Below are 109753 nucleotides of genomic sequence, written 5' to 3' on the forward strand. Positions count from 1 at the left end.
GGCATCGATGCGCAGCTTGACCGCGGTGCTGGTGGCCGACTGGAACCCGTTGGAACGGGCCACGTCGCCGTTGGCGTCGAAGCCGGTCACGGCGGCATCGTTGGCACCCAGCAGCACGGACGGCGCGCCCACGCGCGAGGCCTCGATGAGCTGCTTGAAGCGTGCGCCATCGGCAGCGGCGGTCTGCGTGTACAGCGCCACCACGTGGCGGCCGTCATTCAAGCGCAGGTAGTTCATGCCCGGCGCTTCGATGCCCGACTCGGCTTCCACCGGCAGGCGCGAGATCACGATGCTGCCACGGCGCTCGGCCGACGCCGGGTCGGCACTGACGAAGCGGTAGGTGTAACCCAGCTGGTCGGCCAGCGCTTCCAGCGGATCCGGCGCGTGGCTGGTGCCGCTGGTGTCCGCTTCACGGTGCACGTTGCCGATGGTCAGCGCGTCCACGTTCATGGCCTGCAACTGGGCCGCAACGTCGGCCGCATTGAGCCATTTCGGCGCCTGTTCCAGGCTGAGCACGGTGAAGGCGTCGGCTCCGCCGGTGGTGGCGGTGGGCGCGGCCCAGGCCGAGGCGGCCAGCGAGAGCGTGATGGCGGCCGTCAGGGCCAGTGGCTTTGTAATCGTTTTCATAAGCGGGCGAAACACCTTTGCTTGCGCAAAAAATCCAGGGAGTCGTGCCGCAGAAGGGTGCAGCGCCAAGATGGCGGATGCCGGCACCTTGCAGGCCGGTATCGGGTACTACCAGGCAATGCAGCTACGACCAGGCCCCTCCGCCCGTCGATACAGCCGCCCTGCCCGGTGGGCGCCGCAGGCGGCACCCATCCGGTGAAGAGTCGTTCACCCTGTTCATCCCTGTCAACAGCGTGTTCAGTTTCGGCGGCGTAGGGCCGCCCCGTCGATCACGGCGTGGCGGGCTTGACCACGTGCGTTGCCGCGGACGCCAGCACGCGCCCTTCCCTGTCCTGCGGAAGCAGCGGCGCCAGCGGCTGGCCATCGGCCAGGGTGAGCAGCTGCGAGCGTGGTTCATGTTCGGCGAACAGGAACGCTTCGCCCCACTGCCGCAGCGCCACCACCAGCGTGAACAGCGCCTGCCCTTTTGGTGTCAGGACGTAGTCGTGGTACCGGCTGCCATCGGCCGCCGGCTGCTGGGCGAGCACCCCGGAATCCTGCAGCGCCTGCAGGCGCTGGCTGAGCATGCTGCGCGACATGCCCAGGCTGCGTTGGAAATCACTGAACCGATGTACCCCATCGAAGGCGTCGCGCACGATCAGCAGCGACCAGCGGTCGCCGATCAGGTCCAGCGCGCGGGCCACCGGGCAGGTGGCGTTGGGATCGTCGTGCATGGGGCACCTCCATAAGTGGTTTTATTTTAGAACCAGATCATCCAGAATCAACTGGTTCTATTTTGAGACCATAAAATGTCCATCGCCGCACCGCTGCCCCGTACCGCCACGCCCCTGCTGTTGTTGTTCGCCTGCGCCGCCGGGCTCAGCGTGGCCAACGTCTACTACGCCCAACCGCTGCTGGATGCGCTGGCCGCCGACCTGCACATCGGCACCGCCCGGATCGGCGCGGTCATTGCCGCTACTCAGCTGGGCTCGGTGATCGCGCTGCTGTGGCTGGTGCCGCTGGGCGACCGGTTGGAACGCAGGCGCCTGATGGCGGCGCAGAGCGTGGCGCTGGTCGTGGCCCTGTTGGGCGTTGCCCTGGCCGGCAACGCCACCGCGCTGCTGCTGGGCATGTTGGCGGTGGGCCTGCTCGGCACCGCGATGACCCAGGGGCTGATTGCCTATGCCGCCGCTGCGGCGGGCCCGCATGAGCGTGGCCGCGTGGTCGGTGCCGCCCAGGCCGGCGTGGTGATCGGCCTGCTGCTGGCCCGGGTGGTGGCTGGTGGCGTGGCCGACCTGGGGGGCTGGCGTGCGGTGTATGTGCTGTCGGCGGTGCTGATGGTGGTCAGCGGCGCGGTGCTGTGGCTGCGCCTGCCACGGCTGCCGGTGGCCGATGCCGCGCCCCGGATCGGGTTGATCACTCTGCTGCGTCAGCAACCTGTGCTGCGCCAACGCGGCGTGCTCGGACTGCTGCTGTTCACCGCGTTCGGGCTGTTCTGGAGCAGCATGGCGCTGCCATTGAGCACACCGCCGCATGCGCTCAGCCATACCGCCATCGGTGCGTTCGCACTGGTCGGCCTGCTCGGCGCGTTGGCCGCCGCGCGCAGCGGGCACTGGAGCGATCGCGGCCATGCCGACCGTGTTTCCTTTGCTGCGCTGCTGTTGTTGCTGTTGAGCTGGGCCCCGCTGGCTGCGCTGCCGCTGCACCTGGGCTGGCTGGTACTGGGCGTGCTGTTGCTGGATCTGGCGGTACAGGCACTGCACGTGACCAACCAGAGCCTGATCCTGGCCGCCGCGCCCAACGCGCAGGCGCAGGTGATCGCCGCCTACATGCTGTTCTATGCGGCCGGCAGCGGGATCGGCGCGCTGCTGGGCAGCAGCCTGTATGCCGCGTATGGCTGGAACGGCGTCTGCATTGCCGGCGCCCTGGTTTCATTGCTTGCGCTGGGCGCGTGGTGGACGGTTTCCGCTACCCTGCGCAGCAGGTGCAAGGGGTGAACGATGCGGAGCGTGCGGTGAATGCGTCCACGGCAGTGAACGGGCAGTGGTCTGGCGCACTGCTGCTGGGCCCGCATTTCGCCGTGCTGCAGGGCCATGCCGGTGCCACCGGTGCGCATGCCCACTACGCCCACCAGGTGCTGCTGGCCGATGCCGGCCACTGGACCGTGGAGAACGACGACGGGCTGCAGTGCGGCACGCGCCTGTTGCTCCCCTCGTTCCAGTCGCATGCGGTGCGCGGCGTGCCGCTGCGCGGCTGCACGGTATGGATTGAACCCAGCCATGTCGACCTGCAGACGCTGCAGGCACAGCTGCCCTTGCTTCCGTGCGATCCGCAGGCGGTGTTGCCCTGCCTGTCGGCCCTGGTCGCGCAGGCGCCGCTGGACCGCCGGCTGCAGGCCGCACTGTCCGCACTGGACGCGCGGTTGCCCGAGCGCATTGCGGCCCCGGCCATCGCAGCGGCCGCGCACCTGTCCGAAAGCCAGTTGCACCGCCGCTTCCAGCAGGACCTGGCCGTGTCACTGCGTGGCCTGGTGCTGTGGCGCCGGTTGCGCCAGGCACTGGTCCAGGTGATCGAGGGACACAGCCTGACCACCAGCGCACATGCCGCCGGCTTCGCCGACCTGGCGCACTTCTCGCGCAACCTGCGGCGCATGTTCGGCGTGCAGGCCGGGCACCTGGCCGGCCTGCACCTGCAGCATTATCGCGGCGACTGATCCAGCCCCGGGGGCGGCGGCGGTTCCGGCACGTGCGGCAGCGCGCGGAACGGCGCCAGCAGTTGCCCCAGGTAGTCCCGTGGATAGGCCGGCTGGCTGCCAATCCCCAGGTCGTCCACGCGCATCCGGTAGTCGGCATCGAAGGCCGTCCCCAGCAGATGGTCCCAGACGGTCAGGAACAATCCGAAGTTGACGTCGCCGGCCTTGCCATAGCGCATGTGGTGGAACCGATGCAGCGGGGCCCATGCCATCACCTTGCCCAGCCAGCCCGGCCGCATGTCCACGTTGGAGTGCTGCAGCAGCAACTGGATGGCAATGGCGAAAGCCAGCACCGCCGCCACCGGGTACGGCATGCCCAGCAACAGCAGCGGCAGCACCCCGCCCAAGGCTTCGGCCGTCTGGTGCAGCGGGTGCTTCATCAATCCGTTGAACCCATACATGCGGGTCACGCTGTGGTGGACTGCGTGCAACCGCCACAGCCAGGCCCAGCGATGGCTGGCGTAATGCACCAGGGTGATGCCCAGGTCCGCGGCGACGATTGCCAGCACCACCTGCGCCACCACACTCCAGTGCGTCGGCCACAGCTGCCACGGCACCCACGCGGCCACCAGCGGAATCGCACCGATCGCCAGCAGGTTCAATCCTTCATTCACCAGCGCATGGACCGCATCGCGGCCCGCATCGCCCTGGGGGGCGTTGAAGGCCGGGTCATAGGGCCAGCAGCGCTCGGCCAGCCACGACAGCGCGATGGCCAGCACCAACCCCGGCAGCAGCCACAGGGCCGACCCCGCTGCATACCCCACCCACCACGTGGCCATCCCCACGCATCCAAGCAGCATTCCCGGCGCATACAACGCCAACCACCATCGCTTCATCGACCTGCTCCATACAAAGGAGCGGCCATGCTCGCGACAACGGCGCGGCCGGGCTTGAACAAACCGCGCATCCCGCCGCGACCGCCGATGCAGCCCTTCATGCCATCCATATCGACCCGCCCCCCACGGCCGCTGCAGCGGTGGGCAGGCCACTGGCTGAAGCATTCATCACCCCGGCTGCGTTCAAACTGCCGGTGCGCGAACCGTTAGCATTTTTACTAATTGCCGGTAGGATTGTCGGTCTCAGCCTCTGACACCGCCCCTGCCGATACTGCCCGCCATGCCCCGCCTTGCCGCCCCTGCCTGCCTGCGCCAGCCCCTTCGGGAGGTGCGCTGATGGGCGCGGTTCTGGCCCTGGACCAGTTGCTGGAAAGCCGGCAGGTCTGGCGCGGCAGGCCGCAGGTCACGCCGCCGGCCACGGCCCCGCACCCTACCGGCCACCCGGCGCTGGACGCCCGCCTGCCCGGCGGCGGCTGGCCGCCGGCGGCGCTGTCGGAGGTGCTGCTGGCCGCACCGGGGCACGGCGAGCTGGCGCTGGTCTGGCCCACCCTGGCGCGGCTGAGCCAGCAGCAGCAGACCATCGTGCTGATTGCCCCGCCCTACCTGCCGCATGCGCCCGGCTGGGCCGGTGCCGGGCTGGCCTTGAACCAGGTGCAGGTGGTGCGGGCAGCCCCGCGCGATGCCCTGTGGGCCGCCGAACAGTGCCTGCGTTCTGCGGCCTGTGCCGCCGTGCTGTGCTGGCCGCAGCAGGCCGACGACCGGGCCCTGCGCCGGCTGCAGGTGGCCGCCGAAACCGGCCAGTGCCTGGGGTTTGCCTTCCGCGACCTGCGCCAGGCGCGCAATGCTTCGCCGGCACCGCTGCGGTTGCAGCTTAAGCACGGCCAGGTGCGCGTCCTCAAGTGCCGCGGCGGCATGGCCCCGGCGCAGCCGTTGCCGCTGGCCCTGGCGCATTGAGCGGCCGCCGTGCACTGGGCCTGCCTGTTGCTGCCACAGCTGGCGCTGGATGCCGCCCTGCGCCAGCAACCCGATCCGTCGGTGCCGCTGGTGCTGCTCAGCGGCCCCGCGCAGCGCCGCGTGCTGCATGCGGTGAGCCCGGCGGCGCGCCAACGGGGGCTGCGCCGCGGCATGCTGCTGTCGGCCGCCCAGGTGCTTACCCGCGACATGCTCACCGTCGAACATGACCCGCGCGCCGAACAGGCCACCCGGCAGCTGCTGGCCAGTTGGCTGTATGGCATCAGCTCGCAGGTCAGCCTGGCCTTCCCGCATGCGCTGGCGCTGGAAATCGGCGCCAGCCGCGCGCTGTTCGGTGACTGGCCCACGATTGAAAAACGCCTGTGCGACGGCCTCAAGGAGCTCGGCTTCCGCCATCGCCTGGTGGCTGCACCCAATCCGCATGCGGCCTGGGTGCTGACCCGCGTGCATGCGCGGTTGGGGGTGGAGGCCCAGCAGCTGGACGCCACCCTGGCCCAGGTACCGATCGAACACAGCGGGCTGCCGGCCGAGGCGGCCACGGTGCTGGCGCGCTCGGGTCTGCGCACGCTGGGCGCGGCCTTCCAGCTACCGCGCGACAGCCTGGCGCGACGCTTCGCGCCGGCCGTGCTGGCCCACCTGGATGCGCTGCGCGGGATCAGCACGCCGCCGCTGCGCTACTACCAGCCGCCGGACCGCTTCGACGCACGCATCGAGTTCGAGTACGAAATCGAATCCACCCAGGCCCTGCTGTTCCCGCTGCGCCGGCTCACCGGTGACCTGGCGGCCTTCCTGTGTTCGCGCGATGGCGGCGTGCAGCGCTTCACGTTGTGGTTCGAACACGACCAGCACCCGGATACCGGCCTGGACATCGGCCTGCTCGCGCCCGAACGCGATGCGGCCATGTTGTTCGAACTGGCGCGCAACCGCGTCGACCACCTGCACCTGCCTGCCGGCAGCCGTGGCCTGCGCCTGCAGGCCGAGCACCTGCCGCCGTTCGTACCGGCCGCACGCGACCTGTTCGATCCCCGCCCGCAACAGGCGATGCCCTGGGAACAGGTGCGCGAGCGGCTGCGTGCCCGGCTCGGCGATGACGCCGTGCAGGGCCTGGGGCTGCGTGCCGAACACCGCCCCGAACGTGCCAGCGGCGATGCCCACGGTGCGCCCAAAGGCCCGCCGCCCGTCCTGCCCGTGCGACCGGGCTGGTTGCTGCCACGCCCGCAGCCGCTGCTCGACCCGCACCTGCGCATCGTGTCCGGGCCCGAGCGGATCGAATCGGGCTGGTGGGATGAAGGCGATATCCGCCGCGACTACTACGTCATCGAAACCGGCCAGGGCCAGCGCGGCTGGGCCTATACCAGCGCCGATGGGCGCGGCGGGCCGTGGATGCTGCACGGCTGGTTTTCATGAGCGCCGCCCTGCCCGACTACGCCGAACTGCATTGCCTGTCGGCCTTCAGCTTCCAGCGCGGCGCGTCGATCGCCGAGGAACTGTTCGCACGCGCCAAGGGCCAGGGCTACCGCGCGCTGGCGATCACCGACGAATGCTCGCTGGCCGGCATCGTGCGGGCCTGGCAGGCAGCGAAAAAGCATGACCTGGCGCTGATCACCGGCGCGGAGTTCCAGTTGGAAGACGGCCCCAGGCTGGTGCTGCTGTGCACCGACCTGGCCGCCTATGCCGGCCTGTGCCAGCTGATCACCACCTGCCGCCGGCGCGCGCCCAAGGGCGAGTACCGCTGCCTCCGCGAGGACCTGGATACGCTGCCCGACAGCCTGCTGTGCCTGTGGCTGGACCGCGTACCCAACGCCGATGACGCCGCCTGGCTGCAGGCCCGCTTCGCGCAGCGGCTGTGGCTGGCGGTGGAACTGCATCGGGAGGCCGATGACAGGCAGCGCCTGGCCGCGCTGCACCACTTCGGCCGCGAACACGCCATCCCGCTGGTGGCCAGCGGCGATGTGCACATGCACGTGCGCCGCCGCCGCGCCCTGCAGGACACCCTCACCGCGATCCGCCACCACTGCACCATCGCCGATGCCGGCTGGCGGCTGTTTGCCAACGGCGAACGGCATGTGCGCACCCGCCAGGCGCTGGCTGCGCTGTACCCGCCGGCCTTGCTGGCCGAAACCGTGCGTATCGCCAACCGCTGCCACTTCGACCTCAAGCAGCTGCAGTACACCTACCCGCGCGAACTGATCCCGGCCGGGTACGATCCGGCCAGCTGGCTGCGCACGCTGGTGGAGGACGGCATGCGATGGCGCTGGAAGACAGGCGCCACGGCAAAACAACGCACGCAGATCGAACACGAACTCGACCTGATCCACACGAAACAGTACGAGTCCTACTTCCTGACCGTGCACGACATCGTGCGCTTCGCGCGCAGCCAGAAGATCCTCTGCCAGGGCCGCGGCTCAGCCGCCAATTCGTCGGTGTGCTACGTCCTGGGTGTGACGGAGATCGACCCCAGCGAGATGGAGCTGCTGTTCGAGCGCTTCATCTCCGCCGAACGCGACGAGCCGCCGGACATCGACATCGATTTCGAACACGAGCGCCGCGAGGAAGTGCTGCAGTACGTGTTCAACCGCTACGGTCGCGAACGCGCTGCATTGACCGCGGTGGCGATCAGCTACCGTGGCCGCAGTGCGGTGCGCGATGTGGCGCGGGTGCTGGGCCTGCCGCCGGACCAGGTCAACGAGCTGGCCGCCTGCCTGGACCGCTGGAGCAGCCACGAGCCGCTGCCCGAGGCATTGCGCGAGCGCGGCTTCGACCCGGACACGCCGCTGATGCGGCGGGTGGTGGCATTGACCAGCGAACTGGTCGACTTCCCGCGCCACCTGTCCCAGCACCCGGGCGGTTTCGTGATCTCCGAACATCCGCTGTCCACGATGGTGCCGGTGGAGAACGCGGCCATGGCCGACCGCACCGTGATCCAGTGGGACAAGGACGACCTGGACGCCACCGGGCTGATGAAGGTGGACTGCCTGGCGCTGGGCATGCTCACCGCCGTGCGCAAATGCCTGGCCATGCTGCACGCGCACGGCGCGCCCTTGATGGGCATGGCCGATATTCCCCCCGGCGACACGAAAACCTACGACATGATCTGCCGCGCCGACACCCTGGGCGTGTTCCAGATCGAATCGCGTGCGCAGATGGCCATGCTGCCGCGCATGCAGCCGCGCTGTTTCTACGACCTGGTGATCGAAGTGGCGATCGTGCGCCCCGGCCCGATCCAGGGCGACATGGTGCATCCGTATCTGAACCGGCGCAAGAAGCTCAAGGAAGAAGGCATCGAGGAAATCGACTACCCGCCGGCGCTGGAGAAGGTCTTCAAGCGTACCCTGGGCGTGCCGCTGTTCCAGGAACAGGTGATGCAGCTGGCGGTGGCAGCGGCCGGCTTTACCGCAGGCGAGGCCGACGCGCTGCGCCGTTCGATGGCGGCCTGGAAACGCCATGGGGGGTTGGAGCCGCATCGCGACCGCCTGCTCACCGGCATGGCCGCCCGTGGCCACAGCCGCGAATACGGCGAACGCCTGTTCGAGCAGATCAAGGGCTTCGGCAGTTATGGCTTCCCGGAAAGCCACGCGGCCAGCTTCGCGCTGATCACCTATGTCAGTTGCTGGCTCAAGTGCCACCACCCGTCGGCGTTCGCTGCCAGCCTGATCAACAGCCAGCCGCTGGGGTTCTACACCCCCGACCAGATCCTGCAGGACGCGCGCCGCCATGGCGTGCCCGTACTGCCGGTGGATGTGCGCCACAGCGACTGGGACTGCACGCTGCTGCCGCCCACCGCGCCCGACCGCCCGTTCGGCATCCGCCTGGGCCTGCGCCTGATCGACGGCTTCAGCGAAGATGTCGCCACCGCGCTGGTACAGGCACGCGCCCGGCAGCCGTTCGACAGCGTGGCCGACCTCAGCCAGCGCGCGCGGCTGGATCGCCGCCACCAGGGCCTGCTCGCCGATGCGGGGGCGTTGAAGGGATTGAGCGGCCATCGCCATCGTGCGCGCTGGGAAGTGTCGGGCGTGGAAAAGCCGTTGCCGCTGTTCGACACCGCGCGGGCCACCGTGGAAGCCAGCGTGCCGTTGCCGCCGCCCAGTGCGTTGGAGGACATGCAGGCCGACTACAACAGCACCGGCACCACCCTGGGCCGGCACATGGTGGCCTTCATCCGCGCGCAGCTGCGCCAGCGCCGCTGCCAGCGCTCGGACGAACTGGCCGCCCTGCCGCATGGGCGCACCGTGCGGTTTGCCGGGCTGGTGCGGATGCGCCAACGCCCGCAGACCGCCAGCGGGGTCACCTTCCTGACCCTGGAAGACGAATGCGGCATGGTCAACGCCGTGGTCTGGCGCAAGACCGCCGACCGCCAGCACCGGGTGCTGGTGGAAGCACGGATGATGCAGATCGACGGCCGCCTGGAGCGCGTGGACGGCGTGCAGCACCTGATCGTGCGGCAGATGTACAACATCGATTGCCTGATCGAAGGCGTGCGCACGCACAGTCGGGATTTCCATTGATGCCGCGCAGCAACACGTGACCAACTTCACGATCACTGCAAATACAGACTTTCCCGACTGGTGTCGCAATCAACCATTGCGGTATGGTCGCGAGCTTCCAAGGATCTGGAGCCGCCATTGTCCCGCGCACTCACCGTCACCACGCTGGTTGTCTCCAGCCTCGCCCTTGTGGTCTCCGCCTGGACCGGCCTGCGCCTGCACCAGAGCCAATCGCACGACCGGGTGATCACCGCACGCGGGCTGGTCATCCAGGACAGCAACGGCCAGGCCCGGGTGATCCTGGGCGCACCGGTGCCGGACCCGCTCAGCAAGGGCATCTCGCAGGGGCCGCGCGCATCGCCGCTGTCCGGGCTGATCCTGCTCGGCGCCGACGGTTCCGAACGCGGCGGCTACGGCACGGCCGATGTCGGTGATGAAGCCATGCTCACCCTGGACGATGCCAGTGGCACCACCGAAGTGTTCAAGGTCACCGCCAACCCGGATCGCGGCGCCACCCTGGTGATCAAGCACCAGAACAGCACCGGTGCCATGCTCACGTCCTGGCAGGGCAAGCCGGAATTGATCTTCGTCGGCGACAACGGCCAGTCGCACTACGTGCGCCCGAGTACCCCCAGCGCGCCCTGATCCTCCAGCGCCTGGCGCAGGTCAAGCGCAACGCGCCGCGCATCGCCGGCCGTCAGCATGGCCGTGGTGATGCGCAGGCCGTGCACGCCGGGTTGCACGGCAAACACTTCGCCGCCGCGCAGTTGCCACCCGCGCTGCGCCATGGCCAGCACCAGCGGCTGGCTGTCGGCGGCCAGCGGCACCCACAGGTTCAACCCATCCATCACCGCCGGGGTGTGGATGCCCTGCTCGCCCAGCGCCTGCTGCAACACCTGGCACCGCTGCGCATAATCGCGCCCGGCCTTGGCAACACGCGCCATCACCCGCGCCGACCCCAGCGCCGCGGCCGCCGCATCCTGCAGCAGGTGGCTGACCCAGCCGGTGCCGGGGGCCATGCGCAGGCGCAGGCGTGCGGCGGTGTCGGCATCGCAGCCCAGCACCGCCAGGCGCAGGTCCGGCCCGAGTGCCTTGGACAGCGAACGCACCAGCACCCAGCGCCGCGTACGCGGGGCGATCACCGAGTGGTACGGCTGCTGCGACAACACTGCGAAATGATCGTCCACCAGCACCAACACCTGCGGATGCCGCTCCAGCACCTGGCGCAGTTCGCGCGCGCGGCGCTGGCTGAGGCTGGCACCGGTCGGGTTGTGCGCACGCGGGGTCAGCAGCACCGCGCGTGCGCCGGCCTCCAGCGCCGCCGCCAAGGCAGCCGGCACCATCCCGTGTTCATCGATGGCCACGGCCAACGTGGCATGCCCGCCCGCGCGCAGGGTATTGAGGCTGCCCAGAAAGCACGGGTTCTCCACGGCCACGCGGTCGCCAGGCACCAGCCAGCTGCCCAGCACCCGTTCGATCGCATCGACCGCGCCGTGGCTGAGCTCCAGTGCGTACCCAGGCGGGCAATCCGGGTCCAGCTGCGCCCGTGCCAACCGCTCCAGCGGCGGGTCGATGGTGGGGGTGCCGTACAGGCGCGGCGCCCGTGCCGGCAGCAGCCCGCGCAGGTCTGGCAGCCACTGCGGGTCGGGGTTGCCGCTGGACAGGTCGTGCAGCGCCGAGCCCGCCGCACTGCCCTCCTGGGCGCCCGCGGTCGGGGGCGCGGTCACCACCGTGCCGCGCCGGCCCTGGGTCTGCGCCAGCCCGGCCGCGTCCAGCCGCTTGTAGGCGGCCGCCACGGTATTGCGGTTGATCTGCAGCTGCAGGGCCAGGTCGCGGACCGGTGGCAGCAGCTGCCCCGGTTCCAAAGCGCCACTGAGGATCTGCTGGCGGATGCTGTCGAACACGGCGCTGGCGGTCTGGCCGGTGATTTTCATTTTGTCCTATGCCAATATGTGAATCGTCCCGGGACAGTGTTGCACGTGCCGGACCGCCCGTGCAGCCGCCCTCGCTTCAGGAGCTCCCCCATGCCCATCGCACGCCCCGACTGGCCACAGGCCACCACCGTCGACGCCATCGCCCACAACCTGGAGGCCGTGCGCCACCGCATCGCGCGCGCCTGCGAACGTGCCGGCCGCGATCCGGCCAGCGTGCGCCTGCTGCCGGTCAGCAAGACCGTCGACCAGGCGCGGCTGCGCCTGGCCTGGGCGGCGGGCTGCCACGAACTGGGGGAAAACAAGGTGCAGGAGGCGCAGGCCAAGGCCGACGGCATGGCCGACCTGCCCATCCGCTGGTCGGTGATCGGGCACCTGCAGACCAACAAGGCCCGCGACGTGGCGCGCTTCGCCAGTGAGTTCCAGGCACTGGACAGCCTCCGCGTGGCCGAGGCACTGGACCGCCGGCTGGCGCTGGAGCAGCGCACGCTGGACGTGTTCGTGCAGGTCAACACCTCCGGGGAGGCCAGCAAATACGGCCTGGACCCGATCGCGGTGGCGGACTTCGTGCAGCAGTTGCCGGCCTTTCCCCGGCTGCGCGTGCGCGGACTGATGACGCTGGCGGTGTTCTCGCCCGACCCGGCGCAGGTGCGCCCGTGCTTCGTCCGCCTGCGTGACCTGCGCGACCGCCTGCGCCCCACCCTGCCGGACGGGATCCTGCTGGACGAGTTGTCGATGGGCATGTCCGGCGACTTCGACCTGGCCATCGAAGAAGGCGCCACCGTGGTGCGCGTGGGCCAGGCCATCTTCGGCGCGCGCGCCACCCCGGACAGTTTCTACTGGCCTACCGCCGCCGAGGGCACGCCATGAAGGCGGTGGCGATCCAGCACGTCGCGTTCGAAGACGCGGGGATACTGGCCCCGTTGTTGGCCGCACGCGGTTGGCAGCTGCAGACACTGCAGGCCGGCATCGACCGCCTGGACGGCGCCGAGACCGCCGACCTGCTGATCGTGCTGGGCGGGCCGATCAGCGCCAATGACGTGCATGCCTACCCACATCTGCGCGACCTGCATGCCCTGCTGCGCTCCCGCCTGGCCGCGCACCGCCCGACGCTGGGCATCTGCCTGGGCGCGCAGCTGGTGGCACGCGCACTCGGCGGCAGCGTGACGCCGATGGGCGCGAAGGAAATCGGCTTCGCGCCGTTGTCGCTGACCGATGCCGGCCTGGCCTCGCCGCTGCGGGCACTGGTGGGCATCCCGGTCCTGCACTGGCATGGCGAGAGCTTCACCCTGCCCGACGGAGCACTGCGCCTGGCCGCCACGCCCGCCTGCGCGCAGCAGGCGTTCGCCATCGGCCACCACCTGCTGGCCCTGCAGTGCCATCCCGAGGTCGACGCCACCCGCATCGACACCTGGCTGATCGGCCATGCCGACGAACTGCAGCGCGCGGGTATTGATCCCCGCACCCTGCGCGAACAGGCCGCCCGTTACGCCGCGCCCCTGGCGGCCGCCGCACGCGACCTGTTCGCCGCGTGGCTGGATGCACTGCCGACGCCAGCGCCTGTTGCCGATGCGCCCCTTGCCGGGACGGTGTCCGCATGAGCGGCCATCGCCTGATCGTGCACCAGCACGGCGTGCTGCTTGGCCACTTCGACAGCCAAGCTCCACAGGCCCGGCGTCACCTGCATACCTTGGCCGCGCAGCTGCCGGCCGCCGCCGGGTTCCAGCTGCAATGGCAGCAGGCCATCGGCGAACAGCGGCTGTTGAGCAGCGGCCCGGCGGGCCTGAAGGTGCTGGGCAGCGAAGTGGTCTACCAGGACATCGCCACGCCCGCAGCATAAGGACACGCTGCCGGCTTGTTCCGCCCACGCCACCGCGCCTACCATCCCGCCAGAGGCCTGCCGCGGTGGTGGGCCCACCGCCGGGCGGAGCACCCCATGGACAGCTATGACGCAATGGAACGCTACATGACCATCGCGCGCTATCTCAGCCTCTTCGCACTGCTGGCCCAACTGGTCCTGCTTGGCCTGCAAGTGGCGGCCTACCGTCGGCACCGTCATGCAAGCTTTCTGGTGCTCAGCCTGGCCAGCATCATCGGACTGGCCTATGGGGCGGTGATCGGCCTGCCGTATTTCACCGCCAGTGCCATGCCGCATGTCCTGTCCCTGATCACGGTGGGGGGCGTGATCGGCATAGCGGCCACGCTGCTGGGGATCACCGGCACGGTGCTGCTGTTCCGCGCCTATCGCGGACTGGTCGAGGACAACGCGCGCGTCACGGCCCGGCTGGCCGTGCTCGAAGCACAGCAGGCCGGCCCGCCACTGCCGGCCACGGTACCCGGTTCGTCACTGCACCCGTAATAACAGCGGCGTCAGAGGTCCACGGGGCGTGCCAGTGTCTGCATGTGCCGGGCATGCTCGCCCGCCTGTGCATGCAACCACGACCGGAAGGACAGGAACCCCTGGTGCGTTGATGAGCGCGGCGGATACACCAGCCAATGCGACCAGCGCGTCTTCAAACGGTGCGGCGACAAGGCAATCAACTGGCCCGAGTCGAGCAGCAGCCGCGCCCGCGTCACCCGCCCCAGCGCGACACCGAAGCCGTCCAGCGCCGCGCGATGGTGTGACTCCGAATCGTTGAGCATGGCCACGTAGCGGCGCGGCGGGTCTTGGCCGATTTGTGTAAACCAGCGCTGCCATTCGCCATCGGGATCCCCCAGCAGCGGCCATTCCGAGAGCGGGCGCGCATCCACGCCGCCCATGCGCTCCACCAGCGCCGGGCTGGCCATCGGCATCAACCACTCATCGAACAACGGCTCGGCGTGTACACCCACCCACTGCCCGGCCCCTACGCGCAGCGCGGCATCGCACTGCACGTTGCGTTCGAAGTCTGTCAGGCGTTCGCTGGATTCCAGGTTGAACTCGATCTCCGGGTGCGCGGCCACGAACGAGCCCAGCCGCGGCACCAGCCAGTTGGAGGCCATCGAAGGCAGCGCGCTGACCGTGAGCACGCGGTCGTGGCGTGCACCGAACGGCTGGAAGACCTGCTGGATCGCATCCAGGTGCGGCCCGACCTGCTCAAGCAGGCGCTGGCCTTCCGGCGTCACCCCCACCCCACGCGGTTGCCGCAGCAGCAGCGGGTAGCCCAGCCGCTGCTCCAGCTGGCGCATCTGGTGACTGAGCGCGCTGACCGTCAGGTTCAGCGATTCCGCGGCCCGGGTGAGGTTGCCCAGGCGCGCGGCGGTGACGAAATTCTGCAGGGCCTGCAGGGGCATGCGGGACATGTCGACTTGAATCCTGTTCAAGACCAGCTTGCGGAAATGTCGCTTTTGCGCCCCGCATCCTGCACCTATCGTCAACGCTCCTCAAGTGGAGCGTCGACCATGAACATCTACAGCGGCCTGTTGTTCCTGCAGGGGCACATCACCCACGTCGATCTGGCGCGCCAGCTGGCGGGCGTGGAAGCGGCGCCCGCGGCGCCCTCCCCAACGGGTAAGCGGGAGGCGGCATGCGGTGCAGCAGGGAACGGCGATGAGGCGCGTCCGGGTGCGCCACGGCAACGGGACGCGTGCGCCGATGCCTGAGGGTGCGGACGCACGTCTGCAGCCACGCATGGCGTGGCTCTACCGGGGGGCTGGCAGCACACGTGGCTGCTGGTCGTACCACTCGCGTGCGCCGGCCAGGTGCCACTTGCGTTCCTGGCCGTCCAGTTCGATGCCCGCGCCCAGAACGCCCCAGCGCAGGTACAGGTTGCCGCGGCGCCGCGCCTCGGCCAGGTCCAGCCGCGCGCGCAGCGACAGCCGCTCGTTTTCGGCCTGCAGGTCATCCACCCACATTTCGCCACTGCGCCAGCGCAGCTGCCCGCTGGCCTGCACCTCACCGGAATCGAGCATGCCCAGCACCCAGCGCGGGTACGCGCTGCGCTCGGCGAACACCCCCAGCAGCGGCCCCGCATCGCGCAGGCGCAGATCGGCCTGGGCGGTAACTTCAAACGGTGCGGCTGCATCGATATGGCCCTGGCGCAGCGACACCGTGCCCCACCAGTTGTTCTGTCCGGCGCCGTCGCCCACCTGGATGTTGCGCAGCGCTACCGTGGTGCCGCCCAGGTCGAACTGCTTGGCATCGAAGTCGGCCCGCTTGACGCGCGCCTGCAGCTGCGCGTCGCCGCGCAGCGCGATACCGGCCACCTGCAGTTGTGCGCCGCGCCCGCGCAGGTCGGCCCGGCCGGTGCCCACGCGACCGGCCGAATCCATTTCGACATCGCCACTGAGCAGGCCGGTACCGCCCAGCAGGCGCACATTGCCAGTGCCGCCGCCCAGGTAGCGGTTGTACGCGGTGAGGTCGGGCACGCGCGCGTCGTTGAAGCGCAGGTGCGCACGCATGCCGTCACGCAACTGCTGCAGGCGGGCGTCGCCGCGCAGGGTCAGCGCCATGGCGTGGCCGTCGAACAGCAGCGCCTTGGGCGCGCCGGTCGGTGCCGCGCGGAACGCGGGGATCTTGACGTCCAGCTGCGCCTGCGCCGGCTCGCCGGCGACGATGCTGCCGTGCGCATTGGCCTGCCCAAGCAGCCGCACCCCGGCCACCTCGGCCACGGCCGCCACCTGCGGAATGTCCAGCGTACTGCCCGCGGCCAGCTGGCCGTCGGCAATCTTCAGGTCGCCTTCCAGCAGGCCGCCGCCATCGAGGTGGAACCACGGCTTGCGCACGAACAGATCGGCGATCCAGTTCAGCGACTCGAACTTCCATGCGCCCTGCACCTGCCCGGTCAGCCGCGGCAGCAGTTCGGCCGGGGCGCGGAACGGGATTTTACGGCCGGTGATGCGCAGGTCGGCATGCAGTTCGCTGCCGGTTTCCGGGTCACGGGGCAACCGTGCCTGCACGCGCATGTCCTGTGCCACATCCAGCTGCAGCGCCAGCAGCCCGCGATCATCGGCGTTCACCCCGGCATGCACCGGCACCCGCCACACCACCCGGCTGCCGGGTTGCAGCGCCCCCCGGTCCAGCACCACATCGCCGGTAAGACGGGCGTTCGACGGCGCGCTGCCGACGCTGACGTGCGGTCCGCCGGTGTCGATTTCCACGGCGCGGCTGCGCGCATCCACCTGCAGTTGTGCCCAGGTGATGTCCAGCTTGCGCAGGCCCGGCGCTTCGTCGCGGTAGTGGCGCGGGAAATGGAACCGCGCCGCAAGGTGGGCGTCATCGAGCACCCGTACCCCGCCCACGGTCACCTCGGCCTTCTCGAACCCGGCCGTGGAGTCGAACAATTCAGACGGCCCGCCCTTCAACTGCTTGAGGAAGCCGACCGTGCCGTGCCCCTGCCCTGCGATGAAGAGCGTGCCGAAACGGCCACTGCGGATGCTGTCGCTGTGGATCGCATCGAAACGCAGCGTCCAGCCGCGGTCGCCGCGCGGCGGCGGCGGAATGCCCTTGTCCACGCGCTCGACCTCGGCCTCCACGCCCGTGGCCTCGATCCGCGGTATGCGCACCTCACGGCGGAACAGCGCCGGCAGGTCGATCCAGGCGCCCGCGCGGTCGGCGCGGAAAATGTAGACCGTGTGCCCGGCCTGCCCGCGCATGCGCACGTTCCAGACCACGGCATGGCCGGGAAGCAGGGTCAGCGCCGGCCCGGTCTGCATGCTGAACTTTTCAGGTTTGCGGTTGGTGACCGCGTCGAACAACGGCGTATTGAGGAACACGTTGCCGGCGATCAGGTACAGCGCATACAGCGCCAGCAGCGAGAGCAACGCCACGCGCCACGGCCGGGGCCAGCGCCGGACGCGCTCGGGAATCAGGGGCATGTAGATACGCGCGCGGAAGCAGAATGACCCTCACACTATCGGCAGACCGCTGGCGCAGCCGCGTGAAGACGACGCACGACAGCGTGCGGCAGGTCACTCCGCGCGGGGTGCGGGCACCGTTGCGCCAACGCGCTGCATGCCTTTACTGTGCCATCGCGCCGGCAGTGATCGCGGCCGGACCGAAGACAGCAAAGGAGCGTGACGGCATGATGCAGGTCGTGGAGACCTTCGGCCTTGAACTGGTCGCCTGGATGGGAGGCGTGGCAGCGGGGTATCTGGCGTGGGCGTCCGCGCCGTTCTGGTGGCCCGCGATGCGGGCGTTCGGCGGCCGTCGCCGGCTTCCGCGCCCGCTGCTGTTCAGTACCTGCGCCGGGTGCATGGCCTATGCGGCGTACCTGGCGTTCCTGGTCGCACTGCGCCTTCTGATCCTCGCGGCACCGCCCGTGTCCGCCGCGCTGGATCAGCTGGCATCACACCCCGGCATGGCCGCGACGCTGTTTGCCGCACTCGTGTACGGCCTGCCCCTGCTGGTGTTTACCGGATGGGCTGCGCGCTTTCTCGGCGCACGCTGGGCGCGGCTCCTGCCGCCGCCCCTTGATGCGCGGCCCGCAACATGATCCGTGAAGACGCGATCCTCCATGGTCTGGTGCTGCTCTGGGTGTCAGTACCGTTGTGGGCGCCGGCCCTGCGCGCCTGCCTGCCCTGGCGTCGCCTTCCCTGCGCCGGCAGGTTCACCCTGACGGTTGCGGCGCTGGTCTACGGCGCCTTCGCCGCCTGCGTGGCGCTGGTGATGCTGCCGGCAGAGGTGCTGGCCATATTCATCGGCCCGCAACTGCTCGAGATGGGCTCACCCGCCGGCCGCTGGGTGAGCGCGCTGCATGCCGATGTCGTGTTGCCGGTGTTTTCGGCCTTCATCCCGGCGCTGCCCGGCGTGACCTGGGTGGTCATGCTGTTGCTGGCCAGGCGCTGGCCGGTCATCTGCGCCCGACTGGGCCTGCACATCCTGCCTGTCCCCCAGCCATCCCCAGACAGCACAGGCGCCTAGCGGGCGAATGCCGTTCAGTGCGCCGCCGCGTCCGGCAGCGTGGCGATCACCTTGATTTCCACGTCGAACCCATACAACCAAGTCACCCCGATGCCGGTCAGGGTTGGATACGGCGCCTGGCCCCAATACTCGGGCACGATCGCCCAGACGCGTTCGAAGATCGCTTCGGGATCGACCAGGAACACGGTCACGTCGACCACGTCGTCGAACGTGCAGCCAGCCGCGCCCAGCACGGCGTTGAGGTTCTCGAACGCGCGTCGCACCTGGTCCTCGAGCACCGGTTCGGGCGAGCCGTCTTCGCGGCTGCCGACCTGTCCGGATACGAACAGGAAGCCATTAGCGCGTACCGCCGGCGAATAGCGGTTACGTTCGTACAGGGCCTGCCGGCCCGGCGGGAAGACCACGTCACGGGTTGCCATCGTTTTCTCCAAGGGCCATCAGGCCGATCCAGTGCACTGCCGCCACGGTAGGCCGACGCGGCCCCGTGATAAACGCCCCACACCGACCATCACTGTTTGTAGAATCCAAACAATTCCTCCCGGATGCCCCGCATGGACCGGTTCGACGCAATGCAGGCCTTCGCCCGGGTGGTGGAAACCGGCAGCTTCACCAAGGCCGCGCAGAGCCTGCACCTGAGCAGGACCACGGTTACCCAGCTGGTGCAACAGCTGGAGGCGCGGTTGCGCGTGCGCCTGCTCAATCGCACGACGCGGCAGGTCAACCTCAGCGCCGACGGCGCGGCCTACTACGAGCGCGTGTTGCGCCTGCTGGCCGACATTGACGATGCCGAAACCAGCCTGTCCGGCGCAGCCGCCGCGCCGCGCGGGCGCCTGCGCGTGGATGCGCCCGCGCCCCTGGCGCGCCTGATCCTGGCGCCGGCACTGCCCGGCTTCCATGCGCGTTACCCGGAGATCCAGCTGCACCTGGGTGTCAGCGACCGCAATGTCGACCTGATCGACGAGCGCGTGGACGCGGTAATCCGCGGCGGCGAGATCACCACGCCGTCACTGGTGGCCCGTCGCATCGGCGACCTGCAGGCAGGCCTGTACGCCGCGCCCGCCTACCTGGCGCAGGCCGGCACACCGGTGGATCCACACGACCTGGAAAGCAGCCCCCACCACATCGTCGGCTACCTGCGCGCGCGCACCGACACGGTATTGCCCTTTGCCCTGCGCCGCGACGACCAGCAGCGCGACGTGCACGGGCGGTATCTGCTGGCGGTGGATGATGGCAACGCCTATCTGGCCGCGGGCGTGGCCGGGCTCGGCGTGCTGTGGCTGCCCGACTACATGGCCGCCGCGCACGTCACCAGCGGCGCGCTGGTGCGCGTGCTGTCGGACTGGCAGGTGGCGCCCATGCCGCTGTATGTTGCGTTTCCGCCGAACCGCCACGTCAGTGCCAAGCTGCGCGTGTTCATCGACTGGGTCGCGGCGCTGCTGGAAACGGTCGCCCCGGTCCAGACGCTGCGCCCGCGCTGACCCTGCTGTCACTGACCCGCTTGACCGAGACCGCCATGCCCCGTCGCTTCCGTGCCGCCCTGCTTGTCGCCCTGGCCTTCGGTGGACCGGTGGTGGCGCAGACCCCTGCGCCCCCGACCACACAGGACCCGGCGCTGACCGCCTTGTTCGACTGCCACTTCGGCTACGCCCAGCAGCACTTCCGCAGCACTGCCAGCGCCACCGAAATCGCCACGGCGGCCGCCTCGTACTGCGAACCGGCCTTGCAGGCGGCCGGGCTTGGCACCTATCTGCGCGTGCTGGATGCCGGGTTGCCGGCAGACAGCGCGGAGGCGTCACGCATCGGCATGCTCGACGAACTGCGCGCCATGCTGCCCGGCTTCACCATCGACAAGGTCCTCCAGTTCCGCGCGGCCAGCGACGCGCCCTGAACCGGCGCGCGCCTTCACCCACAACCCGAAGTCCTTCATCACCTCCACCACCGGCTGCAGCCGTCGGCCGTCGTCGGTGAGGGCGTACTCCACCTTCACCGGCACGGTGGGATACACGGTGCGGCTGATCAGCCCGGCCTCTTCCAACGCGCGCAGGTCCAGGGTGAGCATGCGCTGCGAAATCGCCGGCATATCGCGGCGCAGGTCGTTGAAGCGCTTGGTACCGTCGAGCAGATAGGACGCGATCAACAACCGCCAGCGACCGCCCAGCAGGCGCATCGCCTCTTCCACCGAGCAGCCCGATACGTTGTCTTTCATGGTGGGGTCTCGCGTGTGCCAACAGGTATACATTATGTACCTACACCACGAAATAGTGCCTTCTTCCGTTTTTATACCGCGCCCCTAGAATGCGCCGGGACGCCTCCCATCGAGGCCCCCGCCCTGCACCTGGATCCCGCGATGAAGCTCTACTACCTGCCTGCCGCCTGCTCGCTCGCCCCGCACATCGTGCTCAACGAACTCGGCCTGGATGCCACCCTGGTCAAGGTCGACCACCGCAACCATCGCACCGAACACGGCCAGGACTACCTGCAGGTCAACCCGCTGGGCTATGTGCCGGCGCTGGCCCTGGATGACGGCAGCGTGCTGCGCGAAGGCGCTGCGATCCTGCAGTACCTGGCCGACCAGAAACCCGAACGCGGCCTGGCCCCGGCCATCGGCAGCGTTGAACGCTACCGCCTGCAGGAATGGCTGGGCTTCCTTGGCACCGAGATCCACAAGGGCTTCATTCCGCTGCTGTACGCGGTGGCCGCCGGCAAGTACGTGGACACGGCACGCCCGAAACTCGAACAGCGCTTCGCCTGGATCGACCAGCAGCTGGCCGACCGCGACTACCTCATGGGGGATCATTTCAGCGTGGCCGATGCCTACCTGTTCGCCTTGATCGGCTGGGGACAGGCGGCGTGGCTCACCTCGTACTACAAGGCAGATATCCACTTCGATGGCCTGCAGCATCTGCAGGCGTGGTATGCCCGCGTGCGTGCGCGGCCATCGGTGCAGCAGGCACTGGCCGCCGAAGGACTGCAGTAACGGCCTGTATGGCCGCATGCCGGGTCGACCCGTGGCGCTACGGGCGCCACATCAGAATCAACACCACCATCAGCAGCATGGCGCCCGCGCCGATGGCCAACAGGCCAAGCTGGATATCGGCCATCCGCGAAATGCGTGCATCGCCCAGCTGCCGGTGGCGGCGCAGGAACAGGAAACGTGCATAGTCTGCATTGCCGTGATGGTGCCGGCCCAGCCCGAAGGTGTGCGGCTGCCCGAGCGCGGTGAACGCGTCGGGGTGATCCCGGCGCAGCCACAGCAGCATCACTACATTGAATGGCAGGCTGGCGATGATCAACAGAAACGCGATCAGCAGCAGCCGCCCCAGGATTTCTTCCATACCTGCTCCCCCGAGCGTATTACGCGCGGCCATCCCCGATGGCGCTGGCGCGATGATAGCCCAGGGGTGCGCTTGCCGGAGGGATGTCAGCGCCCGGCCACTGCGGTCTGCGCGCGCGACCGCGGCAACGGGTGGATGGCCAGCGTATCGCCACGGCAGACATCCACCGCGTGATACACCGCGCGGCGGCCGTTGCCGAAAGTCATGCGCAGGTCGAAGCGGCAACCCTGCTCGCCCAGCCGCACCACGCTGCTGCCACCGCCACCGGGCAGCACCTCGATCGGGCGCGCGACGAATGCATCGCTGCCCGCCGGTGCCACCTCCAGCGCCACCACGCTGTCATGCGCGCGGTTGAGCAGACCCAGGTAACGGGCCTCGCCGGCGTGGGCGTGGGTGGCGGCGCCGAGTGAAACGGCCAGCAGCGTGCAGATCAGGACGGGGCGGATCAGGTTCATGGCGGCATCTCCGTGGCGGTGAAGGACACCCGCATCAGGCGCTTCCCACCCGCCGCCGCCAACCGATCCGGGACCAATCGTCGCCACGCGTGGGCCAATCGTAATGGGCCGCCATGGCGCTTCCCGCCCCCCTGCCCCCACGCCTAAGATGAGCCTGCCGCACACGCGCGGCGCAGGACCGACGATGCTCATCCGCCTTGGCAGTACCCAGATCCGCCTGTCCCGCTACATCGCCCTGTGGACGATGGTGGCCCTGGTGTTCGCCGTGCAGAACGCCATCAACGTGGGCATGCCCCGCACCGACTGGCCCTTCTGGGACCTGGCCCGCTGGTCGCTGATCCAGTGGTACACGTGGGCGGCGCTGGCACCAACGGTGTTCCGTCTCGCCGAACGTTTCCCGATGCGCGGCACCGGGCGCCTCCACGGGCTGGGCGCGCAGGTGCTGGCCAGTCTGTGCGTCACGTTCGCCGCGATGATTCTGGGCGCGCTGGTCTCCACCCTGTTCGAACCCAGCGGGTTTGCCGAGCAGCTGGGGTACTTCCTGGAGCAGCACTTCGCCATTGGCCTGCTGACCTACTGGACGCTGTTTGCGATCCAACAGGCCCTGCATTTCCACGCTGAAAAGGCCCGGCGCGAACTGGAAGCCAGCCAGCTGGCCACCGAGCTGGCGCAGTCGCGCCTGCTGTCGCTGAAGGCGCAACTGCAGCCGCACTTCCTGTTCAACACGCTGCACGCGATCATCACCCTGCTGGACGAAGACACGCTGTCGGCCGAAGACATGCTGCTGCGCCTGAGCGAGCTGCTGCGGGCCTTCCTGGAAGACTATGACGGCCAGGAGATCAGCCTGCGCCAGGAACTGGACCTGATCGAGCTGTACCTGGGCATCCAGCGCATCCGCTTCAAGGACCGGCTGACCACCCGCACCTATATCGCCCCGGATACGCTGGACTGCGCCGTGCCCAGCCTGATCCTGCAGCCGCTGGTGGAGAACGCATTGCGCCACGGCATCGGCCAGCGCGTGGGCAGTGACACCATCGAAATCGAGGCGCGGCGCGACGGCGACGCGCTGTGCATCGAGGTGCGCAACCGCAACAGCACGTTGTCGACCGAGCCGCCGGTGTCGGCCGGGCATGGCATCGGCATGTCCAACACCCGGCTGCGCCTGAAGGAGCTGTATGGCGATGCCGGCGAGGTGCGGCTGGACATGCTCTGGCCCGAAGGCGTGGCGTGCCGCATCCGGGTGCCGTTCCGGGTGCTGGAGAGCGCTGACGACGCGCCCGAGTTCACCCCCGGGGTGGCGCCGGCATGACCCTGACCGTACTGGTGGTCGACGACGAACCGATCGCCCGCCATGCCATCGTGCGCCTGCTGCGCGACGATGCCGACATCGAGATCGTCGGCGAGTGCGGCGACGGCGTGTCTGCGGTGGCTGCCATCCGCAACCAGTCGCCGGACCTGGTGTTCCTGGACATCCAGATGCCCGCCATCAACGGCATGGACGTGGTGGCCACCATCGGGGCCGAACGCATGCCGGCCACGGTCTTCGTGACCGCCTACGAGCAGTACGCAGTGAAGGCGTTCGAAGCCAACGCGGTGGACTACCTGGTCAAACCGTTCAGCCGCGAGCGCTTCGCCGCCACGCTGCAGCGGGCCAAGGCCCGGCTGTCGGCCGCGGCCGGGGTGGGCGCGCAGGCGTCGGCGCAGATCCTGCAGGCGCTGGATTCGCTGCGCCAGCGCGACGACTACCTGCAGCGGCTCCCGGTGCGCGTGGATGAGCACGTGGTGCTGGTGGCGGTGGATGACATTGTCTGGATCAAGGCGGCCGGCAACAACGTGGAAATCCACCTGGCCGACCGTATGCACGCGCTACGCGACACCATGGCCAGCCTCGCCGCGCGCCTGGATCCACGCCACTTCGCCCGCGTGCACCGCTCGGCCATCGTCAACGTGCGCCGGGTCAAGGCGATCCATCCGTGGTTCAACGGCCACCATGTGGTGACCCTGGATACCGGCCAGCAACTGCGCATGAGCCGCTACCAGAACGAGGCGTTCCTCAAGCTCGTCTCCACGCGAACCCCGTAGCGCCGGGCTCTGCCCGGCTGCGCAACAACCGCACTCCCGGGTCACCGGCAGCATCCATCAACTGACCAACCCGCGCTCCTCGGCGCGCAGGGTCAGCACCTCCACCCCGTCGGCGGTCACCAGCACCGTGTGCTCGGCCTGCGCCGACAGCTTCCCGTCGCGCGTGGTCACGGTCCAGCCATCGTCGCTCATGTCGATGGCCGCGCGGCCCTGGTTGATCATCGGCTCGATGGTGAAGGTCATGCCCTGCTCCAGCACCAGCCCGTCACCGCGCCGGCCGTAATGCAGCACCTGCGGCTCTTCGTGCATTTCCTGGCCGATGCCGTGGCCGCAGAATTCCTTGACCACGCTGTAGCCGTGCGCCTTGGCATGCTGCTGGATCGCAAAGCCGATGTCGCCCAGCGTGGCGCCCGGCCGCACCACGCCAATGCCTTTCCACATCGCCTCGCGGGTCACCCGTACCAGCCGCTTGGCCGCGTAGTCGACTTCGCCGATCAGGTAGGTCTTGCTCGAATCGGCGATGTAGCCGCCCTTTTCCAGGGTGATGTCCAGGTTGACGATGCTGCCGCTGCGCAGCACCGCATCGGCCGAGGGCACGCCGTGGCAGACCACGGTGTCGATCGAGCTGTTGAGCACGTAGGCAAAGCCGTACTGGCCCTTGCTGGCCGGCCGCGCCTGCAGGTGATCGACGATGAAGCGCTCCACCCAGTCGTTGACCTGCAGCGTGCTCATGCCCTCCAGCGGCAGCTGGTCCAGCGCCTCGAACACCTGCGCCAGCAGACGGCCGGAGGCGCGCATCAAGGCCTGTTCTTCCAGCGTCTTGATCATGCCTCGGCCACCCGCAACGCGCCGGGCGCAACCCCGGCCGCACGCAGTTCGCGGCTGACGATCTCCTGGTAGCTCATGCCGGGGTTCATCTCGCACAGCATGCCGATCTTGATCCAGAAGCCGGCCTGGGCGTTGATCGAGCGGCCGGAGACGCCGCTGGCGCGGCGCAGGTTGTCGTGTAGTTCGTCGTCGATGTTGACGATGCCCATGGGCTGGCGTCCGAATGATTGATATACACATCATATATGTTTCGTATATCCACGCCAACCGCGCCTGCGCCATCGACCGCGGCAGGCGTGAGAAGATCCGCCTGCTTGACCCACCATGCCAACAAGGAAGCAGCAGATGGGAAAGATCGCCATAGGCACCACCGGTGCGATTGCCGTGATCACCGGCGTGGCATTGCTGGGCTTCTCTCCCGCGGGCTGCAGCTGTATCAGCCCGGTCAACCTGCTGTCCTTCGCGGCCGGCTACAGTGCGCCCGGCACCCTGCTGAGTCCGGCGGCGCTGGAAGCCGGTCTGAACAAGACGCTGCACGGCATGCCGCTCGCGCCACAGCGCAGCGCCCTTGGAGACGACTACTGCCAACAGACCACCCCCGAGCGGATGGTCTGCCGCATCCCGGTGCACACCTCGCTTTTGTTGGCGCATGGGCTGGATGTCACCTTCCGGGCCAGCGAGGGGCGCATCACCCGCGTATCGGTCGAGCGCGCCGTCTGGCTGGGCGACTGATCAGCAATACGCGGTCGCCTCGATCTCGAACAGCATGCCGTCCAACGCCAGTCGCGGCACGGGAATCAAGGTGCAGGTCGGTGCCCGACCCAGCGGCCAGCGTTGGCCGATCTGCGCGGACAGCATGCCCAGCCGGTCCTGGTCGTGGTCCACCACCAGCACCGTCAGTTTGGCGACGTCGGCCAGGCCGGCACCGGCGGAGGCCAACGCCAGCGCCAGGTTGTCCAGGGCCTGCGCCACCTGCACCTCGAAGCGCGGCGAGAGCACGCCGTCGGCGGTTTCCCCACCCTGCCCGGCCACGTGGATCACCCGCGCCGGCAAGCGCACCACCGCCACGTGCGAGTAGCCGTTGGCACTGGGGTCATACAGACCGGCGGGATTGATGAAGCCGAACAGGCCGGCGGGCGCAGCGGGGGTGTCACTGAACATGGGGCAGGCATCCAGGGAGGGAGCACGCAGTGTCCGACCTCAACTGAAGTTGAGGTCAACGACAATCGTTGGAATGCTGCGGTCCACGCCGAGCGGGTAGTTCGATGCCGCCTAGGTCCAGGCAGGATCGGCGGTGAAATCGATGGTCAGCCAGAACTCGCTGCCGCGCGCGTCCAATCGCTCGGCGATCTCGTCACGCAATGCATCCACGTTGCCGATGGTGCCGATCACGGTGTCCGGGTGGGTCAGGATGTGGATCTCGACGAACCGCATGCGCCCCATCTTGGCCACATGGCTGGTGAAGTCCAGATAGCCGTGCTCGGCCACGAAGGCACTCATCACCGCCTGCACGCGTGCGTCCAGCGTATCCGGTGCCACCTGCAGCACCTCGCGCATGGCCTTCCAGGCACTGCGCAACGGGACCGGCAGCACTGCAACGCTGATGGCCGCCAGCACCAACGGGTCCAGATAGGGGATCCAGTGCGCATGCGCGCCGTCGCGCAGCACCAATGCGATGCCGAAGGCCAGCACCACCGCCAGGCTCATCAGGCCGCTCAACAGCCAGGCCCGCACGTCCAGCCACAGCAAGGAGGATTGCAGCCGCAGCGCACGGGTCCGCACGAACGCGGCCATCGCCAGGTTGCTCACGCACAGCACGGTTGCCCACACCAGCGCGGGGCCGGCCTTGACCTCATGGCCGCCGGTGGTCAGCCCGATGATCGAATTGGCCAGCGCGTAGATGCAGGCCAGCGACAGGATCGCCCCGCCCAGTGCCTCCACCATCGGCTCCAGGTGCCAGTAGCCGTACTGGAAGCGCGGGCTTTCTTCCCGCGCCACCAGCCGCAGCACCGACAGCGCCACCAGGGTCAGGGCCACGTCGACCAGGCTGTACACGCCATCGAACAGGATGGCCTGCGATCCCACCAGCAGGCCACCGGCAAAGCCGGTGGCACTGACGGCCAGGGTCACCGCGATCGAGAATGTCAGGACCCGCTGCTCGCGTGCTGTATCCATCGCTTGCCGAGGGCCTGACCGGACTCAGACCTTCAGCACCTCCACCTTGTAGGTTGGCGTCGCGCCGTCGCGGTCGATGATAAGCCCATGCACGTCCGACTCGAAGCCCGGGAAGCGGGCGTTCTGCTCGCGGGCGATGCGCAGCGACTGGATGATCGGCTCGTCGCTGGCCCCGAAGCGCTCGCCCGGCATGATGGTCGGAATGCCCGGCGGGTACGGCACCAGCATGGTGCCGGCGATGCGGCCGCTGATCGCCTCGATGTCGACCCGTTCGATCTGCCCGCGCACCAGGTGGTCGTAAGCCTCGGCCGGGGTCATCACCGGCTCGGGCAGGTCCACGTACATTTCGCGCATCACCTTGGGCACGGCGAACTCCCGGTTGAATTCATGCAGCGCCTGGCACAGGTCGCGCAGGCCCCAGCCGGCATAGGCCACCGGGTAGTCGGCGGCCAACCCCGGCAGCGCCCGGCTCAGCGGCGCATTGGCGTCGTAGAGTTCCTTGAACGCCATCAGCTCGGTCACCAGCGTGCTCCACTTGCCCTTGGTGATGCCCATCGAGAACAGGAACAGCACCGAGTACAGGTTGGTCTTCTCCACGGTGATGCCGCGCGTCCACAGGAACTTGCTCAGCACCGCGGCGGGAATGCCGCGTTGACCGATCTCGCCGTCGATCGACAGCCCCGGCGTCAGCAGGGTCACCTTGATCGGGTCGATCAGCACGTAGTCTTCAACCAGCCCGTCAAAGCCATGCCAGTGCGCGTCGGGCTGCAGGTACCACTCGCTGCGCTTGGCCACCATCGGCGCCGGTGCATCGCCCTTGGCCAGCGAGCGCTCCAGCTTGTCCGGCTGCCAGACGCTGAACCACCAGTCGTCGCGGCCCAGGTCCTCGCGTACATGCAGCATCGCGCGGCGGAAGGCGATCGCCTCGTCGTGCATTTCCTGCACCAGCGATTCGCCGGCCGCGCCCTCCATCATCTTCGAGGCCACATCGCAGGCCGCGATCACCCCGTAATGCGGGCTGGTGGTGGTGTGCATCATGAACGCTTCGTTGAAGCGCTCGGCATCCAGCTCGCGCGAGGCCGCATTGCGCACGTGGATCATCGAGGCCTGCGAGAAGGCGGCCAGCAGCTTGTGCGTGGAGTGGGTGGTGAAGATGATCGCGTCCTGCTCACGCGGCTTGCCCTTGGCCATGCCGTAGTGATTTTCGTAGAACGGATGGAACGCCGCATAGGCGTACCAGGCCTCGTCGAAGTGCAGGAAATCGACCGCGCTGCCGATCTCCTCGGCGATCTTTTCCGCGTTGTAGCACAGCCCGTCGTAGGTGGAATTGGTGACCACCGCGATGCGCGGCTTGGAGCCGGCCTTGAACGCCTTGCTGGCCAGCGGATTGGCGGCGATGGCCTGGTGCAGCGACTCGGGCGTGAACTGGTCCAGGCTGATCGGGCCGATGATCCCATGCGCGTTGCGGCTGGGGGTGAAGTACACCGGGATGCCGCCGGTCATGATCAGCGAGTGCAGCAGCGACTTGTGGCAGTTGCGATCAACGAACACCACATCGCCGCGGCCCACCGTGCCGTGCCAGACGATCTTGTTGGCCGTGGAGGTGCCGTTGGTGACGAAGAAGGTGTGGTCCGCGCCGAAGTTGCGCGCCGCTTCATCTTCGGCCGCCTTGATCGGGCCGGTATGGTCCAGCAGCGACCCCAGCTCCGGCACCGAAATCGACAGGTCGCTGCGCAGGGTGTTTTCACCATAGAACTGGTGGAACGCGCGCCCCACCGGGGATTTGGTGAACGCCACCCCGCCGGCATGCCCGGGCGTATGCCAGGAGTAGTTGGACTCGGCCGTGTGGTGGATCAGCGCCTTGAAGAACGGCGGCAGCAGATTGGCCATGTAGTCTTCGGCCGCCCGCATCACCTGGCGCGAGATGAAGCTCTTGGTGTCCTCGAACAGGAAGATGTAGCCGTGCACGTACTTGAGCAGCTTGCTGGGCACCTTCTCGATGGTGCGGCGCTCGCCATACAGGAACACCGGCAGGTTGCCACGGCGCGCGCTCTGTTCGCGCAGGAAGCCGAGCAGGCGCTGGAACTGTTCGGGATTCTCCTCGGTGCCGTCGATGGAGATCAGCACCGCCGAGGCCGCCACATAGGTCCGCGCGCCGGCCTGGGCGTCGGAAAGGGTCAGGCCGCAGAGCACGCGCTGGTCGTTCTTGCGCAGCTCCTCGACCAGCGCACGGATCAGGATGCCCCCGATGCGCGGGGACTCGTAATCGTCGTCGATGACGATGATGGGGTAATCAAGCGACTTGAAATACACAGGCATTCTCCTGGGGGACGATCACGAAAGCGTCGTGCGGACGGCGGCGTCCAGCGCGGGCAGCTGGCCACGCTGGCGGCGGCGCTCCTCGCTGAAGAACGGGTAGAACACCGTAATGAACAGCACGAACAGGAAGGCGTACTGGACGATGCTGCCCGACGACCCGAAGATCGCCCACAGGCAGTACACCACCGTGACGCTGGTGAGCAGCCAGAACGCACCGGTATGCACCAGCGTGTGCGAGCGCTCGACCACGAAGTAGCAGGCCACGCACGAATAGATGTAGGGCAGCAGGGTCAGCACCACGGCGGCGGAGGTAATCACGTCGAACTGCGCCGACGCGGTTGCCGAGGTCGAGGTGACCAGCACCGCCAGGGTCATCAGCACCGCCACGATCAGCACGCCCTTGACCGGCACGTCATCCTTGTTGGTCTTGCTGAAGATGCTGGGGAACAGGCCGTCATCGGAGGCGGCCTTGGCGCTTTGCGCGGTCAGCAGGATCCAGCCACCCAGCGAACCGGCCGCGCCGACGAAGGCGCACAGGCTGACCAGCGCCCCACCCCACCCGCCCACCGCATTGGCGGCGGCCAGCGCGAACGGCGCATCGGACACCTGCAGGTCGCCGTTGGGCACCATGCCCATGATCACCGAGGAGCTGGCGATGTAGGCAATGGCGGCCAGGAACACGCCGGCCAGGGTGGCGCGGGCCACGTTCTTTTCCGGGTTTTCCACCACGCCAGCGGTGACCGATGCCGACTCCACGCCGATGAAGGCCCACAAGGTGAGCGCGGCGGCGCTGGAGATCGCGCCGAAGTTGGATTCACCGGACACGTTGTAGGCGCCCTTGAAGATCGTCGGGTCGAAGAAGAACCAGCCGAAGATGGCGATGCCCAGAATCGGCACCAGCGCGAAGCTGGTGGTCACCGTCTGCAGCTTGCTCACGAACGACGGGCCGATCACGTTGGCGAAACTCAGCGCCCAGACCAGTGCCAGCACGGCCAGGCAGCGCGGCAGCGGCTCGGACAGGATCGGGAAGAAGTAGCTGAAGTAGCCCACCGCCGCGATCGGAATGGCCACGTTGCCGATCCAGTTGGCGAACCAGTAGATGGTGTTGGTCTGGAAGCCCATGTACGGACCGAACCAATCGCGTGCATAGGCGTAAGGACCACCGGCCTTGGGCGCCAGCTTGCCCAGTTTGGCGAACACGAACGCCAGCAGCAGCGCGCCGGCGGTAGTGATCAGCCAGCCCCAGATGGACGCCGTGCCGATCTTGGCCAGGCTGGAGGGCAGCAGGAACACCCCCGAACCCATCATGTTGCCGGCCACCAGGAAGGTGGCACCGACCACCCCGATTTTCTTTGCTTCTGCCATGACGGTTTCTCCTTTGCCAGGCATGGGCCCGGTCGCGCCGGGCGGTAGGGTCTACTTGATGAAGTTGTATTGCAGGCTGCCCTGCAGCCGCACCGTGTCGCTGCGCTGCCCGCGCTGTTGCTCCAGTTGCCCGTACAGCAGTTCCATGCCCATGGTCCAGGACGGCGCCGGGCTCCACAGCAGGTTGAACACGCCGTAGCGGCTGCGGCGGAAGGCGTCGTCGGCGAGCGCGGCGTTGCGCTCGCCACTGAGCTGGCCGTAGATCAGGTTGGAGCGCCACATCGGCGTCCAGTAGTGGGTGTAGCCGACGAAACCGCCGTGCAGCCGCAGCAGCGCCAGGCGGCCATCGTCGGCCACCGCCGCATCCATGCCCGAGCCGGTGAGGTCGGCGGTATAGCGGGCAATGCCCTTGCCGCCCAGCGCGCCAAACAGCAGCAGGTCCTGCTCGCCCACCGCGGCCGAGCCGCTGAGCTGCAGGCCACCGCCGATGCGGCGATCATCACCGGCGTCGCCGTCGTAGGCCAGGCTGCGCGCCACCATGCCGATCTGCAGGTGCCCCCAGTCGCGCTCCATGCGCGCGGTGAGGGACACGTCCGGGGCCTGGTCCACCGCGCGGATGCCATCGGTCGGCGCGCTCAGCTGCGTGTCCGGATCTTCGGCCGCCAGGGTCAGGGTGTTGCCCTTGCCGAGCGAAAAACTGTGGTGGATGCCGGCCACCAACAGGTAGCCGGCCGCGCCGGGGCCGGCGAAATCCAGCGTGTCGGGCAGGCTGTCGGCGTCCATGAAACTGGAATAGCCGTAACCGGCGTAGGTATTGCCCAGCTGCCCGTAGGCGTGGCGCAGGCGGAACTGATAACTGTCGCTGCTGCCGAAGAAGTCGTTCTCCAGGTAGAAGCGCAGGTTGCCGTGGGTAGTGGGGCGGCGCGCTTCGAAGCTGAAACGGGTCTGCTTGGCGTGCATGTTGAAGTTGGACACATCGCGGTGCGCGCTGCCCACCGGGATCGACGACGGAATGAACTGGTCCTCGTCACCGGCCGCGCGTGCATCGGCGATGGCATCCAGCTTGGCGTACCCGCCGATGCGGATCAGCGTATCGGTGCCGGGAATGGCGAAGAATCCTTTGAGTTCGGGATCGGTCGGACCGGCGGCACTGTCCGGGCGCGACGCCGCCGAAGACGGGTCGGAGACCGAATCGCGCGGCGGCAGGATGGCCTGTCCCCCGCCTGGCACCTGGACCGCTGCGGGCGGTGGCAAGGCGGCTGGGCTGGCCTGCGCGATGGCTGCAGGCGCGGGTGTTGCCTTAGCCGTGGCTGGGACGGACTCCAACGCATCCAGGCGCTCTTCCATCGCCTCCAGGGTCTGCCGCAGGGTACGGATCTCCTGACGCAACGCGTCGGCCGAATCCTGTGCACGGGCAGGCGCAGCCACCACCACCGCAGCACACGCAAATGTCAGTACAGCCAGGCGCATCACGTTCTCCATGAACCGCGAACAGCCTTGCCAACCAGCTCCGCTGCGCCTGCGCGCGCGGCCCTGGTCGGCAACCCGGTACTGCAATGCAGGCGCAGCACACGCGTCGCATGCGCCGGCGAACCGATCGCATGCACAGCGTGGTGGACACACCCGCGTGGGATTCCCTCCTCATCCCGGGAGGCATGACGGAAACAACCCGCCTGCCAGCGCCCTGAGTAACAATGGCTGGGTGAGCACGTTGTGAAGTCTGCCGGTCGTTGCGATGACAACGGCGCATGCACACGCGAGCCATGGCGAGGGGTTGAGACGAAGGAAGTCATGCGCACAGGCTAATGTGCGTGTCGTTTCCGGCCTTGATTCAGATCAAGTGCACCGCACCGCGCATGTGCAGGTCCCGGCGAAGCACGCCTCGGGCGCCTACATCCTCCCTACATCGGCAGGTCTGCAGGCGCGCGCGCCGGCGTTGCACCGGCGCGCGTTTCATTCGATCACACAGCGGCTCAGCGCTTGCCCATCACCAGGTCCATGTCCTGGCCCTGCGGCATGCCGGAACGGCGCTGCAGCATGCCCTTGTCATCCTTGAACAGGATGCCCGGAGTGCCCTGGAAGCCCATTTCGATCATCAGCTCCTGGTTGGCATCGAGCTTGTTGGCCACCTCCGGGCTCAGCTTCGCCGCCGGCTTGATCCCGCCCTTGTCGAAGTTGTGCTCGTTCTCGAGCAGTGCCGCGCTCGGGTTCGGTGCGGTCAGGATGGCAGCAGCCTTGGCCGGGCTGTCTTCGCGGATCACGCCCACCATGATGTGCCGCAACTGCACCTTGCCGCTGTCCACCCACGGCCGCGCGGCTTCCCAGAAGCGGTGGCAGTACGGGCAGTTGGCATCGCTGAAGGTGTACACCACCCGCGGTGCATCGGCGCGGCCGTCGCGCACCCAGGCGCTGGCATCCAGCTTGTTCCACATCTTTTCCGACATCGGCTTGGCCGCCAGCTTGTCCAGTGGTGCCGCGCTGACATCCTCGCCATTGGCGTCGAACAGGCTGCCCACCAGAACGTGCTTGCCATCGGGGGTCACGTAGGCCGCGGCCGGCTGCTGGCCGCCCACCACGCCGGCGAAGCCACGCAGGCCGCCCGGCGCATCAAACTCGCCCACCACCTCGAAGCCGTGCTTCTGGATGCCCTTGAGCACTGCCGGGTATTCACCGGCCTTGGCGGCGGCAACCGGCTTGGCGGCCTTGGCCGCGTCGGGGGCGCTGGGCGACTGGGCCTGGCTGCAACCGGCCAGGCCCATCAACAGCGCAGCGGCAAGCAGCGAGCCCAGTGCGGGCGGCGATTTCAACAGCATGGCAACTCCTGGAAGCAACAAAATGTAAGGTGCCGCGCGTTCAGCGCAGCGCATCGAGCCGGGCCTGCAGACCGGCTGCACTGAGTTCCCCCATGTGCAGGCCCTGCAACCGGCCACGTGAATCAAAGAACAGGGTAGTCGGATATGCGTGCACCTGCAGCCGTTCGGCGGTGAGGCTGTCCGGGTCGAGCAGCACATGCTGCAGCGCCAGCTTCTGGCTGGACAGGAACTGCTGCACGTCTTCCGCGCTTTCGCCCTGGTTGACGAACACGAAACGCACGTTCGGTTCGCGCTGCTGTGCCGCAGAGAAGATCGGCATCTCGCGCCGGCAAGGGGCGCACCAGGTGGCCCACAGGTTGACCACCACCGGCTTGCCTTCGGTGTCTGCCAGTGCGACCGGCTGCCCCTGCAGCGATTGCAGGGTCACGGCCGGCAAGGCGATGCGCGACTGCTGCAGGTGGGCCATGCCCAGCGACAACCCCGCCCAGCACAGGATGCCCGCCACTGCCCCGGCCCATACCGGCCTGCGGAGCGCCGGCCAGCGGCGCAGCCGCCATGCCGCCCAGCCCATGCCGACCAGCACCGCCACCACCGGCAGGAAACCGCCATCGCCCAGGCGCAGCAGCGCCCACGGGTCGGCGGCGTAGGCGCGCCAATGCAGCACCACGAACCCCACCCGCCCGCCAAGCAAACCCAGGAACACCATGTCCAGCAGCATCGCTGCAGGCTTGGGCTGCCCCTCCTTCGGCGGCGGCTGCCACCACCGCGCCACGCCGATGGCCAGCAGCCATCCCAGCAATACCCACACGACGCCCAGCGGTACCGGGCCAACACTGCTCATCATCCATCCATCTCCACGGCGGCTGCGTGCAACGCATCCGCGATTGTTCTGCTACAACCCCGGCGGCATGGTCACAGCCCATCGCGCATCCGGCAAGCCGCAACCGCACATGCGCCAACGGCAGGCCGCGTGCGCATGTGGGCCGTTGCTTCCATTCGACAGGGCCGCGGGCGGTGCGGCTACGCGGCCGAGCGCATCGGCTCTGCTGCCACGTCGACAACCGGATGGCGCGCGCGTTCGCGACGCTGTGCGGCCAGTTGCCGCCGATAGCGCGACGGCGTGAGCCCGACAATGCGCAGGAACAGACGGCGGAACGCACTCTGGTCCGAGTACCCCACCGCCCAGGACACTTCATCGATTTCACCGCCGGCCTGCAGCATCAGCTGCGCCTTGGCGATGCGCAGGCGCTGGCAATACTCGATCGGGCGCAGGCCGGTTGCCTTGAGGAAGCGCCGCTGCAACGTGCGCGGTTCCAGTCCGGCCGAGTCGCAGATGTCCTGCAGGCTTACCCCGCGTGCGGCAATGGTGTGCAGCCAGCGCTGCGCCTTGAGAATGCCGCGATCGCCGTGGGCGAAGTTGGGGCTGAACCGTTCCAGGTCATCCTGCACTGCGCGCGGGATCGTCAACTGCAACTGCTGGATGGTGGCGGTCATCACGGTTTGCCCGTACACGCGGGCCAGCAGGCGCAGGCTCAGGTACTTCCACGCGTCGGGCCCGGAGGCCGTGAGCAGGTCGCCGTCGTCCACCAGTGCACGCTCGCCCAGGTTCCAGCTGGGTACCACGGTGGCCAGCGACGGGCAGCGCGCCAGGTCGGGCAAGCTCACCGTGCGCCCCGCCAGCACGCCACTGCCGGCCAGCATCAAGCCGCCTTCGTCGCAGCCGGCCAGCACGCTGCCGCCTTCATGGCTGTCACGCAGCCAGGCAAGCAGTCGCTCGTCGGGCGGCGGCAGCGGCCAACTGGGTTCGTTGCCGGGCACGACGATCAGGGCCGGCAGCGCGTCGCCGAACAACTCCGCACCCGCCACCCGCTGCACGCCGCGCGGGGACAAGGTCCAACGCGTTACCAGCATCCGCGCGCCCTGCCGTTTTCCCGCCGCCGCGGTGCGGTTGCAGCGCTGGGCCAGTTCGGACAGCACCGGCGCTGCGGCCCGAAGGCTGCCCGGGTATTCCAATACGGCAACTTCCATCAGCGCCGACGATGCCGGACGCGGCACGGGGGACAACGGGGTGAACGGTGCATCCATGGAAAAGCTCCTCAAGCGACGTCTGGGACCAGCAAACCCAGGCGGCGCAAGGGCTTGCAGCGAACCCGTCCGAGCCTACGGAGGCAAAAGCGCGGTAGCTATGAAACTAGTTGTATCTTTCGGCCCGGTAACGACATCAGTCGACGCGCCTTCAGCAGTCCTTGACCCTCGACCAGACTCCAGGGTTTACCCTCGCCGCCGGGTCTTCATCGAGGTGGGCATGAACATCGGACAGCTCGCACGCCAGGCTGGCGTGCCGATCGACACCGTGCGCTATTACGAACGCCAGCAGTTGCTGCCCACCGCACGCCGCAGTGCTGGCGGCTATCGCGTGTTCGGCGATACCGACCTGACCCGGCTGCAGTTCATCCGCCGCGCCAAGGCACTCGGCTTCACCCTGGACGAGATCGCCGACCTGCTCAGCCTCAGCGACCAGCGCGGCGATGACATGGCACGGGTACGCCACACTGCCGTAGACAAGCTGACCGACATCGAACAGCGCATCGCCGAACTGCAACGCATGCATGGCGCACTGAAGGTGTTGGTGGATGCCTGCCCCGGCCACGGCGACGTGGTGCACTGCCCGATCCTGACCGCGCTGACCGGAGCGCGGCAGTAAGCACACCGTGTGTGCGGATGCCGGTTTGGCCGCGTCCACACCCCATGCGACGTGCAACGCACCTGCGCCACCAACGCGCGATCATCAAATGACGTATTTCGTGCAGTTTTTGCTTGCCAATCGAAAACGGCGTCGTTATGATTTCGCTCCTCACGACGTGGGGCCATAGCTCAGCTGGGAGAGCGCCTGCATGGCATGCAGGAGGTCGGCGGTTCGATCCCGCCTGGCTCCACCACTTCAATCATTAGGCCGATTGAAAGTGCAGTGACAAAATGTGAAGTTTCGTGCGTCCCCATCGTCTAGAGGCCTAGGACATCACCCTTTCACGGTGGCGACCGGGGTTCGAATCCCCGTGGGGACGCCAATCAAGAAGCAGAAAGCTCTGACCTCGGTCGGGGCTTTTTGTTTTTGCCGCGTGGTGATGCTGCCATCGATCGCAGCCGAAGAAATTCATCGCGATGTCACACAAAAGACTTGGCGAACGCTTCACACCCGCGTAGAATTCGGCCTCCAGCATCGTGGGGCCATAGCTCAGCTGGGAGAGCGCCTGCATGGCATGCAGGAGGTCGGCGGTTCGATCCCGCCTGGCTCCACCACTCCGGACCTTAGGCCGTTCGGAGGTGCTGAAAACATTGATGAGTTTATGCGTCCCCATCGTCTAGAGGCCTAGGACATCACCCTTTCACGGTGGCGACCGGGGTTCGAATCCCCGTGGGGACGCCACTCATCAACGACATCAGGCCCGGTTCGCCGGGTCTTTTTGTCACCGCCTCCTGAAGTTTTCGTCGTGGTCTTCCACAAACGTGAACAGGCAGGTACACTAGGCGGCTCGCGGTACAACGTGGGGCCATAGCTCAGCTGGGAGAGCGCCTGCATGGCATGCAGGAGGTCGGCGGTTCGATCCCGCCTGGCTCCACCACTTCTCCGGACACAGGCCGTCCGATAGAAGACAAATTTGGTTTAACGCGTCCCCATCGTCTAGAGGCCTAGGACATCACCCTTTCACGGTGGCGACCGGGGTTCGAATCCCCGTGGGGACGCCAGCTACAAACAACAGCCCCCGGCACTGCCGGGGGTTTTTGTTTGTGTGCCCCGGTAAATGCCGACCACTGGCTAGAACGGCACCTACCCCGGTAGATGCCGACCGTTGGTCGGCATGGCCCATGCGGGACACCCCGGCACGCCGACCACCCACCGGCATGCACCGGGACGAAACAAAAAGCTTCCCATCCAGCAAAACCATCGCTATGATAGGCGGCTCGCAGCATCAACGTGGGGCCATAGCTCAGCTGGGAGAGCGCCTGCATGGCATGCAGGAGGTCGGCGGTTCGATCCCGCCTGGCTCCACCACTTCTCCGGACACAGGCCGTCCGATAGAAGACAAATTCGGTTTAACGCGTCCCCATCGTCTAGAGGCCTAGGACATCACCCTTTCACGGTGGCGACCGGGGTTCGAATCCCCGTGGGGACGCCAGCTACAAACAACAGCCCCCGGCACTGCCGGGGGTTTTTGTTTGTGTGCCCGGTAGGTGCCGACCGTTGGTCGGCACGACGACTCCCCAACGCGTACAGACCCACGGTCGGCATCCACGGCCTTTCGTACCGACCAATGGTCGGTACCTACCGCACCACCTTGGCCATGCCCACCGATCGCGGCGCGGTCAACGCAAAGCCGAACTGCGCATACAGGCGGTGCGCGTCGCCATCGGCGATCAGGCTCACGTACGCACCTACCGCATGGGCCTGCAGCCACGCGTCCAGTTCACGCATCACCGCCTTGCCCAACCCTTGGCCCTGCCGCTCGGGCACCACCGCGATGTCCACCACCTGCAGGAAGCAGCCGCGGTCGCCCACCAGGCGGCCCATCGCCAGCAGCTGATCGCCCTCGCGGATGCTGACCCCGAACACCGTATGGGGCAGGCCCAGCGTGGCCGCCTCCAATGTTTTCGGGCTCAGCCCCGCGCGCACCCGCAGATCGCGGTACTCGGCCACGCTGGGCGGATGGGGAATGCACTTCAGACCAGCAGCTAGGGTCATGGGACGGCTCGCACTCGTGAACAGGTTGCCAGCATGCCGCATCGGTTTCTCATCCGGTGATACCAACCGGCCTATGCTGTCCCCTGCCCCTTTCGCCCGTCCCTGCCCCATGTGTTACTCCGCCCAGATCCGCGCCGATTACACCAAGCTGGTGCGGGAATACGGCGCCATGATGTCGCTGGACGAATTCGCCCAGCTCTATGCCCACGATGCCGGCAAGCAGCGCCCGAAAACACCCAAGGCGATGGACGACGGCTTTGCCGGCGCGCGCACCGCGCAGGGCCAGGACATCGTGGCGAAGATCCAGCAGTGGCATGCCGAGGAAATGCAGGCGCTGGACACGGAGATCCGCGTGCAGGGCGAGCGCCGCGATGCCGCTCACGCCAGCCTGGCGGCGCGCCCCACGCAGAAGGCACGCAATGAGGCGCGCATCGCTGGCAACCGCGTCGAACGCGCGCAGGCGCGGCTGGACGACCTGCGGCGCACCGGGCTGCTGCCGCGCGACAGCCGCATCTTTCCTGGTGTGTATGCACCGGTGATCGTGTCCGAGCGCGGCCAACGCGTGATCAAGCCGATGCGCTATCAGTGCCGTCTGCCGGACACGCCGGCCCGCCACGACACGCTGTACCCCGGCACCTACAACGCGCGCCGCGACAGCCTGGGCGGATACTGGAAGCCCGCGTTCGGGCATTGCCATGGCGTGGTGGTGGTGCAGTCGTTCTACGAACACGTGCCGCGGCATGCGCTGGAGCAACGCGCCCTCTCGCCCGGCGAGAAGGCCAGCAACGTGGTGCTGGAATTCCATCCGCAGCCACCGCGCGACCTGCTCATCGCCTGCCTGTGGTCGGAGTGGGAAGGACCGGAGGGGCGGCTGCTGTCCTTTGCGGCCATCACCGACGAACCGCCGCGCGATATCGCCGCGGCCGGCCATGACCGCTGCATCATCCCGATCCGGCCGGACAACCTGGATGCCTGGCTGAACCCGGACCCCAACGATCTGGATGCGCTGTATCGCATCCTGGATGACCGTGAGCCGGTCAGTTACGCCCACACCGAAGCGGCGTGAGCGCAGGGATCAGCTGGCGACCGATGCGGCCTGCAGCGCGCGTTCCAACGCCGCGTTCAGTTCCGCGGTGAGGTACGGCTTGGTCAGCATCACGCCGGTGCGGAACACCGCCGGCAGGTGATCCGGCGCCATGCCGGTAGCCAGCACGAACGGAATGCCCCGGGCGCTCAAGGCGGCCGCGACCGGTTCACTGGTTTCATTATTGGCCAGCCGGTAATCCAGCAGCGCCACCTGGGGCTCGCTCTGGCCGAGCAGGCGCAGCGAATCGGCAACCGACGCCGCCGGGCCGACGACGACCGCGCCGGCCTGGGCCAGCTGCATCTGCAGCAGGGCCGCACTCATTTCGTCGTTCTCGACCACGAGTACCCGAAGATCCTGCAATGCGCTCATCCCGGCTCTCTGTATGGTTCAGCCCGGTGAGTATAGCGTCCTGCCCCAATGAAGATCGAACATCACATGAAGCGTTCAGGGCTGCACAGATCTCCGCAATTTGTATACACTACGCGGCCAGCCAGCCGAAGTGGCGGAATCGGTAGACGCAGCGGACTCAAAATCCGCCGCCCTTAAAAGCGTGTGGGTTCGAGTCCCACCTTCGGCACCATGGAATTGCACAGGCCAGATCTTCGGATCTGGCCTTTTGCATTTCAGGGGCTGCCGAACGGCAGCCCCTTCCGTGGACTCATTCAGTGGATCTCGATGCAGCCGCCGCTTTGGCAGCGGTTTCGGCAGCGGCATTGGCCGCAGCCACCGCCGCAGCGGTAGACGCAGCCCGTTGTTGCAGCACGGCGGCCTGCGCCGACGCGTCCGGCGTCAGCGGCGGGGTCTCGCGCCACACCAGCGCCAGAACGCAATCCCGGGCCTGGCGACGGCACATCGCTTCGGCCTTGCGCTGGGCAGCGCCATCCTCTTTTTCAGACAGCGCAAAACCCACGGCGCGGGTGCCGGTGTACACCGCGGAGAATCCCGGGGCGGTGGTACTTGCCTGGCTCGCACAGTTCGGTGAACGCTGCACGCAGTAGCCCAACGCCTGCTGCATTGCCGCGCTGACGGTGCGCTGGTTCATCGAATAGCCGTAAACACCGGTAGTGGTGTCGTAAAACACGGCCGACGCCGCGTTGGCGGCGCCCGCCGCGGCCAGTGCGACCAGAAGTACTGCGCTGCGTCCTGCTGTCATTGACATGGTGGTGGTCTCGACCTTCCGTTGGAAGGCCGAGTATCCCAAAGCGCAACACGATTGGCACGCAGGTAGCGCCCCGATACGTTGTCAGGCACAGCAGACGCTTACACCAGCCGCAGCGCCGGTTGGCCATGTCCCGCTGCCGCGATGGCCTGCCGCGCGATGCCCGCACCGGCCTCCACCCGGAACGCGGCCACCGTCTGCAGCAACTGGGTAGCCTGCTCTTCCATGCTGCGCGCGGCCGCGGACGCCTCCTCCACCAGCGCGGCATTCTGCTGGGTGCCTTCGTCGATGTGGTCGACCGCCTGATGAATCTGCCCGATGCTTTCGCTCTGCTGCTGGGCCACCGCACTGATCTCGCTGATCAACGCACTGACCCGCTTCACGTTGACCACGATCTCGTCCATGGTGCGGCCGGCGCTCTCGACCTGCCCGGTACCAGTGCCCACCTTCTCCACCGAATCGGCGATCAACTGCTTGATCTCCTTGGCCGCGCCCGCCGAGCGCTGCGACAGCGACCGGATCTCCGAGGCGACCACCGCAAAGCCGCGCCCATGCTCGCCGGCGCGCGCGGCTTCCACCGCCGCGTTGAGCGCCAGGATGTTGGTCTGGAAGGCGATGCCGTCGATGACACCGATGATGTCGACGATCCGACGCGACGATTCGTTGATCAGCGCCATCGTGCACACCACTTCATGCACGACATGGCCGCCCTGCGCGGCCACGTCCACCGCGCCGCTGGCCAGCTCGCTGGCCTGGCGGGCGTTGGTGGCGGTCTGCTGCACGGTGGCGGTGAGGCCCTTCATCGAGACCGCGGTTTCCTCCAGCGATGCGGCCTGCTGCTCGGTACGCACCGACAGGTCGCTGTTGCCTTCGGCGATCTCACTGGCGCCCACCGCGATGGTGTCGGCGGCGAACTTGATCTGCGCGATGATCGAGGCCATCGCCTCAACCAGCGCATTGATGCCTTCGCACAGCTCGGCGATCGGGCCGTTCTTGTCCTCGGTGGCGATATGCCCGGTGAGGTCACCGCCCTTGGCCGCGGCCACCACCTCGCGGGTCTGCGCCACGGCGTGCTGCATGGCCAGGCTGTCACGCACCTGGGCGGTGATGTCGGTGGCGTACTTGACCACTTTGAACGGGCGGCCGTTCATGTCCAGGATCGGGTTGTACGACGCCTGGATCCACACCTCGCGGCCGCCCTTGCCGAAGCGCCGGTACTGGCCGGCGTCGTACTCGCCGCGGCCCAGCTTTTCCCAGAACCGGGCGTAGTCCGGGCTCTGGCGGTGCTCGGGTTCCACGAACATGGCGTGGTGCTGGCCACGTACTTCGTCCAGTGTGTAGCCGGTGGTCGCCAGGAAGTTGTCGTTGGCCGACAGGATGCGGCCGTCCAGGCTGAATTCGATGACCGCCTGCGATTTGTTGATCGCCGCCAGTTGGCCGGACACGTCGGCGGCCTGCTGCATCTGCGCGGTGATGTCGGTGGCGAACTTCACCACCTTGTAGGGACGCCCGTTGCCGTCCAGCACCGGGTTGTAGGAGGCCTGGATCCAGATCTCGCGGCCGCCCTTGCCCAGCCGCCGGTATTGGCCGGCGTCGAATTCACCGCGCCCGAGCCGCGCCCAGAAGTCGCGGTACTCCTGGCCTTGGGCAAGGGCCGGTTCGACGAACATGGCATGGTGCCGGCCCTGGATTTCATCGAGCCGGTAGCCCACCGCCTGCAGGAAATTGTCGTTGGCCTGCAGGATGGTGCCGTCGAGGTCGAACTCGATGACCGCCTGCACCCGGTGCAGCGCGGCCACCTGGGCTTCCAGCTCGCACTGGCGTCGCTGGCTGGCGGCACTGGCAGACTGTCGTGCCTGGCCGGGCGCGATCACGCTGGCTTTCAGGGCCTGCCACAGTGAAGGGCGGGAAGCGGCGTCGGTACGTCCTTGCACATGCGCGTGCATACCTGAAGTAAGCATCATCTGATCCTCGGTCCCTGGCGTGCTGGAATCCGATGGGCACCATGCCCGTCGGCACTTCGTCTGGCGTGGGAGGTGCGGCGACGTCATGGCTCACGTCGCTTCTGCGGCTTTGTACAACTGCAGTACTGCATCCGGCAGACAGCCTGTTGCAAAGTCACGCGAGCCCGGGCCGACGAGAGGTGGCGGGGCACCAGCGCGGAGCGACGGAGGCTCCAGAATCAATATCGACAGCCGTGCAGGAAGCTTTAGGGCGGGTTCATAAAAAAGTTCACCCGGTGTCAGCAGGGCTGCGGGGCCACCCGTCAGCCTTCCCCGCCTTCGGTGGTCTCGACGTCCAGCGGGTCCAGCCCTTCCATGGTCGGCGTCTCCACCTGCACATTGTTCTTGCCTGCCGCCTTGGCCAGGTAGCACTGGGCATCGGCCGCGGCCACCGCGTCGTCCACGCTCATGCTGCCGCCGATCGCGGCGATGCCGATGCTGGCGCCGACGCTCAGCCGCTGCAGGTCCCAAGGAATGGTCAGTGTGCGTACGCCGTCCAGCAGGTCGCTGGCGATGCGGCGTGCGCGCTTGAGCGAGCAGCCGGCCAGGATCACCGCGAACTCGTCGCCGCCCAGCCGCGCCACGATGTCCGAATCGCGCACGCCGTGGCGCAGCACGTTGGCCACCGCCCAGAGCATGGCATCGCCGGCGAGGTGGCCATGGCTGTCGTTGACCGGCTTGAAGTTGTCCAGGTCGATGAACATCAGCGAGGCCGACTGCCCGGTCCGGGCGACCCGGGTGATGGCCTGCTGCAGGTGGGCTTCGAACCCGCGGCGGTTGCTCAGCTCGGTAAGCGGGTCGACCTCGGCCAGGTGGCGCGCTTCGCGCTGGCGGGCACGTTGCTGGGTCACATCGCGGATCACCCAGACCGCGCCACTGACCTGGCCGTCCTCGGCGCGCAGCCAGGCACGGGTGAGATCCACCGGCAGCAGCTGCGCGCCCACCGACAGCAGCAGGTCCGAATGCAGGTCCACCGCGTTGCTCTCCGGGTCGAGCAGCACGGCGATGTCCAGCGGCGAGCGCGGCGCGTATTCGGTGGTCAGCTCCATCACGTCCTGGACCTGGCCACCGGCCAGGGGCGAGGCGCCCTCCCCGGCCAGCGCGCGGGTGGCCGCAGCGTTGGCGTATTGGATCAGCCCCTGCAGATCCAGGGTCAGCACCATGTCCGCCACCGCATCCAGGGTGACGCGGGTGCGCTGCTCGGATTCGCGCAGTTGCAGGCTGCTCTGGCGCTGGGCGGTGACGTCCTGGATCTGCGACACGAAGTGCAGCGGCTCGCCGTGTTCGGAGCGCACCAGCGACACCGACAGCCGGCCCCACACGATGTTGCCGCGCTTGCCCAGGTAGCGTTTGTCCATGTGGTAGTGGTCGCGCCGCCCGTTGAGCAGGTCGGCGACCAGGGCCAGGTCGGTGTTGAGATCGTCTGCATGGGTGAGCGTCTGGAAGTCCACTGCCAGCAGCTCGGCGCGCGTGTAGCCGAGGATGCCGCACAGCGCGTCGTTGACGTCCAGCCAGCGCCCTTCCAGCGACACCAGCGCCATGCCGAGCGCGGCCGAAGAGAACGCACCGGCGAATTTTTCGGCCGCCAGGTACGCCTGCTCGCGGACTTCGAGTAATGGGGTGATGTCCACCGCCATGCCGACGTAGCCGATCCGGTGACCACCGCTGGCGTCCAACGGGCTGATCGACAGCCGCACCTGGCGGCGCTCGCCGTCCTTACGCACGTACGTCCACTGGTGCGACCAGGTGCCCTGCGTGGCGTGCGCGGTGAGCGCTTCAAAGACGGTGGGCACGCGGCCATCGGCATCGGCCTGCGGGCGCAGGTACTCCATCATTTCATCCGGGTCATGGAACAGGCCCGGGTTGACCCGCCCGATCACCTCGGCGGGCGTGTAGCCCAGCAGTTTCTGCGCCCCGGTGTTGAACAGGTTGACCACGCCATCGATGTCGGTGGCGATCACCGCCACTTCGTCGGAGGCATCCACCACCGCCTGCAGGCGCTGGCGCATGTTGGCCGCGTCCTGCCGCGCAGTCTGCAGGTCGGTGACGTCGGCGTGTGCCCCGGCCATCCACTGCGGCTGGCCGTGCGCGTCCCATTCGTAGACGCGGCCGCGATCCTGCACCCAGATCCAGTGGCCGTCCTTGTGGCGCATGCGGCACAGGCTGTCGTAGTGCGGCGAGCGCCCTTCCAGGTGTTCGCGCAGCCGCGCGTTGGACTGGGCCAGGTCGTCCGGGTGGACCAGCCGGAAAAACGTGTCGGGGGTGATCGGCGCCAGTTCGTCGCGGGTGTAGCCCACGATCTGCGCCCAGCGTTCGTTGACCCACATCCGGCCGTCCTGGACATTCCATTCCCAGGTGCCGGCACCGGTGCCGTCGATGATCATCTGCAGGCGCCGGTGGCGCTCGGTGATGTCACGCAACGCCGCGTCGGTGCCGTGCGCGGTGCCGTGCGCGGTGCCGGCCGGATCGTGGCTCATGCGTCCGGCCACGCACGCGGGCGGACGCCGCGCCGTACTGCACGTGGCCCTGCCCGACCTTCCGGCCCTGCCTGGTGCGTTGTCATATGGCCTCCCCGGCGCCTGCCCAGCCTACGGGCATTTGACGGGAAGTGTGACCAACACGGAGTGAAACCAGAAGTGCCGTGCCCGCCAGAGACGCCAAGGGCCGCACACGGCGGCCCCTGGCGGGTGGATCCAGGCCGGTTCAGCCGCCGCGTTTGGCGCGGGCGAAGGCGTCGGCCAGGGCGTTGTTGGCCGGCGGCGCGGCACTGCCCGGGCGCGGGCCCGGGGCGGCGCCACGGCCGCCATTGCGCTGCCCGCCCCCGCCGCCGCCATCACGGCGACCGCCACCGGCAGGCCGGGCATCGCGCTCGCCCGGGGCCTTGGCCGGGGCTGGGGTGTCGTCCAGGCGCCGGGTCAGGGCGATGCGCTTGCGCGCCACGTCCACCTCCAGCACCTTCACCTTGACGATGTCACCGGCCTTGACCACATCACGCGGGTCTTTGACGTAGGTGTCCGACAGCGCCGAGATGTGGATCAGGCCGTCCTGGTGCACGCCGATGTCGACGAACGCACCGAACGCGGCCACGTTGCTGACCACGCCTTCCAGGATCATGCCCGGCTGCAGGTGCTTGAGTTCTTCCACGCCCTCGGCGAAACGCGCCGCCTTGAACTCCGGGCGCGGGTCGCGGCCGGGCTTTTCCAGCTCCTTCAGGATGTCGCGCACGGTCGGCACGCCGAAGGTGGCATCGGTGAACTGTTCGGCCTTCAGCCCACGCAGGAAGCTGCCATCGCCGATCAACGCCTTGATCGGGCGTGCGGTGGCGGCCACGATGCGCTCCACCACGGGGTAGGCTTCCGGGTGCACCGAGGAGGCATCCAGCGGCTGGTCGCCATCGGCGATGCGCAGGAAGCCGGCACACTGTTCGAAGGTCTTGTCGCCCAGGCGCGGCACCTTGAGCAGGTCCTTGCGGCGCTTGAACGGGCCGTTGTCGTCGCGATGACGCACGATGTTCTCGGCCACCGTGGCCGACAACCCGGACACGCGCGAGAGCAGCGCGGCCGAGGCGGTGTTGACCTCCACGCCGACCGCGTTGACGCAGTCCTCCACCCGCGCATCCAGCGCACGCGCCAGGCGGTACTGGTCCACGTCGTGCTGGTACTGGCCCACGCCGATCGCCTTGGGTTCGATCTTGACCAGCTCGGCCAGCGGATCCTGCAGGCGACGGGCAATGGAAACCGCGCCGCGGATCGACACGTCCAGGTCCGGGAACTCCTTGGCGGCGAATTCGGAGGCCGAGTACACCGACGCGCCGGCCTCGCTGACCACGATCTTCTGCAGTTTGCTGTCGCCGAGTGCCTTGATGGCCTCCCCGGCCAACTTGTCGGTTTCGCGGCTGGCGGTGCCGTTGCCGATCGCGATCAGTTCCACGTTGTGCTTCATGCACAGCTGCTTGATCGTCTGCAGCGACTGGTCCCACTGCCGGCGCGGTTCGTGCGGGTAGATGGTGTCGGTGGCCACCAGCTTGCCGGTGGCATCGACCACGGCGATCTTGCAGCCGGTGCGGATGCCCGGGTCCAGCCCGAGCACGCTCTTGGGGCCAGCCGGGGCGGCCAGCAGCAGGTCCTTGAGGTTGTCGCCGAACACCGCGATCGCCTCGGCTTCGGCCTTCTCGCGGGCCTGGTTGAACAGGTCCAGCAGCAGGTGCATGTGCAGCTTGGCGCGCCAGGTCAGGCGGCAGGCGTCGAGCAGCCAGCGGTCGCCGGGGCGGCCGGCGTCGGCGATGCCGGCCTTGTAGGCCACCCGCCCTTCGGCATACACATGGCCAGCCTCGGCCTCGGTGCCCGGGTCCAGTTCCAGGAACAGGATTTCCTCGCGGCGCGCACGGAACAGCGCCAGCAGCCGGTGCGAGGGAATCTTCGCCAGCGATTCGGCGTGTTCGAAGTAGTCGCGGTACTTGGCGCCCTGCTCTTCCTTGCCTTCGGCGACACGGGCACGGATGACCCCGTTTTCGCCGAGCCAGCTGCGCAGCTCGCCGACCAGCGCGGCGTCTTCACCCCAACGCTCCATCAGGATCGCGCGGGCGCCTTCCAGCGCGGCCTTGGTGTCGGCCACGCCCTTGTCGGCATCGACGAAGGTGGCACCGAACACCTGCGGGTCCAGGGTTGGATCGGCCAGCAGGCCATCGGCCAGCGGTTCCAGCCCGGCTTCGCGCGCGATCTGGGCGCGGGTGCGGCGCTTGGGCTTGTACGGCAGGTACAGATCTTCCAGGCGCGACTTGGTATCGGCGCCAAGGATCTCGTTGCGGAGTTCGTCGGTGAGCTTGCCCTGTTCGTCGATGCTGGACAGCACGGCGGCGCGGCGGTCTTCCAGCTCGCGCAGGTAGGTCAGGCGGGTTTCCAGGTTGCGCAGCTGGGTGTCGTCCAGGCCGCCGGTGACTTCCTTGCGGTAGCGGGCAATGAACGGGACGCTGGCGCCTTCGTCCAACAGGGCGATGGCGGCACGCGCCTGGGCAGGCTGGGCACCGATTTCATCGGCGATGGTCTGGGCGATCTGCTGGGCGAGCTTGATGTCAGGCATTGCTTCCGGCCGGAGCCGCAGTACGGAAAGTCCCGATTGTGGCAACGCACGGCGGCGGGGGGAAGGCGTTGACAGCGGGGGGCGAACCTGTCGCCCGCGGGTGCCTGGCGTAGAGCCGGGCTCTGCCCGGCTTCTCATGACAGTCGCATCGCCCACGGTAGTGCCGGCCGCTGGCCGGCTCCTCATTACGGTCGGTGTACACGGACAGCCGGGCAGAGCCCGGCTCTACGGGTTCGGGGTGTGCGTGGAGCCGGCCAGCGGCCGGCACTACCGGTCGGGCGCCGGGCAGAGCCCGGCGCTACTGCCGCTTCAGCGGTAATGCTGGGCGGTGCGCTGGTGGACGATCTCGTCGCGCAGGGATTCCAGGGCCATTACCCGGATCTTGCCGATGCCCGGCAGTTCCATGAACCGCTCGGTATAGATCTCCGGCCCGGTGTCGGTATCGGCCCGGGACTTGCTGAAACCGTGGGGTACCAATCCTTTGTCGCCATCCTTGCTACCACCGACATAAAGAACGATTGCCATGTGATGTGTTCCTCCTGTGACGCATCGTGCAATTACAACAGGCGCCAGTTTAGCGTGCCGAACCTGACTGATCCGTCATGCAGCCTAATAACCTTTGTTTGCATGCAGATGACGTCGCGTTGCGCGACGTTTTATTTACACCGATTTAACGCCGCACTAACGTCGGCTACAGCGCCTTACGGCACACCCGGCCACCAGCCGCGGCCGGTCATGGCGTACACATCGGCGGCGCGTTCAAACGGGTTACGCGCGCTTACCCCGCCACACACCAGGTACACCGGCAGATACAGCGGGCCCAGCACCAGGTACTGGTAGACATGCGCGCGCTCGTGGTCGTGCAGGCCGATCACCGGTTCGGTGCAGTGCCCGGCCTGGTGGGCGTAGGTGCGGCAGGCCACGTCCAGCACCGGGCCGGTGTGCAGGATGACGTTGCCCAGCGTGATCGCCCCGCCCGGCCCCCACGGCCAGTCACGGAACACGATGGCCAGGTCGCGGCGGTTCCAGGACGGGCGCGCGCCGGCCACCATCCCGGCCAGGCCGCCGATCAGACCGATCAGGGTGTTGGGCGCGGTCCACACCGCGCCCAGCCCCTGCAGGACGCGCAGCGCCAGCGGTGGCAGGCTCAATCGGCCTCGTTGGGGATCAGCAGCCACAGGATCAGGTAGACCAGGATGCCCGGGAAGGCCGCCGACAGCACCGAGACCAGCACGAACACCACCCGCACCACGGTGGCACTCCAGCCGAAGCGATGCGCGATGCCGCCCATCACCCCGGCGATCATGCGGTCGTTGAGCGAGCGCGACAGCGTGCGCGGCGTGGCGTTCATGGCAGCGGTCTCCGGGACTGGAGGGCGGACTGTACCGCGGGCGATGTCTACAAGGTGCGTTGGCGCAGGGCCTTCAGACGCGCGCCAAACCACACCGCGGCGGTCTGCTCGGGCTGGCCCGGGCAGGCAATGCGGTAGGGCTTGCCGCTCATGCTGCTCTGGCTGGCGGCCCGCTCGATGAACTGCTCGGCGGTGTCCACCTTGTCCTTCTTGAGCAGGTAGTCGTACTTGCGCTGCAGGTGTGCGCGCGCCTCGGCGGCGTCATGCCAGCTGCCATTGCGCTGGAAGCGGCAGCTGGAACCATCCAGCGCGCCGATCAGGCCGGCGATCTCGCGGCGGGCGGTGTCGCTCGGGGCGGCCAGCGCCACGCCGGGGGCGATGAGGGCCAGTGCAAGCACTGCGCGGAGGCGATGGGTCATGCGGAACGTTCCTTCAACCAATCCGTGATCGTACCGGGCACCTCGCGCTGGGCGCGGCCGGACACGTAGATGCCGATGTGGCCGCCGCGGAAACTGCTTTCGGTGTAGTCGGTGCTGCCGATCCGGCCGCGCATCGCGCGTGACGCATCCGGCGGCACCAGGTGGTCCTGCTCGGCGTAGATGTTCAGCACCGGCAGGGTGACCTGCGACAGCTGGACGGTGTCTTCGCCGATCTTGATGCCGTCGTGCATCAGGCCGTTGCCCTGGTAGAACTGCTTGATGAAATCACGGAAGGTCTCGCCGGCGAGGTCGGGCGAATCGAAGATCCACTTTTCCATGCGCAGGAAATCCTGCAGCGCGGCCTTGTCGTCCAGGATGTCGAGCAGGCCGACGTACTTCTGCACGTTGAGCCGGAACGGCTTGAGCATCAGGTAGCTGGCATTCATCAGGTCGGCCGGGATGTTGCCCAGCGTGTCCACCAGCAGGTCCACGTCCACCTGCCGCGCCCAGTGCGACAGCATGTTGTCGGGGGTCTGGAAGTCGACCGGGGTGACCATCGTGATCAGGTTGGCCAGCTTGTGCTGGCGCAGCGCGGCGTAGCACAGCGCGAACACCCCGCCCTGGCAGATGCCGAGCATGTTGATCGGGGCGCCCGACTGCGCCTGCAGGTGGTCCACCGCGCCGTCCACGAAGCGCAGCAGGTAGTCCTCGAGCGTCTGGTAGCGCTCGGAGCGGTCCGGGTAGCCCCAGTCCAGCACGTACACGTCGTGGCCGAGCGCGAGCAGGCGCTGGACCAGCGAGCGGTCGGCCTGCAGGTCCACCATGTACGGGCGGTTGACCAGCGCGTAGACGATCAGCAGCGGCGTACGCTGGACCGGCGCATCGTCGCCGACGAAGCGGTACAGGACGACCTTGCCGTCGCTCCACACTTCCTCGCGCGCGGTGGCGCCGTAGTCCACGTCCTCCACCGACGGCAGCAGGGTCAACCCGTCCAGCAGCTTGCGCTGCATGGCCAGGGTCTCCTGCAGCAGGTCCTCGGCATTGAAGCCCAACGGCCCTTTCATGGCGTGCGCTTCCGCGGCTTGGCGGCGGCCGGTTTCGCCGACGCCTTGGGGGCGCTCTTTTTCACGGGGGCCGACGACGCCTTTTTCGCAGCGGGCTTGGCCGCTTTGGCCGGCTTCTTGACCGGGCCGGGCGTGGGCGCTGCATCGCCGCGGGCCGCGCGCGGGCGCGACGCCGCTTTCGGTGACTCAGCCGCTGCCGGCTGGGGCGCGACGCCGGCCGCCATGCGCCGTACCAGCCGCTCCAGGTCGGTGATGCGGCGGTGCGCGGCATCCATTTCGGTGCGGGTGGGCATGCCGATCGCCTCGCACACCCGTTCGATCTCGTGCTGGGTGGCCGCGCGCAGGCGCATCTGCGCGTTGCCCAGTTCGGCATACACCTGCTGGAACGGCTCGGACATCGCCACCTTGGCGTACGCCTCTTCGGCCGCCTCGATCCACAGGTCGAACATCGCGCGCGCGCTGGTCAGCTGGTTGCCCGGCTGCTCGTGCTCGGCCAGGCGCTGCTCGAACAGTTTGAACGCATCGTCCAGCGCCTGCTTGATCTGGTCCACGTAGTCGCGCGAGTGCGCCTGGTAGTCCTGCTGGGCGCGCAGCAGCGCCTGCCAGCGGGCCTGGTGCTCACGACCGGGGCCGAACGCCGGGCTCTGCAACCACGGGCCCAGGTCGCGCTGCAGGGTTTCCAGCAGCTTCAACAGGTCCGGGCCGCCGGCCTGGGTGTGACCCCGCGCGCCCTGCAGCATCCACTGCAACAGCCCGTCGCCCTGGCCCTCGACGGCCTGCTTCCAGGCCTGGGCGACATCGGCACTGCTGGCATCGCGGCCGGCGAACTGCGCGGCCACCTGCTGCATGGTGCCGTACCAGCCACCGGCCTGTTCGCGGAAGCGGTGCACCGCGTCGTCGGCCGGGCTGCTGTTGGCATTGGGCATCATCTGCGCCCACCAGTCGATGGCCTGCTGCCAACTGCCCTGCCCCGCGCCTTGCGCGCCGGGCGCGCCGGGTGGCACGGCGGCGTGGCGCAGGGCATCGCCCCAGGCGCTGAAATACTGGCGCGCCAGGGCTTCGATGTCGCCCGCGTTGCCGCCGCTGCCGGCCGTGCTCATCGGCGGGCTCCAGGCTGCAGGCCGGACAGGATCAGGGACAATGACAGGGGCAGGTTCATGGCTTGGGAATACGCAGGGTCTTGCTGATCATCAGCGAGCCGGACAGGGCGAACAACAGCACCATCGGGTGCAGCTGCCACGGACCCAGTTGCCACTGGCCCAGCCACAGGTTGTGGCCGATGGCGCCCATGCTGGCGGCCACCGCCAGCACCACCACCAGCGCCAGGCTGGTGGGAATGGGCGTGCCTTCGAAGTACGGCACCTTGTCGCCCTCGCCCGCCAATGCCTCGGCGGTCACGTTGTAGCGCGCCAGGCGGCTGACCCCGCAGCACACGAAATAGCTCAGCACCAGCCAGTCCCAGCCGCCCTGCATGCCGCAGGCGTAGGCCAGCGCGGCCGGGGCCACGCCGAAGGAAATGATGTCCGACAGCGAATCCAGCTCCCGGCCCAGCGTCGAGCTGGACTTGCGCCAGCGCGCGATGCGCCCGTCGAGCGCGTCGAAGATGAAGGCCAGCGGGATCAACGCCATGCCGAACAACAGGTAGCTGCGCTGCCCGTCCTGCAGGAAGCGCATGGCGGCGAACACCGCGCCGGTGCCGCAGAACGCGTTGGCCAGGGTGAACCAGTCCGCCAGGTGGAACTCGCGCAGCATCGAGAAGTGACGTTTCATGGGTGATCTGTAGACGGCAATCGCAAGAGAGTACCGCGAGCAGCCCAAACCGTGACAGAGCGGTGCGGCCGACGCCTTGGCGACGCCTTCACGGGACAACGACATGCGGTGAATTTTTGGCCACCCATCTTGACAGCGAGAACTGGCGGGGGCTGCCATGGCTTATCCACAAACTTGCGCACCAGTCATCCACACCCCCTGTGGACAACTCCGTCTCAGCCGCCGCGACGTTGGTTATTTATTGATCACCGATGGCCGGTTGACAGCTGCCGCCGGTGTCATCGCCGGCACCGGGCAGTGTCCGAAGCGCTCCGTCCACGGGTATGCTGGTGGGTGGGCACGCCGCCGCTACGTCCTGCCCGCCCCTTGCGACAGGAGTTGCCTGCGTGCTTTCACCCGAACATCTTGCTGCCCAGTTGCGCCACCCGCATGGGGACCATGCACTGGCTGTAGCCGAGTCCATGAACCGCAGCAACGGCGCGCTGAACCAGGCGGCCATCGCCCTGCTGGCCGTCGCCGCTCGCGAACAGGTGCTGGAGATCGGCCCAGGCAACGCGGCCTTCGCTGCTGACCTGCTGCGCGCGCCCGGCAGCCGCTACCTGGGTGTTGAGGTGTCGGCGGACATGGTGGATGCCGCGCAGGACCGCCTGACCGCCGCCGACCTGCACGGCCGCGCCGCCGTCCGCCTGGGCGATGTGCATGCGCTGGACCTGGAGGACGCCTGCATCGATGCGGCGTTGGCGGTGAACACCGTGTACTTCTGGGAACAGCCCGCGCTGGCGCTGGCTGAACTGGCCCGGGTCCTGCGCCCCGGCGGCCGGCTGTGCCTGGCCTTCGGCGATGCGGCCTTCATGCGCACCCTGCCCTTTACCGCGCATGGGTTCCACCTGCATGAGCTGGCCGACGTGGAGCTGGCCATGCGCAGCAGTGGGCTGCGGGTCTGCGGCTGGCGGGCGCACCGGGAAACCGGCACCAGCAATGACGGGCGCCAGGTGGAGAAGCACTTCCATCTGTTGCTGGCGCGGCGGTGATGGCGCGGCGGTGCTGGGTTGGTTGGGTTGCCGGCCAGCGGCCGGCACTACCGCCGTTATAGGCGGGTGTAGGTCCAGGACTGCATGGCGCCATCGCGGTACGGCATCACCCCGTGGAAGGCGCGCGGGTCGTCGCCGAACACCAGCGGCAGGAAGCTGCGGTCGCCTTCCCACAGTGGCAGGGTGTCCAGCTTGTCCAGGTCCACCCACTCCAGGGTGCCCTCGGGGTTGGAGGTCAGCGGCGTACCGGTGAAATCGTCGATCACGAACACGAACCCGAACCAGTCTTCGCCGTGCTTGCCGAAGCCCGGCCAGCTGATGGTGCCGCGCAGGCGCATGGTGCCGCATTCGATCCCGGCTTCCTCGCGGATCTCGCGGCGCATGCAGGCCGCAGCGTCTTCGTCACGCTCCATCTTGCCGCCCAGGCCGTTGTACTTGCCCAGGTGCAGATCGCCCGGGCGGGCGTTGCGGTGGATCATCAGGGCTTGCTTGCCATCGGGCGAAATCACGTAGCCGAGGGTGGCCATGATCGGGGTATAGGGCATGAGGCAGAGGCTCAACAGGCACAAACCCCGATTATGCGCGATCGGCGCGGCGCGGTTGGCTCAGCCGGCCACGCGGGTGCGCTGGGTGTCGGCCGGGGCCGGCAGGGCATCGCCGTCGCGGCGCAGGGTGGCCACGCCGTGACCGCGCTCGGCCAGGTATTCCAGCCATTTGCCCAGGAAGGTGTTCATGCGCATGCGGTGGCTGATCAACTCGGCCGGCGGCGGGTACATGCCCACCACGTCCTGCCAGCGCCGCCCCACGTAGCAGTGGGTGGTCTCGGCCTGGCGCGCGTCACGGTACAGCCGCACATAGGCCGACGGATCCGGCTGCCCGGTGACCGGGTCGGCGAAGTCGTAGGTCAGGCGCAGTTCGACCGTGTAGCGGTGGCACTCGATGACGTCCAGGCGGACGTCCAGCCCATCGCCCACCGACGACACGTAGCTGCCGGCCACCAGTTCGGCCGGTGCGAACAGCCGCACCAGGTGCTGGTAGTTTTCCGCGTACAGGCCCATCAGCCAGCTCAGACGGCTGAGCCTGGGGATGCGTTCGATGCGGGGCGTTGCCTGGGCCATGGGGTCGATCCTACACGTTGATCCTTCAACGTGGGGGCGGCCAGGCCCCGGCCAAAGGGGTCAATACAACTCGCGCTGCAGCCCCAGGGTGGTCAGCACCTTGCTGGAAATCTCCTCGATCGAGGTGTGCGTGGTGCTCAGGGTCGGGATGCGCTCCATGCGGAACATGGTCTCGGCCGCGGCCACCTCGCGCTTGCAGGTCTCCAGGTTGGCGTAGCGCGAGTTCGGGCGGCGCTCCTGGCGGATCTGCTGCAGGCGGTCCGGGTCGATGGTCAGGCCGAACAGCTTCTTGCGGTACGGGCGCAGCCGGGGCGGCAGGCGGTCCTGCTCCAGGTCTTCGTCGGTGAGCGGGTAATTGGCCGCGCGCACCCCGTAATGCAGGGCCAGGTAGATGCAGGTGGGGGTCTTGCCGGCCCGCGACACCGCCACCAGGATCACGTCGGCGTCGTCGTAGTTGATGGCAATGCCGTCATCGTGGGTCAGCGCGAAGTTCATCGCATTGATGCGCCGGTGGTAGGTCTCGAAGTCCACCATGCCGTGCGCCTGGCCCACCCGGGAGTGGCGGTTGACCGCCAGTTCGCGCTCCAGGGGCTCGATGAAGGGGGCGAACACGTCCAGCATCAACCCGCCGCTTTCGGCCAGGATGATGCTCAGCCCGCTGTCCACGCAGGAACTGACCACGATCGGCCGGACCTGGTAGCGCTCCCCGGCTGCACGGATCCTTTCACACGCTTCGCGGGCCTTTTCCGGATCATCGATGAACGACATCCGGTCGGTAATGAAGCTGAACCCGGAGAACTGGGTCAACAGGCTATGCCCAATGGTTTCAGCGGTGATACCGGTTCCATCGGACACGTAGAACACCGGACGGATCGTCGACATACGGCTTTTACCCCCTACGAAGCTTAAAAAGGCTGTCGATACAAGCTTGTGCCGACAGCGGTCTGCCCGGCATCATATCGGCTTCTTCCTACGGACGTGGCCATCCAAGCCCGCCTCGGGCGATGGCCAAACGGAGCATCGCGCTTGAACGAGAATATCCTGTGGTTGCACGAACTGCGCTTGGCCGATCTGGCCCGCGTAGGCGGCAAGAATTCGTCGCTGGGCGAAATGATCGGCAATCTTGCCGGCCTGGGGGTTTCTGTCCCCGGCGGTTATGCAACCACCGCTGAAGCCTTCAAGGACTTCATCGCGCACAACGATCTGTCCAAGCGCATCTTCGACAAGCTGGCCACGCTGGACGTGGAAGATGTCGCCGCGCTCACCGTAGCGGGCAAGGAAATCCGCGGCTGGGTCATCGACGCCCCGCTGCAGCCGCAGCTGGACCAGGACATCCGCAGCGCCTACAAGAAGCTGTGCGACGAGAACGGCGGCGGTGACGTGGCCGTGGCAGTGCGCTCCTCGGCCACCGCCGAAGATCTGCCCGATGCGTCGTTTGCCGGCCAGCAGGAGACCTTCCTCAACGTCACCGGTGCCGACGATGTCGTGCTCAAGGTCAAGGAAGTGTTCGCCTCGCTGTACAACGACCGCGCCATCGCCTACCGCGTCCACCACGGTTTCAAGCACGAAGACGTGTTCCTGTCCTCGGGCGTGCAGTTGATGGTGCGTTCGGGCGTGGGTTCGTCCGGCGTGCTGTTCACCCTGGACACCGAGTCCGGCTTCCGCGACGTGGTGTTTGTCACCTCCTCGTTCGGCCTGGGCGAAATGGTCGTGCAGGGTGCGGTCAACCCCGACGAGTTCTACGTCTACAAGCCCACCCTGAGCGCCGGCAAGCCGGCGATCCTGCGCCGTTCGCTGGGCAGCAAGGCCATCCGCATGGTGTATTCGGATGTCCCCGGTGAGCGCGTGCGCATCGAAGACACCCCCGCCGAGCAGCGCAACGTCTTCTCGATCAGCGACGAGGACGTGCAGGAACTGTCCAAGCAGGCGCTGGTCATCGAAAAGCACTACGGCCGCCCGATGGATATCGAGTGGGCCAAGGACGGCGTGAGCGGCAAGCTGTTCATCGTGCAGGCGCGCCCGGAAACGGTGAAGTCGCGTGGCCATGCCACCCAGATCGAGCGTTTCGCGCTGAGCCAGAAGGACGGCAAGGTGCTGGCCGAAGGCCGCGCCGTGGGCGCCAAGATCGGTGCCGGTACCGCCCGCGTGGTGAAGTCGCTGGAAGACATGGCCCGCGTGCAGCCCGGCGACGTGCTGATTGCCGACATGACCGACCCCGATTGGGAGCCGGTGATGAAGCGCGCCTCGGCCATCGTGACCAACCGCGGTGGCCGTACCTGCCACGCGGCGATCATCGCCCGTGAGCTGGGCGTGCCGGCCGTGGTCGGCTCGGGCAACGCCACCCAGCTGATCCAGGATGGCCAGCAGGTCACCGTCAGCTGCGCCGAGGGCGACACCGGCTTCATCTACGACGGCATCCTCGCGTTCGAGCGCACGACCACGGACCTGGGCAACATGCCGCCGGCGCCGCTGAAGATCATGATGAACGTGGCCAACCCGGAACGTGCCTTCGACTTCGGCCAGCTGCCGAACGCCGGCATCGGCCTGGCCCGCCTGGAGATGATCATTGCCAGCCACATCGGCATCCATCCCAACGCGCTGCTGGAATACGACCGCCAGGACGCGGCGACCAAGAAGAAGATCGACGAGAAGATCGCCGGTTACGCCGATCCGGTGAGCTTCTATGTGGGCCGTCTGGCCGAGGGCATCGCCACGCTGACCGCGTCGGTTGCGCCGAACCCGGTGATCGTGCGCCTGTCGGACTTCAAGTCCAACGAGTACGCCAACCTGATCGGCGGCAGCAACTACGAGCCGCATGAAGAGAACCCGATGATCGGCTTCCGCGGCGCCAGCCGTTACGTCGACCCGAGCTTCTCGGCCGCCTTCGCGCTGGAATGCCAGGCCGTGCTGCGCGTGCGCAACGAGATGGGCCTGGACAACCTGTGGGTCATGATTCCGTTCGTGCGCACCCTGGAAGAAGGCCGCAAGGTCGTCGAGGTGCTCGAACAGAATGGCCTCAAGCAGGGCGAGAACGGCCTGAAGATCATCATGATGTGCGAAGTGCCGTCCAACGCACTGCTCGCCGATGAGTTCCTGGAGATCTTCGACGGCTTCTCGATCGGCTCCAACGACCTGACCCAGCTGACCCTGGGCCTGGACCGCGATTCGTCGATCGTGGCGCACCTGTTCGACGAGCGGAACCCGGCGGTGAAGAAGCTGCTGTCGATGGCGATCAAGTCGGCGCGCGCCAAGGGCAAGTACGTGGGCATCTGCGGGCAGGGCCCGTCCGATCACCCGGACCTGGCCGAATGGCTGATGCAGGAAGGCATCGAGTCGGTGTCGCTGAACCCGGACACCGTGGTCGACACCTGGCTGCGCCTGGCCAAGCTGAAAGCCAAGGGCTGATCCAGCCAGACCGGTAGCAAACAGAACCCCGCGCAAGCGGGGTTTTGTTTTGTGTGGCCCCGGTAGAGCCGACCGTTGGTCGGCTGCGGCGCATCGCGCGGCGGAGCCTGCCGAATGGTCACCCCCCGGTAGAGCCGACCGTCGGTCGGCTGCCGCGCACGGCGCGGCGGATCCTTCCGAATGGTCGCCCCCCGGTAGAGCCGACCGTTGGTCGGCTGCCGCGCACGGCGCGGCGGAGCCTGCCGATATTCATGGCGCCGGATCGGAGGGCAGCTGACCAACGGTCAGCTCTACCCAACGGTCAGCTCTACCCGGTGGTCAGCTCAACCCCCGCTGGGTGCGCGCCTTCAGGCCTCGGCGGTTTCTGCCACCGGGTAATCGGTGAAGCCTTCCGCGCCGCCGCCGAAGAACGTGGCCTTGTCCGGGGCGTTCAACGGCAGGCCTTGGCGCAGGCGCTCGGGCAGGTCGGGGTTGGCGATGAACGGTCGGCCGAAGGCGATCAGGTCGGCCCAGCCCTTGGTCAGCGCCTCTTCGGCGCGTTCAACGGTGTACTTGCCGGCATAGATCAAGGTGCCGCGGTAGAGCATGCGCAGCGCTTCCTTGAAGGCCACCGGCATCACCGGTGCGTCGTCCCAGTCGGCCTCGGCGATGTGCAGGTAGCCCACGCCGATGCTGTCCAACAGGTGTGCGGCCGCCAGGTAGGTCGCCTGCGGGGTGTCGTCCACCGCGCCCTGCAGCGTGGTCAGCGGGGCAAGGCGCACGCCGACGCGCTCGGCGCCGATCGCGTCGGCCACGGCCTCGACCACCTCGCGCAGGAAGCGCAGCCGGTTCTGCAGCGGGCCACCGTAGGCGTCGGTACGCTGGTTGGCCTGCGAGTCGATGAACTGGTTGATCAGGTAGCCGTTGGCGCCATGCAGTTCGATACCGTCGAACCCGGCGGCGATCGCGTTGCGTGCTGCCTGCGCGTAGTCGCGCACGATGCCGGGGATCTCCTCGATCGCCAGCGCGCGCGGCATCGCGTGCTGCACCATCTCGCCCACGCCGCCCTGCGGGCCCCTGCCCTGCGGATCGACGAACACCTTGACGCCCTCGGCCTGCAACGCCGAGGAGGACACCGGCGCGCCGCCGTCGGGCTGCAGCGCGGTATGCGACACGCGGCCGACGTGCCAGAGCTGGGCCACGATGCGGCCGCCGGCGGCGTGCACCGCATCGGTCACGCCGCGCCAGCCGGCGATCTGCGCATCATCGTGGATGCCCGGGGTCCAGGCGTAGCCCTGGCCCTGCTGGCTGATCTGGGTGCCTTCGCTGACGATCAGGCCAGCCGACGCACGCTGCGCGTAGTAGTCGGCCATCAACGGGGTGGCGACATTGCCGTCGGCCGCGCGCGAGCGGGTCATCGGCGGCATCACGATACGGTTGGGCAGCGTCAGCGCGCCCAGGCGGTAGGGGGTGAACAACATGGACAATCATCCTTCGGAACAGGTCTGCCCGAAGGATGGGGGCGGGCAGGCGGCTGCAACAGCGCGACCACGGCAAAACAGTTGTGCCCCCAGCGCAACGATCCGCCCGTGGCCCGGCGTGGCGGCCTCAGCCGCGCTGGCCGGCCAGCATCGAATAGGCCGCACGCACCGTTTCATACCCGTAGGTGCGCTCCAGCCGGCGCACGATGAAGTGGCCGCGCGCCATGTCCTGGTAGTAGTCGGTGAACATGGTGTTGAGCGTGGCGCCGGTGACCGCGCCGATGATCGGCACGGCCTGCGCGGCGAACTTCTCGGTGACCACCACGCCAAAGCGCGCGGCCACCTTCTCCACGATCTTGGCCAACCACTTCCCGGCCTCCTTTGGGGTCAGGCCGATCATCACCCCGCCCCCGCTGGCGGCGCGCCCGGCCAGTTCGGCCGACAGGTGCCGCATCACTTCGGCGGTGAAGCCACGGGTGATGTAGTAGCCGGTCTCGCTGGCATCGTCGCCAGTGGCATTGCCGCCCAGCGCGAACACCTCCAGGCAGGCGTGCCGGGTGCTGAGGTCGCGCAGGTCGAAGCCTTCGCTGCGTGCCACGTCGGCCACCGACCGCATCATGATGGTGGTGGAGACCGGCAGTTCGATGAACAACGAGGTGAAGCCGAACGCCCCGCCGACCGCGCCGCTGGTGGCGGCCGCGAGCTTGTGCCAACGCGTGGACGCCGCCTTGCCGGGGGTGTTGTCCATGCTCCACAACGCCGCTTGGGCAGATTTGAACAGGGCGGCCTCGACCGCCCCGTGGATCCGTTTGGACACCACGTTCGGCAGCTTCTTCACCGCGAACTCCAGCGGTGAGCCGATCAGGTTGGCCATCTTGGCGGTGATCGTCGGCGACTCCAGCAGCGTGACGGCACGCTGCAGGTCGGCCCAATCCTGCGAAGTGGGCAGGATCTGCGTGTCCAGCGGGGGTGGCATGCGGGAGATGGCGTTCATGGCCCGGATCATAGCGCCGGGCGGTTGAACGGAATGTGCGTCCCGCGTCAGGCCGTTGCGATCAGCCCGGCAGGCCCGATAACGCGCCCATGAACTGGCGGTAATGGCGAAGTTCGGCGATCGAGTCGTGCACGTCGCTCAGCGCGGTATGGCTGGCGGTCTTGGTCAGCCCGGCCGCCACGCTCGGCGCCCAACGCTTGGCCAGTTCCTTCACCGTGGACACGTCCAGGTTGCGGTAATGGAAGTACTTCTCCAGCCGCGGCATCTCGCGGTGCAGGAAGCGGCGGTCCTGGCAGATCGAGTTGCCGCACATCGGCGAGGCACCGGCCTTGATCCACTGCGCCAGGAAATTCACCGTCTGCGCTTCGGCCTGGCCAAGGGTGACCTGGCTGTCGACCACGCGCTGCCACAGGCCGGAACGGCGGTGCTGGGTGCGGTTCCATTCGTCCATCGCTTCCAGGCGCTCGACCGGATGGTGGATGGCGAACTCGGGGCCTTCGGCAAGCACGTTCAACTGCGCATCGGTGACCACGGTGGCGATCTCGATGATCGCGTCGTTGTCGGTATCCAGACCGGTCATTTCCAGGTCGATCCAGATCAATCGTTCGCCTTCTGCGCCGTTGTCAGCCATGTCTACGCCTTGTGCAGGGGACGGCGCCGCAGCGCCGGCCGGGATGAGAATGGCCGATATGATACCGCCCCGGCGTCATCACCCCGTCGCGGACAGTGCCGGTTATTCCAGCAGCAGCGGCGGCTTGCCGCGTTTGGCGCGGAAGTAGTTGGTCAACCGGGTGCTGGCGTCCTTGGCCAGCACGCCGCCATGGATCTCGACGCGGTGGTTGTGGCGCGCATCGCCCAGCAGGTCGAAGACGCTGCCACAGGCGCCGGTCTTGGGATCGCTGGCGGCATACACCACGCGTGCCACGCGCGCATGCACGATCGCCATCGCGCACATCGCGCACGGCTCCAAGGTCACATACAGCGTGCTGCCCACCAGCCGGTGGTTGCTGATCGCCCTGCCCGCCTTGCGCATTGCCACGATCTCGGCATGCGCGCTGGGGTCGTGGTCGGCGATGTTGAGGTTCCAGCCTTCGCCCAGCAGTTGGCCGTCGGCGCCGACCAGCAACGCACCCACCGGAATCTCGTTGAACTCGCGTTCGGCACGCTCGGCCAGGGCCAGCGCGTGGCGCATCCAGTGCTCGTCCTGGTCGTGCACCGGCACGCCCAGCGGCGGCGGCGCGGGCAGGTACTCAACCATGGCCGTTGGCCTTGCGCACGAACGCCTCGAACGCGGCCAGGGTCGCTTCGCTCACATGATGCTCGATGCCTTCGGCATCGCGTCGCGCCGAATCGGCGTCCACGCCCAGTGCCAGCAGAAACTTCTCCACGGTCTGGTGGCGCGCGCGCATCTCCACCGCCAGCGCCTCGCCGGCCGGGGTCAGGAACACGCCCCGATACGGCCGCTGCACCGCCCAGCCCTCCTTGACCAACCGCTTCAGCGCCTTGGCCACGGTCGGCTGCGCCACGCCCAGGCGGGTGGCGATATCCACCTGGCGGGCCTCGCGGCCGTCGGCGATCAGGTCGGCGATGAGCTCCACGTAGTCTTCCACCAGCTCCGAGCGGCGCGCTTCGCGCACCTGCACGAAGCCCTCCGCATGCGCTTCGGCGGCAAGCAACGGGGATTTCCTGGACAGGGAGGCTGGCGGCATGGGCGCGCGGATCCAAGGCGGCCGACAACGGCAATGGGGCCTATTCTACGCGTTGGGCCGTCATCGGGCAGCCGCGCCGGGCGGGCGGCGCGACTCCGCGACCGAACGTGCACGGTGCGATACTTCGCGGCCATCGGTTGACCTGCCCCCGCCACCATGTCCGATCTTGCGCCCCTGCCCAGCCTGCCCCTTGGCCACTATCGCCATTTCAAGGGCGGCAACTACGACGTGCTGGGCGTGGTGCGCCACAGCGAAACGCTGGAGCCGCTGGTGCTGTACCGCCCGCGCGATGCGGACGTGGGCCTGTGGGTACGCCCGTTCGCCATGTTCTGCGCGGAGGTGGAGGTGGACGGCGTGCGCCGCCCGCGCTTTGCCCGGGTCGACGCCGACAGCTGAGCCCAACGGCACGCGCATTTCAAAGAAGTTGTATTGCAACGGGCCGCGATGGATCCGAGCATGGCCGGCTTCGACCATCGGCGGTGACGCGATCACACCGGTGCCTTGAACGCCCCGCGGCGGGCTCGCCGACGCCGGGACTTCTGCAATGAGGCTTCGATGCTTGCGTTTCTTCGCCGTGCTCTGCGTGCCGCCGCGTGCTGCCTGCTCCCCTTGCTGGTGGGTTGCAAGGCGCCCCCTGCGCCACCGGTGCAACCCGTGCCGGGCTCGCTGGTCCGCATGGCGCCCCCGGCCGGCTTCCTGCCTGCCCCCAACTTCGCCGGGTTCGTCACCGCCGATGGCCAAGCCAGCATCCTGGTAGCCGAGCTGCCGGCCCACAGCGCGCCGGCCGTTGCCACGCTGTTCAACGACCTGCCCAGTGCACGCCACCACTTTGCCACTCAAGGGGTGGAGATCGATCGCCTGCAGTCCATCGCCGCCGACGGCATCACCGTGCCGGTTGCGATCGGCCGCCAGGCCGCGCATGGACATGTGTTCGACAAATGGGTCGCGCTGTATCAGGGGCGCCGCACCGTGCTGGTGACCGTACAGGCGCCCGCGGCGCATGCCCTTGCACAGCCTGCTGCGCTGGCCGCCCTGGCGTCGGTGACGCTGGGCAGCCCCGCCAGCCTGGAAGAGGCATTGGCGGCCCTGCCCTTCCATGCCACCGCACGGCCGCCCTTCCGGGTGATCGATACGCTGGCCGGCGCCGGCATGCTGATGATGGCCGGCGAACGCGATGTGGACCCCGACGGAGGTCAGCCGCGGGTGATCATCGCTTCGCAGTTGTCCCTGCCCGCCGGCTCGGATGATCTGGGCAGACTGTCAGGGGTGTTGATCGGCGGCACCCGTGAGATCCAGCAGGGCACGCCCCTTGTACGGCAAGCGGTGGCCTTTGGCGGTATCGACGGCGAGCGGGTAACCGGCAGCCTGCCTGACGGTGGTCGGTACGTGCACTATCTGGCGCTATGGCCGGGACGTCGCTATGTGCGCCTGGTGGCGATCTTTCCACCCGGCAGCGATGCCGATGCGTACGAAGCGGTCGAGGCGATCGCCCGCTCGGTGCGATTCAAGGACTGAACGCGGGGGCCGTCGACGCACGTGACCGAGCCCGGCGCCTGCCAGTGGCCTCAGCGCTCGACCCGACTCAACGCTTCGATGCGCTTGGCAGTGTCGTGCAACGCTGACGTTGGCGCCGCGCTGGCGGCGATCCGTGCCGCCTGTTCGGCGACCGCCGCCAACGCGGCACGCACCGTCTGTGGCGCCTGGCCGTCGATGGTGCCCTGCGCATCCTCCAGCTCCAGCTGCGCGCCGATCCATGCGGCCAGCACTTCGAAGCACCGCACGCTTACCGCATCCAGCTGCGAGGGGTTGGGGTCCAACGCACACAGGGTGCCGAACAGGCTGCCGTCACGCCGGAACATCGGCACCGACAGATAGCTTTCAAAGCCGTACATCGCCGGCGTGGGATGGGTGGAGAACACCGGGTCGGCACTGGCGTGGTCGAACTGCACCGTGTGGTGATGCTGGCGGATCTCGTCGCAGATGGTGGTTTCCAGCACCAGGTCCTGACCCGGTTGCAGCCCGAAGCCCAGCAGGTCGTGCACGGCGCATGCCGTCCAGCGCTCGGCGGTGACCCGCGCGACCGCGACAAAGCGCATGCCGGTCAGGCGGCTGGCCAGTTCCAGCAGGGCCGGCAGCGCCGGTAGTTCCAACAACGCGGCGACATCGGCGAGGCGCGGATCGTGCGACACCAGGATGGGCGCCAACGGCGGGGCCGTCAGTGCGAGGTCGTCCACCGGATTTTCGAGCGCGGCCATGCGCGCAGAGAGCACCTTGGCCGTGACCAGGTCGAACAGTTCGCGCACGGCGGCCGACAACCCGCGTCCATCCCGGATATCCCCGACGAAGTGAATGCCCTGCCCCACCAGGCGCAGCTGTTCGACGCCGTGGTCCAGCCGCAATGCCGGCCAGGCCAGGCGATCCAGGACCCGCATCCAGTCATCGCCCGGGGTGGTGTCGAGCAAGGCACTGACAATCACCCGCGACGGGGCCGGCCCGTCCTGCAGGCCAGGCAGGTCAAAGCCGACCACACTGGGGAAGCCGGAGCCTGTATGCATTGCGTTCCTCGATGGGGCGGCGTGGGCCCCGTGCAGGCGTACCCGCCACATCGGGGGTACAGGGAATGAATTGTCGCACGATCCCGCGAGACAGCCCGTGCGGCGCTTCACATTTGTGCTTCGAGCGCCTGCGTTGCCCGGCGGCGCATCACAGCATCCTACCCGGCAGCACGACAGAACCGGGGTATTGCTGCGCCGCAGCAGTACAATGCCCCGCTCCCCGTTGCAACGCATCCGCCACCGCACCCGCATGAGCCTTTCGATTGCCCCCCTGGCCGCGCGCCTGTCCCCGCGCGAGCGCACGTTCATCCTGCTGGCCCTGTCGCTGGGTGGCTTCGCCATCGGCACCAGTGAATTCGCCAGCATGGGCCTGATGCTGGAAATCAGCCGCGGCCTGTCGATCAGCGAAACCCAGGTGGGCCACCTGATCAGCGCCTACGCCATCGGCGTTGTGGTGGGTGCACCGGTGCTGGCTTTCGCCGGCGCCGGCTATGCCCGGCGCACGTTGCTGCTGGGGCTGATGGGCTTCTACGCGGTGGGCAACCTGGCCAGCGCGCTGGCCCCCAACTACAGCACCATGCTGGTGGCCCGGTTCGTGGCCGGCCTGCCGCACGGCGCCTACTTCGGCGTGGCGATGCTGGTGGCCGCGGCCATCAGCCCGCCCGCACAGCGCGGCGCAGCCATGTCCAAGGTGCTGCTGGGCCTGTCGGTGGCGATCCTGGTGGGCAACCCGCTCACCACCTGGCTGGGCCAGCAGTTCAGCTGGCGCACCGCCTTCGCGCTGGTCAGCGTGCTGGCCATCGCCACCGTGGTGATGATTGCGCGCTACCTGCTGCCCGATCCCGATGAAGTGCGCACCTCGCCGATGCGCGAACTGCGCGCGTTCAACCGCACCCAGGTGTGGCTGGCGCTGGCGATCGGGTCGGTGGGGTTTGCCGGCATGTTCTGCGTGTTCACCTACCTGGCGCCCACGCTGGTCCAGGTGACCGGCCTGGCCGAATCCTGGATGCCGCTGGCAGTGGGCATCTTCGGCATCGGCGCGATCATCGGCAACGTGGCCGGTGGCTGGCTGGTGGACCGCTTCCACTTCCGTGCCGCTGCGCTGGTGCTGGTGTGGTCGATCGTGGTGCTGCTGGCGTACCCGTTGGCGGCGCAGTCGGTGTGGAGCATTTTCCCGATGATCATCGCCGTGGGCACCATGGGCGCGCTGGCCGCGGTGCTGCAGACCCGCCTGATGGACGTGGCCGGCGAAGCACAGACGCTGGCCGCCGCATCCAACCATGCCGCGTTCAACACCGCCAATGCACTGGGCCCGTGGTTCGGTGGCATGGCCATCGGCGCCGGTTTCAGCCCGGCCACTACCGGGTACGTCGGTGCGGCAACGGCACTGGGCGGCCTGCTGTTGTGGGGCGTGGCGGTGCTGGTGGACCGGCGCTCGCGCAGCGCGGTGGCCTGCGAGGGGTGAGCGCCGGGCTGCGCAACAGCAAGGCGCCCGGGTAAACTCCCGGGCCCTTCGAACATGGATGGTGCAATGAACACGGCTACGCCACCGGCCAACGCGCCCAAGGACCACATGGCGCTCGCGGTGATCAGCATCATCTGCGGATTTCCGCCGTTCGGCATCGTCGCCACGATCCACGCCAACCGCGTGGCCTCGCATCGGTTGGCCGGCAACATGGCCTTGGCCACCACCGCCTCGCGCAAGGCACTGCGCTGGTCGATCGCCTCGCTGGTCGCCATTCCGCTGCTGGGCGTGGTGCTGATCGGGTATGGTCTGCTGCTTCGCGTAGTGGGTTGAGGCGTTGGCGGCATGACGCAGTACTGGGGGCCCTCGGCGCAGGGCCAACGCATCACACAGTCGCCCGCGTGGCGGCTGCAGCTGGGCGCAGCGCAGATCACGCTGGAGGTTGACGGGCATCTGCACCGGGCGCCGCTGCGTACCACGTCGATAACGTTCAAGCGCGGCCTGTTCTGGACCGGGCTGACCCTGTTTGCCGACGATGCAACGGTGCACGTGGATGGGCTGCCCAATGCGCAGCTGGGCCCGCTGCAGGCCGCGTTGGCGCAGCGCCTGGAACCCGATGCTGCCGACCACCCGGTGCAGGCCATGCGCGAGGCGCTGGTGGTGATTGGCGAGTGGCTCGACGAGGCCGACGCCGCGTTGGCGCAGGCCGACCGCCAGCATCGCTGGTTCACCACCGAGCACCAGCACGCGCTGCTGCAGCGACGCCCGGCGCTGGCGCTGGATGAGGAGGGGTTGTGGGCGGTGTTCGATGATCCGGACCTGCGCAGCCAGTTGCCCGGCGACGCATCGCAGATCGAAGACGACCTCAACCGCTGGTGCAGCGACTGGCCTGCCGCCTGGAAGGCCCGTAACGCGGCGCACGTACAACGCGAACGCGCGGCGGCGGCATCCCTGCTGGACCGGGTGGAGCAGCGCCCGCTGACCGACGAGCAGCTGCAGGCGGTGCTGTGCTTCGACAGCCGCGTGCTGGTGGTGGCCGCCGCAGGCTCGGGCAAGACCGCCACGATGGTGGCCAAGGCCGCCTATGCGGTGGACCGTGGGCTGGTGGCCGCCGAGCAGATCGTGATGCTGGCCTTCAACAAGGATGCCGCCAACGAGCTGCAGCAGCGCGCCGACCAGGCCTTCCAGCGGCTGGGGCTGGACGCCGAGGGCGTGCAGGCGCGCACGTTCCACGCGCTGGGCCGGCAGATCATCGGCCAGGCCACCGGGCGTTTCCCGAACGTGCCGGACTGGGCGGTGGACGCCGGCCAGGGGCTGGAGCGGCTGGCCGACCTGGTGGACCAGCTCAAGGACCGCTCGCATGCGTTCCGGACCCAGTGGGACCTGTTCCGGCTGGTGTTCGGGCGCGACCTGGTCACGCAGGGCAGCGCGCCCATCGCCGATGGCTGGGAGGCCGATGGACGCGGCTATGTGCATACGCTCAACGGCGAGCGTGTGCAGGACATCGAGGCCTGCCTGATTGCCGACTGGCTGTTCTACAACGGGGCGGGCTACCGCTACGAACGCGGCGACCACTTCGACCCCGGCACTGATCGCCATGTGGCCGGCGCGGCGAGCTTCCACTACACCGGCACGCCGCTGCGGCACGAACACCGCAGCGGCGCGCCTGACACCACCGCGCGCGACCGCGCCGACACGCTGCACACCGATTCGGCCGCATTGCGCAGTGGCGCGCTGTTCGACCTGCTCGGCCAGGCGTTGGACAGGCACGGGGTACTGCTTGACCCCAACCCCGACCGCGCACTGCCCGAGAGTGGCGCGCGGCCCATGCCCGACGCCGAACTGATCGCGCTGGTGCGCACCTTCATCAGCCACGCCAAGAGCAACGGGCTCACGGTGGAGGACATGGCGCAGCGCCTGCGGGCCCTGCCCGAGGACCAGTTCAAGCACCGCCATCGCCTGTTCCTGGCGCTGGCCGCGCCGATCCTGCAGGGCTGGGACGACGCGCTGGCCGCCGAGCACGCGATCGACTTCGAGGACATGCTCAACCAGGCCGCCGAGCTGCTCGAGCAGGGCCGCTATGCTTCGCCCTACCAGCTGGTGATGGCCGATGAATTCCAGGATGCCTCGCGCGCCCGTGCGCGCCTGTGCCGCGCACTGGTGCAGGCGCCGGGCCGGCACCTGTTCGCGGTGGGCGACGACTGGCAATCGATCAACCGCTTCGCCGGCGCCGATGTGTCGGTGATGACCGGTTTCGTCGACTGGTTCGGGCACGGCCAGGTACTGAAGCTGGAGCAGACCTTCCGCTGCCCGCAGGCGCTGTGCGATGTGTCCAGCCGCTTCATCAGCCGGAACCCGGCGCAGATCAGCAAGCAGGTGCGGTCGCAGACCGCCGCGCAGGGGCCGGCGCTGCTGGCCTTCCAGGTGGCCAACCGCGACCAGCTGCGCGATGCCGTGGGCCAGTACCTGCATCAGCTGCAGCGCCAGCTGCTCAGTGGCGAGCGCGCGCCGGGCCGCAGCGGCAAGCTGTCGGTGTTCGTGCTGGGCCGGTACAACGCCGACCGCGCGTTCGTGCCACCCGATTGGCAGGCACGGTTCGGCCAGCAGCTGGAGGTGCGCTTCCTGACCGCGCACCGTGCCAAGGGTGCCGAGGCGGACGTGGTGATCCTGCCGGCCATGCTGGAGCGCAGCTTCCCCAACACCCGCGCCGACGACCCGGTGCTGGCGCTGGCCATGCCCCACGCCGACACCTGGCCGCTGGGCGAAGAGCGCCGGCTGTTCTACGTGGCGCTGACCCGTGCGCGGCGCACCGTGGCGATGTTCAGCGTGCGTGGCAGGCGCTCGGCGTTCCTCACCGAACTGGTGCAGGACGGCGCGGTGCAGGTGACCTCGCTCGACGGCAGGAGCATCCAGGAACAGCCCTGCCCGGCCTGCGATGGCGGGGTGATCGTGCAGCGCAGTGGTGCCTACGGCAGCTTCCAGTCGTGCTCGGGCTACCCGCGTTGCCAGTACAAGCCGCGCCAGCCGGCCGTGCACGCCACACGCTGACTGGCCACCGGCCGGCTACGCCGCGGCACCCTGCTCCCTCACAGGCTTTGGGCTGCGGTGTCGCCTGCCGCGCGCGCCGGTGCGTACTTGCGTTCGATGTTGGCTTCACGGTCACGGCGCTGCTCGGCACAGCGTTGCTGCGCCGTGCCGAGGCTGCTGTCCGCGCTGCGGCGCTCGGCGCTGATCGACTGCTCCAGGCTGGCGATCTGCGCCCGCACGCCGGCATCGCGCGTGGCAGCGGCGAGCGCATCCTTGTCGTCGTCGCCCAGCTGCTGGTTCAGTGCGGCCACCTGGCGCTGATAGGTGTCGATGCGCCGGTCAACCGGCCCCTGGATGCTCGACCGCGCTGCGTTCACGCAGTTGCGCTCGGCAATGGACGCATCGGACAAATCGGTGGAACGGAACACGGCGGATTGCGTTGCCGCCTCGCCCGGGGTACGGGTTGCGGCCCGGTTCGCGCGTATGGTGACCTCCTTGGCGCCGGTGCCACACGGCTGCTGCGCGTACACGGTTTCACCGTTGCCGCCGGTGCATTTATAAACCTGCGCCTGGGCCGAGGGCACCACGGCCAGCGCCCCTGCCGCGCACACCAGCGCCATGCCCCACCATTGCCTTCCGTCCATGAATGCACTCCGCCGTGTTCGTTGAAGGGCCATTCTTGACCGCTGGCACGCGAGCGCACCAGTACCGCCGTCCCGATTCCTGTTGTGCGGTCATGCGCCAGCCAGACAGCCTGCCGGGTGGTGCCGGCCGCTGGCCGGCTCCACGCACCTGCCGGGTAGTGCCGGCCGCTGGCCGGCTCCACGGGGTGTCGGGAGCCGGCCAGCGGCCGGCACTACCGGGTTATCGGGAGCGGGCCAGCGGCCGGCGTTTCCGGTGTGCCGCCACTGGTCGCCGGACTGGCGCGCACGCGGCCTGCGCCACCAATACCGCTACCATGTAGGCCCCCGGTCGGTGCAGTTGGTTCCAGATGAGTCGCGCAATCACGATGTACACCGCCGTCGGGTCGCATGGCACCGCGCATGGCATCGCCGGTCTTCAGCAGCGTGTGGACGCTGCGCAGACGCTGCCGGCGCTGTTCTGCGACGGCGAAGGCTGCACCGCGCAGGTCCGCTTCGTGCCCGAGCACACCCGTACCGGTGCTGATCGCGTGCCCGTCACGATTCCCGCAGGCATCCACCTCGAAAAGGGCGCCGAGCACGCGCCCACCTGCCGCTACAACGTGCCCGGTCGCTTGGATACGCTGCTGGCCAGCAGCCTCGATCCGGCGCTGGTGCATCGGCTGGAGGACGGCCGCCACGAGCTGCGCCTGCTGCCCCTGCACCAGGACCTGAAGCGTGGCGGCGGGCCGGCGCTGGATGCCCACCTGCGTACCGTGAACGCGCTGCTGGTGCTGCGCGCGATGTGCGACGACGACGCGCTGCTGGACGCCCGGGTGGTGTTGCGGCTGGGCAAGAAGCGGGTGGCGTGGGATGCGTTCTTCTACGCACTGGACCGCTACGATGCGGCATGGGAGCGCGTGGACGCGGCCAGCAATGAGATTCCGCTGGCCCTGTCAGGCACCGTGCGGTCGCACCGGCCCGCGCAACCCGGTGCGGATTTCAGCACCACGTTCCTGAACTGCGCACCGAAGTACCAGCACACCGGCATCGTAGACGAGCGCGTGTTCGTCGAGGTCAGCGTGGGCCATGACGATGCAGCGTGGCTGCAGTCGTTCCCGGTGGGCGCGCAGGTGGTCATGCTGGGGCTGTGGCGGCTGGGCAGGACCAGCACCGCGACCCGCCCACACCCCACCGATCCGCGCCGCACCATCACCAATGTCACCTACAAACTCGCGCTGCGCCCGGTGTCGAAGCAGCAAGTGGTGGCGGTCAGCTGAACCGGGTTTGGGTCACCCTTCCCAGTCCAGCCCACGGGGCGCATTGCGGAATCCGGCCGCGCGCAACGCCTCGGTCAGTGCATCGCGACCGACCGGTGCGTCGTTGATCAGCTCCAGGGTGAAGCGCCCCCGTCGGCCACGCCGCAACGCCGCCGCCAATGCCTGGCACGCGGCCTGGGTGAGATCCGCGCTGGCCTGCGCCGCATCGAACCACGTGAGCAGCTGGCGCCCGCTTTGTGCCAGGTACATCAGCGGGCGCCCGGCGCCGATCACCAGCAGCGCGCCGGCGCGCCGCACCGGGCGCAGCGTGGCGTCATGCGCTGGCCACGGCAGCACGCTGCCAAACGGGTTGGCCGGGTCCAGCGCGGACAGCCCCACCACCACCGGCGACGGCGCTGCCTGCAGGGTGTCGGCGATGGCGCGCAGCCGGTCCACCGTGGCGCGCTCGGCGAACTGCGCCCCGCCCAGCCCCGTCACGAAGCGGCCACGCAGTACGCGGCCGGCATCTTCCATGCCGCGATACACCTGCTGCAGCGCCGGGAAACCGCCCACGATGCCCTCGGCCACCGCCGCACCACGGGTGACGATGGCATGCCGGTCGAGCAGACCGTCGGCGAGCGCCACCGCACGCACGGTGTCGCTGGTGGTCTCGCGCGGCAGCAATGACCAGCGCCCCGCCAGGCTGGGTGCGGCAAAACTCGCGGCCGCGGTCGGCGACGTGTCGGTGTGTTCGCGTGGCCCGGCCATGTCGATCCAGCGCGGATCGCGCTGCCGCCGGGTTGGCCGCACCACCCGCGGGCGCGGCGGGCGCGTGCCGGCCAGCCCGCGCAGCGGCGACCAGATGTCGGTGGTGACATGGCCGGCCCAGACAAGGTCCCAGAGGGCCGCATGCAGCGTATCCGGAGTGATCGCCGGCACCGTATCCGGATCCGTCGCCGTGTTGGCCATCCGCCCCTGCACGGCCATCGCCAAGGGGCGCGCAAAATAGGCACCGCCCTCGCCCAGCACCGCCACGATGGCCTGCTGCAACGGCGAAAGGTCGGTCACGGTGGGTATCGGCAGGGTCTCGAACGCAACCTCCTGCAGGTGCAGTGAGACCAGCCCATCGTCGTCGCCGACGCGCGCATGACCGGCCCACAGCACGCTGCCGGTGGCGAGCAGTTCATCCAGCATGCCGGGTGCGTAGTCCCCCACCCGTGCCGGCAGAATCTGGCTCTCCCAGACCGACGCGGGCGCGCTCACGCCGGCCAGCAGTTCCACCACCCTCGCCACGCCATCGATGCCGTGCAACGCGGCGGTTGACGCGTGCGCCACGCGCACCGCCGGCGCCGCGTCGGGCACCAGGCCCTGCCGCTCCAGCAGCAACATCGCGTAGGCATCCTGCGCAACAGGCCGGGTGGCCGCGCGCGCCGCCTGCAGCGAGCGCGTGCGCAGCCGCCGCAACACGTCGTCCGCCACCCATTCGTGGTGGGCCAGCGCCAGCGGTGCGGGCATGCCATCAACTGCATCCTGTCCCTGGCGGACCACCCCGAAGCTGCCGCGCAACACCTTGCCCTGCGCCTGCAGCTGTTCCAGCGCTGCGTCGGCCACCACCACACCCATGCCGAATGCCGTTGCCACCTGCGCGGTGGTAAAGGGGGCGTGGGTACGCGCGTACCGGGCCAGCAGTTCCCCAAGCGGATCGGTGGATGGCGGCAATACGGCATGCGGTGGCAACGCTGGCAAGGCGATCCCCAGCGCATCGCGCAGCCGCGTGGCATCTTCCACCGCCGCCCAGTGTTCGCTGCCGGCCAAGCGGATGCGCAGTGCGCGGTGGTCGCGTTCGAGGGCGTGCAGGTGCTCGATGGCCGCCTCGTCCGCCAGCCGCCGCGCCACCTCCGGCAGCGACAGCGGGCCCAGCTCGCGCAGCAGGTCAGCCACCCCTTCCCTGCCCTTCGCGCGCCGCGCCGGCGCAAGACGCTGCAGCTCCGCACCGACCTGGTCGACCACGGCCGCATCCAGCAGCTCGCCCATGTCCACCTGCCCGAGCAGGTCGGCCAGCAGGCCGTCATCCAGCGACAGGACTGACGCGCGTCGCTCGGCCAGCGGCACGTCGGTGCCATACATGAACTCGGCCACATAGCCGAACAACAGGTTCGCCGCGAACGGCGACGGCACCTCGGTGGTGACCTCGGCGATGGCCACGCTGCCCTCGGCCAGGCGCTGCATCAGCGCGCCCAGTGCCTGCAGGTCGTACACGTCCTGCAGGCACTCGCGCGCGGCCTCGATCAGGATCGGGAAGTCGGGGTAGCGCTGTGCGATGGCCAGCAGTTCGGCCGCCCGCAGGCGTTGCTGCCACAGCGGCGAACGCCGCCCCGGGCTGCGTCGCGGCAGCAACAACGCACGCGCCGCACATTCGCGGAAACGGGCCGCGAAAAGCGCCGATGTTCCCACCGCACGCGCCACCTCGCGCCGCACCTGCTCCGGGTCGAACAGGAACAGGTCTGCGCCGGGCAGGCGGCCAGCCGAATCGGGAATCCGCGCGATGATGCCGTCGTCGCTGGCCACCACCGCCGGGTCCACGCCCCAGCGTTCGCGGATGCGCGCGGCCATCGCCAGGGCCCACGGGTCGTGCACGCGCCGCCCGTAAGGCGAATGCAGCATCAGCCGCCAATCGCCGTTCTCGTCACGGCAACGCTCCACCACCAGCCTGCGGTCGGTAGGCAGCACGCCGGTGGCCTGGCGCTGCTCGTCCAGCAGCCCGTAAATATTGTCGATGGCATTGCTGGCCAGCCCGCAGGCCTGCAGGCGTTCGGTCATCGCGGCGGGCCGCTCGCCTTCATCGGCAGCGCGTTCCAGCGCCGCTATGAAGGCCCCGACCGCTTCGCCCAGTTCCGCCGGCCGTCCTACGCCTTCGCCGCGCCAGAACGGCAACCGCGCCGAGCGCCCGGGCGCGGGCGTCACTACTACCTGGTCATGGGTAATCTGTTCGATGCGCCACGACGTGGCGCCCAGCGTGATCACATCGTTGACCCGCGACTCGTGCACCATTTCTTCGTCCAGCTCGCCCACGCGCCGCAACCCGGCGCGCTCCTCGCCTTCGGGCAGCACCACGCCGAACATGCCGCGGTCGGGGATGGTGCCGCCGCTGGTCACGGCCAGCTGTTTCGCACCCGGCCGCGCTTCCAGCGTGCCGGTCTGCCGGTTCCAGACCAGGCGCGGGCGGAAGCCCGCGAAGTCGTCGGACGGATAACGCCCCGTAAGCATGTCCAAGGTTGCATCGAACGCACTGCGAGGCAGCGTGCGATACGGCGCAGCGCGGCGCACGCGGGCATACCAGGCGTCCACATCCAGGGTATCCATGGCGGCGGCCGCCACCGTCTGCTGGGCCAGGACGTCCAACGGGTTCTGCGGCGGATCCACCGCTTCGATGCGTCCGGCCAGCATGCGCTCGATGGCCACGGTGGCATCGATGAGGTCGCGCCGCGTGCGCGGGTACACCAGCCCCGTGGATGTGCCGCCTACCTGGTGGCTGGCCCGCCCCACCCGTTGCAGCGCGCTGGCCACCGATGGCGGCGCCGCGACCTGGATCACCAGATCGACGCGCCCCATGTCGATGCCCAGCTCCAGGCTCGAGGTAGCCACCACGCAGCGCAGTTCGCCGGATTTCAACGCCTGTTCGATCTCGCGGCGCTGTTCCTTGGACACCGACCCATGGTGCGAACGCGCAATCAGCGCCGCCGCCCCGCTCACCCGCCCGCTGGTGCCGCCGTTGAAGGAGGCGTAATGGCCCTCTGCAGGCACGGTATCCTGCGCGGCGGCTGGCGGTGCGTGCACGCCGGGATCGCGTGCCAGGCGGTCGGCATACAGCTCGTTGAGCCGCGCGGTGAGTTTTTCGGCCACGCCGCGTGAGTTGGCAAAGACGATGGTGGCGCGTCGCGCCAGCACCTGGTCCAGGATGCTGGCCTCCACGTGCGGCCAGATCGACCCGACCCGGCCCGCCAGCGCAGTGCCGCCCTCGCCCAGCGGCGAGGGAATATCGGCCATGTCCTCCACCGGCACCACGATGCGCACGTCCAGCTGCCGGTCCGACGGCGGGTTGACCACGGTGACGGGCCGGTCGCCGCCCAGGAAGCCGGCCACCTGCTCCACCGGGCGCACCGTGGCCGACAGGCCGATCCGCTGCACCGGCTGCTGCGCCAGTGCGTCCAGGCGTTCCAGGCTCAGCGCGAGGTGGGTGCCGCGCTTGCTGCCGGCCACCGCGTGGATCTCGTCGATGATCACCGTATGCACGTCGCGCAGGCTGTCGCGCGCCTTGGAGGTGAGCATCAGGAACAACGATTCGGGCGTGGTGATCAGGATGTCCGGCGGCCGCCGCAGCAGCCGCGCGCGTTCGGCGCTGGTGGTGTCGCCGCTGCGGATCGCCACCGACAACGCCAGCGCCGGGTCGCCGCGCAGTGCGCGCTGCGCGTTCACGCCCTCCAACGGCACCTGCAGGTTGCGGTGCACGTCCGCGCCCAGCGCCTTGATCGGCGAGATGTACAGCACGCCGATGCCGTGGCCGGGCACGCGCGGCCGCTGCGCACGCACCCGGAACAGGCGGTCGATCGCATGCAGGAACGCGGCCAGGGTCTTGCCCGATCCGGTCGGGGCGATCACCAGCGTGTGGTCGCCGGCACCAATGGCCGCCCACGCGGCAACCTGCACCGGCGTGGCAGCGTCGAACGCGGACGTGAACCAGGCGCGGGTGGCCGGCTCGAAGGCGGCCAGTGATGGCGTGGCGTGGGGCGTGGAAGTGGGCATGGGCGGAACAGATGATCGCCTCAAGGCGCGTTCACCACCACCCACGTGGGCGCATGATCGCTGGCCTTGTCCTGCAGACGCACCCAGCGGTCCACGCCGGCGTCCTTGAGACGGTCGGCCAGCGCGGGATTGAGCAGCAGGTGGTCGATGCGCAGGCCACGGTCGCGCTCGGCATGCTGGCGGAAATAGTCCCAGAACGTGTAGATCACCTCGTCGGGGTGGCGCGCACGCAGCGCATCGGTCCAGCCCTGCGCCAACAGACGCGCGTACGCATCGCGCACTTCCGGCTGAAACAGCGCATCCTTGCGCCAGGCCTTGGGGTCGTACACGTCCGCGTCGGTGGGAATGACGTTGAAGTCGCCCATGATCACCACCGGGTGGGGCAGCGCCACCAGGCTGCGAGCGTGTTTGATCAGGCGCTCCATCCAGCGCAGCTTGTAGTCGAACTTCGGGCCCGGTTGCGGGTTGCCGTTGGGCAGGTAGAGGCCCGCCACCACGATGCCGTGGATGGCCGCTTCCAGGTAGCGGCTCTGGGTGTCAGCCGGTTCGCCCGGCAAGCGTCGGCGGCTTTCAACCGGCGTCACCCCGCGCCCCAGCAAGGCCACGCCGTTCCAGCGCGCCTCACCCAGCCATAGCGCGCCATAGCCGGCCTGTTCCAGTTCGGCCGCCGGAAACGCCGCGTCGGTTGCCTTCAGCTCCTGCAGCGCCACCACGTCGGGCTTCTCGGCCGCCAGCCACGCCAGCAGGTGCGGCAACCGCGTGCCGATGCCGTTGACGTTGTAGGTAGCCAGTGTGAGAGTCTTGCGGCGCGTCATCGGCCTGGCCTCGCCAGCGCAGGGGACGCGCAGTGACACCTCGCGGGTGCGCGTGCGTGCAGTGAGTTCGGCAAGGAAGCGTTGACCATGCACCGATTAGACGCCGGTGCATGTCATCGGCGCGTCACCCTGACCGGCGGCTCACAACCGCCCCCGTACCCTGCGGGCATGCGCCGCTTCGCCCAAGCCATCGCCGACCCTTCCTCACTGCCCGTTGGACTGCCGGCCTCGCTGGCCGACGCACTGGCCACCGCCCCGGACCGCTACAACATCGGCAAGAACGGCAGCGCCACCGTGCTCGCCCGCGACGGCGATGGCAGCCTGGTGGCGGCGGACATGCGCTGGGGCCTGGTACCGCGCTGGTCCAAACAACCGTCCACGCCCTATACCACCGTGACCGCGCGGCTGGAGCGCGCCGCCAAAAGCCGCATCTTCGCCCAGGCCTGGCAGCAGCGGCCCTGCGTGGTTGCCCTGACCGGCTATTACAAGTGGGATCGGCAGCGTCGCCCGCCGTGGCCGTTGTTCGTGCAACGCACCGACGGCTTGGCGCTGCTGGCGGCCGGCCTGTGGGAACACTGGGCCGGTGAGGACGGCCAGGAGATCGACAGCTTCACCGTGCTGACCGCGCCGAACCCCGACATCCCCGCTCCGCTCACGCCCGATGGACCCGTGTTCATCGATGCAGCGGTGGCGATGGCGTGGCTGTCGGGTGCCCTGCGTACGCCCGCCGAACTGCAGGCACAGGCCTCTACGCCACCGCTGGAGGCCTATCCGGTGAGTCGCGCCTTCCGTGATCCCGCGCGCGACGACTACACCCTGCTGGAACCGGTGGACCCGGCCGCGGTAGGCCCCGACAGCGGTCCCGCGGCGTGGGATGGCGATGGCCTGGACGACGAAGACGGCGCGGACTAGCGCACGCGTTGGCCGCATGCCCCTGTCAACGGCGACGTAACACAACTTGGCGCTGCGTTGACATCAGCAGGCACAGGATCAAATACCCCCTCAGTAAAAACCCCATGAACGGTAGTGTGCGCATTCCCCCTTCGCGTGGCGTTGTTCTGGTCGTGGAAGACGAGATCGACGTGTCCCGGTTGTTCGTCGAAGTGCTCAGCCAGGCCGGTTATGACGTGGTGCCGGCGTACTCGGTCACTGACGCGCTCGGCACCTTGGTTTACCAGCGCTTTGACGCCGCCGTGCTGGACATCGAGCTGGGCGACGGGCCGGTGTTTCCGGTAGCCGATCGCCTCGCCCGCACCGGCACGCCGTTCCTGTTCGCCTCGGCGGTCTACATCCAGATGGTGCCCAAGCAGCATCAGGGCATTCCCTTCATCGGCAAGCCCTTCAACATCAACGAACTGGTGGCACGCGTCGAGGACGCCGTCGAACGCGGCCGCAACGGTCCACCTTCCAACCGCGCCGCAGACTGAGTTCCCCCGTTATGGCCGCGCCGTCCGGTTCCCGCCTGGTCATCTACGCCGCACTGGTCGGCAATCTGTGCATCGCCATCGCCAAGTTCGTGGCCGCCGGCCTGTCGGGCAGTTCGGCGATGCTCAGCGAGGGCGTGCATTCGCTGGTGGATACCATCAACGAGGTGTTGTTGCTGTACGGCCTGCGCCGTTCGGAGAAGAAGCCCGACACCGTGCACCCGTTCGGCTACGGGCGCGAACTGTACTTCTGGAGCTTCATCGTGGCGCTGCTGGTGTTCGCCGCCGGTGCGGGCGTGTCGGCCTATGAAGGCATCCAGCACATCCGCCACCCCGAGCCGGCCACCAACCACCTGATCAGCTATTCGGTGCTGGGCATCTCCATCGCGTTTGAAGGCGCGTCGTGGTGGATCGCGCTGCGCGAGTTCCGTGCCACCAAGGGCACCATGGGCTACTTCGAGGCCTTCCGCCGCAGCAAGGACCCCACCACTTTCACCGTGCTGCTGGAAGACAGTGCGGCGCTGCTGGGTCTTGGCTTTGCGCTGGTGGGCTTGTTGGCTGCACAACTGCTGGACATGCCGGTGCTCGATGGCGTGGCCTCACTGTGCATTGCCGCCGTGCTCGCCGTCACTGCCTTCCTGCTTGCCCGCGAAACCAAGGGGCTGCTGGTGGGCGAGCCGGCCCACCCCAGCGTGGCCAACCGGATCCTGGCGGTGGCCAACACCGATCCGGATCTGCGCAACGCCAACGGCGTCACCACCATGCAGATGGGCCCCGACCAGGTGGTGGCAATGCTGAGCGCCGAATTCGAGGACGACCGTACCACCCCGCAGATCGAGGCGTGCATCACCCGCATCGAGAAAGCGGTGAAAGCCGAGTACCCCGAGTTGGTGGCGTTGTTCGTGAAGCCGCAGACGCCGGAGGTGTTCCGCGCGCGACGGGCAGCGCTCGGCGAGCACCGCCCGTCACCGTAACAACCGGCCCGCTCAGGCCAGCGGAAGCATCTGGCGCACGCTGCGCAGCAGTTCGTTGACGCTGAACGGCTTGGGCAACAAGGCCATCCCGGTTCCGAGAAAATCGTTACGTACCACCGCGCTCTCGGTATAGCCGGTGATGAACAGCACCGGCAGCTGCGGCCGTAACGCGCGGGCAGCGTCGCCCAGCTCGCGGCCGTTCATACCGGGCAGACCCACGTCGGACAGAAGCAGGTCGATGCCGCGCTCGGAGTGCAGCTCCAGCAGCGCCTGCTGCGCGTTGATCGCCTCCACGACCTGGTAGCCCGACTCCATCAGCATCTCGCGCACCATCATGCGCACCGAATCGGTGTCGTCCACCAGCAGGATCCGCTCGGACCGTCCACGCGGCACCTGGGTGGGCTGCGGCGCCTGCTCGGGGCTGAGCAGCTGGCCTTCGGGCAGCAGAAGCTCGATCTCGGTCCCTTCCCCGCGCTCGCTGGCGATGCGCGCACTGCCGCCAGACTGCCGGGCAAACCCGTAGGTCATCGACAAGCCCAGGCCGGTGCCCTCGCCCTGCGGCTTGGTGGTGAAGAACGGCTCGAAGACCTTGGTCAGCAGCTCAAGCGGAATGCCGCTGCCGTTGTCGAGCACCTTCACGCTGATGTAGTGCCCCGGCGCCAGCTCATGATCGCGCTCCACATAGGTGCGGCCGGCCCGGATCCGGATCAGCCCCTGGCCGGCCAGCGCGTCGCGCGCATTGATCACCAGATTGAGGATCACGTTCTCGAACTGGTTCGGATCGGCCACGGCCACCATGGGCTGCGCGCCCAGCTCCAGTTCCAGCTCGATGTTCTCGCCAATCGACCGGCGCAGCATGTCTTCCAGCGAGCGGATCCGCGCCACCACGTCGAAGGTCTGCGGATCGAGCGGCTGCTTGCGTGCGAAGGCCAGCATGCGTTGGGTCAGTGCGGCGGCGCGGTGGGCCGAGGCGGTGGCGATGTCGACATAGCGCGAGGCCTTGTCCCATGCGCCTCGGGCCACGGCGATCTCGATCATGTCCAGGCCGGAGATGATCGTGGTCAACAGGTTGTTGAAGTCGTGCGCGATGCCGCCGGTGAGCTGGCCCAGCGAATCCATCTTCTGCGCCTGCAGCAGCTCGACCTCGGTGCGCTGGCGCTCTGCGATCTGGAAGGCCAGTTCCGAGGTCGCGCTTTCCAGCTCCTGGCGCTGCTCGGTCTCGCGCGCGTGGCGTTCGGTGGTGTCCTGGACCAGCACCAGGCCCTGGCCGGGCGCACGGTACGGCGTGACGCGCCATTCGGTGATGCGCGTTGCCGCGCCCACACGCAGGGTAAACGTGCCCTGCCAGCGCTCGCCCTCGGCCAGCGCAACCTTCAGCGCGCTCAGCGGGACCACCTGGTCCGCCAGCAACGCCTCCAACCTGCCCGGCGCACCGTCTTCACCGAGCAGCCGCACGAAGGCGTCGTTGGCATCGTGATAGCGCAGCTCGGCATCCAGTACCGCGATCGGCGCGTTGATCTGGCGGAAGATCTCGCCAAAACGTGCTTCGGCTTCACGCAGGGCTTCTTCCGAACGCCGCGCGCGCAACAGCGTGCGCAACGTGGCCAGCAGGACGTCCGGATCGACCGGGTGGATCAGGTAGGCGTCCGCACCGGCGTTCAAGCCGGTGATGAGGTCACCGGTGGCGATCGAGGCCGCCGACACGTGCACCACCGGCAGCAGCCGCATGCGCGGGTCGTCGCGCAGCTGCCGCACCACGTCGAACCCGCTCATGTCCGGCAGGTTGACGTCCAGCACCAGCGCACCGAAATCCTGCCGCGCCAGCTGTGCCAGGCCCTCCCCACCGGTACCGGCCTCTTCGACCTTGTAGCCGTGATGCTCCAGCACGCGCCGCACCGCATAGCGGGTTGCGGCGTTGTCATCCACCACCAGAATGCGATCAGAGTTCGGCACGGGGCGTCTCCTCGGCGAGCTTGTAGGGCAGCACCACGTAAAAGTCCGAGCCTTCGCCGACCACGCTGTCCACGCCCACATGGCCGCCCAGCAGTTCGGCGAAGCGCTTGCACAGCGACAGCCCCAGGCCGGTGCCGCGCAGGCGCTTCTGCAGCGGCGTATCGACCTGGACGAAATCCTCGAACAGGGTGGACTGCAGGTCCGCCGGGATGCCGATGCCGGTGTCGCGCACGCTGAAGCGCACCGAATCATCGCCCTGCATGCGGGCCGAGACGACCACCTGCCCGTTGGGGGTGAACTTCAGTGCGTTGGAAATGAAATTGCGCAGGATCTGCGCCAGTTTCTTGTCATCGGTGTACAGCATGGGCAACGCCGGCGGGTCCTCGAACAGGAGGTCCAGCTGGTCGCCTTCGACCAGCGGGCGGAACATGCCGCGCAGCGCCGAAAACAGATCCATCAGGTCGAACCAGGCCGGCGAGATGGTGATGCGGCCGGCCTCGATCTTGGCCAGGTCCAGCAGGTCGTCCACCATCTCGCGCAGCTCGCTGGTGGAGGCGCTGATGAAGCGCACCTGGCGGCGCTGTTCATCGGTGAGCGGACCGTCCATGCCGTCCTCCAGCAGGCGCGTCATGCTCAGGATCGAGCCCAGCGGCGTGCGGAATTCGTGGCTCATGTAGGACAGGAACCGGCTTTTCAGCTCCGAGACCTCGCGCAGCTGCTCGGCCTGCTGGTCCAGCTCGGCATACAGCGCCAGCACGCCCTGGTTGGTTTCGTCCAGTTCGGCGCGCAGTGCGTCGGCTTCCATGCGCAGCTGCTGCACCTGCTGATCGTTGGCAGTGGACATCAATGTAACTCTCCAAGTCGCAGGGCAACGATGCCGACATCGTCCCGACCGCGGTCGAAATCACGCTGCAGCACCGCCACGATCAATGCCGGGTGGCGGTGGACCAGGCCGGGGTAGTCGCGCAGGCTCCAGCGCGCCTGCAGTCCGTCGCTGTGCATGACCAGCAGCGTGCCTGCGTGAGTGTGAAAGTGAAAGGGTTGTGCCTTGCGGAACTGCACCCCGACGATGCCCGGGTGCGAGGCCATCCCGCGCGAGCCGGTGGGCTCGCACAGCGAGGCGGAAATGTTGCCGATGCCGGCGAACTGCACGTTCTGGCCGTCCTGCCCGACACAGGCCACGGCGGCGGCGCCCCCGCGGCTGCCGGACATGCCCGCATGCATCGTGCCGATCAGCGTGGCAGCATCGAAGGCCGAGGCGGTGGCCATGGCCGCCGTGCCGGCCTGGGCGGCATCGGCCGCGGGCAGGCCATGGCCCAGTCCATCGATCAGGGTCAGTGCGGTGGTGTGCCCGTCGGCGCGCAGGTGCCAGCCGTCCCCGCAGGCCACTTCATGGCGCATGGGAATGCGCAACGCGCCGTAGGCAAGGTCGATGTCCGGCGCGCATCGGCTCGGGTAGATGCGCGCCACGATCACCGCGCCGCGTGCATCGGACCAGGCATCCAGCACCGTTGCCTGGCGACGGATGGCGCCCAGCCCCAGCCCCTGTGTACCGCCGGTGGAGACGCCATCGGGAAGGCACTCGGACAGCGAGAAACCGGGGCCGGCATCCAACGTGCACAGTTCCACGCCACGACCACTGCGGCCGCAGACCAGCGACAGGTACATGCGCCCGCCGCGACCGTGCTTGATCACGTTGGTGGCCAGTTCGGTGGCGGCCAGGGCCACGCGCCCGGCGTCCATCTCGTCAAAGCCGGCATGGTCGGCCAAGGCCAACGCTTCGCGCCGTGCCTGCCCGACCTGCGAGACTTCTTCGACCACCACCACCCGGGTCACCTGGCCGGTGAAGTTCAGGTCCATTTGGTGATGGCAATGCGCGTGCCCTCGCCGGGTGCGCTGTCCAGCTCGAAGTCGTCCACCAGCCGGCGCGACCCCGACAGCCCCAGGCCCATGCCCGAGCCGGACGACCAGCCATCGGTGAGTGCCTGGGCCAGATCGGGAATGCCGGGGCCCTGGTCGGTGAACACCAGGCGCACGCCCTTGCGCAGGCCGCTTTCCAGTATTTCCCACGCCATGGTGCCGCCACCGCCGTAGATCACCGCGTTGCGGGCCAGCTCGCTGGCAGCGGTCACCAGTTTGGTCTGGTCGATCAGCCGCAGCTTGCACGCCACCGCCGCCTGGCGCGCGGCCTGGCGTGCCAGCACCACATCCTGTTCGACGCGGATCGGCAACACCCCGGTCGGCGCGGTCATGGCAGCTCTTCGTCGGTGCGCTGCAGCAGCTTCATGCCGCGCTCGACGTTGAGCGCGGTGCGTACGCCGCTGAGGGTGAGCCCCAGCTCCACCAGCGTGATCGCTACTGCCGGCTGCATGCCCACCACCACGGTGGTGGCATCCATGATCCGGGCGATGGAGGAAATGGTGGAAATCATGCGCCCGATGAAGGAATCCACGATGTCCAGTGCGGAGATGTCGATCAGCACACCACGCGCGGAGGTGCGGCGGATCTTCTCGCTCAGGTCGTCCTGCAGGGTCAGCGCCAGCTGGTCATGCATGTCCACCTGGATGGTCACCAGCAGCAGATCGCCCATTTGGAGGATCGGAATGCGTTCCATGTCAGCGCTCTGCCCGAACCACCGTCTGCCCGGTGCGCTTGAGCGCCAACGCCAGCGCGTCGGCCAGGTTGGCCTTGGTCACGATGCCCTGCAGGTCCAGCCCGAGGTGCACGATGGTCTGGGCGATCTGCGGCCGTACGCCACTGATGATGGCGTCGGCGCCCATCAGGCGGATGGCGGTGACCGTCTTGAGCAGATGCTGGGCAACCAGGGTGTCCACGGTGGGCACGCCGGTGATGTCGATGATGGCGATTTCCGAGCCGGTATCCACGATCCGCTGCAGCAGCGACTCCATCACCACCTGGGTGCGCTGCGAATCCAGCGTGCCGATCATCGGCAGCGCCAGCACGCCTTCCCACAGCTTCACCACCGGGGTGGACAGCTCCAGCATTTCTTCCTGCTGGCGCTGGATGACGTCTTCGCGGGTCTTCTGGAACGCCTTGACGCTGTGCAGGCCGAGCAGGTCCAGCAGTTCGGAGATCGCCCACAACTGGTCACCCAGCAGCGCCGGGTCATCGGCATAGCCCTGCTGGATCAGGTCGAACAGCGGACGCTTGAGCGAGAACAGGAAGCGCGCGGTTTCGGCCGAGTCGAAGCCCTTGAGCACGCGGTCGCGCGACAGGTCTTCCAGGAACCGGCGGATCTCCTGCCAGTCGGCGCCGGTCAGGCTGCCCACGTTGGCCACCGACAGCGCCTGCAGGAACAGGCGCCAGAATTCGCGCGCCTGGGCATCCAGTTCGCGGGCCGACAACCGCCCATCCTGGGTCTGGGTGCTGGATGTCAGGTTGTCCGTCCACTGGGCCAGCAGGGGCTCCTGATGGCTGCGGATGAGGTCGATCGTGCGCTGCTGCAAAGCCGCCATGCGGAATTCCTGCAAAGAAAGGTAGAGAACCAGACCGGCGCACCTGAATGGGCGCCGGGACGGGAGCTTAAATCAATTCAGGTAGCTGAGGAGCGTACGGTGAAGCGTCTGATGTGAAGGAATTGCCCACATAGCTGACTGGTTCAGATAACGCCCATTCAAGCTTCACCATCGTTGCGCAGCCATTCGATCGCGGTGTGCGCGATGCGGTGCTTACGGTGGCAACGCGGCCACATCCCGGGACTCTAGAATGCAGGGGCGACGAGAAAGAACCGCGCGCAGTCGCACGCAAGCGACCCGTCGTCCCCTGCAACGCCGCCATCGGAGAGAAACTGATGCAACAGACCGTCATCCCCCAGCTGCGCATGACCGATGCAACCGTCAGCGTGCCGTTCTACCAACAGCTGGGCTTCACCATCGACTGGGAGCACCGCTTCGCGCCCGACATGCCGCTGTTCGTGCAGATCCGCCGCGAAGGCCAGCTGCTGTTCCTGACCGAACATGCCGGCGACTGCGAACCCGGCGGTTCGGTGTACTTCCATGTGCCGGACGTGGATGCACTGCATGCCGCGTTTGTGGCCGCCGGAGCGGCCGTGTTCCGCGCGCCGGCCGATGTGCCGTGGGGCGGCCGCGAGATGATGGTGGTGGATCCGGATCACAACCGGCTGCGGTTTGCTACGCAGGGGGATTGAACCCCAGTCTCGCAACACCCTCCACGCTGCAGGATGCGCGCCAGCAGACGCGGGCATCGTCCTGGCGGCGGTGAAAAAGGCAGGCTGGACCGTCACGGGCAAGCCCGAACGCACGCCCAAGCACTTCGACGTCCTGCGGTTGCCCATACCGCAAACGGCCAGGTCCGCTTGCCCCGGTAGGGTCGGTTCCCAAACGACCGCCGATACACGGTCCACGCCATTGCACGCATAACCTTCAACGGAGGCGCGCCGTTGATCGCAACCAAGCTCGCCGTTCCAGCGTCATGTCGCCACCGAACGCTGGCCGTTCCACGGCAGTCGACCAAGGTTCGACCCTACCAGCCACGAGCGCAGCAGGAATGCCCCGCCCGCATGGCGTCCCAGTCACGGCCTCCGTTGCCGCAAACAGCCGGGCCGCCGCCCCGGTAGGGTCGGTTCCCAAACGACCGCCGATACACGGTCCACGCCATTGCACGCATGACCTTCAACGGAGGCGCGCCGTTGATCGCAACCAAGCTCGCCGTTCCAGCGTCATGTCGCCACCGAACGCTGGCCGTTCCACGGCAGTCGACCAAGGTTCGACCCTACCAGCCACGTCCAGCGCAGCACGCAAGCAGAAAGCGGCCGACCACGAAAAGTGGAACGTGCCCGCCTGACCTGCCCGCACCACGCACCAACAGCGCCCCGGAGTCTTCCCGGGCGCTTCAGCTGCTAGGCCGATTGCAGCTGCCACTGACGCAGGGCCGCGCCTCTCAGCGCCTGCTCGCCGCACCCGGTGGGGCAACGCAGGACGCGCGCTGCTGACGTGCTGACGAAACCCTGCCCTTCCTGCGCCTTGAAGATCACCTCGCACGACAGGCAACGCGCCACCATCGAATACAGGTGGACGATGCGGCCACTGCTCGGATCCTGCAACGCGTTCACATCGAGCAGATCGAACTGGCAGCTGTCGGGCATCGCGCGCCGGGGAAGCGGATGGGGAACGGAGGTCTGCAGGTTCACGAGCGCGCGCCATGGAGGGGATGGGCAAAACTGTAAGCGTCCGGATGTGGAGCGCGAGTGCAGACGTCATGCAGTCACCGACATGCTTGCCGTTCTTCATCGCGCGAGCGTTGCAACCCTGAACCGTTTGGTATCGGGCGGCAGGATTTCACTCACGCCACACCCCACACGCAAGCAGCATGGCCAAGCCCACTCCGGGCACTACAGCGAGGCATTGAACATGGACAAGAACCGTACCGAAGGTGCAAAGAACCAGGTCAAGGGCACCGTGAAGGAAGTAGCTGGCAAGGTCACCGGCGACAAGGCCCAGGAGCTTGAAGGCAAGGCCCAGAAAACCGTTGGCAAGGTGCAGAGTGAAGTGGGCAAGGCCAAAGACAACGCCCGTCACTGACGTGAGCGCGCTGCTCCTGAGCTGTGGCGAGGGAGCAGTAGCGACCGACCTGATGAGTGGCCATCCGCCCCCGTCGAGGGCTGGCCGCAGGTGCGACAAACCGTCGCAATCACGCTGAAACCGGGCACCTTCGCCGCGGGGATTCCCCGATATGGCCTAGAATCCGGGCCGTGCGCTCCCCTGTTCTCCACCGCTGGCTTCACGCCTGGGCCTGCCTGGCCATGCTGCTTGTGGTGCTCGCACCTCTGGTAAGCCGGGCGCTGGCGCATCCGCCGGCCGCTGTCGTACAGCCCGCGAATGCGCATGCCGCACATTCGCAGCCGGTCGAAACCGCCGCACCGCACGCGCACCCCATGCATCACGATTCGGCCCATGGCATGGATCACGCCATGACGCATCCGCCGGGACATGCCGACTCAGCACCCGCTGCCGCACCCACGCCTGCCGATCCCCATGCACAGCACGACATGGGCGTGGACTGCGACTACTGCGTGATCGCCGCGCGGATGATCAGCCTGCTGGTCGCCCTGCTCCTGCTGATGACCGTCGGGCCGCTGCACTTCCGCGCCTTGGCTGGCCTGGTGGCTACGCGGCAATCTCCCTCACCGGGAACCCTCGGCGCACGCGGTCCACCGCACGCCCTCGCCTGCTGATCCAGCGTAGGCCTCAAGGCGCGCATCGCGCCACGCCGTCATTGCTCCGCTAGACGCGCCGGCCCTTGCCCGGGTGCATGCGCGTGGCGCTGGATCCAGCCCGTCTCCTCCAACCATCGGCTCACACGCCGGCGCCTTTGCCTGTCTCGACCCCACGAGGGTTGCGGCATTTCGATGTTGTGCACAATGAACCCACCTCCCGCTCCACACCGGCTTTCCCACGCCCTCCTGGCCGCACTCGCCTGCGCGGCCACCGTCCCATCGATTGCCGCCGCACAGGACGGCACCGTGCTCACCCTGGGCACCGTGCAGGCCCGCGCCACCGCCGAACGCGCGCTCCCGGCGCGCTCAGTATTCAGCTCGGTGGACATCATCGGCGGCGACCTGCTGCAGCAGCAGAAGGTGGACCACAGCTGGGAGCTGCTGATGAACGCCCCCGGCGTGCAGGTCACCCAATTCAAGATGGGCACCGATGCCGGCCGCTTCTCCTTCCGCGGCTTCAACGGCGAAGGCCGCATCAATGCGGTCAAGCTGCTCATCGACGGCATTCCCAGCAACGACAACGCCGGCGGCATGCCCTATCTCGACGCCGTGTTCCCGCTCGACATCAACGCGATCGAGATCGTGCGCGGCACCAACGATGCCCGCTATGGCCTGCATGCCATTGCCGGCGATGTGAACGTGCTCACCCGTCAGGGCGGCAACGACGGCCAGCTCAGCGTCACCGTGGGCAGCTTCGGCACCCGGGACATCCAGTTGGCCAAGGGGTTCGAGAACGGCGCGTGGTCGCAGAACTATTTCATCGGCTGGCGCAGCGCCGATGGCGAGCGCGACCATGCCGATGGCACGCAGCGCAGCTTTGCCGGCAAATGGTTCTATACCGATCCCGATGGCCGCTGGCGGGCGGGCCTGACCAGCCGTTACTACAAAAACGCCGCACTGGAAGCTGGCTACCTGAGCTACGCCGACGTCCGGGCCAACCCCAACCAGTCACCCGACTACGCCCGCGATGACCGCAGCGAGCGCGAAACCCTTCAGACCGCCCTGCACCTCGATGGCGCGCTGGGCACCGACTGGAGCTGGAACGCCAAGGCTTACCAGAATGACTACCGCAACCAGCGCTGGGTAACGTTCACCGCCGGCGGCGCGCAGCAGGAGCGCTTCAACGACGAAACCCACCGCGGGCTGATCTTCAACACCACGTGGCGCCCCACCACGGCGCTGACCGAGTTCGTTCTGGATGCCGGTGTGGACGGGCAGTGGCAGGACAACACCGCGCGCCGCTTCCGCACCGTGGCGCGCGAGCGCCAGGCCACCCTGCGCGACTGGGATTTCGACCTGGACACCCGCGGCGCCTACGTGCAGGCCGTGATCCGCCCCACCCCGGCGCTGAAGATCGTGCCCGCCTTCCGTGTGGACCACATCGGGGGTGACTTCCACAACGTGGCCGCCACCACCCGCGCGCCGGTGTACGACTACGGCCTGATCAAGCAGCCCAAGCTCAGCGTGTCCTACGACCTGGCCAGCACCACGGTGGCCTACGCCAACTGGGGCCGCACCTTCCAGATCGGCAGCGGCAACGGTGCCTACCGCACCCAGGCCGGCAACCTCCTGCCCTCCATCAACGAGGGCTGGGAGACCGGCCTCAAGTGGGCGCCCACCCACGGCCTGCAGACCCGGGTGGCCTACTGGGAACAACGCGCGTCCGATGAAGTGGCCACCATCCTTGGCGTCAACGGCAGCGTGGGCAGCAACGAAGTGGGCAACGTGGGCAAGACCCTGCGCCGCGGCTGGGACGCGCAGCTGACCTGGCAGGCCAACCCGCACTGGCGCGCGTGGGCCGCGTACTCGCGGCAGAAAGCCGTGATCCAGGTACCCGACCCCACTGCGCCGAGCACCCGTGGGCGGCAGATCGAGAACGTACCCAACTGGCTGGCCAGCGCCGGCGTGGAATACGCCCCCACCACGGACTGGACCTTCAGTGCCTGGGGCAATGGTCAGGGCGATTACTTCGTGGAGCGCACCAACACACTCGGCCGTTACGGTGGCTACGCGCTGTTGAACCTCAGCGCCAGCTACCGGCTGGATGCGCGCAACCAGCTGGCCCTGCAGCTGAAGAACGCAACGGACCGTTTTTACGTGTATGCCTGGTATGACACTGGGTCGTCGGGCTACTCGCCGGGCGATGGCCGCGCGCTCTACCTGAGCTGGACCCGGGAGCTCTGAGATGGACACCACCCCCACCCCGCGCACCCCAGGCCGCTGGCGCTTCTACCGCGCGGTGTGGCGGTGGCATTTCTATGCCGGCCTGTTCGTGCTGCCCTTCATCGCCTGGCTGGCGCTGACCGGTGCCGCCTACCTCTACCAGAAGCCGATCGACCGCTGGGTGCACCATGACCTGAAGGTGGTGGCACCCTCGCCGCAGGCGCCTTCGCCGCCCAGCGCCCAGATCGCCGCAGTCACCGCCCTCTCCCCCGGCGACGTGTTCCGCTACACCACGCCCGAACGCGCCGATGGCAGCGTGGAAATCGGCGTGCTGCAGCCCAACGGGCAGCGCGAGGTCTACTACGTTGACCCGACCACCGCGCAGGTGCGCGGGCACCTGCCCGACAAAGGCACGTTCTCCGGCGTCGTGCGCCGCCTGCACAGCCTGGACCTGCTGGGCGACTACGCCAGCGCGCTGATCGAGATTGCCGCCGGCTGGGCGATCCTGCTGGTACTCACGGGCCTCTACCTGTGGTGGCCACGAGGGCAGAAAGGCGGCATCACGACCGTGCGCGGGCAGCCGCGCCAGCGCCTGTTCTGGCGCGACCTGCATGCTGTCACCGGCGTCTGGGTGGGGCTGGTGCTGCTGTTCCTGGCCGTCACCGGCATGCCGTGGTCGGTGGTGTGGGGCAAGCAGGTGAACGCGTGGGCCAACGGGCAGGACTACGGCTACCCCGCCGGTGTGCGCGTGCAGGTGCCGATGTCGCAGCAACGGTTGGCCGATGCCACCTCGCCCACCTGGTCCATGGAACAGGCGCGGCTGCCAGCGTCGGCGCCGCCCCATGCGCACCACGCCGCTGCCGAAAAGCACGACGGGCACGAAGGCCACGGCGGTGGCGCACTGGGCGACCTGTCACCGCAGCCGGGTGCCATCGGAATCGACGCGGCCGTGAAGCGGTTCAACCGCCTTGGGCTGACGCCCGGCTACAGCGTGGCCCTGCCGCGTGGCCCGATGGGCGTGTACACCGCCTCGGTATACCCGGAAGACGTGGCAGGCCAGCGCGTGGTGCACCTGGACCAATACAGCGGCCGGGTGCTGCTGGACATGGGCTACGTCGACTACGGCGCGGTGGGGCGCGGGCTGGAATGGGGCATCAACGTGCACCTGGGACAGGAGTACGGCACGTTCAATCGGCTGTTCCTGCTGGTGGCCTGCGCTGCCATCGTAATGTTGTGCGTGAGTGGCGCGGTGATGTGGTGGAAGCGCCGGCCGCTGGGCGGCATCGGGGTGCCGCCACTGCCCAGGGAACGGCGCACGGTCGCCATCGTGTTCGCACTGCTGTGCGTGGGCGGGGTGCTGTTCCCGTTGGTGGGGGTGTCGCTGCTGGTGGTGGGCGTGCTGGATTTCGTTGCCAGTGGTGGGTGGCGTACACCGGGCGTATCACGGAACTGAAGCATCGCTCGAAGGACGGCCACGCTCCCCTGCTGTGCTACACCCCTATCCGACGCGCCTGCCTGGCTGCTCGGCGTACAGCTGCTCGATGGTATTGGTGCCGGCATCTTCGGCGCCCTGCTCCCGGTCATCGTCAGTGACCTCACCCAGGGAACCGGTCGCTTCAACGTCACGCTGGGCGCGGTGTCCACCGCATTCGGGCTGGGCGCCGCCTTCAGTCCGGGGCTGGCCGGGATGATCGTCCAGTTCGCTGGGTATGATGTCGCGTTCCTGACCCTGGCAGCGGTTGCCGCCCTCGCCTTCGTGCTGGCCATGGCCATGCCGGAGACCCGCCCCCAGGCCAGCAGTGCCACCGAATCCGCGACACCGCCGCCCGACGCCCGCCTTTGAGTTTCCCCGAGCAATCGATGCAGATCCCCACCACGTCCCTGATCATCTGGACGGTAACCGCCGTCGCCACCTGCGGTGTCATCTTTCGCCCCTGGCGCATTCCCGAGTACGCCTGGGCTCTGGGCGCGGCCGCGCTGCTGACCGTCACCGGGCTGCTGCCGTTGAACACGGCCATGACCGCCGTGGCCGAAGGGGGCGATGTCTACCTGTTCCTGATCGGCATGATGGTGCTGGCCGAACTGGCACGGCAGGAAGGGCTGTTCGACTGGCTGGCCGCGTACGCGGTGCAGCATGCCAAGGGCTCGGGGAAACGCCTGTTTGACCTGGTGTTCCTGGTGGGCACGCTGGTCACGATCTTCCTGTCCAACGACGCCACGGCCGTCGTGCTCACGCCAGCAGTCTACGCGGCCTGCAAGGCCGCCCGGGCCAACCCGCTGCCGTATCTGTTCGTCTGTGCGTTCGTGGCCAACGCGGCCAGCTTCGTCCTGCCCATTTCCAATCCGGCCAACCTGGTGGTCTTCGGCGAGCACATGCCTTCGCTGCCCGAATGGCTGCGGCAGTTCACCCTGCCTTCGCTGGCCGCCATCGGCATGACCTACCTGGTACTGCGACTGGCGCATCGCCGCCAGATCGCACAGCCGCTGGTGGCGCTGGCCGAACAGCAGCCACTGTCCGAGGGCGGCCGCTTGTGCGCCATCGGCGTCGGCGTCACCGGCAGCGTGCTGCTGGTCACCTCGGCCATGAACGGGCCGCTGGGTCTGACCACCTTCTGCGCCGGTGCAGTCACTCTGGCCGCCATCCGTCTGCTCCAACGCCGCAGCCCGCTGCCGATCCTGCGCCATGTGTCCTGGGGCGTGCTGCCATTGGTTGCCGGGCTGTTTGTACTGGTCGAGGCCGTGGCGCACACCGGGGTGATTCGCATCGCCGCCGACGCACTGGAGGCCTTTGCACGCACATCGCCCGGCGAAGCCAGCTGGCTGGCCGGTGGTGCGGCTGCCCTGCTGAGCAACCTGGCCAACAACCTGCCGATCGGCCTGGTAGCCGGCTCGGTGGGCCAGATGGCCGACCTGCCCACACAGACCCGCGCCGCGCTGCTCATCGGCGTGGATCTCGGTCCCAACCTGTCGGTAACCGGCTCGCTGGCGACCATGCTCTGGCTGGTGGCGCTGCGCCGCGAGGGCGAGCACGTCAGCGCGCTTGCCTTCCTGCGCCTGGGCGTCCTGGTGATGCCGCCGGCCTTGCTTGCCGCGCTCTGGCTTCTGTAGCCGCCTGGTGCCATGGCGGATTGGTTGCGGTGGCCACTTCGCCCCCGGCGTGCCGATTGAACCAATTGCCAGCAGCCCGCTCGGCTAAAGCAGCACCTGCCGCGTGCTGCCAAGATAGCGATGGATCTCCTCCTCCACTGCCTCATCGATCATATAGACCGGCCGCTGGCCATTCGGACAGCGCAGGCGCGGGGTGGTCCCGAACAACCGGCAGATCAGCGGGCGCTCCGCGTAGATTTCGCACCCCTGCTCACCCAGGTAGGGGCAACTGAGTTCGGCCAGGGCGGCATCGTGCTCGGCCTCGCTTTTCACAGGCAGGCGCGCCATCTCCTCGCTCGACACCGTGACCGGGCCACAGCAGTCGTGGCACCCGACGATGCACCGGAAGGAAGGGATCTGATCGCGCAGCCGCAGTAGAGTGTCGCTGTTGGTATAGGGCATTGCGATGAGCCTCGGCCACGCATCGGCGGAAGGGGCATTTTACTCCCCCGCGGTCTCGATATCGCCGATCACTGCGGAAGGCGTCAGATGACTCACTCCCCCAGCACGCGCGCGATCGCAGCCGTCAGCAGTCTCCCCAAGGTTTCCTTCGCCAGCCCGGGTTCGCGCACGCCCCGCATCGCCAGGCCCTCCACCAGCACCCGCAGCAGCAGGGTGCGGGCGCCGCCTTGTGCGCGCCTCGGCCGACCAGAGCGCGTGCCATCCAACGCGCCGATGCCGGTCAGGTAACCGAAGACTCCAGCTCTCCCTGGCGCCGCCTCTGCAGGGACAACACCATCACCGCAAGCACCGCGGCCGACCCGCCCGTCAGCGGGATGGACGCCAATGACGCATAGCTGATCGTGAGACCGCCCAATGCACCGCCCAGCGCAGTCCCCAGATTGAAAGAGGCGATGTTCAACCCCGCCGCCACCGAACTGTAGGCGGGAATGAAGCGCTGGGCCTGCCTAAGCAGCCGCAGCGTCAACAGGGTCACGATGGCGAAGAAGCAGATGCCCAGCGTGCCGATCAGAAGCATCATCGGCACCGGCATGCTTGCCACGCCGTACAGGCCGAGCAGATTCAGCGTCAACGCGACCAACGCCAACCGGATGCTGCGATCCACGTCCATCGCGTCGGCAAGGAAGCCCCCCAGGAGATTGCCGGCAATCGCACAGATGCCGAACAACAGCATCCCCATACTCAGCCACTGCACGCCCACCGCAGTGACCTGCTGCAGGTAGGGCGAGACAAACGTAAAGAACGAGAACGTGGCAATGCTGACGAGCGCGCCGATACCGGCGGTGATCAGCAGCTGGGGATGGGTGATGGCCTGGATGCCCTTCCATGCGCCAGCGCCGGTTGACTCCACCTCGGCCACGCCGCGCGGCATGCACAGCGCCAGTCCAAGCATGCCGCCGACACTGAGCACGCCGATAGCCATGAACACCACGCGCCAGGACCACAGGCTTCCCAGATAGGTGCCGAGCGGAACGCCGATGGCCAGTGCGAGCGTCAGCCCGATCCACACCACCGACAGCGCCCGACCGGATCGCTGTGGATCCACCAGCCGGGTGGCCGCGTCGGAGGCCACCGCCATGAACACGCCGTGGCCCAGGCCGACCACGAAGCGGACAGCCAGCAGAACCATCAGATTGGGCGACGCACTCATCAGCAGGCTGCCCACCCCAAGCAGGGCCGTCGCCAGCAGCAGGGTATGCCTGTCCCGCCAGTGGGCGACCAGCGCGGTGATGAACGGCGCCCCGATGGCGGCACCCAGTGCGTAAGCGGCAATGGCCGTACCGACGAGGGAAATCGGCGCATCCAGATCGTCGGCAATGGCGGTCAACAGCCCCGCGACGACGAACTCGGAGAGACCGAACGCGAATGCGCACAGCGAAAATACATAGATGGCGGCGGGCATTGCAGATCCTCAACAGCGGGGCTGCCGAAGACTAGTGGCTTGCCTGGTGCGGGTGAAGGACTGTCTGCATACCGCACCAAGACGCGGCGCGTCTCATCCGATCAGGGCGATGGCAAGGTCTCCAGGACCGCCTGTATCAACCGGTCGCGGATCGCCGATGCCCGGGTCTCGTTCCACGCCATGAACAGGTCCAGGCGGGACAGCGCATCGGAAGTGTCCACCTGGAGCGGGCGGAACACCACGTCCGTCCGCGCATTCGTCGCCAGGGACGCGGGCAGCAGCGCTACGCCGAACCCAGCCGCTACCAGGGCGATCAGGGTCTGCATCTGTCGGCCGTGCTGCACGATGTCGGGAACAAACCCCGCTGCGTGACACAGGCTGAGGAGCTGGTCATGGAACCCCTTGCCGAGCGTCCGCGGTGAGGCGACGAACGCGTCGTCCTTGAGCAGTTCCAGCGCGATGGTCGGGGCCGCTTCCAGCCGATGGCCGGCAGGCAGCGCGACGACAATCGGTTCGCTGGACACGGTGGCCAGGCGCAGGTGCGGGACAGAGGTTCCGGGCGTCCGCATGAACCCGATATCCGCCCTGCCCTGCTCCAGCGCGATCACCTGCTCCTGGGTCGTGGCTTCCACCATGGTGAACGAAATGCCGGGGGAAGCATGTCGGAAACCGCGAAGCGCGCGTAGCAGAGGGGCGTAGGGCGCGATGTTGATGAAGGTCAGCGTAAGGTGGCCCTCAATGCCTTCCGCCACCCGCCGCGTCTGCGCCACGCCCTCCTCCAACGCGCGCAAGGTGCTGCGCGCAGTGACAAGGAATGCCGCCCCGGCCGGGGTCAGCGCCACACTGCGATTGGTGCGCACGAACAGAGGCGCACCGACGGCGCTCTCAAGCTTGCGGATTGCCTGGCTCAGCGGGGGCTGGGCCATGTGCAGCCGCTCGGCGGCACGATTGAAGTGCAGCTCTTCGGCAACGGCAACGAACTGTTGGAGCAGGCGGGTCTCGATCACTGAAACGCCACACCTCTTGTTTCCCCTGGATTGGGCGTGGTCAACATAGCAAATCACGGCGCCTGGGGCGCCGATGCGCTCTGGATCTCAACCCCCCGCGTTTTGCTCTGCACCCGTTCCAAGGTCTATGACTTACTTCATTTCCCGCCGGCAGACCGACTGCTACTTGATCTTCAGTTCCGGCAAGAGAGGGTCAACATCAACCAACTCCAGTGACTTGACCATGTGCAAGGTCCCGTTCTTGTACTTGAGGAAATGCGAACTCTTCACATGCGTTTCGTAAGCCTGCCGGCTTGCATAGATCTCAAGGATTGTCAGCCGCGTCGGATCTTCCTTGTCAAACACCGCATACAGCGACAGCACGCCTGGTTCAAGCGCCATGGAGGCGCGAACTTCCTCAGCCAGGGCAGCTCGATACGCGGGAAGATGGTCTGCATTGACGGTGATCTTTGAGAGCCTCGTCATCTGGGCCTCCTCAGCGCCAACACTGAAGGCGCATGCCGCCACGCCGATGAAAGTGCCGATCAGTATCTTGTTCACTTAAGCCTCCCGTTCGTGCATGCCACTCGACGATGCCTCTCGCCTGAACATCATTCGGGTCGGGCCTCCAGGTGACGTTGAATGCCGAGGCGGACGCGCTCGGCAGCCTCCAGGCCGACGCGCGCTTCGAGAACATCCGCTATCCCATACAGCTGCTCTGGGCGCAGCCCTATGTTCATACTGATACCGATGTGCGACTGCAACTGGGGCTCTACCCCGGACATGGCCGCCAGCATGCTGACCGTTGCCAACTCCCGGCTTTGCCAATCCAGGTTGTCGCGCTCGAAGATGTCGCCAAACAGGTGCGTACGCAAATACTCATTTGCCTGCGGTGCGAAATCGAACAAAGCCCCGGAGACCGGCCCCCCAGCCAGCTTGGTCTGATTGGCCGTGCCTGCAGCGAGCAACGCGTCGCCTTTGGGGATCGGCCGGCCCGGCTCGCGACCGATTTCATCCTGAAGGCCGCGCTGCCTGCGGGCTTCTGCCACCCTCATCAGTTCGCTCAACGCATTCAGACTGCGCGGAAACCCCGCATAGGCGTAGACCTGCACGAGGATCTCTCGCGCTTCGGCCACGCTCAACCCCGCGTCGAGCGCTTGATTCACTGCGTCCCGGAGGTTTGCCATGTCGCCGGCGGCTGCGGAGGCGCTCATCGGGATGATCGCTTGCTGCCGGAGATCCAATACGGTGGCAGAAACCACGTGCGACTCAGTATTCATAGCGCTTCCTTCCTGTGCATGAACCCTCTGTACCGGCACGCCGACAAGTATCGCCGCAGCCATCAGACAGGCAATACGGTTCGGTTTCATGCGCGGGAGGCCTCGGGGGGATGAAGGTCACCACGATAGTCGCCGGCCGCTACCGCGATAACCGGGCTGAAAGTTGATGCATTGCTGAATTCAGCTCACAATTGGCCATGAGCGCTGTGAAGACCAACGACCTCCAGGCCTTTCTGGTAGTGGCACAGGAACAGAGCTTCACCAAGGCGGCCGTTCGCCTGGGAGTGACCCCCTCTGCACTCAGCCACTCGATGCGGCTGCTGGAAGAACGCCTGGGCATCCGGCTACTGGCCCGCACTACACGCAACGTCTCCCCTACCGAGGCGGGCGAGCGGCTGATGCACTCCATCGCACCGCACTTCGAGGCCATCGGCGCCAGCGTCGAGGCACTGGGGGAGCTGCGCGACCGTCCGGCCGGAACCCTACGGATCTCCTGCACGGACGATTCCATGGAGACCATCATCCGTCCGCGGCTTGCCGGGTTCCTCGCCGAGTACCCGGATATCACGCTTGAGTTCTACGTGGACTACGGGTTCACCAACGTGGTGGAACAACGCTTCGACGCTGGCATCCGGCTGGGCGAGGCGCTCAGCAAGGACATGATCGCGGTCAGGGTTGGACCCGATTGGCGCTTGGTCGTGGTTGGATCTCCTCATTACTTCGCGAAGCATCCGAAGCCGCGGAAGCCCGCCGACATCATGCAACACCGATGCGTGCACATCCGGCATCGCCCAAACGGTGCCATCTACGCCTGGGAGTTCGAGGAGGGCGGCAAGGAGTTCACCGTACGCGGCGAAGGCCAACTGGTGTTCAACAGCATGACCCACGTCGTCAATGCCGCCGTGGACGGCCTGGGCTTGGCCTATGCGCCCGAACCGATGGTCACCGAGCATATTGCGGCGGACAGGCTGGTTGCCGTGTTGGACAAATGGTGCTTGCCCTTCCCCGGCTACCACCTCTACTACCCAAACCGCCGGCAGCCCTCGCCTGCGTTTACGGCGCTGGTCGCTTGGCTGAAGCGGGATGAGTGAAATGGGAAGGACGTAGGGGAGATTACGGCGGCATCTTTCGAGGAAGTGATCAGGTCCTGAAACTGACCGCCGTACGGACAGCGTATTGGTCGCTGCCACAGCCGTAAGGTCCGCTTCCGGCCAGGAGCGGACATCGCAGTGAATCTGCCGCCACTTCTGAGCGATAGCGCCAGGAAGCAAATGGCATGCTCGGTCCAACGCCAGTATAAATACGTAGGGTTCGCCGGTGTTTTCTCTGACGCCGCACCGCGTCGGCGCTCCTAACCTGACCTTCCAAGTGCTTTCCGAGCATCAGAAGGTGTGAACCCAATGGCAAGCGCCCCTATCCCTGCCTCCGAACAGATCCGTGAGGAGCACGTCTATGTCGTCGGCGCCCAGGCCGTGCTCCGGGCTACGCCACTCACGGAGTACGTGCACAGCATGGCCGATCCGAGGGTGATGCCCTTCCACGGCATCGGCCTATCAGGTGACCGCGGATCAGAATGGGAGAAACTGGACGCCCCCACGATGCGAGGGTTGATACGTTCAGCCACTACTGCCGCTCAGATCATCGAAGAAACCAACGCTAACGCTGCCGAGATCAAGGTACTCAACTGGCTACTGGCACCCGAAGGAAGCATCAATCTGACGATGCGCCTGTATGGATTCGGCAGCCTGACGCAACCAGGGCTGAAAGGAGACGGGTCGTGACACGCAATTCGAACGCCGTGGCATTGTTGGCTTTGATCGCCCTGACCGCAGCCAGCGGATGCAAAAAGACATCTGACAAGCCACCCACGCCTGCTGAGCCCGCCGGTCCGGCCGCCACATCGGTGCTTTCGGCCGATGAGGTGCGCGCTATCACAAAGGAGGCGTACATCTACGGGTTTCCGATGGTGGACAGCTATCGAGTCCAGCACGCCTACTTCGTGGACAAGAAGAATCCCGAGTACAAGGGAGGCTTCAACGAGCTGCACAATACGGCTCGGGTCTATACGCCGGAAGACAAGGCGGTCCAGACGCCTAATTCGGACACCCCTTATTCAATCCTCGGGCTGGACCTGCGTGCAGAGCCAATGGTCCTGACAGTGCCGGCAGTGGATCCCAAGCGTTACTACAGCATCCAACTAATAGATGCCTACACCCATAACTTTGCCTACATCGGCAGCCGGGCGACGGGCAGCCGCGCCGGCAACTACCTTATCGTCGGACCGGAATGGAAGGGCGACACTCCGCAGGGAGTTACTCAGGTCATCCGCGCAGAAACGAGCTTGGTGTTGGCGGTCTATCGCACTCAGCTGTTCAATACGCGCGATATCGATGAAGTGAAGAAGGTGCAGGCTGGTTTCAAGGTGCAACCCCTTTCTGCGTTCCAGGGACTACCCGCTACGGCGACGGCACCTGCCATCGATTTCATCCAACCCTTGACTCCACAGACACAAAAGACCTCGCTGGAGTTCTTCAACATCCTGAACTTCGCGCTCCAGTTCGCCCCCACCGTGCCTTCGGAGCAGAAGCTAAGGGCGCGCTTCGCCCAGATTGGCATCGGGCCCGGTCTTCCGTTCGATGCCAGCACCCTGTCGCCGGAAACCCGTACCGCCATGGAACAGGGAATGGCCGACGCTTGGAGCGAGTTTGATGCCCTGAAGAAGCGAATCGACGCCAGGGAAATCACCTCAGGTGACATGCTCGGTACGCGTGAATACCTGAAGAACAACTACCTGTACCGCATGGCCGCAGCCGTGATCGGCATTTACGGTAATTCCAAGCAAGAGGCGATGTACCCGTTGTATGGGGTTGATGCTGAGGGTCAGAAGCTGGATGGATCCAAGCGCTATGTGCTGCGCTTCCCGCCGGGGAAGCTCCCGCCTGTTAATGCATTTTGGTCCGTGACCATGTACGGGATGCCATCGAGCCTGTTGGTGGCCAACCCCATCGATCGCTATCTGATTAATTCGCCAATGGTGGCTTCGATGCGCAAGGACGCGGACGGCGGCCTGTCCATCTACGTCCAACACGATTCTCCTGGAAAGGACGAGGAAGCAAACTGGCTACCCGCGCCCAAGGGTCCGTTCATGGTGGCCATGCGCCTGTACTGGCCAAAGGAAGAGGCACTCGATGGCGTCTGGACTGCACCGCCGCTCGAGGTTGCGCCATAACCTGGCACGGCCGACTGCTCGATCGCTTTCCAGGCGAGCATGGGATCTGCGCCCCGCTTCGCCGGGGCGCACGATGACCTTCAACGCCGTATTCACGCGACTCACGACGACGTGATAGGTGAGGAAAATTCAGCATACTTACTGAGAGTATCCCCACCGAAAAGCCCGAAAGATACGCTTGCCTCGGCTGTCGCTTAGATCACAGCCACGTCCCTCCGCGGCAAAGGGGAATCGTCATGCGTGTTCGGTCCATGTCTAGCACCGCGGCACTCCGGCGGCCGCCGCGCGCCCGTTATCTGGCGCTTTTCGTCTCGCTCACCTTGGCCTGGCAAGCCAATGCACAAACCTGCCCCAACCCCGCGGTGGCAAGCGGGGTGCAGTGCACAGTGCCGCCGGGCACCACGACAAACATTGCTGCCAACGCGACGGGACTTTCCGCGTCGAACGTCGGGCGCATCATTGGAGACGGCGTCACGCTCAACCTCACCGGCAGCGGCATCACGATCACAATGGCGCCAAGCTGCAACGCGGCGCAGGCCAACCTGAAAGGTGTCAGCGCGGAAGCAGGTGGATCGATCAACCTGACCAACGTGCAGATCCAGTTGCATGGCGGCACGAACGCGACCAACAACTATGGCGCGCAAGCGATCGGCGGCGGAATCCGGAGGATGACGCAACACGCGGCCTGGCCGATCCCAGCCGCCCACCGACGTGGGTATCAATCGGCGCGGCAGTGGTGACGGAACAACACTGCGGCCCATCACGACAATCCCGTCACGGGTTTCCGGAGATGCTCTGCTCATTCCCCCTGTTCAGGAGCAACGATGCCCACCTCAGCATCTTTTGTCATTCGCTCCTTTGAAGCGAGCTATGCCTCTTCCGGCGAAGTCGAGCGAATCCTGGCGCTGACCGTGGAGTGCGGCCATTGCAGCACAACCACTGCCTCAACCCTTGGCTCCCTGATGGAGCTTCCAGGTGGTGCGCTTTTTCGCTGTGGGCAGTGCGGCTGGCATCACGCCGTCAGCAACGCGCGGCTCTCGGCTATTGGTGAGCCTTCCAGGCGTTCTGCGGAGCACGCGTTGGCACGGGAAATACAGCTCAACCCAATGCTGCCAGTGGCCCCTTTGGCTCTGGCCATCGAAACGAGATAGTAGCCACCGGACGTCCTGGCCTTGGCCTCGACGTCCACTCTCACCGTCCTGAGCTGCCCTTGGACGTCGCATTCTTGTCCCCGTCGGACGGCGCGTCGGGGTCTTCCTTCCCGGCGTGAGCATGTCCACCCGTCGGGTCTTCGATCTGGATGACCTTCCCCTTCTGCCAGGCATCGGCGCCTGCATCGATTGAGGGCGCGGCGATGTCGGCACGGCGCTTTCGCTTGTCCTCACTACTGACCCCGAGCCGGGCGTCACGGGCAGCAACCATGGCAGGATCCGCCTGGCCGTCTGCGGTGAATCCCATCATCAGCTGCGGCATGCCTCGGGGCAGGTCCTTGTCCAGGTCTGTGTGCCAGGTGTGCCAGGTCTTGCCATACGTATGGATGAGCTTCTCCATCAGCGCGTGCTCGGCCACCTCGGGAATCCCTGGCGCGATGAGCTGCCCGGATGTCACCTCTTGAACGTGGCTGTGCCATAGCGCCTTTTCCTGCTCAGGAAGGCCTGCAAAGAGCGTCTCACTGATGATGTATTCCACCCCCATCAACTTGGCGTCTTTCACGTTGCCGTCGTAGATCGTGCACTGGATGACATCCTCGTTGAGGATGGCGCAGTAGTGATGGGCTTCCATCTGGACCTTCATCTAACCGTTGTAGAAATGGAACCCGTCCAGATACGCGTTGATGGCATCCACCGGCGGTCGGTCCTGCAGCACGGCTGCCCCGGTCTCGAGCGCTTTGGTCTTCGCGGTTTCTTCGGCCCCGGGCGCTTGGACGCTGGATGCTGTGTTGCCGCCTCCGCACCCGGACAAGGTGAAGATGACAGTGGCACATACGGCGGCTCGATGCATTGCGGCTTCTCCTGAACGTCCCAAGCGATCCGACGTGGCCTTCCAGACGCTGGGCGTGCGGCGGTGTTCAGTGCGGAACATCCCCACCGACCGTCACTTGCCCAGATGCTGGCGAACCGCTACCGAGGTCGGCCCTACGGCCTTGGTCCACTACTGGACCTCTTTCTAGCCCCCCAACGGTGGGGCGCCGGTGAACATGCATTGCATGCCCCTTCACACCTTCCATCCTGAATTGCGGCATCTGGGCCAAGCGCGGGAGCGGGTTCAACGACTCGTGCGAGGCGGTCACCAACGCCTGAACGACGCAAGGAAAGGAGTGTGCATGCCGTGCGCCAGGGTCGACATGGCGTGCGTGTAGCAGACCTTCACGGATCTGCGCACGCGCCTAACGAGAGTGCGCCTAGCTTCAGCGCTCCACCCACCACCAACCCGGAGAATCCTCATGGCGATCAAGACCGCAGAAGACCTGTTCATCCACGAACTGTCGGACATTTACAGCGCGGAGAAGCAGATGGCCAAGGCGCTGCCCCGCCTTGCGCGCGCCGCCACCGACCCGGACCTGGCCGCCGCCTTCGAAACCCATCTTGAGGAGACCCAGGGACAGATCGAGCGCATCGACCAGGTCGTCGAACTGCTGGGCATTCGGCTCAAGCGCATCAAGTGCGCTGCCATGGAGGGGTTGGTTGAGGAGGGAAAGGAAGCCATCGACAGCATCGAGGAGGGCCCCGTGCGCGATGCCGCGCTTATCGGCGGCGCCCAGAAGGTTGAACACTACGAGATCGCGTCCTACGGCACCATCGCTGCCCTCGCCAAGCAGCTGGGTTACAAGGACGCGCTGCCGCTCCTGCTGGAAACGCTGGAAGAAGAAAAGGCAACCGATGAGAAGCTGACGATCCTGGCCAAGTCCGGCGGCAACGCCAAGGCCGCGAAGGCCGCCTGAGGCCCATAGCCCGGATTCAGCAGTGATCCACGGAGCGGCATGGACCGCCGCTCCTTCACTCCAGCCTCTGATGGAGCCTCACGGCCAAACGGGCGATTAAGGCGCCAGAACAGCTATGCGTATGCCCAGCCCTGCGCTCCTGATCATCGACATGTTCACGTTGTTCGACTTCCCGGATGCCGGCCAAGTGAAGCCCAAGGCTCTGCAAGCCGCGCGGCACATAGCAAGGCTCGCGCAGCATTTCCGGGATCGCGGCCATCCGGTCATCTACGCCAATGACAACTTCGCCAACTGGCAGATGGATTTCAAAGAGTTGGTGAGGCTCTGCCTGAGCACGGAGGGCGCGTCATCGGCGATCGCCAAGATCCTCCAGCCGAAACACGGCGACTACTTCGTGCTCAAGCCCAAGCACTCCGCGTTCCTTGCGACCCCACTCGCCGTGCTGCTTGCCAAACTTGGCGTGAGGGAACTCGTCGTTGCCGGGATGACGGCGGAGTCATGCATCACGGCCACATGTTTCGATGGCAATGCCCGGGAGTATGAAACGATCGTGATTCAGGAAGCGGTTGCCGGCATCGGCGCCCGAAAGACCACTGCATTACGGCTGCTCGAAGCGTCCAAGGCAGCCACCGTCCTCACACTGGCCAGCTACCTGCGCCGCTGAGGCATCGAATGAATACGTCCTCTGCCGCGGTCTCAGCCGTCCCCTGTCACATACGGAGGCGACTCCCCATAGGTGGACGCGGCGCCTGCATCGAAGCCGTTGTATGCAGTGCGTCGTCTGTGGCCAGATGGGACGCGTCCGGAGGCCCCATGCCGGTCTGTTCAAGACCCTCCTGCACCGCTGCAAGCAATCGGCTGGCACAGCGGACGGCGCTCCCCAGGGCCGGGTCCAGCCCCACGATATAAACGAAGCAGCCGTCGAACTTCGCCGACGCGGTCTCCAAGCCCTCTGAATACGTCATCTCGCGTTTGAGCGCCTTGAACCAGCGCTTGGGCGGCTCGGCGTCCAGCTCGATCACGACGGCGGCTTCGCCGAAGTCCAGCGGCATTGCTTCGATCCTCACCACCTTGGGACTTGAAGGGGTCTTTTGTCTGGCGGCCATTGCCCTTCTCCTCTGGAACAATGACAGAAAATTATCCTCAGCAGGCGCCAAGAGCGCGTCAAAATTCGTGCGCGTCCTGCAGCGGCGCTGCTGGCCATCACGACCCCTGAAGCACGGCCTCAAGCCGCAGGTGCATCCGGCAGCCGCGCCAATATGTCGTTCCGACAGGCGTCCAGAATCTCGTCGGCCAGTGCCGCATCGTCCGGGCAGGACCGCGACAACACCACCGCGCCCACCGCCTGCGCAATCAGCGCGATCCGCCGCGCACGGCTGCGCTCGGCGGCGGCAGCATCAATCTGGCCATCGCGACCTGAGCCGTCTTCCAGCTGCGCTTCGATACCGGTTGCAAACGCAGCCTTGACCGACGCCGGCTGACGCGCGGCATCCGTGCACAGCGCCGCCATCGTGCAGCCTTGCCCCGGCGTATCCCGGTGTTCGCGGGACAGGTAGTAGGTCAGGAAGGCGCGCAGATCGGTCCCGGCCAACGCCTCGGCCGATGTCGCAAAGCCACAGGCGGCCGCTTCCGCCATCAGGTCGGCCTTCGACCCGAAGTGGTTATAGAAGCCGCCGTGGGTAAAGCCCGCGGCCCCCATCAGGTCTGCTACGCCCACGCCGTCGTATCCCCGCTCCCGGAACAGGGTGGAGGCGGTTTCGACAATGTGCGCCCGGTTGGCCTGCGCCTGTGCCTTGGTGACCTTCATGAACGATGCCCTGCAACGCTGTGCTGCGGAAGTACGGCACTTTACCACACTTAGATTACGTACATCATCAAACCATTGACATCTAAGATTACGGTCATCATCATTGTGTCACCCCTACCCCGGAGCGGGCTTCGCCCTCCGCAACGCCCCCTCAACGATCACGACCCCACACCCCATGACGACCCCGACGCTCTTCCAGCCCTACCCCCTAGGCCCGATAACGCTGGCCAACCGCATCGTGATGGCCCCGCTGACGCGCAACCGCGCCGGCACCGGTCTGGTGCCCAGCCCGCTGGCCGCCACCTACTACGCCCAGCGCGCCTCGGCCGGCCTGATCATCACCGAGGCCACCCAGATCTCGGCCCAGGCCCAGGGCTACCAGGACACGCCGGGGCTCTACACCCAGGTCCAGATCGACGGCTGGCGCGCGGTCACCGATGCCGTGCATGCCCGCGGCGGGCGCATCTTCGTGCAGCTGTGGCACGTGGGCCGCATCTCGCACGTGGATCTGCAGCCCGGCAATGCCGCACCCGTCTCCGCCTCGGCCATCCGCGCGCAGACCAAGACCTTCGTCCACAACGGCTTTGTCGATGTGTCCGAACCGCGTGCATTGGCGATCGACGAGCTGCCGGCCATCGTCAATGACTTCCGCCAGGCCGCCGCCAATGCCATCGCCGCCGGTTTTGACGGCGTGGAAATCCACGGTGCCAACGGCTACCTGCTCGAACAGTTCATCAAGGACGGCGCCAACCAGCGCACCGACGCCTACGGCGGCTCCATCGAGAACCGCGCGCGCCTGCTGCTGGAGGTCACCGCCGCCGTGGCGCAGGAGATCGGCGCGGATCGCACCGGCGTGCGCATCTCGCCCGTGTCGCCGGCCAACGCCATCGCCACGGTCAGCGACCCGCAGCCGCAGTACGACTACATCGTCGACCAGCTCAGCGCGCTGGGCATCGTTTACCTGCATGTGGTTGAAGGCGCGACGGGCGGCCCACGTGACGTGGCGCCCTTCGACTTCGATGGGCTGCGCGGCCGTTTCAAGGGCACCTACCTGGCCAACAACGGCTACGACCTGGACCTGGCCAGCGCACACCTTGGCGAAGGCAAGGCAGACCTCATCGCGTTTGGCCGTGCCTTCATCAGCAATCCCGATCTGGTGGAACGCCTGCAGACCCGCGCGCCCTTGAACGCATTGAACCCCGCCACGTTGTACGGCGGCGGCGCGGAGGGCTACACCGACTACCCCGCATTGACCGATCCGACGCCGCAGTAATCCGTTCAACAGCGTCGCGCTGCACCCCTTCTCGCCCACCCCATTCCAAGAGACACACCATGAGCCTGCTTCCCACCGTCCTCATCACCGGCGCCTCCAGCGGCATCGGCACCGTTTACGCCGAACGCTTCGCACGCCGCGGCCACGACCTGGTACTGGTCGCGCGCGACAAGACGCGCCTGGACACGCTGGCCGCCCGCCTGCGCCAGGACACCGGGGTCGCCGTAGACGTCCTGCCGGCCGACCTCACACAGAACAACGATCTGGCCAACGTGGAAACCCGCCTGCGCGACGATGCGCGCATCGGCATCCTGATCAACAACGCGGGCATCGCCCAGTCCGGTGGCTTCACCGCGCAATCGGCCGACAGCATCGATCAGCTGGTGACGCTGAACACTCTCGCCCTGACGCGCCTGGCCGCGGCCGTTGCACCCCGCCTGGCCGACGCCGGCGAAGGCGCCATCGTCAACATCGGCTCGGTGGTGGGCCTGGCGCCCGAGCTCGGCATGTCCGTCTACGGTGCGACCAAAGCCTTTGTGCTGTTCCTGTCGCAGGGGCTCAGCCTGGAGCTGTCGCCCAAGGGCGTCTACGTGCAGGCCGTGCTGCCTGCCGCCACGCGCACCGAGATCTGGGAGCGTGCCGGCATCGACATCAACACGTTGCCGGAAGTGATGGATGTCGGCGAGCTGGTCGATGCCGCCCTGGTCGGCTTTGATCGTCGCGAAACCGTGACCATTCCGCCGCTGCATGTGGCCGCACGCTGGGACACGCTGGAGGCATCGCGCCAAGGCCTGCTCTCGGACGTCCGGCAGGCGCAGGCCGCAGAGCGCTATCGCAGCGCCGGTTGAAGCATCGACGATAGAGGTGGTCGACCATGACGATTTCCGACACCCGCCCCGCATCGGGCACCGCCTTCCAGAACGCCGCGACCCGGTTGCTCGACGTTGGCGGTACTGCGTTCGCCTACCGCGAAGTTGGCCCGCCAACGGGCGTCCCGCTTGTCATGCTCAACCACTGGGGCGCGGTGCTCGATAACGTCGACCCGCGCATCGTGGACGGCCTGGCCAGCAAGCATCGCGTCATCGCCATCGACTACCGGGGCATTGGGAGATCAGGTGGCACAGCACCGTTGACCGTCGCGGAGATGGCCCAGGACACCATCGCGCTGATCCGCGCGATGGGCGTGGGGCGCGTCGATCTGCTCGGCTTCTCGCTGGGCGGTTTCGTCGCCCAGCAGGTCGTGCTGGACGCGCCCGACCTGGTACGCAGGCTCATCCTGACCGGAACCGGGCCTGCAGGTGGCCGCGGCATCGACCGGGTTGGCCGGGTGTCCTGGCCATTGATCGCCAAGGGCCTGCTGACGCGGCGCGATCCCAAGTACTACCTGTTCTTCACCACCAGCGTTCGCGGTCGGCAGGCGGCCAACGATTTCCTGCATCGGTTGAAGGAGCGCACGAGCGATCGCGACAGGCCTGCCTCGCCCGGCGCATTCCTGCGGCAGCTGAAGGCCATCACCGCCTGGGGCAGACAAGCGCCCCAGGACCTGAGCGGCATCCGGATCCCGGTACTGATTGCCAATGGCGACAGCGACATCATGGTCCCCACGCCCAACAGCGCCGACCTGGCCCACCGTATCCCCAATGCGACGTTGGTCATCTACGACGACGCCGGTCATGGCGGAATATTCCAGTATCACGCCGAGTTCGTTGCCGAAGCGCTAGCGTTCCTCAGCAGCTGACGCACGCACTTCCTACCGGCCGCGCAACCGCGCGGCATCACCCAACCAGAGACACACCGCCCATGAAAGCCTTCCTCATCGACCGGTACGGCAAGAAGGAAACGGGCCATATCGATGACGTGCCAGCGCCGGCGCTGCGCGACGACGATGTGCTCATCCGCGTGCATGCGGCCAGCGTCAACGCGCTGGACACGAAGATCCGGCGGGGCGAGTTCAAGGTGATCCTGCCGTATCGCCTGCCGCTCATTCTGGGCAACGACCTGGCCGGCACGGTGGAGCGTGTTGGCGCCGGGGTTTCCCAGTTCAAACCGGGCGACGAGGTATATGCGCGCCCCGACGATGATCGCATCGGGACGTTCGCCGAGTTCATCGCCGTCAGCGCCGCATCCGTGGCACTCAAGCCCCACAACCTCACCATGGTGGAGGCCGCCTCGCTGCCGCTGGTCGCGCTGACTGCGTGGCAGGCCCTGGTCGAAACCGCCCAGCTGAAGCCTGGGCAGAAGGTCTTCATCCAGGCCGGCTCCGGCGGCGTCGGCACCGTGGCGATCCAGCTGGCCAAACACCTTGGCGCGTTCGTTGCCACCACCACGAGCACCCCCAACGTGGCGTGGGTAAAGGACCTGGGCGCGGACGTGGTCATCGATTACAGGCAGCAGGATTTCGCCACGGCACTGCGCGACTACGATGTGGTGCTCAACAGCCTGGGCAAGGATGAACTGGAGCGCTCGCTGCAGATCCTCAAGCCGGGTGGCCATCTCATCTCCATCTCGGGCCCGCCCACGCCCACCTTTGCGACCGCGCGCGGGTTGGCCTGGCCGCTCAAGCAGGTCATGCGCCTGCTCAGCCGTGGCATCCGCACCAAGGCCAAGCAGAAGGGGGTGACGTATACCTTCGTCTTCATGCGGGCCGATGGGGCGCAACTGGGCACCATCGCATCGCTTGTTGAGTCTGGTGCGATCGCACCGGTCATTGACCGGGTGTTTCCGTTCGAGGAGACGCAAGGCGCGCTGGCGTATGTGGAGAGTGGGCGGGCGAAGGGGAAAGTGGTGGTGGAGCTGCCGTAGTTGGCTTGCCTTCCACTGCACGTGCCATCCAGCGAGTGAATGCCGATAAGGGGGCCGACGATCGCGGCTCTCTTCTCACGCCCCTCCCTGCCCCTCCGGCCCCGGCAAAGCCAGGCGGGGGCACTGGCGCTCTGGCTCCGGCCGTCGCGGCGGCCTATGATGAAATCCAGACCCAGGCCCGCGCCGTCACCCCATGGGCCCTCAATGCGAACGCGTGAGCATGCCAAATACAGGGCGGTTCTATCTGTTTGAAGTGAACGTGCAACCAGGTCGGCCGGACTCTGACGAGGAGCCCAGGGTGCTCAGTGTCCAGGCCGAATGTCTTTCCTGCCATCACGTCACCACTGCCGCTGCCCCGCCGAGCCTCGTGAACATACCGGGCGGAGGCGCGGTGCTGGAGTGCCCAGCGTGCGGAAGCCGTCAGGCGATCTCGGCGGCGCGTTTCGTGGAGTTTTCGCAACGGTCGGCTGCCGGCCCTGCGTCCCCGGATGCACCGCCGCAGTGATCCAGGCCTCAGTGGCTGATACGTTTTCGGGACGTTGAATCAAGGCCCCTCTCTCGCGGTCCCTTGACTGCCGCTTGGCCATTGGCCTGCCACTGCCCGTGGGCCGCCTGCGTTGCGGGCGATCCCCATTCCGTAGCCACGCACTGTTCTCCTCCGCGATCGCCGCCGGGCGTTTCACAGGATCCAAGCGTTTCAATGGCGATCATGGCAGCGAACGCATGTCCCTGCGTCGACCCTACGGAATCCAGCCCATCGTGCTTCAGAACCTGCTTCATTTCGCCCCGCTGATAACCGCCGCCATGACCTGCGTGACGGCGTTGATCTGGGTGGTTTACCTGAGCTTTTTCCTGCGCAGCTACCGCCGTCAGCAGCGACCGTCCATTCTGATCACCTCAGGCGCCGGCAAGGACCTGGACGCGCA

General features: G+C 67.5%; 110 protein-coding genes and 9 tRNA genes (1 of these 119 running past the window's edge). 59 read left to right on the top strand and 60 right to left on the bottom strand.

Going from position 1 to position 109753, the window contains the following annotated elements; all coding sequences use genetic code 11:
* Window positions 1–896 precede the first annotated feature (896 nt).
* Entirely contained in the window at window positions 897–1340 is a 444-nt protein-coding gene (locus ACZ0AE_RS11310; RefSeq protein ID WP_038687943.1) for a winged helix-turn-helix transcriptional regulator, read from the bottom strand.
* Between the two features lie 75 nt (window positions 1341–1415).
* Between ACZ0AE_RS11310 and ACZ0AE_RS11315 the strand changes: the two genes are divergently transcribed.
* Together ACZ0AE_RS11315 and ACZ0AE_RS11320 are read left to right on the top strand one after the other, a co-directional pair.
* Window positions 1416–2603 carry an MFS transporter gene (locus ACZ0AE_RS11315; protein WP_463601150.1) on the top strand — a complete coding sequence of 396 codons (1188 nt, stop codon included), beginning with the start codon at window positions 1416–1418 and terminating at the stop codon, window positions 2601–2603.
* Entirely contained in the window at window positions 2600–3319 is a 720-nt protein-coding gene (locus ACZ0AE_RS11320) for a helix-turn-helix transcriptional regulator (RefSeq protein WP_463601151.1), read from the top strand. Before ACZ0AE_RS11315 ends, ACZ0AE_RS11320 begins: the two co-directional genes overlap by 4 nt.
* On the opposite strand, the gene ACZ0AE_RS11325 is transcribed toward ACZ0AE_RS11320, so the two are convergent.
* Window positions 3304–4194 carry a sterol desaturase family protein gene (locus tag ACZ0AE_RS11325; protein ID WP_463601152.1) on the bottom strand — a complete coding sequence of 297 codons (891 nt, stop codon included), beginning with the start codon at window positions 4192–4194 and terminating at the stop codon, window positions 3304–3306. The two genes, ACZ0AE_RS11320 and ACZ0AE_RS11325, sit on opposite strands and share 16 nt — an antisense overlap.
* A gap of 336 nt (window positions 4195–4530) precedes the next feature.
* Between ACZ0AE_RS11325 and imuA the strand changes: the two genes are divergently transcribed.
* From imuA to ACZ0AE_RS11345, 4 genes are all read left to right on the top strand, one after another.
* Window positions 4531–5148, top strand: coding sequence for a translesion DNA synthesis-associated protein ImuA (imuA, locus tag ACZ0AE_RS11330; RefSeq protein ID WP_463601153.1), 618 nt, complete (start codon window positions 4531–4533; stop codon window positions 5146–5148).
* Between the two features lie 9 nt (window positions 5149–5157).
* Window positions 5158–6573 carry a Y-family DNA polymerase gene (locus ACZ0AE_RS11335; RefSeq protein ID WP_313245530.1) on the top strand — a complete coding sequence of 472 codons (1416 nt, stop codon included), beginning with the start codon at window positions 5158–5160 and terminating at the stop codon, window positions 6571–6573.
* Window positions 6570–9671 carry an error-prone DNA polymerase gene (locus ACZ0AE_RS11340; protein ID WP_463601154.1) on the top strand — a complete coding sequence of 1034 codons (3102 nt, stop codon included), beginning with the start codon at window positions 6570–6572 and terminating at the stop codon, window positions 9669–9671. The genes ACZ0AE_RS11335 and ACZ0AE_RS11340 overlap by 4 nt, the downstream gene beginning before the upstream one ends.
* Before the next feature lie 117 nt (window positions 9672–9788).
* A complete protein-coding gene (locus tag ACZ0AE_RS11345; protein WP_137189684.1) occupies window positions 9789–10295 on the top strand; it encodes a hypothetical protein in 507 nt (168 codons plus the stop codon).
* Here the strand turns inward: ACZ0AE_RS11345 and ptsJ are convergent.
* Window positions 10262–11584 carry a MocR-like B6 salvage transcription factor PtsJ gene (gene ptsJ, locus ACZ0AE_RS11350; protein WP_463601155.1) on the bottom strand — a complete coding sequence of 441 codons (1323 nt, stop codon included), beginning with the start codon at window positions 11582–11584 and terminating at the stop codon, window positions 10262–10264. The genes ACZ0AE_RS11345 and ptsJ overlap by 34 nt on opposite strands.
* A gap of 90 nt (window positions 11585–11674) precedes the next feature.
* Here ptsJ and ACZ0AE_RS11355 point away from each other — a divergent pair, with 90 nt between their 5' ends.
* From ACZ0AE_RS11355 to ACZ0AE_RS11370, 4 genes are all read left to right on the top strand, one after another.
* On the top strand, window positions 11675–12451 hold the full coding sequence (locus ACZ0AE_RS11355; RefSeq protein WP_463601156.1) for a YggS family pyridoxal phosphate-dependent enzyme: 777 nt from the start codon (window positions 11675–11677) through the stop codon (window positions 12449–12451).
* Window positions 12448–13182, top strand: coding sequence for a glutamine amidotransferase (locus tag ACZ0AE_RS11360; RefSeq protein ID WP_463601157.1), 735 nt, complete (start codon window positions 12448–12450; stop codon window positions 13180–13182). The genes ACZ0AE_RS11355 and ACZ0AE_RS11360 overlap by 4 nt, the downstream gene beginning before the upstream one ends.
* Window positions 13179–13421, top strand: coding sequence for a hypothetical protein (locus ACZ0AE_RS11365; protein ID WP_463601158.1), 243 nt, complete (start codon window positions 13179–13181; stop codon window positions 13419–13421). Before ACZ0AE_RS11360 ends, ACZ0AE_RS11365 begins: the two co-directional genes overlap by 4 nt.
* A 126-nt stretch (window positions 13422–13547) precedes the next feature.
* Complete coding sequence (locus ACZ0AE_RS11370) at window positions 13548–13940, top strand: hypothetical protein (RefSeq protein WP_463601159.1); 393 nt, start codon at window positions 13548–13550, stop codon at window positions 13938–13940.
* An 11-nt stretch (window positions 13941–13951) separates the two neighbouring features.
* Here the strand turns inward: ACZ0AE_RS11370 and ACZ0AE_RS11375 are convergent, their stop codons facing one another.
* Window positions 13952–14863, bottom strand: a complete 912-nt coding sequence (locus tag ACZ0AE_RS11375; protein ID WP_463601160.1) for a LysR substrate-binding domain-containing protein — start codon at window positions 14861–14863, stop codon at window positions 13952–13954.
* Window positions 14864–14962: 99 nt separating this feature from the next.
* On the opposite strand from ACZ0AE_RS11375, the gene ACZ0AE_RS11380 reads away from it, so the two are divergent.
* Window positions 14963–15163, top strand: a complete 201-nt coding sequence (locus tag ACZ0AE_RS11380; RefSeq protein ID WP_448133875.1) for a hypothetical protein — start codon at window positions 14963–14965, stop codon at window positions 15161–15163.
* 39 nt (window positions 15164–15202) lie between these two features.
* Here ACZ0AE_RS11380 and ACZ0AE_RS11385 read toward each other — a convergent pair whose 3' ends face one another.
* The gene (locus ACZ0AE_RS11385) at window positions 15203–17377 is read right to left on the bottom strand and encodes a hypothetical protein (protein ID WP_463601161.1); all 2175 of its coding nucleotides are present in this window, start codon (window positions 17375–17377) and stop codon (window positions 15203–15205) included.
* A gap of 23 nt (window positions 17378–17400) precedes the next feature.
* Between ACZ0AE_RS11385 and ACZ0AE_RS11390 the strand changes: the two genes are divergently transcribed.
* Both ACZ0AE_RS11390 and ACZ0AE_RS11395 read left to right on the top strand, forming a co-directional pair.
* The gene (locus tag ACZ0AE_RS11390) at window positions 17401–17994 is read left to right on the top strand and encodes a hypothetical protein (protein ID WP_463601162.1); all 594 of its coding nucleotides are present in this window, start codon (window positions 17401–17403) and stop codon (window positions 17992–17994) included.
* Window positions 17991–18422 carry a hypothetical protein gene (locus ACZ0AE_RS11395; protein ID WP_463601163.1) on the top strand — a complete coding sequence of 144 codons (432 nt, stop codon included), beginning with the start codon at window positions 17991–17993 and terminating at the stop codon, window positions 18420–18422. The genes ACZ0AE_RS11390 and ACZ0AE_RS11395 overlap by 4 nt, the downstream gene beginning before the upstream one ends.
* 14 nt (window positions 18423–18436) lie before the next feature.
* Here ACZ0AE_RS11395 and ACZ0AE_RS11400 read toward each other — a convergent pair whose 3' ends face one another.
* Window positions 18437–18841, bottom strand: coding sequence for a RidA family protein (locus ACZ0AE_RS11400; RefSeq protein ID WP_463601164.1), 405 nt, complete (start codon window positions 18839–18841; stop codon window positions 18437–18439).
* A gap of 132 nt (window positions 18842–18973) precedes the next feature.
* Between ACZ0AE_RS11400 and ACZ0AE_RS11405 the strand changes: the two genes are divergently transcribed.
* Both ACZ0AE_RS11405 and ACZ0AE_RS11410 read left to right on the top strand, forming a co-directional pair.
* Entirely contained in the window at window positions 18974–19900 is a 927-nt protein-coding gene (locus ACZ0AE_RS11405; RefSeq protein ID WP_038687914.1) for a LysR family transcriptional regulator, read from the top strand.
* Window positions 19901–19935: 35 nt separating this feature from the next.
* Window positions 19936–20310, top strand: a complete 375-nt coding sequence (locus tag ACZ0AE_RS11410; protein ID WP_463601165.1) for a hypothetical protein — start codon at window positions 19936–19938, stop codon at window positions 20308–20310.
* On the opposite strand, the gene ACZ0AE_RS11415 is transcribed toward ACZ0AE_RS11410, so the two are convergent.
* A complete protein-coding gene (locus ACZ0AE_RS11415; RefSeq protein ID WP_463601166.1) occupies window positions 20215–20628 on the bottom strand; it encodes a winged helix-turn-helix transcriptional regulator in 414 nt (137 codons plus the stop codon). The two genes, ACZ0AE_RS11410 and ACZ0AE_RS11415, sit on opposite strands and share 96 nt — an antisense overlap.
* A 141-nt stretch (window positions 20629–20769) precedes the next feature.
* Here ACZ0AE_RS11415 and gstA point away from each other — a divergent pair, with 141 nt between their 5' ends.
* Complete coding sequence (gstA, locus tag ACZ0AE_RS11420) at window positions 20770–21399, top strand: glutathione transferase GstA (RefSeq protein ID WP_463601167.1); 630 nt, start codon at window positions 20770–20772, stop codon at window positions 21397–21399.
* 37 nt (window positions 21400–21436) lie between these two features.
* On the opposite strand, the gene ACZ0AE_RS11425 is transcribed toward gstA, so the two are convergent.
* Window positions 21437–21757, bottom strand: coding sequence for a hypothetical protein (locus ACZ0AE_RS11425; RefSeq protein WP_463601168.1), 321 nt, complete (start codon window positions 21755–21757; stop codon window positions 21437–21439).
* 86 nt (window positions 21758–21843) lie between these two features.
* Entirely contained in the window at window positions 21844–22212 is a 369-nt protein-coding gene (locus ACZ0AE_RS11430; protein ID WP_463601169.1) for a hypothetical protein, read from the bottom strand.
* A gap of 184 nt (window positions 22213–22396) precedes the next feature.
* Here ACZ0AE_RS11430 and ACZ0AE_RS11435 point away from each other — a divergent pair, with 184 nt between their 5' ends.
* Window positions 22397–23521, top strand: coding sequence for a sensor histidine kinase (locus ACZ0AE_RS11435; protein ID WP_463601170.1), 1125 nt, complete (start codon window positions 22397–22399; stop codon window positions 23519–23521).
* Complete coding sequence (locus ACZ0AE_RS11440; RefSeq protein WP_038687906.1) at window positions 23518–24294, top strand: LytR/AlgR family response regulator transcription factor; 777 nt, start codon at window positions 23518–23520, stop codon at window positions 24292–24294. Before ACZ0AE_RS11435 ends, ACZ0AE_RS11440 begins: the two co-directional genes overlap by 4 nt.
* Window positions 24295–24351: 57 nt before the next feature.
* Here ACZ0AE_RS11440 and map read toward each other — a convergent pair whose 3' ends face one another.
* Window positions 24352–25122, bottom strand: a complete 771-nt coding sequence (map, locus tag ACZ0AE_RS11445; protein WP_463601171.1) for a type I methionyl aminopeptidase — start codon at window positions 25120–25122, stop codon at window positions 24352–24354.
* Entirely contained in the window at window positions 25119–25331 is a 213-nt protein-coding gene (locus ACZ0AE_RS11450; protein ID WP_038687903.1) for a ParD-like family protein, read from the bottom strand. The genes map and ACZ0AE_RS11450 overlap by 4 nt, the downstream gene beginning before the upstream one ends.
* Window positions 25332–25467: 136 nt before the next feature.
* Here ACZ0AE_RS11450 and ACZ0AE_RS11455 point away from each other — a divergent pair, with 136 nt between their 5' ends.
* On the top strand, window positions 25468–25854 hold the full coding sequence (locus tag ACZ0AE_RS11455) for a hypothetical protein (RefSeq protein WP_463601172.1): 387 nt from the start codon (window positions 25468–25470) through the stop codon (window positions 25852–25854).
* Here the strand turns inward: ACZ0AE_RS11455 and ACZ0AE_RS11460 are convergent, their stop codons facing one another.
* From ACZ0AE_RS11460 to ACZ0AE_RS11495, 8 genes are all read right to left on the bottom strand, one after another.
* On the bottom strand, window positions 25855–26283 hold the full coding sequence (locus ACZ0AE_RS11460; RefSeq protein WP_463601173.1) for a RidA family protein: 429 nt from the start codon (window positions 26281–26283) through the stop codon (window positions 25855–25857).
* Window positions 26284–26394: 111 nt separating this feature from the next.
* A complete protein-coding gene (locus tag ACZ0AE_RS11465) occupies window positions 26395–27297 on the bottom strand; it encodes a cation diffusion facilitator family transporter (protein WP_463601174.1) in 903 nt (300 codons plus the stop codon).
* A gap of 24 nt (window positions 27298–27321) precedes the next feature.
* On the bottom strand, window positions 27322–29610 hold the full coding sequence (locus ACZ0AE_RS11470) for an Orn/Lys/Arg family decarboxylase (protein ID WP_463601175.1): 2289 nt from the start codon (window positions 29608–29610) through the stop codon (window positions 27322–27324).
* A gap of 21 nt (window positions 29611–29631) precedes the next feature.
* On the bottom strand, window positions 29632–30981 hold the full coding sequence (adiC, locus tag ACZ0AE_RS11475; protein WP_038687895.1) for an arginine/agmatine antiporter: 1350 nt from the start codon (window positions 30979–30981) through the stop codon (window positions 29632–29634).
* Between the two features lie 51 nt (window positions 30982–31032).
* A complete protein-coding gene (locus ACZ0AE_RS11480) occupies window positions 31033–32604 on the bottom strand; it encodes a DcaP family trimeric outer membrane transporter (RefSeq protein WP_463601176.1) in 1572 nt (523 codons plus the stop codon).
* 350 nt (window positions 32605–32954) lie between these two features.
* On the bottom strand, window positions 32955–33794 hold the full coding sequence (dsbG, locus tag ACZ0AE_RS11485; RefSeq protein ID WP_463601177.1) for a thiol:disulfide interchange protein DsbG: 840 nt from the start codon (window positions 33792–33794) through the stop codon (window positions 32955–32957).
* Between the two features lie 40 nt (window positions 33795–33834).
* Window positions 33835–34635: a redoxin domain-containing protein gene (locus tag ACZ0AE_RS11490; protein ID WP_463601178.1), complete on the bottom strand. Its 801-nt coding sequence runs from the start codon at window positions 34633–34635 to the stop codon at window positions 33835–33837.
* 179 nt (window positions 34636–34814) lie between these two features.
* A complete protein-coding gene (locus ACZ0AE_RS11495) occupies window positions 34815–35879 on the bottom strand; it encodes a GlxA family transcriptional regulator (RefSeq protein WP_241658905.1) in 1065 nt (354 codons plus the stop codon).
* Window positions 35880–36099: 220 nt separating this feature from the next.
* Here ACZ0AE_RS11495 and ACZ0AE_RS11500 point away from each other — a divergent pair, with 220 nt between their 5' ends.
* From ACZ0AE_RS11500 to ACZ0AE_RS11540, 9 genes are all read left to right on the top strand, one after another.
* Complete coding sequence (locus ACZ0AE_RS11500; RefSeq protein WP_137189714.1) at window positions 36100–36498, top strand: heavy metal-responsive transcriptional regulator; 399 nt, start codon at window positions 36100–36102, stop codon at window positions 36496–36498.
* Window positions 36499–36657: 159 nt separating this feature from the next.
* A tRNA-Ala gene (locus ACZ0AE_RS11505) sits at window positions 36658–36733 on the top strand.
* A 53-nt stretch (window positions 36734–36786) separates the two neighbouring features.
* Window positions 36787–36862, top strand: a tRNA-Glu gene (locus tag ACZ0AE_RS11510).
* A gap of 156 nt (window positions 36863–37018) precedes the next feature.
* Window positions 37019–37094 (top strand) — tRNA-Ala (locus ACZ0AE_RS11515).
* A gap of 51 nt (window positions 37095–37145) precedes the next feature.
* Window positions 37146–37221 (top strand) — tRNA-Glu (locus ACZ0AE_RS11520).
* Between the two features lie 120 nt (window positions 37222–37341).
* Window positions 37342–37417 (top strand) — tRNA-Ala (locus tag ACZ0AE_RS11525).
* Between the two features lie 48 nt (window positions 37418–37465).
* Window positions 37466–37541: transfer RNA gene (locus tag ACZ0AE_RS11530), tRNA-Glu, on the top strand.
* A gap of 231 nt (window positions 37542–37772) precedes the next feature.
* Window positions 37773–37848 (top strand) — tRNA-Ala (locus tag ACZ0AE_RS11535).
* A gap of 48 nt (window positions 37849–37896) precedes the next feature.
* A tRNA-Glu gene (locus ACZ0AE_RS11540) sits at window positions 37897–37972 on the top strand.
* A gap of 146 nt (window positions 37973–38118) precedes the next feature.
* Here ACZ0AE_RS11540 and ACZ0AE_RS11545 read toward each other — a convergent pair.
* The gene (locus tag ACZ0AE_RS11545) at window positions 38119–38535 is read right to left on the bottom strand and encodes a GNAT family N-acetyltransferase (RefSeq protein ID WP_051598794.1); all 417 of its coding nucleotides are present in this window, start codon (window positions 38533–38535) and stop codon (window positions 38119–38121) included.
* 109 nt (window positions 38536–38644) lie between these two features.
* On the opposite strand from ACZ0AE_RS11545, the gene ACZ0AE_RS11550 reads away from it, so the two are divergent.
* Entirely contained in the window at window positions 38645–39601 is a 957-nt protein-coding gene (locus tag ACZ0AE_RS11550) for an SOS response-associated peptidase family protein (RefSeq protein ID WP_463601179.1), read from the top strand.
* Window positions 39602–39610: 9 nt separating this feature from the next.
* On the opposite strand, the gene ACZ0AE_RS11555 is transcribed toward ACZ0AE_RS11550, so the two are convergent.
* Window positions 39611–39991: a response regulator gene (locus ACZ0AE_RS11555; RefSeq protein WP_038687884.1), complete on the bottom strand. Its 381-nt coding sequence runs from the start codon at window positions 39989–39991 to the stop codon at window positions 39611–39613.
* A gap of 124 nt (window positions 39992–40115) precedes the next feature.
* On the opposite strand from ACZ0AE_RS11555, the gene ACZ0AE_RS11560 reads away from it, so the two are divergent.
* Window positions 40116–40202 (top strand) — tRNA-Leu (locus ACZ0AE_RS11560).
* A 78-nt stretch (window positions 40203–40280) separates the two neighbouring features.
* Here the strand turns inward: ACZ0AE_RS11560 and ACZ0AE_RS11565 are convergent.
* The 11 genes from ACZ0AE_RS11565 to ACZ0AE_RS11615 all read right to left on the bottom strand — a co-directional run bounded on the left by ACZ0AE_RS11565 (window position 40281) and on the right by ACZ0AE_RS11615 (window position 52467).
* Window positions 40281–40781, bottom strand: a complete 501-nt coding sequence (locus ACZ0AE_RS11565; RefSeq protein WP_463601180.1) for a DUF4189 domain-containing protein — start codon at window positions 40779–40781, stop codon at window positions 40281–40283.
* A gap of 101 nt (window positions 40782–40882) precedes the next feature.
* Window positions 40883–42742 carry a methyl-accepting chemotaxis protein gene (locus ACZ0AE_RS11570; protein WP_447594231.1) on the bottom strand — a complete coding sequence of 620 codons (1860 nt, stop codon included), beginning with the start codon at window positions 42740–42742 and terminating at the stop codon, window positions 40883–40885.
* A gap of 305 nt (window positions 42743–43047) precedes the next feature.
* Complete coding sequence (locus tag ACZ0AE_RS11575) at window positions 43048–45261, bottom strand: PAS domain S-box protein (protein WP_463601181.1); 2214 nt, start codon at window positions 45259–45261, stop codon at window positions 43048–43050.
* A gap of 226 nt (window positions 45262–45487) precedes the next feature.
* A complete protein-coding gene (locus tag ACZ0AE_RS11580) occupies window positions 45488–47863 on the bottom strand; it encodes a Tex family protein (RefSeq protein ID WP_463601182.1) in 2376 nt (791 codons plus the stop codon).
* A 309-nt stretch (window positions 47864–48172) separates the two neighbouring features.
* Window positions 48173–48388, bottom strand: coding sequence for a hypothetical protein (locus ACZ0AE_RS11585; protein WP_038687875.1), 216 nt, complete (start codon window positions 48386–48388; stop codon window positions 48173–48175).
* Window positions 48389–48564: 176 nt separating this feature from the next.
* Window positions 48565–49014 (bottom strand): hypothetical protein, encoded by a 450-nt coding sequence (locus tag ACZ0AE_RS11590; RefSeq protein ID WP_051598793.1) that lies wholly within the window; start codon window positions 49012–49014, stop codon window positions 48565–48567.
* A complete protein-coding gene (locus tag ACZ0AE_RS11595; protein WP_038687873.1) occupies window positions 49011–49214 on the bottom strand; it encodes a PspC domain-containing protein in 204 nt (67 codons plus the stop codon). Before ACZ0AE_RS11595 ends, ACZ0AE_RS11590 begins: the two co-directional genes overlap by 4 nt.
* 47 nt (window positions 49215–49261) lie before the next feature.
* The gene (locus ACZ0AE_RS11600; protein WP_038687871.1) at window positions 49262–49633 is read right to left on the bottom strand and encodes a YfeK family protein; all 372 of its coding nucleotides are present in this window, start codon (window positions 49631–49633) and stop codon (window positions 49262–49264) included.
* Window positions 49630–50697, bottom strand: a complete 1068-nt coding sequence (phaC, locus tag ACZ0AE_RS11605) for a class III poly(R)-hydroxyalkanoic acid synthase subunit PhaC (protein WP_463601183.1) — start codon at window positions 50695–50697, stop codon at window positions 49630–49632. Before phaC ends, ACZ0AE_RS11600 begins: the two co-directional genes overlap by 4 nt.
* Window positions 50694–51797, bottom strand: coding sequence for a class III poly(R)-hydroxyalkanoic acid synthase subunit PhaE (gene phaE / locus ACZ0AE_RS11610; RefSeq protein ID WP_463601184.1), 1104 nt, complete (start codon window positions 51795–51797; stop codon window positions 50694–50696). Before phaE ends, phaC begins: the two co-directional genes overlap by 4 nt.
* Window positions 51798–51852: 55 nt before the next feature.
* A complete protein-coding gene (locus tag ACZ0AE_RS11615; RefSeq protein WP_038687864.1) occupies window positions 51853–52467 on the bottom strand; it encodes a CDP-alcohol phosphatidyltransferase family protein in 615 nt (204 codons plus the stop codon).
* A gap of 323 nt (window positions 52468–52790) precedes the next feature.
* Between ACZ0AE_RS11615 and ACZ0AE_RS11620 the strand changes: the two genes are divergently transcribed.
* A complete protein-coding gene (locus ACZ0AE_RS11620) occupies window positions 52791–53498 on the top strand; it encodes a class I SAM-dependent methyltransferase (RefSeq protein ID WP_463601185.1) in 708 nt (235 codons plus the stop codon).
* A 56-nt stretch (window positions 53499–53554) separates the two neighbouring features.
* Here ACZ0AE_RS11620 and ACZ0AE_RS11625 read toward each other — a convergent pair whose 3' ends face one another.
* Genes ACZ0AE_RS11625 through ppsR form a run of 3 tightly spaced genes read right to left on the bottom strand, consistent with a single transcriptional unit; the run spans window position 53555 to window position 55498 of the window.
* Window positions 53555–54043, bottom strand: coding sequence for an NUDIX hydrolase (locus tag ACZ0AE_RS11625; protein WP_038687861.1), 489 nt, complete (start codon window positions 54041–54043; stop codon window positions 53555–53557).
* Between the two features lie 60 nt (window positions 54044–54103).
* Complete coding sequence (locus ACZ0AE_RS11630; RefSeq protein ID WP_038687859.1) at window positions 54104–54616, bottom strand: DUF1249 domain-containing protein; 513 nt, start codon at window positions 54614–54616, stop codon at window positions 54104–54106.
* Window positions 54617–54676: 60 nt separating this feature from the next.
* The gene (gene ppsR / locus ACZ0AE_RS11635) at window positions 54677–55498 is read right to left on the bottom strand and encodes a posphoenolpyruvate synthetase regulatory kinase/phosphorylase PpsR (protein ID WP_038687857.1); all 822 of its coding nucleotides are present in this window, start codon (window positions 55496–55498) and stop codon (window positions 54677–54679) included.
* Between the two features lie 144 nt (window positions 55499–55642).
* Here ppsR and ppsA point away from each other — a divergent pair, with 144 nt between their 5' ends.
* Entirely contained in the window at window positions 55643–58021 is a 2379-nt protein-coding gene (gene ppsA / locus ACZ0AE_RS11640) for a phosphoenolpyruvate synthase (protein WP_038687855.1), read from the top strand.
* Between the two features lie 347 nt (window positions 58022–58368).
* On the opposite strand, the gene ACZ0AE_RS11645 is transcribed toward ppsA, so the two are convergent.
* The 5 genes from ACZ0AE_RS11645 to mntR all read right to left on the bottom strand — a co-directional run bounded on the left by ACZ0AE_RS11645 (window position 58369) and on the right by mntR (window position 62184).
* Window positions 58369–59481 carry an alkene reductase gene (locus tag ACZ0AE_RS11645; RefSeq protein WP_463601186.1) on the bottom strand — a complete coding sequence of 371 codons (1113 nt, stop codon included), beginning with the start codon at window positions 59479–59481 and terminating at the stop codon, window positions 58369–58371.
* A gap of 127 nt (window positions 59482–59608) precedes the next feature.
* A complete protein-coding gene (locus tag ACZ0AE_RS11650; protein WP_258317334.1) occupies window positions 59609–60475 on the bottom strand; it encodes an EcsC family protein in 867 nt (288 codons plus the stop codon).
* A 61-nt stretch (window positions 60476–60536) separates the two neighbouring features.
* Window positions 60537–61106: an oligoribonuclease gene (orn, locus tag ACZ0AE_RS11655; protein ID WP_038687851.1), complete on the bottom strand. Its 570-nt coding sequence runs from the start codon at window positions 61104–61106 to the stop codon at window positions 60537–60539.
* 102 nt (window positions 61107–61208) lie between these two features.
* The gene (gene tadA, locus ACZ0AE_RS11660) at window positions 61209–61733 is read right to left on the bottom strand and encodes a tRNA adenosine(34) deaminase TadA (RefSeq protein WP_038692092.1); all 525 of its coding nucleotides are present in this window, start codon (window positions 61731–61733) and stop codon (window positions 61209–61211) included.
* Window positions 61726–62184: a manganese-binding transcriptional regulator MntR gene (gene mntR / locus ACZ0AE_RS11665; protein ID WP_038687850.1), complete on the bottom strand. Its 459-nt coding sequence runs from the start codon at window positions 62182–62184 to the stop codon at window positions 61726–61728. Before mntR ends, tadA begins: the two co-directional genes overlap by 8 nt.
* Window positions 62185–62340: 156 nt before the next feature.
* On the opposite strand from mntR, the gene ACZ0AE_RS11670 reads away from it, so the two are divergent.
* Complete coding sequence (locus ACZ0AE_RS11670; protein WP_463601187.1) at window positions 62341–62580, top strand: DUF1653 domain-containing protein; 240 nt, start codon at window positions 62341–62343, stop codon at window positions 62578–62580.
* Window positions 62581–62739: 159 nt separating this feature from the next.
* A complete protein-coding gene (locus tag ACZ0AE_RS11675; protein WP_463601188.1) occupies window positions 62740–63699 on the top strand; it encodes a hypothetical protein in 960 nt (319 codons plus the stop codon).
* Between the two features lie 50 nt (window positions 63700–63749).
* Here the strand turns inward: ACZ0AE_RS11675 and ACZ0AE_RS11680 are convergent, their stop codons facing one another.
* Window positions 63750–64739: a GAF domain-containing protein gene (locus tag ACZ0AE_RS11680; protein ID WP_448133912.1), complete on the bottom strand. Its 990-nt coding sequence runs from the start codon at window positions 64737–64739 to the stop codon at window positions 63750–63752.
* A 250-nt stretch (window positions 64740–64989) separates the two neighbouring features.
* Between ACZ0AE_RS11680 and ACZ0AE_RS11685 the strand changes: the two genes are divergently transcribed.
* The 3 genes from ACZ0AE_RS11685 (at window position 64990) to ACZ0AE_RS11695 (ending at window position 69252) form a co-directional block, all read left to right on the top strand.
* Window positions 64990–66204, top strand: a complete 1215-nt coding sequence (locus ACZ0AE_RS11685; protein WP_038687844.1) for an MFS transporter — start codon at window positions 64990–64992, stop codon at window positions 66202–66204.
* Between the two features lie 66 nt (window positions 66205–66270).
* Window positions 66271–66537, top strand: coding sequence for a CD225/dispanin family protein (locus ACZ0AE_RS11690; protein WP_038687842.1), 267 nt, complete (start codon window positions 66271–66273; stop codon window positions 66535–66537).
* 12 nt (window positions 66538–66549) lie between these two features.
* Complete coding sequence (locus ACZ0AE_RS11695) at window positions 66550–69252, top strand: UvrD-helicase domain-containing protein (RefSeq protein WP_463601189.1); 2703 nt, start codon at window positions 66550–66552, stop codon at window positions 69250–69252.
* A 38-nt stretch (window positions 69253–69290) separates the two neighbouring features.
* Here ACZ0AE_RS11695 and ACZ0AE_RS11700 read toward each other — a convergent pair whose 3' ends face one another.
* A complete protein-coding gene (locus ACZ0AE_RS11700) occupies window positions 69291–69875 on the bottom strand; it encodes a DUF4124 domain-containing protein (protein ID WP_463601190.1) in 585 nt (194 codons plus the stop codon).
* A 347-nt stretch (window positions 69876–70222) separates the two neighbouring features.
* Here ACZ0AE_RS11700 and ACZ0AE_RS11705 point away from each other — a divergent pair, with 347 nt between their 5' ends.
* Window positions 70223–71131 carry a hypothetical protein gene (locus ACZ0AE_RS11705; RefSeq protein ID WP_463601191.1) on the top strand — a complete coding sequence of 303 codons (909 nt, stop codon included), beginning with the start codon at window positions 70223–70225 and terminating at the stop codon, window positions 71129–71131.
* 12 nt (window positions 71132–71143) lie between these two features.
* Here ACZ0AE_RS11705 and ACZ0AE_RS11710 read toward each other — a convergent pair whose 3' ends face one another.
* Both ACZ0AE_RS11710 and xth read right to left on the bottom strand, forming a co-directional pair.
* Window positions 71144–75913 (bottom strand): ATP-dependent helicase, encoded by a 4770-nt coding sequence (locus tag ACZ0AE_RS11710; RefSeq protein WP_463601192.1) that lies wholly within the window; start codon window positions 75911–75913, stop codon window positions 71144–71146.
* 20 nt (window positions 75914–75933) lie between these two features.
* Window positions 75934–76728 (bottom strand): exodeoxyribonuclease III, encoded by a 795-nt coding sequence (gene xth, locus ACZ0AE_RS11715; protein WP_463601193.1) that lies wholly within the window; start codon window positions 76726–76728, stop codon window positions 75934–75936.
* Window positions 76729–76896: 168 nt separating this feature from the next.
* Here xth and ACZ0AE_RS11720 point away from each other — a divergent pair, with 168 nt between their 5' ends.
* The 3 genes from ACZ0AE_RS11720 (at window position 76897) to ACZ0AE_RS11730 (ending at window position 79126) form a co-directional block, all read left to right on the top strand.
* Window positions 76897–77640: an SOS response-associated peptidase gene (locus ACZ0AE_RS11720; RefSeq protein ID WP_463601194.1), complete on the top strand. Its 744-nt coding sequence runs from the start codon at window positions 76897–76899 to the stop codon at window positions 77638–77640.
* A gap of 104 nt (window positions 77641–77744) precedes the next feature.
* Window positions 77745–78155, top strand: coding sequence for a response regulator transcription factor (locus ACZ0AE_RS11725; RefSeq protein WP_463601195.1), 411 nt, complete (start codon window positions 77745–77747; stop codon window positions 78153–78155).
* A gap of 11 nt (window positions 78156–78166) precedes the next feature.
* Entirely contained in the window at window positions 78167–79126 is a 960-nt protein-coding gene (locus ACZ0AE_RS11730) for a cation diffusion facilitator family transporter (RefSeq protein ID WP_038687832.1), read from the top strand.
* A gap of 12 nt (window positions 79127–79138) precedes the next feature.
* Here the strand turns inward: ACZ0AE_RS11730 and ACZ0AE_RS11735 are convergent, their stop codons facing one another.
* The 6 genes from ACZ0AE_RS11735 to ACZ0AE_RS11760 are packed head-to-tail and all read right to left on the bottom strand — an operon-like array spanning window position 79139 to window position 84555.
* The gene (locus ACZ0AE_RS11735) at window positions 79139–81079 is read right to left on the bottom strand and encodes a response regulator (protein WP_463601196.1); all 1941 of its coding nucleotides are present in this window, start codon (window positions 81077–81079) and stop codon (window positions 79139–79141) included.
* Entirely contained in the window at window positions 81066–81923 is an 858-nt protein-coding gene (locus ACZ0AE_RS11740) for a sensor histidine kinase (protein WP_038687828.1), read from the bottom strand. Before ACZ0AE_RS11740 ends, ACZ0AE_RS11735 begins: the two co-directional genes overlap by 14 nt.
* Window positions 81923–82939 carry an ATP-binding protein gene (locus tag ACZ0AE_RS11745; protein WP_463601197.1) on the bottom strand — a complete coding sequence of 339 codons (1017 nt, stop codon included), beginning with the start codon at window positions 82937–82939 and terminating at the stop codon, window positions 81923–81925. Before ACZ0AE_RS11745 ends, ACZ0AE_RS11740 begins: the two co-directional genes overlap by 1 nt.
* A complete protein-coding gene (locus ACZ0AE_RS11750) occupies window positions 82930–83331 on the bottom strand; it encodes an ATP-binding protein (protein ID WP_038687824.1) in 402 nt (133 codons plus the stop codon). The genes ACZ0AE_RS11745 and ACZ0AE_RS11750 overlap by 10 nt, the downstream gene beginning before the upstream one ends.
* The gene (locus tag ACZ0AE_RS11755) at window positions 83328–83693 is read right to left on the bottom strand and encodes an STAS domain-containing protein (protein WP_038687823.1); all 366 of its coding nucleotides are present in this window, start codon (window positions 83691–83693) and stop codon (window positions 83328–83330) included. Before ACZ0AE_RS11755 ends, ACZ0AE_RS11750 begins: the two co-directional genes overlap by 4 nt.
* 1 nt (window position 83694) lies before the next feature.
* The gene (locus tag ACZ0AE_RS11760; RefSeq protein WP_447594275.1) at window positions 83695–84555 is read right to left on the bottom strand and encodes an STAS domain-containing protein; all 861 of its coding nucleotides are present in this window, start codon (window positions 84553–84555) and stop codon (window positions 83695–83697) included.
* A gap of 332 nt (window positions 84556–84887) precedes the next feature.
* Here ACZ0AE_RS11760 and ACZ0AE_RS11765 point away from each other — a divergent pair, with 332 nt between their 5' ends.
* Window positions 84888–85247, top strand: coding sequence for a bleomycin resistance protein (locus tag ACZ0AE_RS11765; protein WP_463602089.1), 360 nt, complete (start codon window positions 84888–84890; stop codon window positions 85245–85247).
* A 711-nt stretch (window positions 85248–85958) separates the two neighbouring features.
* Here the strand turns inward: ACZ0AE_RS11765 and ACZ0AE_RS11770 are convergent.
* Complete coding sequence (locus ACZ0AE_RS11770; protein WP_463601198.1) at window positions 85959–86249, bottom strand: hypothetical protein; 291 nt, start codon at window positions 86247–86249, stop codon at window positions 85959–85961.
* A gap of 220 nt (window positions 86250–86469) precedes the next feature.
* Here ACZ0AE_RS11770 and ACZ0AE_RS11775 point away from each other — a divergent pair, with 220 nt between their 5' ends.
* From ACZ0AE_RS11775 to ACZ0AE_RS11800, 6 genes are all read left to right on the top strand, one after another.
* Complete coding sequence (locus ACZ0AE_RS11775; RefSeq protein WP_081797188.1) at window positions 86470–86640, top strand: CsbD family protein; 171 nt, start codon at window positions 86470–86472, stop codon at window positions 86638–86640.
* Window positions 86641–86861: 221 nt separating this feature from the next.
* On the top strand, window positions 86862–87293 hold the full coding sequence (locus tag ACZ0AE_RS11780; protein ID WP_463602090.1) for a hypothetical protein: 432 nt from the start codon (window positions 86862–86864) through the stop codon (window positions 87291–87293).
* A 186-nt stretch (window positions 87294–87479) separates the two neighbouring features.
* Entirely contained in the window at window positions 87480–89519 is a 2040-nt protein-coding gene (locus ACZ0AE_RS11785) for a TonB-dependent receptor (RefSeq protein WP_463601199.1), read from the top strand.
* A 1-nt stretch (window position 89520) separates the two neighbouring features.
* Complete coding sequence (locus ACZ0AE_RS11790) at window positions 89521–90951, top strand: PepSY-associated TM helix domain-containing protein (RefSeq protein WP_463601200.1); 1431 nt, start codon at window positions 89521–89523, stop codon at window positions 90949–90951.
* Window positions 90952–90954: 3 nt separating this feature from the next.
* Window positions 90955–91341, top strand: a complete 387-nt coding sequence (locus tag ACZ0AE_RS11795) for an MFS transporter (RefSeq protein ID WP_463602091.1) — start codon at window positions 90955–90957, stop codon at window positions 91339–91341.
* Between the two features lie 17 nt (window positions 91342–91358).
* On the top strand, window positions 91359–92606 hold the full coding sequence (locus tag ACZ0AE_RS11800) for an arsenic transporter (RefSeq protein WP_463601201.1): 1248 nt from the start codon (window positions 91359–91361) through the stop codon (window positions 92604–92606).
* An 84-nt stretch (window positions 92607–92690) separates the two neighbouring features.
* Here ACZ0AE_RS11800 and ACZ0AE_RS11805 read toward each other — a convergent pair whose 3' ends face one another.
* The 5 genes from ACZ0AE_RS11805 to ACZ0AE_RS11825 all read right to left on the bottom strand — a co-directional run bounded on the left by ACZ0AE_RS11805 (window position 92691) and on the right by ACZ0AE_RS11825 (window position 96775).
* On the bottom strand, window positions 92691–93047 hold the full coding sequence (locus ACZ0AE_RS11805; protein ID WP_038687801.1) for a YkgJ family cysteine cluster protein: 357 nt from the start codon (window positions 93045–93047) through the stop codon (window positions 92691–92693).
* A 280-nt stretch (window positions 93048–93327) separates the two neighbouring features.
* Window positions 93328–94509: an MFS transporter gene (locus tag ACZ0AE_RS11810; RefSeq protein ID WP_463601202.1), complete on the bottom strand. Its 1182-nt coding sequence runs from the start codon at window positions 94507–94509 to the stop codon at window positions 93328–93330.
* A gap of 101 nt (window positions 94510–94610) precedes the next feature.
* Complete coding sequence (locus ACZ0AE_RS11815) at window positions 94611–95516, bottom strand: LysR substrate-binding domain-containing protein (RefSeq protein ID WP_463601203.1); 906 nt, start codon at window positions 95514–95516, stop codon at window positions 94611–94613.
* Between the two features lie 162 nt (window positions 95517–95678).
* The gene (locus ACZ0AE_RS11820; protein WP_463601204.1) at window positions 95679–96056 is read right to left on the bottom strand and encodes a putative quinol monooxygenase; all 378 of its coding nucleotides are present in this window, start codon (window positions 96054–96056) and stop codon (window positions 95679–95681) included.
* 50 nt (window positions 96057–96106) lie between these two features.
* Window positions 96107–96775, bottom strand: coding sequence for a carboxymuconolactone decarboxylase family protein (locus tag ACZ0AE_RS11825; RefSeq protein WP_463601205.1), 669 nt, complete (start codon window positions 96773–96775; stop codon window positions 96107–96109).
* Between the two features lie 197 nt (window positions 96776–96972).
* Between ACZ0AE_RS11825 and ACZ0AE_RS11830 the strand changes: the two genes are divergently transcribed.
* The 4 genes from ACZ0AE_RS11830 (at window position 96973) to ACZ0AE_RS11845 (ending at window position 100744) form a co-directional block, all read left to right on the top strand.
* Window positions 96973–97866, top strand: a complete 894-nt coding sequence (locus ACZ0AE_RS11830; RefSeq protein ID WP_463601206.1) for a LysR family transcriptional regulator — start codon at window positions 96973–96975, stop codon at window positions 97864–97866.
* Window positions 97867–98175: 309 nt separating this feature from the next.
* On the top strand, window positions 98176–98556 hold the full coding sequence (locus ACZ0AE_RS11835) for a hypothetical protein (RefSeq protein ID WP_463601207.1): 381 nt from the start codon (window positions 98176–98178) through the stop codon (window positions 98554–98556).
* Window positions 98553–100004: a DUF1254 domain-containing protein gene (locus ACZ0AE_RS11840; RefSeq protein ID WP_463601208.1), complete on the top strand. Its 1452-nt coding sequence runs from the start codon at window positions 98553–98555 to the stop codon at window positions 100002–100004. Before ACZ0AE_RS11835 ends, ACZ0AE_RS11840 begins: the two co-directional genes overlap by 4 nt.
* Before the next feature lie 251 nt (window positions 100005–100255).
* The gene (locus ACZ0AE_RS11845; RefSeq protein WP_463601209.1) at window positions 100256–100744 is read left to right on the top strand and encodes a hypothetical protein; all 489 of its coding nucleotides are present in this window, start codon (window positions 100256–100258) and stop codon (window positions 100742–100744) included.
* Between the two features lie 451 nt (window positions 100745–101195).
* Here the strand turns inward: ACZ0AE_RS11845 and ACZ0AE_RS11850 are convergent, their stop codons facing one another.
* Together ACZ0AE_RS11850 and ACZ0AE_RS11855 are read right to left on the bottom strand one after the other, a co-directional pair.
* Window positions 101196–101786, bottom strand: coding sequence for an OBAP family protein (locus tag ACZ0AE_RS11850; RefSeq protein WP_463601210.1), 591 nt, complete (start codon window positions 101784–101786; stop codon window positions 101196–101198).
* A gap of 12 nt (window positions 101787–101798) precedes the next feature.
* Complete coding sequence (locus tag ACZ0AE_RS11855; protein ID WP_463601211.1) at window positions 101799–102005, bottom strand: hypothetical protein; 207 nt, start codon at window positions 102003–102005, stop codon at window positions 101799–101801.
* 442 nt (window positions 102006–102447) lie between these two features.
* Between ACZ0AE_RS11855 and ACZ0AE_RS11860 the strand changes: the two genes are divergently transcribed.
* Together ACZ0AE_RS11860 and ACZ0AE_RS11865 are read left to right on the top strand one after the other, a co-directional pair.
* On the top strand, window positions 102448–102945 hold the full coding sequence (locus ACZ0AE_RS11860; protein WP_038687788.1) for a YciE/YciF ferroxidase family protein: 498 nt from the start codon (window positions 102448–102450) through the stop codon (window positions 102943–102945).
* A gap of 121 nt (window positions 102946–103066) precedes the next feature.
* On the top strand, window positions 103067–103609 hold the full coding sequence (locus ACZ0AE_RS11865; RefSeq protein ID WP_448134849.1) for a cysteine hydrolase family protein: 543 nt from the start codon (window positions 103067–103069) through the stop codon (window positions 103607–103609).
* A 46-nt stretch (window positions 103610–103655) separates the two neighbouring features.
* Here ACZ0AE_RS11865 and ACZ0AE_RS11870 read toward each other — a convergent pair whose 3' ends face one another.
* Both ACZ0AE_RS11870 and ACZ0AE_RS11875 read right to left on the bottom strand, forming a co-directional pair.
* Window positions 103656–103997, bottom strand: coding sequence for a hypothetical protein (locus ACZ0AE_RS11870; RefSeq protein ID WP_447594312.1), 342 nt, complete (start codon window positions 103995–103997; stop codon window positions 103656–103658).
* Window positions 103998–104170: 173 nt separating this feature from the next.
* On the bottom strand, window positions 104171–104752 hold the full coding sequence (locus ACZ0AE_RS11875; protein ID WP_463601212.1) for a TetR/AcrR family transcriptional regulator: 582 nt from the start codon (window positions 104750–104752) through the stop codon (window positions 104171–104173).
* 175 nt (window positions 104753–104927) lie between these two features.
* On the opposite strand from ACZ0AE_RS11875, the gene ACZ0AE_RS11880 reads away from it, so the two are divergent.
* The 5 genes from ACZ0AE_RS11880 to ACZ0AE_RS11900 form a co-directional block, all read left to right on the top strand.
* Window positions 104928–106025, top strand: coding sequence for an alkene reductase (locus ACZ0AE_RS11880; RefSeq protein ID WP_463601213.1), 1098 nt, complete (start codon window positions 104928–104930; stop codon window positions 106023–106025).
* 59 nt (window positions 106026–106084) lie between these two features.
* On the top strand, window positions 106085–106873 hold the full coding sequence (locus ACZ0AE_RS11885) for an SDR family NAD(P)-dependent oxidoreductase (protein WP_463601214.1): 789 nt from the start codon (window positions 106085–106087) through the stop codon (window positions 106871–106873).
* A gap of 26 nt (window positions 106874–106899) precedes the next feature.
* Window positions 106900–107763 (top strand): alpha/beta fold hydrolase, encoded by an 864-nt coding sequence (locus tag ACZ0AE_RS11890; RefSeq protein ID WP_463601215.1) that lies wholly within the window; start codon window positions 106900–106902, stop codon window positions 107761–107763.
* Window positions 107764–107825: 62 nt separating this feature from the next.
* On the top strand, window positions 107826–108827 hold the full coding sequence (locus tag ACZ0AE_RS11895) for an NADP-dependent oxidoreductase (RefSeq protein ID WP_463601216.1): 1002 nt from the start codon (window positions 107826–107828) through the stop codon (window positions 108825–108827).
* A gap of 579 nt (window positions 108828–109406) precedes the next feature.
* A protein-coding gene (locus ACZ0AE_RS11900) for a hypothetical protein (protein ID WP_463601217.1) crosses the window boundary here: on the top strand, window positions 109407–109753 show its 5' end (the start). It continues 481 nt past the right edge of the window; the window shows 347 of its 828 coding nt (coding positions 1–347); the start codon lies at window positions 109407–109409; the stop codon falls past the right edge of the window.

This window comes from Stenotrophomonas sp. AC248, assembly GCF_979258185.1.

Excerpts from the sequence above, each read along its gene's own strand:
- ACZ0AE_RS11620 (WP_463601185.1), top strand. The coding sequence starts at position 52,791 with ATGCTGGTGGGTGGGCACGCCGCCGCTACGTCCTGCCCGCCCCTTGCG.
- ACZ0AE_RS11705 (WP_463601191.1), top strand. The coding sequence starts at position 70,223 with ATGAGTCGCGCAATCACGATGTACACCGCCGTCGGGTCGCATGGCACC.
- phaE (WP_463601184.1), bottom strand. The coding sequence starts at position 51,797 with ATGAGCACGGCCGGCAGCGGCGGCAACGCGGGCGACATCGAAGCCCTG.
- ACZ0AE_RS11355 (WP_463601156.1), top strand. The coding sequence starts at position 11,675 with ATGCCCATCGCACGCCCCGACTGGCCACAGGCCACCACCGTCGACGCC.
- tadA (WP_038692092.1), bottom strand. The coding sequence starts at position 61,733 with ATGGTTGAGTACCTGCCCGCGCCGCCGCCGCTGGGCGTGCCGGTGCAC.
- ACZ0AE_RS11825 (WP_463601205.1), bottom strand. The coding sequence starts at position 96,775 with ATGAATACTGAGTCGCACGTGGTTTCTGCCACCGTATTGGATCTCCGG.
- ACZ0AE_RS11800 (WP_463601201.1), top strand. The coding sequence starts at position 91,359 with ATGCAGATCCCCACCACGTCCCTGATCATCTGGACGGTAACCGCCGTC.
- ACZ0AE_RS11450 (WP_038687903.1), bottom strand. The coding sequence starts at position 25,331 with ATGGGCATCGTCAACATCGACGACGAACTACACGACAACCTGCGCCGC.
- ACZ0AE_RS11410 (WP_463601165.1), top strand. The coding sequence starts at position 19,936 with ATGCCCCGTCGCTTCCGTGCCGCCCTGCTTGTCGCCCTGGCCTTCGGT.
- ACZ0AE_RS11365 (WP_463601158.1), top strand. The coding sequence starts at position 13,179 with ATGAGCGGCCATCGCCTGATCGTGCACCAGCACGGCGTGCTGCTTGGC.
- ACZ0AE_RS11440 (WP_038687906.1), top strand. The coding sequence starts at position 23,518 with ATGACCCTGACCGTACTGGTGGTCGACGACGAACCGATCGCCCGCCAT.
- ACZ0AE_RS11325 (WP_463601152.1), bottom strand. The coding sequence starts at position 4,194 with ATGAAGCGATGGTGGTTGGCGTTGTATGCGCCGGGAATGCTGCTTGGA.
- ACZ0AE_RS11435 (WP_463601170.1), top strand. The coding sequence starts at position 22,397 with ATGCTCATCCGCCTTGGCAGTACCCAGATCCGCCTGTCCCGCTACATC.
- ACZ0AE_RS11585 (WP_038687875.1), bottom strand. The coding sequence starts at position 48,388 with ATGGCAATCGTTCTTTATGTCGGTGGTAGCAAGGATGGCGACAAAGGA.
- ACZ0AE_RS11565 (WP_463601180.1), bottom strand. The coding sequence starts at position 40,781 with ATGTCAATGACAGCAGGACGCAGCGCAGTACTTCTGGTCGCACTGGCC.
- ACZ0AE_RS11490 (WP_463601178.1), bottom strand. The coding sequence starts at position 34,635 with ATGAGCAGTGTTGGCCCGGTACCGCTGGGCGTCGTGTGGGTATTGCTG.
- imuA (WP_463601153.1), top strand. The coding sequence starts at position 4,531 with ATGGGCGCGGTTCTGGCCCTGGACCAGTTGCTGGAAAGCCGGCAGGTC.
- ACZ0AE_RS11600 (WP_038687871.1), bottom strand. The coding sequence starts at position 49,633 with ATGACCCATCGCCTCCGCGCAGTGCTTGCACTGGCCCTCATCGCCCCC.
- ACZ0AE_RS11430 (WP_463601169.1), bottom strand. The coding sequence starts at position 22,212 with ATGAACCTGATCCGCCCCGTCCTGATCTGCACGCTGCTGGCCGTTTCA.
- ACZ0AE_RS11570 (WP_447594231.1), bottom strand. The coding sequence starts at position 42,742 with ATGCTTACTTCAGGTATGCACGCGCATGTGCAAGGACGTACCGACGCC.
- ACZ0AE_RS11745 (WP_463601197.1), bottom strand. The coding sequence starts at position 82,939 with ATGGACCTGAACTTCACCGGCCAGGTGACCCGGGTGGTGGTGGTCGAA.
- ACZ0AE_RS11545 (WP_051598794.1), bottom strand. The coding sequence starts at position 38,535 with ATGACCCTAGCTGCTGGTCTGAAGTGCATTCCCCATCCGCCCAGCGTG.
- ACZ0AE_RS11700 (WP_463601190.1), bottom strand. The coding sequence starts at position 69,875 with ATGGACGGAAGGCAATGGTGGGGCATGGCGCTGGTGTGCGCGGCAGGG.
- ACZ0AE_RS11855 (WP_463601211.1), bottom strand. The coding sequence starts at position 102,005 with ATGCATCGAGCCGCCGTATGTGCCACTGTCATCTTCACCTTGTCCGGG.
- ACZ0AE_RS11455 (WP_463601172.1), top strand. The coding sequence starts at position 25,468 with ATGGGAAAGATCGCCATAGGCACCACCGGTGCGATTGCCGTGATCACC.
- phaC (WP_463601183.1), bottom strand. The coding sequence starts at position 50,697 with ATGAAAGGGCCGTTGGGCTTCAATGCCGAGGACCTGCTGCAGGAGACC.
- ACZ0AE_RS11415 (WP_463601166.1), bottom strand. The coding sequence starts at position 20,628 with ATGAAAGACAACGTATCGGGCTGCTCGGTGGAAGAGGCGATGCGCCTG.
- ACZ0AE_RS11405 (WP_038687914.1), top strand. The coding sequence starts at position 18,974 with ATGGACCGGTTCGACGCAATGCAGGCCTTCGCCCGGGTGGTGGAAACC.
- ACZ0AE_RS11835 (WP_463601207.1), top strand. The coding sequence starts at position 98,176 with ATGGCAAGCGCCCCTATCCCTGCCTCCGAACAGATCCGTGAGGAGCAC.
- ACZ0AE_RS11555 (WP_038687884.1), bottom strand. The coding sequence starts at position 39,991 with ATGAGCGCATTGCAGGATCTTCGGGTACTCGTGGTCGAGAACGACGAA.
- ACZ0AE_RS11670 (WP_463601187.1), top strand. The coding sequence starts at position 62,341 with ATGTCCGATCTTGCGCCCCTGCCCAGCCTGCCCCTTGGCCACTATCGC.
- ppsR (WP_038687857.1), bottom strand. The coding sequence starts at position 55,498 with ATGTCGACGATCCGTCCGGTGTTCTACGTGTCCGATGGAACCGGTATC.
- ACZ0AE_RS11400 (WP_463601164.1), bottom strand. The coding sequence starts at position 18,841 with ATGGCAACCCGTGACGTGGTCTTCCCGCCGGGCCGGCAGGCCCTGTAC.
- ACZ0AE_RS11780 (WP_463602090.1), top strand. The coding sequence starts at position 86,862 with ATGCTGCTTGTGGTGCTCGCACCTCTGGTAAGCCGGGCGCTGGCGCAT.
- adiC (WP_038687895.1), bottom strand. The coding sequence starts at position 30,981 with ATGGCAGAAGCAAAGAAAATCGGGGTGGTCGGTGCCACCTTCCTGGTG.
- ACZ0AE_RS11710 (WP_463601192.1), bottom strand. The coding sequence starts at position 75,913 with ATGCCCACTTCCACGCCCCACGCCACGCCATCACTGGCCGCCTTCGAG.
- ACZ0AE_RS11785 (WP_463601199.1), top strand. The coding sequence starts at position 87,480 with ATGAACCCACCTCCCGCTCCACACCGGCTTTCCCACGCCCTCCTGGCC.
- ACZ0AE_RS11385 (WP_463601161.1), bottom strand. The coding sequence starts at position 17,377 with ATGCCCCTGATTCCCGAGCGCGTCCGGCGCTGGCCCCGGCCGTGGCGC.
- ACZ0AE_RS11645 (WP_463601186.1), bottom strand. The coding sequence starts at position 59,481 with ATGTTGTTCACCCCCTACCGCCTGGGCGCGCTGACGCTGCCCAACCGT.
- ACZ0AE_RS11390 (WP_463601162.1), top strand. The coding sequence starts at position 17,401 with ATGACCCTCACACTATCGGCAGACCGCTGGCGCAGCCGCGTGAAGACG.
- ACZ0AE_RS11375 (WP_463601160.1), bottom strand. The coding sequence starts at position 14,863 with ATGTCCCGCATGCCCCTGCAGGCCCTGCAGAATTTCGTCACCGCCGCG.
- ACZ0AE_RS11460 (WP_463601173.1), bottom strand. The coding sequence starts at position 26,283 with ATGTTCAGTGACACCCCCGCTGCGCCCGCCGGCCTGTTCGGCTTCATC.
- ACZ0AE_RS11360 (WP_463601157.1), top strand. The coding sequence starts at position 12,448 with ATGAAGGCGGTGGCGATCCAGCACGTCGCGTTCGAAGACGCGGGGATA.
- ACZ0AE_RS11340 (WP_463601154.1), top strand. The coding sequence starts at position 6,570 with ATGAGCGCCGCCCTGCCCGACTACGCCGAACTGCATTGCCTGTCGGCC.
- ACZ0AE_RS11755 (WP_038687823.1), bottom strand. The coding sequence starts at position 83,693 with ATGGAACGCATTCCGATCCTCCAAATGGGCGATCTGCTGCTGGTGACC.
- ACZ0AE_RS11495 (WP_241658905.1), bottom strand. The coding sequence starts at position 35,879 with ATGGATGCACCGTTCACCCCGTTGTCCCCCGTGCCGCGTCCGGCATCG.
- map (WP_463601171.1), bottom strand. The coding sequence starts at position 25,122 with ATGATCAAGACGCTGGAAGAACAGGCCTTGATGCGCGCCTCCGGCCGT.
- ACZ0AE_RS11725 (WP_463601195.1), top strand. The coding sequence starts at position 77,745 with ATGAACGGTAGTGTGCGCATTCCCCCTTCGCGTGGCGTTGTTCTGGTC.
- ACZ0AE_RS11615 (WP_038687864.1), bottom strand. The coding sequence starts at position 52,467 with ATGAAACGTCACTTCTCGATGCTGCGCGAGTTCCACCTGGCGGACTGG.
- ACZ0AE_RS11500 (WP_137189714.1), top strand. The coding sequence starts at position 36,100 with ATGAACATCGGACAGCTCGCACGCCAGGCTGGCGTGCCGATCGACACC.
- ACZ0AE_RS11315 (WP_463601150.1), top strand. The coding sequence starts at position 1,416 with ATGTCCATCGCCGCACCGCTGCCCCGTACCGCCACGCCCCTGCTGTTG.
- ACZ0AE_RS11575 (WP_463601181.1), bottom strand. The coding sequence starts at position 45,261 with ATGAGCCACGATCCGGCCGGCACCGCGCACGGCACCGCGCACGGCACC.
- ACZ0AE_RS11760 (WP_447594275.1), bottom strand. The coding sequence starts at position 84,555 with ATGGCGGCTTTGCAGCAGCGCACGATCGACCTCATCCGCAGCCATCAG.
- ACZ0AE_RS11860 (WP_038687788.1), top strand. The coding sequence starts at position 102,448 with ATGGCGATCAAGACCGCAGAAGACCTGTTCATCCACGAACTGTCGGAC.
- ACZ0AE_RS11720 (WP_463601194.1), top strand. The coding sequence starts at position 76,897 with ATGCGCCGCTTCGCCCAAGCCATCGCCGACCCTTCCTCACTGCCCGTT.
- ACZ0AE_RS11685 (WP_038687844.1), top strand. The coding sequence starts at position 64,990 with ATGAGCCTTTCGATTGCCCCCCTGGCCGCGCGCCTGTCCCCGCGCGAG.
- ACZ0AE_RS11850 (WP_463601210.1), bottom strand. The coding sequence starts at position 101,786 with ATGGAAGCCCATCACTACTGCGCCATCCTCAACGAGGATGTCATCCAG.
- ACZ0AE_RS11380 (WP_448133875.1), top strand. The coding sequence starts at position 14,963 with ATGAACATCTACAGCGGCCTGTTGTTCCTGCAGGGGCACATCACCCAC.
- ACZ0AE_RS11465 (WP_463601174.1), bottom strand. The coding sequence starts at position 27,297 with ATGGATACAGCACGCGAGCAGCGGGTCCTGACATTCTCGATCGCGGTG.
- dsbG (WP_463601177.1), bottom strand. The coding sequence starts at position 33,794 with ATGCTGTTGAAATCGCCGCCCGCACTGGGCTCGCTGCTTGCCGCTGCG.
- ACZ0AE_RS11880 (WP_463601213.1), top strand. The coding sequence starts at position 104,928 with ATGACGACCCCGACGCTCTTCCAGCCCTACCCCCTAGGCCCGATAACG.
- ACZ0AE_RS11885 (WP_463601214.1), top strand. The coding sequence starts at position 106,085 with ATGAGCCTGCTTCCCACCGTCCTCATCACCGGCGCCTCCAGCGGCATC.
- ACZ0AE_RS11870 (WP_447594312.1), bottom strand. The coding sequence starts at position 103,997 with ATGCCGCTGGACTTCGGCGAAGCCGCCGTCGTGATCGAGCTGGACGCC.
- ACZ0AE_RS11750 (WP_038687824.1), bottom strand. The coding sequence starts at position 83,331 with ATGACCGCGCCGACCGGGGTGTTGCCGATCCGCGTCGAACAGGATGTG.
- ACZ0AE_RS11830 (WP_463601206.1), top strand. The coding sequence starts at position 96,973 with ATGAGCGCTGTGAAGACCAACGACCTCCAGGCCTTTCTGGTAGTGGCA.
- ACZ0AE_RS11695 (WP_463601189.1), top strand. The coding sequence starts at position 66,550 with ATGACGCAGTACTGGGGGCCCTCGGCGCAGGGCCAACGCATCACACAG.
- mntR (WP_038687850.1), bottom strand. The coding sequence starts at position 62,184 with ATGCCGCCAGCCTCCCTGTCCAGGAAATCCCCGTTGCTTGCCGCCGAA.
- ACZ0AE_RS11810 (WP_463601202.1), bottom strand. The coding sequence starts at position 94,509 with ATGCCCGCCGCCATCTATGTATTTTCGCTGTGCGCATTCGCGTTCGGT.
- ACZ0AE_RS11875 (WP_463601212.1), bottom strand. The coding sequence starts at position 104,752 with ATGAAGGTCACCAAGGCACAGGCGCAGGCCAACCGGGCGCACATTGTC.
- ACZ0AE_RS11625 (WP_038687861.1), bottom strand. The coding sequence starts at position 54,043 with ATGCCCTATACCCCGATCATGGCCACCCTCGGCTACGTGATTTCGCCC.
- orn (WP_038687851.1), bottom strand. The coding sequence starts at position 61,106 with ATGGCTGACAACGGCGCAGAAGGCGAACGATTGATCTGGATCGACCTG.
- ACZ0AE_RS11775 (WP_081797188.1), top strand. The coding sequence starts at position 86,470 with ATGGACAAGAACCGTACCGAAGGTGCAAAGAACCAGGTCAAGGGCACC.
- ACZ0AE_RS11845 (WP_463601209.1), top strand. The coding sequence starts at position 100,256 with ATGTCTAGCACCGCGGCACTCCGGCGGCCGCCGCGCGCCCGTTATCTG.
- ACZ0AE_RS11675 (WP_463601188.1), top strand. The coding sequence starts at position 62,740 with ATGCTTGCGTTTCTTCGCCGTGCTCTGCGTGCCGCCGCGTGCTGCCTG.
- ACZ0AE_RS11740 (WP_038687828.1), bottom strand. The coding sequence starts at position 81,923 with ATGTCCACTGCCAACGATCAGCAGGTGCAGCAGCTGCGCATGGAAGCC.
- ACZ0AE_RS11370 (WP_463601159.1), top strand. The coding sequence starts at position 13,548 with ATGACCATCGCGCGCTATCTCAGCCTCTTCGCACTGCTGGCCCAACTG.
- ACZ0AE_RS11680 (WP_448133912.1), bottom strand. The coding sequence starts at position 64,739 with ATGCATACAGGCTCCGGCTTCCCCAGTGTGGTCGGCTTTGACCTGCCT.
- gstA (WP_463601167.1), top strand. The coding sequence starts at position 20,770 with ATGAAGCTCTACTACCTGCCTGCCGCCTGCTCGCTCGCCCCGCACATC.
- xth (WP_463601193.1), bottom strand. The coding sequence starts at position 76,728 with ATGACGCGCCGCAAGACTCTCACACTGGCTACCTACAACGTCAACGGC.
- ACZ0AE_RS11690 (WP_038687842.1), top strand. The coding sequence starts at position 66,271 with ATGAACACGGCTACGCCACCGGCCAACGCGCCCAAGGACCACATGGCG.
- ACZ0AE_RS11580 (WP_463601182.1), bottom strand. The coding sequence starts at position 47,863 with ATGCCTGACATCAAGCTCGCCCAGCAGATCGCCCAGACCATCGCCGAT.
- ACZ0AE_RS11865 (WP_448134849.1), top strand. The coding sequence starts at position 103,067 with ATGCCCAGCCCTGCGCTCCTGATCATCGACATGTTCACGTTGTTCGAC.
- ACZ0AE_RS11805 (WP_038687801.1), bottom strand. The coding sequence starts at position 93,047 with ATGCCCTATACCAACAGCGACACTCTACTGCGGCTGCGCGATCAGATC.
- ACZ0AE_RS11310 (WP_038687943.1), bottom strand. The coding sequence starts at position 1,340 with ATGCACGACGATCCCAACGCCACCTGCCCGGTGGCCCGCGCGCTGGAC.
- ACZ0AE_RS11395 (WP_463601163.1), top strand. The coding sequence starts at position 17,991 with ATGATCCGTGAAGACGCGATCCTCCATGGTCTGGTGCTGCTCTGGGTG.
- ptsJ (WP_463601155.1), bottom strand. The coding sequence starts at position 11,584 with ATGAAAATCACCGGCCAGACCGCCAGCGCCGTGTTCGACAGCATCCGC.
- ACZ0AE_RS11425 (WP_463601168.1), bottom strand. The coding sequence starts at position 21,757 with ATGGAAGAAATCCTGGGGCGGCTGCTGCTGATCGCGTTTCTGTTGATC.
- ACZ0AE_RS11895 (WP_463601216.1), top strand. The coding sequence starts at position 107,826 with ATGAAAGCCTTCCTCATCGACCGGTACGGCAAGAAGGAAACGGGCCAT.
- ACZ0AE_RS11595 (WP_038687873.1), bottom strand. The coding sequence starts at position 49,214 with ATGAACGCCACGCCGCGCACGCTGTCGCGCTCGCTCAACGACCGCATG.
- ACZ0AE_RS11650 (WP_258317334.1), bottom strand. The coding sequence starts at position 60,475 with ATGAACGCCATCTCCCGCATGCCACCCCCGCTGGACACGCAGATCCTG.
- ACZ0AE_RS11790 (WP_463601200.1), top strand. The coding sequence starts at position 89,521 with ATGGACACCACCCCCACCCCGCGCACCCCAGGCCGCTGGCGCTTCTAC.
- ACZ0AE_RS11630 (WP_038687859.1), bottom strand. The coding sequence starts at position 54,616 with ATGGCCCAGGCAACGCCCCGCATCGAACGCATCCCCAGGCTCAGCCGT.
- ACZ0AE_RS11730 (WP_038687832.1), top strand. The coding sequence starts at position 78,167 with ATGGCCGCGCCGTCCGGTTCCCGCCTGGTCATCTACGCCGCACTGGTC.
- ACZ0AE_RS11550 (WP_463601179.1), top strand. The coding sequence starts at position 38,645 with ATGTGTTACTCCGCCCAGATCCGCGCCGATTACACCAAGCTGGTGCGG.
- ACZ0AE_RS11890 (WP_463601215.1), top strand. The coding sequence starts at position 106,900 with ATGACGATTTCCGACACCCGCCCCGCATCGGGCACCGCCTTCCAGAAC.